At 41.5% G+C, this 115343-nt stretch carries 113 protein-coding genes (1 of these 113 running past the window's edge); 36 read left to right on the forward strand and 77 right to left on the reverse strand.

Going from position 1 to position 115343, the window contains the following annotated elements; translation table 11 throughout:
* Positions 1-142: 142 nt before the first annotated feature.
* From N480_RS00005 to N480_RS00030, 4 genes are all read right to left on the reverse strand, one after another.
* Positions 143-715 carry an ankyrin repeat domain-containing protein gene (locus N480_RS00005; RefSeq protein WP_063370498.1) on the reverse strand — a complete coding sequence of 191 codons (573 nt, stop codon included), beginning with the start codon at positions 713-715 and terminating at the stop codon, positions 143-145.
* On the reverse strand, positions 708-1211 hold the full coding sequence (locus N480_RS00010; RefSeq protein WP_063370499.1) for a hypothetical protein: 504 nt from the start codon (positions 1209-1211) through the stop codon (positions 708-710). The genes N480_RS00005 and N480_RS00010 overlap by 8 nt, the downstream gene beginning before the upstream one ends.
* Positions 1212-2155: 944 nt before the next feature.
* Complete coding sequence (locus tag N480_RS00025; RefSeq protein ID WP_063370502.1) at positions 2156-13138, reverse strand: SpvB/TcaC N-terminal domain-containing protein; 10983 nt, start codon at positions 13136-13138, stop codon at positions 2156-2158.
* Positions 13135-14607, reverse strand: a complete 1473-nt coding sequence (locus tag N480_RS00030; RefSeq protein ID WP_063370503.1) for a hypothetical protein — start codon at positions 14605-14607, stop codon at positions 13135-13137. Before N480_RS00030 ends, N480_RS00025 begins: the two co-directional genes overlap by 4 nt.
* A gap of 303 nt (positions 14608-14910) precedes the next feature.
* Between N480_RS00030 and N480_RS00035 the strand changes: the two genes are divergently transcribed.
* Genes N480_RS00035 through N480_RS00045 form a run of 3 tightly spaced genes read left to right on the forward strand, consistent with a single transcriptional unit; the run spans position 14911 to position 17227 of the window.
* Positions 14911-15684, forward strand: coding sequence for a metalloregulator ArsR/SmtB family transcription factor (locus N480_RS00035; RefSeq protein WP_063370504.1), 774 nt, complete (start codon positions 14911-14913; stop codon positions 15682-15684).
* Positions 15685-15694: 10 nt separating this feature from the next.
* Positions 15695-16717 (forward strand): ACR3 family arsenite efflux transporter, encoded by a 1023-nt coding sequence (gene arsB / locus N480_RS00040; RefSeq protein WP_063370505.1) that lies wholly within the window; start codon positions 15695-15697, stop codon positions 16715-16717.
* Positions 16718-16738: 21 nt separating this feature from the next.
* Positions 16739-17227, forward strand: a complete 489-nt coding sequence (locus N480_RS00045; RefSeq protein ID WP_063370506.1) for a dual specificity protein phosphatase family protein — start codon at positions 16739-16741, stop codon at positions 17225-17227.
* 32 nt (positions 17228-17259) lie between these two features.
* Here the strand turns inward: N480_RS00045 and N480_RS00050 are convergent, their stop codons facing one another.
* On the reverse strand, positions 17260-18141 hold the full coding sequence (locus N480_RS00050; RefSeq protein WP_063370507.1) for a LysR family transcriptional regulator: 882 nt from the start codon (positions 18139-18141) through the stop codon (positions 17260-17262).
* A gap of 102 nt (positions 18142-18243) precedes the next feature.
* Between N480_RS00050 and N480_RS00055 the strand changes: the two genes are divergently transcribed.
* Both N480_RS00055 and N480_RS00060 read left to right on the forward strand, forming a co-directional pair.
* Positions 18244-19347, forward strand: coding sequence for an FAD-dependent oxidoreductase (locus N480_RS00055; RefSeq protein ID WP_063370508.1), 1104 nt, complete (start codon positions 18244-18246; stop codon positions 19345-19347).
* A gap of 178 nt (positions 19348-19525) precedes the next feature.
* Positions 19526-20512 (forward strand): hypothetical protein, encoded by a 987-nt coding sequence (locus N480_RS00060; protein ID WP_063370509.1) that lies wholly within the window; start codon positions 19526-19528, stop codon positions 20510-20512.
* A gap of 234 nt (positions 20513-20746) precedes the next feature.
* Here the strand turns inward: N480_RS00060 and N480_RS00065 are convergent, their stop codons facing one another.
* The 4 genes from N480_RS00065 to N480_RS00080 form a co-directional block, all read right to left on the reverse strand.
* Entirely contained in the window at positions 20747-21928 is a 1182-nt protein-coding gene (locus N480_RS00065) for a response regulator (RefSeq protein ID WP_063370510.1), read from the reverse strand.
* A complete protein-coding gene (locus N480_RS00070; RefSeq protein ID WP_063370511.1) occupies positions 21915-22271 on the reverse strand; it encodes an Hpt domain-containing protein in 357 nt (118 codons plus the stop codon). The genes N480_RS00065 and N480_RS00070 overlap by 14 nt, the downstream gene beginning before the upstream one ends.
* A complete protein-coding gene (locus tag N480_RS00075; protein WP_063370512.1) occupies positions 22255-24867 on the reverse strand; it encodes a hybrid sensor histidine kinase/response regulator in 2613 nt (870 codons plus the stop codon). The genes N480_RS00070 and N480_RS00075 overlap by 17 nt, the downstream gene beginning before the upstream one ends.
* Before the next feature lie 148 nt (positions 24868-25015).
* Entirely contained in the window at positions 25016-26011 is a 996-nt protein-coding gene (locus N480_RS00080; protein ID WP_063370513.1) for a quinone oxidoreductase family protein, read from the reverse strand.
* Positions 26012-26157: 146 nt separating this feature from the next.
* On the opposite strand from N480_RS00080, the gene N480_RS00085 reads away from it, so the two are divergent.
* The gene (locus tag N480_RS00085) at positions 26158-27060 is read left to right on the forward strand and encodes a LysR family transcriptional regulator (RefSeq protein WP_063370514.1); all 903 of its coding nucleotides are present in this window, start codon (positions 26158-26160) and stop codon (positions 27058-27060) included.
* Between the two features lie 47 nt (positions 27061-27107).
* Here N480_RS00085 and N480_RS00090 read toward each other — a convergent pair whose 3' ends face one another.
* The 3 genes from N480_RS00090 to N480_RS00100 all read right to left on the reverse strand — a co-directional run bounded on the left by N480_RS00090 (position 27108) and on the right by N480_RS00100 (position 31249).
* Positions 27108-28157 carry a Kelch repeat-containing protein gene (locus N480_RS00090; protein WP_063370515.1) on the reverse strand — a complete coding sequence of 350 codons (1050 nt, stop codon included), beginning with the start codon at positions 28155-28157 and terminating at the stop codon, positions 27108-27110.
* Between the two features lie 258 nt (positions 28158-28415).
* Positions 28416-30110: a nucleoside recognition domain-containing protein gene (locus N480_RS00095; RefSeq protein WP_063370516.1), complete on the reverse strand. Its 1695-nt coding sequence runs from the start codon at positions 30108-30110 to the stop codon at positions 28416-28418.
* Positions 30110-31249, reverse strand: coding sequence for an NAD(P)/FAD-dependent oxidoreductase (locus N480_RS00100; protein ID WP_063370517.1), 1140 nt, complete (start codon positions 31247-31249; stop codon positions 30110-30112). Before N480_RS00100 ends, N480_RS00095 begins: the two co-directional genes overlap by 1 nt.
* Before the next feature lie 232 nt (positions 31250-31481).
* Here N480_RS00100 and N480_RS00105 point away from each other — a divergent pair, with 232 nt between their 5' ends.
* The 6 genes from N480_RS00105 (at position 31482) to N480_RS00130 (ending at position 38232) form a co-directional block, all read left to right on the forward strand.
* On the forward strand, positions 31482-32651 hold the full coding sequence (locus tag N480_RS00105) for a serine hydrolase domain-containing protein (protein WP_081231694.1): 1170 nt from the start codon (positions 31482-31484) through the stop codon (positions 32649-32651).
* Between the two features lie 109 nt (positions 32652-32760).
* A complete protein-coding gene (locus N480_RS00110) occupies positions 32761-33888 on the forward strand; it encodes a helix-turn-helix domain-containing protein (RefSeq protein ID WP_063370519.1) in 1128 nt (375 codons plus the stop codon).
* Between the two features lie 220 nt (positions 33889-34108).
* On the forward strand, positions 34109-34684 hold the full coding sequence (locus N480_RS00115) for an ECF-type sigma factor (protein WP_063370520.1): 576 nt from the start codon (positions 34109-34111) through the stop codon (positions 34682-34684).
* Positions 34681-36840, forward strand: coding sequence for a serine/threonine protein kinase (locus tag N480_RS00120; RefSeq protein ID WP_063370521.1), 2160 nt, complete (start codon positions 34681-34683; stop codon positions 36838-36840). The genes N480_RS00115 and N480_RS00120 overlap by 4 nt, the downstream gene beginning before the upstream one ends.
* A gap of 189 nt (positions 36841-37029) precedes the next feature.
* Positions 37030-37479: a hypothetical protein gene (locus N480_RS00125; protein ID WP_063370522.1), complete on the forward strand. Its 450-nt coding sequence runs from the start codon at positions 37030-37032 to the stop codon at positions 37477-37479.
* A gap of 402 nt (positions 37480-37881) precedes the next feature.
* A complete protein-coding gene (locus tag N480_RS00130; protein WP_063370523.1) occupies positions 37882-38232 on the forward strand; it encodes a hypothetical protein in 351 nt (116 codons plus the stop codon).
* 128 nt (positions 38233-38360) lie between these two features.
* Here the strand turns inward: N480_RS00130 and N480_RS00135 are convergent, their stop codons facing one another.
* The 3 genes from N480_RS00135 to N480_RS00145 all read right to left on the reverse strand — a co-directional run bounded on the left by N480_RS00135 (position 38361) and on the right by N480_RS00145 (position 42437).
* Positions 38361-40256, reverse strand: a complete 1896-nt coding sequence (locus tag N480_RS00135) for a beta-propeller domain-containing protein (protein ID WP_063370524.1) — start codon at positions 40254-40256, stop codon at positions 38361-38363.
* A gap of 29 nt (positions 40257-40285) precedes the next feature.
* Entirely contained in the window at positions 40286-41461 is a 1176-nt protein-coding gene (locus N480_RS00140; RefSeq protein WP_063370525.1) for an alpha/beta hydrolase-fold protein, read from the reverse strand.
* 97 nt (positions 41462-41558) lie between these two features.
* Positions 41559-42437 (reverse strand): LysR family transcriptional regulator, encoded by an 879-nt coding sequence (locus tag N480_RS00145; protein WP_063370747.1) that lies wholly within the window; start codon positions 42435-42437, stop codon positions 41559-41561.
* A 110-nt stretch (positions 42438-42547) separates the two neighbouring features.
* On the opposite strand from N480_RS00145, the gene N480_RS00150 reads away from it, so the two are divergent.
* Positions 42548-43606 carry an NAD(P)/FAD-dependent oxidoreductase gene (locus N480_RS00150; protein WP_063370526.1) on the forward strand — a complete coding sequence of 353 codons (1059 nt, stop codon included), beginning with the start codon at positions 42548-42550 and terminating at the stop codon, positions 43604-43606.
* A gap of 344 nt (positions 43607-43950) precedes the next feature.
* Here N480_RS00150 and N480_RS00155 read toward each other — a convergent pair whose 3' ends face one another.
* Together N480_RS00155 and N480_RS00160 are read right to left on the reverse strand one after the other, a co-directional pair.
* Entirely contained in the window at positions 43951-45381 is a 1431-nt protein-coding gene (locus N480_RS00155; protein WP_063370527.1) for a coniferyl aldehyde dehydrogenase, read from the reverse strand.
* Positions 45382-45605: 224 nt separating this feature from the next.
* The gene (locus N480_RS00160; RefSeq protein ID WP_196761429.1) at positions 45606-46577 is read right to left on the reverse strand and encodes a LysR family transcriptional regulator; all 972 of its coding nucleotides are present in this window, start codon (positions 46575-46577) and stop codon (positions 45606-45608) included.
* Positions 46578-46910: 333 nt separating this feature from the next.
* On the opposite strand from N480_RS00160, the gene N480_RS25160 reads away from it, so the two are divergent.
* Together N480_RS25160 and N480_RS00165 are read left to right on the forward strand one after the other, a co-directional pair.
* Complete coding sequence (locus N480_RS25160; protein ID WP_155732719.1) at positions 46911-47087, forward strand: hypothetical protein; 177 nt, start codon at positions 46911-46913, stop codon at positions 47085-47087.
* Between the two features lie 149 nt (positions 47088-47236).
* Positions 47237-48262 (forward strand): ankyrin repeat domain-containing protein, encoded by a 1026-nt coding sequence (locus N480_RS00165; RefSeq protein WP_081231696.1) that lies wholly within the window; start codon positions 47237-47239, stop codon positions 48260-48262.
* A 56-nt stretch (positions 48263-48318) separates the two neighbouring features.
* On the opposite strand, the gene N480_RS00170 is transcribed toward N480_RS00165, so the two are convergent.
* From N480_RS00170 to N480_RS00180, 3 genes are read right to left on the reverse strand one after another with little or no spacing between them, the layout of a single operon-like run.
* Positions 48319-48927: a glutathione S-transferase family protein gene (locus tag N480_RS00170; RefSeq protein WP_063370528.1), complete on the reverse strand. Its 609-nt coding sequence runs from the start codon at positions 48925-48927 to the stop codon at positions 48319-48321.
* Positions 48924-49982 carry an NADP-dependent oxidoreductase gene (locus tag N480_RS00175; RefSeq protein WP_063370529.1) on the reverse strand — a complete coding sequence of 353 codons (1059 nt, stop codon included), beginning with the start codon at positions 49980-49982 and terminating at the stop codon, positions 48924-48926. The genes N480_RS00170 and N480_RS00175 overlap by 4 nt, the downstream gene beginning before the upstream one ends.
* 37 nt (positions 49983-50019) lie before the next feature.
* Positions 50020-50694 (reverse strand): type 1 glutamine amidotransferase domain-containing protein, encoded by a 675-nt coding sequence (locus N480_RS00180; RefSeq protein ID WP_063370530.1) that lies wholly within the window; start codon positions 50692-50694, stop codon positions 50020-50022.
* A 171-nt stretch (positions 50695-50865) separates the two neighbouring features.
* Here N480_RS00180 and N480_RS00185 point away from each other — a divergent pair, with 171 nt between their 5' ends.
* A complete protein-coding gene (locus N480_RS00185; protein WP_063370531.1) occupies positions 50866-51744 on the forward strand; it encodes a LysR family transcriptional regulator in 879 nt (292 codons plus the stop codon).
* A 13-nt stretch (positions 51745-51757) separates the two neighbouring features.
* On the opposite strand, the gene N480_RS00190 is transcribed toward N480_RS00185, so the two are convergent.
* Positions 51758-52630 carry an alpha/beta fold hydrolase gene (locus N480_RS00190; protein ID WP_063370532.1) on the reverse strand — a complete coding sequence of 291 codons (873 nt, stop codon included), beginning with the start codon at positions 52628-52630 and terminating at the stop codon, positions 51758-51760.
* Positions 52631-52845: 215 nt separating this feature from the next.
* Between N480_RS00190 and N480_RS00195 the strand changes: the two genes are divergently transcribed.
* Positions 52846-53316, forward strand: coding sequence for a hypothetical protein (locus N480_RS00195; protein ID WP_063370533.1), 471 nt, complete (start codon positions 52846-52848; stop codon positions 53314-53316).
* A 2-nt stretch (positions 53317-53318) separates the two neighbouring features.
* Positions 53319-53603: a transcriptional regulator gene (locus tag N480_RS00200; protein ID WP_063370534.1), complete on the forward strand. Its 285-nt coding sequence runs from the start codon at positions 53319-53321 to the stop codon at positions 53601-53603.
* A gap of 60 nt (positions 53604-53663) precedes the next feature.
* On the opposite strand, the gene N480_RS00205 is transcribed toward N480_RS00200, so the two are convergent.
* From N480_RS00205 to N480_RS00215, 3 genes are all read right to left on the reverse strand, one after another.
* Positions 53664-55724 (reverse strand): PAN domain-containing protein, encoded by a 2061-nt coding sequence (locus N480_RS00205; RefSeq protein ID WP_063370535.1) that lies wholly within the window; start codon positions 55722-55724, stop codon positions 53664-53666.
* Positions 55725-56046: 322 nt separating this feature from the next.
* Complete coding sequence (locus tag N480_RS00210; RefSeq protein WP_063370536.1) at positions 56047-57612, reverse strand: HEAT repeat domain-containing protein; 1566 nt, start codon at positions 57610-57612, stop codon at positions 56047-56049.
* A 43-nt stretch (positions 57613-57655) separates the two neighbouring features.
* A complete protein-coding gene (locus N480_RS00215; protein ID WP_063364488.1) occupies positions 57656-58627 on the reverse strand; it encodes a hypothetical protein in 972 nt (323 codons plus the stop codon).
* 441 nt (positions 58628-59068) lie between these two features.
* Between N480_RS00215 and N480_RS00220 the strand changes: the two genes are divergently transcribed.
* From N480_RS00220 to N480_RS00235, 4 genes are all read left to right on the forward strand, one after another.
* Entirely contained in the window at positions 59069-59968 is a 900-nt protein-coding gene (locus tag N480_RS00220; RefSeq protein ID WP_063370537.1) for a LysR family transcriptional regulator, read from the forward strand.
* Between the two features lie 112 nt (positions 59969-60080).
* Positions 60081-60680: a short chain dehydrogenase gene (locus tag N480_RS00225; RefSeq protein ID WP_063370538.1), complete on the forward strand. Its 600-nt coding sequence runs from the start codon at positions 60081-60083 to the stop codon at positions 60678-60680.
* 208 nt (positions 60681-60888) lie between these two features.
* Complete coding sequence (locus tag N480_RS00230) at positions 60889-62991, forward strand: TonB-dependent siderophore receptor (protein WP_231102197.1); 2103 nt, start codon at positions 60889-60891, stop codon at positions 62989-62991.
* Between the two features lie 36 nt (positions 62992-63027).
* Positions 63028-64191, forward strand: a complete 1164-nt coding sequence (locus N480_RS00235) for a DUF1624 domain-containing protein (protein WP_063370540.1) — start codon at positions 63028-63030, stop codon at positions 64189-64191.
* A 44-nt stretch (positions 64192-64235) separates the two neighbouring features.
* Here N480_RS00235 and N480_RS24895 read toward each other — a convergent pair whose 3' ends face one another.
* The 14 genes from N480_RS24895 to N480_RS00310 form a co-directional block, all read right to left on the reverse strand.
* Positions 64236-65741 (reverse strand): alpha/beta fold hydrolase, encoded by a 1506-nt coding sequence (locus N480_RS24895; protein WP_081231697.1) that lies wholly within the window; start codon positions 65739-65741, stop codon positions 64236-64238.
* A gap of 129 nt (positions 65742-65870) precedes the next feature.
* Positions 65871-66782, reverse strand: coding sequence for a helix-turn-helix domain-containing protein (locus N480_RS00245; RefSeq protein ID WP_063370541.1), 912 nt, complete (start codon positions 66780-66782; stop codon positions 65871-65873).
* Between the two features lie 4 nt (positions 66783-66786).
* Entirely contained in the window at positions 66787-66942 is a 156-nt protein-coding gene (locus tag N480_RS25165; protein ID WP_155732720.1) for a hypothetical protein, read from the reverse strand.
* 723 nt (positions 66943-67665) lie between these two features.
* Positions 67666-68364: a hypothetical protein gene (locus tag N480_RS00255; RefSeq protein WP_063370542.1), complete on the reverse strand. Its 699-nt coding sequence runs from the start codon at positions 68362-68364 to the stop codon at positions 67666-67668.
* Between the two features lie 531 nt (positions 68365-68895).
* Entirely contained in the window at positions 68896-69372 is a 477-nt protein-coding gene (locus N480_RS00260; RefSeq protein ID WP_231102198.1) for an N-acetyltransferase, read from the reverse strand.
* A 99-nt stretch (positions 69373-69471) separates the two neighbouring features.
* A complete protein-coding gene (locus tag N480_RS00265) occupies positions 69472-69792 on the reverse strand; it encodes a DUF7677 family protein (protein ID WP_063370543.1) in 321 nt (106 codons plus the stop codon).
* Between the two features lie 342 nt (positions 69793-70134).
* A complete protein-coding gene (locus tag N480_RS00270; RefSeq protein ID WP_155732721.1) occupies positions 70135-70398 on the reverse strand; it encodes a hypothetical protein in 264 nt (87 codons plus the stop codon).
* Between the two features lie 77 nt (positions 70399-70475).
* Complete coding sequence (locus N480_RS00275) at positions 70476-70814, reverse strand: DUF6404 family protein (RefSeq protein WP_063370545.1); 339 nt, start codon at positions 70812-70814, stop codon at positions 70476-70478.
* A gap of 55 nt (positions 70815-70869) precedes the next feature.
* Positions 70870-71109, reverse strand: a complete 240-nt coding sequence (locus tag N480_RS00280; protein ID WP_155732722.1) for a hypothetical protein — start codon at positions 71107-71109, stop codon at positions 70870-70872.
* Between the two features lie 289 nt (positions 71110-71398).
* Entirely contained in the window at positions 71399-71815 is a 417-nt protein-coding gene (locus N480_RS00285; protein ID WP_063370547.1) for a VOC family protein, read from the reverse strand.
* 904 nt (positions 71816-72719) lie between these two features.
* Complete coding sequence (locus N480_RS00295) at positions 72720-73199, reverse strand: DUF1203 domain-containing protein (RefSeq protein WP_063370549.1); 480 nt, start codon at positions 73197-73199, stop codon at positions 72720-72722.
* A gap of 118 nt (positions 73200-73317) precedes the next feature.
* On the reverse strand, positions 73318-73650 hold the full coding sequence (locus N480_RS00300) for a hypothetical protein (RefSeq protein WP_155732723.1): 333 nt from the start codon (positions 73648-73650) through the stop codon (positions 73318-73320).
* A gap of 112 nt (positions 73651-73762) precedes the next feature.
* A complete protein-coding gene (locus N480_RS00305) occupies positions 73763-74020 on the reverse strand; it encodes a hypothetical protein (RefSeq protein WP_063370551.1) in 258 nt (85 codons plus the stop codon).
* Between the two features lie 128 nt (positions 74021-74148).
* Positions 74149-75168, reverse strand: a complete 1020-nt coding sequence (locus N480_RS00310; RefSeq protein WP_063370552.1) for a hypothetical protein — start codon at positions 75166-75168, stop codon at positions 74149-74151.
* 313 nt (positions 75169-75481) lie between these two features.
* Here N480_RS00310 and N480_RS00315 point away from each other — a divergent pair, with 313 nt between their 5' ends.
* The gene (locus tag N480_RS00315; RefSeq protein WP_063370553.1) at positions 75482-75844 is read left to right on the forward strand and encodes a phage integrase N-terminal SAM-like domain-containing protein; all 363 of its coding nucleotides are present in this window, start codon (positions 75482-75484) and stop codon (positions 75842-75844) included.
* On the opposite strand, the gene N480_RS00320 is transcribed toward N480_RS00315, so the two are convergent.
* The 34 genes from N480_RS00320 to N480_RS00485 all read right to left on the reverse strand — a co-directional run bounded on the left by N480_RS00320 (position 75841) and on the right by N480_RS00485 (position 93592).
* Positions 75841-76059: a hypothetical protein gene (locus N480_RS00320; RefSeq protein WP_063370554.1), complete on the reverse strand. Its 219-nt coding sequence runs from the start codon at positions 76057-76059 to the stop codon at positions 75841-75843. The genes N480_RS00315 and N480_RS00320 overlap by 4 nt on opposite strands.
* A gap of 45 nt (positions 76060-76104) precedes the next feature.
* Complete coding sequence (locus N480_RS00325) at positions 76105-76533, reverse strand: hypothetical protein (protein ID WP_063370555.1); 429 nt, start codon at positions 76531-76533, stop codon at positions 76105-76107.
* Positions 76534-76548: 15 nt separating this feature from the next.
* On the reverse strand, positions 76549-77112 hold the full coding sequence (locus tag N480_RS00330; RefSeq protein ID WP_063370556.1) for a hypothetical protein: 564 nt from the start codon (positions 77110-77112) through the stop codon (positions 76549-76551).
* Between the two features lie 94 nt (positions 77113-77206).
* Positions 77207-77563, reverse strand: coding sequence for a hypothetical protein (locus N480_RS00335; RefSeq protein ID WP_063370557.1), 357 nt, complete (start codon positions 77561-77563; stop codon positions 77207-77209).
* Between the two features lie 122 nt (positions 77564-77685).
* A complete protein-coding gene (locus tag N480_RS00340; RefSeq protein WP_063370558.1) occupies positions 77686-78060 on the reverse strand; it encodes a hypothetical protein in 375 nt (124 codons plus the stop codon).
* A gap of 106 nt (positions 78061-78166) precedes the next feature.
* The gene (locus tag N480_RS00345) at positions 78167-78934 is read right to left on the reverse strand and encodes a hypothetical protein (RefSeq protein WP_063370559.1); all 768 of its coding nucleotides are present in this window, start codon (positions 78932-78934) and stop codon (positions 78167-78169) included.
* Between the two features lie 98 nt (positions 78935-79032).
* A complete protein-coding gene (locus tag N480_RS00350; RefSeq protein WP_063370560.1) occupies positions 79033-79491 on the reverse strand; it encodes a hypothetical protein in 459 nt (152 codons plus the stop codon).
* Between the two features lie 137 nt (positions 79492-79628).
* Positions 79629-79925 (reverse strand): hypothetical protein, encoded by a 297-nt coding sequence (locus N480_RS00355; protein WP_063370561.1) that lies wholly within the window; start codon positions 79923-79925, stop codon positions 79629-79631.
* Positions 79926-80047: 122 nt separating this feature from the next.
* Positions 80048-80566 (reverse strand): hypothetical protein, encoded by a 519-nt coding sequence (locus N480_RS00360; protein ID WP_063370562.1) that lies wholly within the window; start codon positions 80564-80566, stop codon positions 80048-80050.
* A gap of 518 nt (positions 80567-81084) precedes the next feature.
* Positions 81085-81417 (reverse strand): hypothetical protein, encoded by a 333-nt coding sequence (locus tag N480_RS00365; RefSeq protein WP_063370563.1) that lies wholly within the window; start codon positions 81415-81417, stop codon positions 81085-81087.
* Positions 81418-81518: 101 nt separating this feature from the next.
* A complete protein-coding gene (locus N480_RS00370) occupies positions 81519-81884 on the reverse strand; it encodes a hypothetical protein (RefSeq protein WP_063370564.1) in 366 nt (121 codons plus the stop codon).
* Between the two features lie 645 nt (positions 81885-82529).
* Positions 82530-82922, reverse strand: a complete 393-nt coding sequence (locus N480_RS00380) for a DUF6678 family protein (protein WP_063370566.1) — start codon at positions 82920-82922, stop codon at positions 82530-82532.
* A gap of 82 nt (positions 82923-83004) precedes the next feature.
* The gene (locus N480_RS00385) at positions 83005-83268 is read right to left on the reverse strand and encodes a hypothetical protein (RefSeq protein WP_063370567.1); all 264 of its coding nucleotides are present in this window, start codon (positions 83266-83268) and stop codon (positions 83005-83007) included.
* Positions 83269-83385: 117 nt separating this feature from the next.
* A complete protein-coding gene (locus N480_RS00390; protein WP_063370568.1) occupies positions 83386-83715 on the reverse strand; it encodes a hypothetical protein in 330 nt (109 codons plus the stop codon).
* A 51-nt stretch (positions 83716-83766) separates the two neighbouring features.
* Positions 83767-84087 (reverse strand): hypothetical protein, encoded by a 321-nt coding sequence (locus tag N480_RS00395; protein ID WP_063370569.1) that lies wholly within the window; start codon positions 84085-84087, stop codon positions 83767-83769.
* 103 nt (positions 84088-84190) lie between these two features.
* Complete coding sequence (locus N480_RS25170; RefSeq protein WP_155732724.1) at positions 84191-84331, reverse strand: hypothetical protein; 141 nt, start codon at positions 84329-84331, stop codon at positions 84191-84193.
* A 151-nt stretch (positions 84332-84482) separates the two neighbouring features.
* Positions 84483-84698 carry a hypothetical protein gene (locus tag N480_RS00400; protein ID WP_063370570.1) on the reverse strand — a complete coding sequence of 72 codons (216 nt, stop codon included), beginning with the start codon at positions 84696-84698 and terminating at the stop codon, positions 84483-84485.
* A gap of 65 nt (positions 84699-84763) precedes the next feature.
* Positions 84764-85147, reverse strand: a complete 384-nt coding sequence (locus tag N480_RS00405; RefSeq protein ID WP_063370571.1) for a hypothetical protein — start codon at positions 85145-85147, stop codon at positions 84764-84766.
* Positions 85148-85258: 111 nt separating this feature from the next.
* Complete coding sequence (locus tag N480_RS00410) at positions 85259-85564, reverse strand: DUF2695 domain-containing protein (RefSeq protein WP_063370572.1); 306 nt, start codon at positions 85562-85564, stop codon at positions 85259-85261.
* Between the two features lie 118 nt (positions 85565-85682).
* On the reverse strand, positions 85683-86270 hold the full coding sequence (locus N480_RS00415; RefSeq protein WP_419554931.1) for a DUF6928 family protein: 588 nt from the start codon (positions 86268-86270) through the stop codon (positions 85683-85685).
* A gap of 161 nt (positions 86271-86431) precedes the next feature.
* Positions 86432-86905, reverse strand: a complete 474-nt coding sequence (locus N480_RS00420) for a hypothetical protein (protein WP_063370573.1) — start codon at positions 86903-86905, stop codon at positions 86432-86434.
* 108 nt (positions 86906-87013) lie between these two features.
* Positions 87014-87358, reverse strand: a complete 345-nt coding sequence (locus tag N480_RS00425) for a hypothetical protein (protein WP_081231698.1) — start codon at positions 87356-87358, stop codon at positions 87014-87016.
* A gap of 114 nt (positions 87359-87472) precedes the next feature.
* Positions 87473-87673, reverse strand: coding sequence for a hypothetical protein (locus N480_RS00430; RefSeq protein ID WP_063370574.1), 201 nt, complete (start codon positions 87671-87673; stop codon positions 87473-87475).
* A 133-nt stretch (positions 87674-87806) separates the two neighbouring features.
* Positions 87807-88547 (reverse strand): SMI1/KNR4 family protein, encoded by a 741-nt coding sequence (locus N480_RS00435; RefSeq protein ID WP_231102199.1) that lies wholly within the window; start codon positions 88545-88547, stop codon positions 87807-87809.
* A gap of 94 nt (positions 88548-88641) precedes the next feature.
* Positions 88642-88854 carry a hypothetical protein gene (locus tag N480_RS00440; protein WP_231102200.1) on the reverse strand — a complete coding sequence of 71 codons (213 nt, stop codon included), beginning with the start codon at positions 88852-88854 and terminating at the stop codon, positions 88642-88644.
* 693 nt (positions 88855-89547) lie between these two features.
* A complete protein-coding gene (locus tag N480_RS00445) occupies positions 89548-89901 on the reverse strand; it encodes a 2OG-Fe(II) oxygenase (RefSeq protein WP_063370575.1) in 354 nt (117 codons plus the stop codon).
* A gap of 188 nt (positions 89902-90089) precedes the next feature.
* A complete protein-coding gene (locus N480_RS00450) occupies positions 90090-90335 on the reverse strand; it encodes a hypothetical protein (protein ID WP_063370576.1) in 246 nt (81 codons plus the stop codon).
* A gap of 70 nt (positions 90336-90405) precedes the next feature.
* The gene (locus N480_RS00455) at positions 90406-90702 is read right to left on the reverse strand and encodes a hypothetical protein (protein ID WP_155732725.1); all 297 of its coding nucleotides are present in this window, start codon (positions 90700-90702) and stop codon (positions 90406-90408) included.
* A 92-nt stretch (positions 90703-90794) separates the two neighbouring features.
* Positions 90795-91391 (reverse strand): hypothetical protein, encoded by a 597-nt coding sequence (locus N480_RS00460; RefSeq protein ID WP_196761431.1) that lies wholly within the window; start codon positions 91389-91391, stop codon positions 90795-90797.
* Positions 91392-91506: 115 nt separating this feature from the next.
* Positions 91507-91788: a hypothetical protein gene (locus tag N480_RS00465; protein WP_081231700.1), complete on the reverse strand. Its 282-nt coding sequence runs from the start codon at positions 91786-91788 to the stop codon at positions 91507-91509.
* Positions 91789-91894: 106 nt separating this feature from the next.
* Entirely contained in the window at positions 91895-92185 is a 291-nt protein-coding gene (locus N480_RS00470; RefSeq protein WP_063370756.1) for a hypothetical protein, read from the reverse strand.
* Positions 92186-92295: 110 nt separating this feature from the next.
* Complete coding sequence (locus N480_RS00475; protein WP_231102201.1) at positions 92296-92790, reverse strand: hypothetical protein; 495 nt, start codon at positions 92788-92790, stop codon at positions 92296-92298.
* 89 nt (positions 92791-92879) lie between these two features.
* A complete protein-coding gene (locus N480_RS00480; RefSeq protein ID WP_063370579.1) occupies positions 92880-93149 on the reverse strand; it encodes a hypothetical protein in 270 nt (89 codons plus the stop codon).
* 113 nt (positions 93150-93262) lie between these two features.
* Complete coding sequence (locus tag N480_RS00485) at positions 93263-93592, reverse strand: hypothetical protein (protein WP_063370580.1); 330 nt, start codon at positions 93590-93592, stop codon at positions 93263-93265.
* A gap of 266 nt (positions 93593-93858) precedes the next feature.
* On the opposite strand from N480_RS00485, the gene N480_RS00490 reads away from it, so the two are divergent.
* The 4 genes from N480_RS00490 (at position 93859) to N480_RS00505 (ending at position 96292) form a co-directional block, all read left to right on the forward strand.
* On the forward strand, positions 93859-94173 hold the full coding sequence (locus N480_RS00490; protein WP_063370581.1) for a site-specific integrase: 315 nt from the start codon (positions 93859-93861) through the stop codon (positions 94171-94173).
* Between the two features lie 334 nt (positions 94174-94507).
* Positions 94508-95308 carry an AraC family transcriptional regulator gene (locus tag N480_RS00495; RefSeq protein ID WP_063370582.1) on the forward strand — a complete coding sequence of 267 codons (801 nt, stop codon included), beginning with the start codon at positions 94508-94510 and terminating at the stop codon, positions 95306-95308.
* A gap of 4 nt (positions 95309-95312) precedes the next feature.
* Entirely contained in the window at positions 95313-95996 is a 684-nt protein-coding gene (locus tag N480_RS00500; protein WP_063370583.1) for an AzlC family ABC transporter permease, read from the forward strand.
* Positions 95993-96292 (forward strand): AzlD domain-containing protein, encoded by a 300-nt coding sequence (locus N480_RS00505; protein ID WP_063370584.1) that lies wholly within the window; start codon positions 95993-95995, stop codon positions 96290-96292. Before N480_RS00500 ends, N480_RS00505 begins: the two co-directional genes overlap by 4 nt.
* A 59-nt stretch (positions 96293-96351) precedes the next feature.
* Here the strand turns inward: N480_RS00505 and N480_RS00510 are convergent, their stop codons facing one another.
* On the reverse strand, positions 96352-104376 hold the full coding sequence (locus N480_RS00510) for an ExeM/NucH family extracellular endonuclease (RefSeq protein ID WP_081231701.1): 8025 nt from the start codon (positions 104374-104376) through the stop codon (positions 96352-96354).
* A 674-nt stretch (positions 104377-105050) separates the two neighbouring features.
* Between N480_RS00510 and N480_RS00515 the strand changes: the two genes are divergently transcribed.
* The 5 genes from N480_RS00515 (at position 105051) to N480_RS00535 (ending at position 108783) form a co-directional block, all read left to right on the forward strand.
* Positions 105051-105950 carry an NAD-dependent epimerase/dehydratase family protein gene (locus N480_RS00515; protein ID WP_063370586.1) on the forward strand — a complete coding sequence of 300 codons (900 nt, stop codon included), beginning with the start codon at positions 105051-105053 and terminating at the stop codon, positions 105948-105950.
* A gap of 94 nt (positions 105951-106044) precedes the next feature.
* Positions 106045-106533, forward strand: coding sequence for a hypothetical protein (locus N480_RS00520; protein ID WP_063370587.1), 489 nt, complete (start codon positions 106045-106047; stop codon positions 106531-106533).
* A 193-nt stretch (positions 106534-106726) separates the two neighbouring features.
* The gene (locus tag N480_RS00525; RefSeq protein WP_063370588.1) at positions 106727-107692 is read left to right on the forward strand and encodes an acyl-CoA desaturase; all 966 of its coding nucleotides are present in this window, start codon (positions 106727-106729) and stop codon (positions 107690-107692) included.
* A 29-nt stretch (positions 107693-107721) separates the two neighbouring features.
* Positions 107722-108081 carry a hypothetical protein gene (locus tag N480_RS00530; RefSeq protein ID WP_063370589.1) on the forward strand — a complete coding sequence of 120 codons (360 nt, stop codon included), beginning with the start codon at positions 107722-107724 and terminating at the stop codon, positions 108079-108081.
* Between the two features lie 99 nt (positions 108082-108180).
* Complete coding sequence (locus N480_RS00535) at positions 108181-108783, forward strand: rhomboid family intramembrane serine protease (protein ID WP_063370590.1); 603 nt, start codon at positions 108181-108183, stop codon at positions 108781-108783.
* Positions 108784-108816: 33 nt separating this feature from the next.
* On the opposite strand, the gene N480_RS00540 is transcribed toward N480_RS00535, so the two are convergent.
* The gene (locus N480_RS00540; RefSeq protein WP_196761432.1) at positions 108817-109419 is read right to left on the reverse strand and encodes a class I SAM-dependent methyltransferase; all 603 of its coding nucleotides are present in this window, start codon (positions 109417-109419) and stop codon (positions 108817-108819) included.
* Between the two features lie 461 nt (positions 109420-109880).
* Here N480_RS00540 and N480_RS00545 point away from each other — a divergent pair, with 461 nt between their 5' ends.
* Positions 109881-110432: a hypothetical protein gene (locus tag N480_RS00545; protein WP_063370592.1), complete on the forward strand. Its 552-nt coding sequence runs from the start codon at positions 109881-109883 to the stop codon at positions 110430-110432.
* Between the two features lie 309 nt (positions 110433-110741).
* On the opposite strand, the gene N480_RS00550 is transcribed toward N480_RS00545, so the two are convergent.
* The gene (locus N480_RS00550; RefSeq protein ID WP_063370593.1) at positions 110742-110987 is read right to left on the reverse strand and encodes a hypothetical protein; all 246 of its coding nucleotides are present in this window, start codon (positions 110985-110987) and stop codon (positions 110742-110744) included.
* Between the two features lie 130 nt (positions 110988-111117).
* On the reverse strand, positions 111118-111540 hold the full coding sequence (locus N480_RS00555) for a hypothetical protein (RefSeq protein WP_063370594.1): 423 nt from the start codon (positions 111538-111540) through the stop codon (positions 111118-111120).
* Between the two features lie 166 nt (positions 111541-111706).
* On the opposite strand from N480_RS00555, the gene N480_RS00560 reads away from it, so the two are divergent.
* The 3 genes from N480_RS00560 to N480_RS00570 all read left to right on the forward strand — a co-directional run bounded on the left by N480_RS00560 (position 111707) and on the right by N480_RS00570 (position 114636).
* Positions 111707-112081 (forward strand): hypothetical protein, encoded by a 375-nt coding sequence (locus N480_RS00560; RefSeq protein WP_063370595.1) that lies wholly within the window; start codon positions 111707-111709, stop codon positions 112079-112081.
* A 90-nt stretch (positions 112082-112171) separates the two neighbouring features.
* Positions 112172-114148, forward strand: coding sequence for a TonB-dependent receptor plug domain-containing protein (locus tag N480_RS00565; protein WP_063370596.1), 1977 nt, complete (start codon positions 112172-112174; stop codon positions 114146-114148).
* A 287-nt stretch (positions 114149-114435) separates the two neighbouring features.
* Positions 114436-114636, forward strand: a complete 201-nt coding sequence (locus tag N480_RS00570; RefSeq protein ID WP_063370597.1) for a hypothetical protein — start codon at positions 114436-114438, stop codon at positions 114634-114636.
* A gap of 148 nt (positions 114637-114784) precedes the next feature.
* Here the strand turns inward: N480_RS00570 and N480_RS00575 are convergent, their stop codons facing one another.
* Positions 114785-115343: the end of a PKD domain-containing protein gene (locus N480_RS00575; RefSeq protein ID WP_063370598.1), read on the reverse strand. The gene runs 1325 nt beyond the window's last position; only the last 559 of its 1884 coding nucleotides appear in the window; the start codon falls outside the window, past its right edge — the gene reads right to left on this strand; it ends in the stop codon at positions 114785-114787.

Raw genomic sequence — 115343 nt, forward strand, 5'->3', positions numbered from 1 at the left:
CTTAGTATCCACCAAGCTAACTTGCCGACTTCGTGCTGTTGCCATGAATTGTGCGCCTAACTTTTAACCGTTATTTAAAGATAGGCGACACTCAGTTTTTTTGCCAAATTTAAGATGGGTGTCTTCTTAAGTTTTTTCTTATTTAAACTCCATCATACAAATCCATTATTTCAAACATTCTTCTGCTTGAATTGTTTCTCTTCCTTCCCTCATAGTGTATTTCGGCTACATCCCTACACTTAAAACCCCTACTACCTATAACGTTGAAGTTTGCACCACTTTTACCCAACAAATCCAAAATTGTTTCTGCTTCAACACCACTTTGATTGCATATATAGAGTAACGCTGGGTCTCCATCCGCATCCATCAAATCAGGGTTAGCACCGTGCTCTAGTAACAATTCAACAGCCCTAACATCTAACTTTACGGAAGATAAGATAAGTGGTGTCTTGTTTCTCGCATCGTAACTGTTAACATTCCATCCATTTTTAACAAGAGCATCAATCATTAATTTTTGTTCATCATTCATAGAAGAAAATTTTCTATAAACCAATACCTTATTAATCATATCTGGTGATTTATTTGGGCTAAAACCAAGAAATATCGAAATTCTCAACAAATTAGGAGACTCTAATTCATTCGCGATTTCGCCACCTCTACTACTTAATATAAAGAGTACAGTTATTATAAAAATAAAGGGGGTATATTTAATCACCTGAATACCTCATAAACCGTTGTGCTTCACCATCAAAGAACTTTTCAAAACTACTCCACTGCACTATCCTAGAATTAGCGTTAAATACCCCCAACTCGCCTGCGCTATTAAACCCAACTATCCCGGCATGCCCTGTTGCATCGCTATAATCTCTTGCATATGAAGCTACATCACCGGGCCTTGATTGAGAAACACTATGAAAGCCAGGCACATCTCCATTGGTCCATTGTTCAGCCGTATAGGGTGTATCGGCTTCTCCCATAAATGGAATCCACTTTGAATACCCCTGATCCTGCAACAGTAGTTCCACTCCTGCATCATTTAATGAGTCATGTACGAATAATGTGCACTTATTTGTACCCGCTCTCAATGTACCTTTTGCTTTGTTATATGCCCAGTCAGTTGAGCCTTCTTGGCTCGCCGCTACAACTCCTATAGGACCCTGCTTGGCCACTTCGGCAGCACGAAGTGCTCCTGACGTAACATAGTGATTCATCGCAAACTGAAAAGCAGCCGTAGTCGCACCATTTGCAAATTTACCGCCTGTGATTTCTGATACTGTACCACCAATTACTGCCGATACAATGGTGCCTGATATTAGTTCATCAGAAACATACCCTCCGACTTGAACACCTTTGGTTATCCCTGCACTGACAAATCCATGCCCGAATTTGCCTCCTTTTAGTTCCGATGAAATTCCTCCTGCAGTTGCACAAATGCAGCTGTAGCTGCGCCATTCGAGAACTTACCACCAGTAATTTCAGAAATCGTACCTCCAATGACAGCTACGGCACCAGATATATGACACCCACTTCCATTTAGAACATACGCACAGTTTTTTGCAAAATTTAAGATGGGTGTCTTTTTAAACTTTTTGAACTTTTGGTCAGTTGTACCCCAAATTATCACTTCCTCACAACTGACCAACCCGTTTTGGTTAAATTTGATTGACCAACGTGGTCGCGGCTAATCGACCATGTGGCAACAGTAAAGTGACATCGTTGGTCCAAGTGGACCAGAAAGTCGATGGATGCGACCACACAGGTCAAATAGGCGTGACCAAAAAATCGGTGAAACGCGACCAGAAACAGAAAAGCCCCAGCAAGTGTGCTGGGGCTTTGGATTGGGTGTCTTTTATTTCTTCAATTTAGCCAACTGTAAATTTCAACGACACTGTATAGCACTATAATAAGTAGCACTACAACATACGCTATTACAGCCATCAGCCTCGCATCATTATTTTCAGGGATATCGTTTAACTTTTCTACCATAGATACTCGAATCCCATCTCCTTTAAAGAAGTTTATAATATTAGAAGAACAATAAAAATATACTATAGTAACAAATATCAAGCTAAGAACCTTTGAACCTTGAAAATTAATTATTAGACTTCCTATATAAATTAAATACCCTAGATAAATTATTAAGTATACTTTTCTTTTAATCATCTTTTGTAAAATCCATCTGTAAGTGCTGACCAACTTGATCTGAAGCAATATTTCCCGCAGCTCCGGCTGGTACTTGCTCAACACCATTCTTCATTAGTGCACCAGAAGTTCTGATCCCCAACCCAAAACCTATTACTCCTGTAAAATCTTGATCTACTACGGCCTGTTCCGTAGCAACAGCACCACCAAAAAAGAAGATAGCTCTATTAGTAGGGAACATAATAGCTATCTTCGAAACTAGTTGACTAACACTAGTTTTAAAATCCCGATGTAAGTCATTGAAGTAATCTCGAATATATGGATCATCATAATTGAAGTTTGCCTGATACATTAAGCATTCGGAAGTAGCACACCTAGGCACTGAAATGTGGTGAGATTTACCATTGGCAATCTTTGTGCTGTTATGATTATTATGAATACTTTTTTGCACCTGATTAAACAAATACTGCATTGCCCCAGTACGAGCGCCATTAGCAAACTTTCCGCCTGTTATCTCCGATACTGTACCACCAATTATCGCTGAAATAACCGTGCCTTTCACTATTTGATTAAACTTTAAGTCGGCACCACCTGGTAAAAACACACCGCCAACACCTTTCGTTACGCCAGCACTAACAAACCCATGACCAAATTTACCGCCACTGACTACAGCAGCAATACCACCAACCGTGGCATGTGCCGTGATTTGTGCCGCCACTTGCCCTTTGGTGAGTAAATTACCACCAAAGTCAACATAATCACCATATTGTGCACCACCGAAAACAACATCATCAACATTTTGAACATTGGCAGCTGAAAAGTGTTCACTAATATACTGAAACGCATATGTCGTCGCAGCGGCGGTCAAACCTGCTTTAAATGCTTGGGATGAGCTGCCGCCCATTGCTCTTGTAAATTCATAATTCCATGCACCAGCACAAACTGGTGCCCAAACCAAACAGCCTAATGAAGCTATGTTTCCTGCAATACTAACTACTTCAGGGCCAAATACCTTTACAGCTCCTCGAATCAAGTTTCTCTTGAATTTCTTTAAAGGCTTAAACAAATACCCACTCGGATCTGTATAACTCAGCGGATTATTCAGCACATAACTATATCGGTTATAGTTCTGCAAATTCGTTGGCGCTTGCACAAACGGATCTGCCTGCATAAATCGGCCAGTATCTGCATCGTAGATCCGACCATTCATATGAATGATGCGTTTTTCACCACCTAGCGTCACAGGCTCATGTCCTGTATAGGCTTTAAAATTGTTTGGGACACTGTCAAAAACGGTCAGTGTCGATAAATTTGCATAGTGCGCATCTATTTCTGCTTGGGTTTCGGTTACTTCAGATTGTTTACCAAAAATACCGTAGGCATATCGTTTTAATAGCTTACTGCTGCTGTTAGTAATCGCTATGATTGAACCTTGATGATCGGTAAACATCCATTTGGTTTTACTCAAGCCGGTACCAAAGTAAATTTGTTGCGCATCGTTTCCTATGTAGCGGTTAATGACTTTGTCTTTGCTTTCATCGTTTGGAATGGTTAGCTGCAACGTGCCTACATAGTATATTGTCTGGTGAGCTTCTGTACGCTTATAACGCTGGTTGTTTACATCGTAATAAAAAGTAACTGCTTCGCCTTTTGCCTTGATTTCAAAGGCTTTGTTGCGTGCACTATACGTGATTGAACGTATGTTATTGACGCCATCCGTCACTGATGTTTCGTTGCCATTTTTATCGTAAGTGAAGACTTCAAGGTCAACGGTATGATTGGCCGCAGCCGCGCCGATACTGCTTGGCGCTGCATTGCAAAGTGGCACCGCAAGTCGTGTGCGAGATGTTAATGCGTGTAGTGGATTATCATTTTCGCCATAAGTGTTATGCCACTTATTGATGATCTCGACATTTGAACCATTGCATGCAGGCGTATCTAGGATACGGTAATCTGATTTTTCTTCTAAATTACCCGAACTAGAGTACGTGAACAAATTCACGTTATTAACGCCCAGCACACGGTTTAAGCTGTCGTATTGATAAGTACGTTCGTTCATTCCTATTTGAGCACGCGCTATCAGGTTACCTACACTATCAAAGCGATAACTATCGGCTTGGATATATACGTGGCTTTTAGAGTGAATTGAACTCAGCATGCCCTTAGCATCATAGCCGACCAACATCGTCACACTACCCTTTCGGTATTCGGTAACTTGCCCGCGCTCATTGGTATTCACTATACGATAATAGGTTTGCCCTTCGCGCCCTTCTCGAGCTTCAGTTTTAGCTAACACTTGGCCATAGGCATATTCAATCGCCACACCTCGCGCGTCTACATATTTACTGCCCTCTCCATCTAAACGACGATAGTCATCAAACTGTATTGCTACTCGGCCAAATTGGTCATAGGCGGTTTGTTGGATAACACATTTGCTAATTAAGGGGTTTGCCATTGCATCATCTGTAATACGCAGGTCATTGCTGAGAGCGTTAAAAGTAACTTTTGTATCACAAGCTTGCGCATTGTCGAGACTGGTGAGCACAGCTGCGCTTCGCCCAAATGTGTCGTAGTAATAATACTGCTGCCAACCTTCTCCTTGTTTTGTATATATAAGCAAATGCGCGGTATCGGCTGTATCTCCATATACCCACTCGCTCGCTCCTTCGTCGACAATATTGTCGGTAGGAGTAAATTGAGCTTGCTTAGTTTTACGGCCGAAACCATCGTAGGTGTTTGTCAGCACAACTCCCCGTGCATCGGTTTGGGTAATAAGTTCACCAAATGCATTATAGGTGTAAGACCAGTCCCCTCGGTCAGCGTCTTTTTGTGATGCTTTACGACCTAGCGCATCATAAGTGACACGCATCAGTGACGCATTTGTCGCACTTTCGGCTAGTGAGATAACTTCTTTTTTGCTGCCATCGGCATAGTAGGCAAACTCAACAGCCTGGCCATTATTTTCGGTAGCTGACACCACTTCGCCGAGTATATTAGAGGTCGATGCTTTGGTTTGATCTTCAAAATCAGTGCCCGATACTGTGGTCGTACTAGACAGTCCATTTACCACTGAAGATGTAATGGTATCATTATTGGCATCGTGTATTTTGATTACTCTGTCCAAAACGTCGTAGTACGTTGTCACGCTCTGCGCCCCAGGTGATTGCACTTCAATCACTCTGCCAAACACATCAAATTTCGTTGTGTGAGACAACCATTGGCCTGTCACATCTATCTGGCTAGTACGATACACCCGACCTAGGCGATCTAAGTATTGCACCTCAACCAGCTCTCCATTCACTTCTTTATTGAACTGCGCTGCACACACATCACCACCTTCACATGCAGAATAGTAACTCAGGGACTGAGCACCCGTACTTGTATACTGCCCGACCGCACCGCCAAATGCATCGAATTGGGTTTCACGCACAACACCATGTACATCCTTTGTTTTTGTAGGAGAGCCAAAAGCGTTACGTTCGTTCGCTGCCGCTTCAACCCCTCTTATCTTTAACGTGCCCGTTTTACTACTCGATTGCTCAGTGTAGTTCACATAGCGCCCATCGGCTGAGTAGAATGACTCAGTAGTGCGTGTTTCGGTTTCTTCTACCGAGCAACCGGAATTAGAGGTCGTTAGCTTTATCTGATTACCGAACCTGTCGTAACTATGCCTTTTAGTCAGTTCATACTCACACCCAAGCCCTTTACCTATTACTTCTTCAAACAGCATAAGGTGGAAACCTCCGCCCGCTGTGCCTTTAGGGTAATATGAGAAGTCGCTACTACGCGTAATCGTCTCTCTATTGGGCACTTTTGTTGTCACCGTCGAGTGTGTTAACCGGCCATATTTTTTATACTCGTCAGTATCGCCATACTCATTTATTGTCAATACAGATTTGGCGGCCACTGCTGTTGTGCCACTCGCAACAAAATTGTGCATGTAGGCATCGCTAATCTTATAAGTATTCACATTTAACTTGGTAACATTGGCGAACGCATCTTGTGACATATTGGTTTTGGTGCAAGTATGAATATCTATGCTTAGATCTGTATTTACGATGGCAGTGCACTCTCTACTCAGCGCATTGAAGACACGGTATGACTGAGTGCTCCCTTTTTGCGCAACTGGTGCTGCTGAGTATGAATTACGAGCTTCGCTTATTACGGTGTCATTGCCCATCAACTTTACAGTTGAGTAGGGCATCCCCGTTAATGGGAATGCTTGATGATAACGAGTGGTTGTTGTGAACACTGTTCCAGCGTTATCGTTTGTGCCTTGCTTAACCGTCTTGGTTGTCAGTGCCTTAAAGCCCAGCATCCCCCTACCACCAAACTGTGCGCGCGCGCCTTGATAAAGGTAAGTCACTTTATTGCGAGCAGCGCTATTATGCGTGCTAGGGCTATCTGTTTTCACATAATGTACTAATGGCATTGCGCCAATCACTTTGGTGACGCTTAATCCATCTTTCTCGAATTGGGCTGCATCGAATGCCAAATCACCTTCAAGATCTCTGTATATCTCGCGATTGGTCATTAAACCGTAGGTAATCGTAGACTTGTTGTTATAGCCTTGACTGATCTCTTTGAGTAAGCCTTCAGTTGGCGACTGTCCTAGGTTGTATTTAACATGCACGCCTTGCTGGTCTTTTATTAATAAATCGGGAACACCGTCATTGTTATAGTCGGCAAAGAATGCGTAATGGCCCTTTTCATGATCTAGACTGGCAGAAAACGCATTGTTAGAGGCGTGCTCAAAGCTTACATACTCTCCATTCATACCGGTATCTATAGGAGACCACTCGTACATGTGCCAGCTGTTCTCTGTACCACTCTTAAAGTAGAGCTCTGTCTTACCATCTTTATCTAAATCGGCCACTAGCGGCGGAATATGTTCAGACACAGTCCCAGTTTTAAACCGTTCGCTATATGCCTGAATAGACAGTTCACTTTCAAACGCCTCTTTGCTACTCGCACGATTTATTAGGACTTTCCAACGCTTGATGTCATTTGAAGACCAGTCTGTGGCCAAATAAATGATATCAACTAACCCATCACCATTGACGTCGGCAGACATTAGATTTTCAATTTTGCCTTCATAGGCCACGTCATGCGCACTGAACTTGTTAAAGCTATTGTCTGGCTGGCTGCCTTGGTTGTAATGCACTGTGATGCGCTTCGCTTCGTCGTCACTACACCTATTTTGGCTATCACATTGCAATGCAACAATGTCTGCTAACCCATCAAAATTAAGATCGACAGCCTGCCAATCTGTGGCTTTTTCGGTAAAATCACCACGTGAATCAAAGCCTTTGTTAGGGTTTGTCGTATAGAGGGTTGTTTGCCCACCGAAGTGCGCATCTGTTACATCCCAAACTCTGGTATATAAATTTACATCATCATTTTTGAGTTTGAATATAAGGTCAACATAGCCATCGCCATTAATATCAGCTAGTTTGACTTCTCTCATATACCACTGGGCAGACCAAGATAATTGCGTATTTTTTTGTTGCAAAAGATTGTCGCTAGATAACTCGTATTCAGCCCAATACTTTGCACCTACCTCTCCCGAATGCGTTGATCGCGTATTAACGATAAGCGAGTACTTTCCATCTTGGTCCAGATCTGCCGCTGTCATGACGACGCTCTCATGGTCGTCATGACGCGTAATGTTTTGACAAGACAGTTCTTCAGGCCGCTGAAATGTGTTGCCTTGATACACGCACAGCCGATACAGTTTTTGCCCTGCGTCTTTTCGCACTAAAGTGATCAGTTCAGGTTTTCCGTCTCCTTGAAGATCAGCCATAGTCAGCGCTGCAACTTCAGACTCAACAACCGTGCTTCTTGCATCAAACGTTAAGTCACTAGCAAACGAGTTGTATTCGAATTTGATAGGTTTGCGACATGCATAACCGCGACACTGCTGCACTTGCTTTAGTAATCGAACACCATTGCTGGCAGCTTCAAAATCTAGCTCATAAGTGCTGAGTTCTTGCCCCTTGTGGTTTTTCACCGTAATACTACTCAAACGGGCTCGCTGCTCTAACCGCGCTTCATCCACATAGTTGCGCGAACGAATATTGCCTAGCGAGTAACTAAATTCAACCCTGTTCCCGCTGTATTTAATTTCACTGAGTAAACGTTCGCCAAACTCAAGCTTTGAAGTACCAACTTCATTTGTGTATACATAGTTGATTGATGTATCTTCGTGACCGAGGTTATCTTCCACCTTATTTATCATCCAAGATAACGTTACGGCTTGGTTTGTCCCTTCATGTAATACAACTCGACTGAGCGCAGACGTACCATAGTGCTTCGTAGAACCATCTTTTCCTTTGATAACAAACCACTTAGTACCATTTTTAGTCACTTGATAGACCACTTGCTGTGAGTCTATTTCAGTAACATATTCGTCTAGGATAGTTGCGCCATTTAACTCCCCGTTATGAGTGTGTTGGCCTCTGCTAATTAAGCGTTGTCCATCCAAACAAAAGCGGTCTTCCTCTGACAACGTCAGCCCTTTAAATTGGCCATCTTGCGCTTTGGTTTGACGACAACGAGAAATGCTAGATACAGCATTTAGGTTCCAACCTAGCGCTACGGTGCCATCTGGTGCTAGGGAGTTATAACTCAAGCTAACACTTGGCTTAACCCCTGTAATCCCAGCTGGAACCGATATTGGAATGTTGTAGCTAGCAGTGCCAGACTCGGTTACTCTGAATTCACCAACTGTCGGCTGTAAACTGATATGCTCTAAGAGCTTATAATTATCAAGTGCTTGTTTACCTGCTTGTGTGTTGGGCAAGTTAACACTGATTGGCCATTCTATAGCACTGTTGCTTACTTCTAGCCGCACTTCATTGGAGTAATCATTGCTGCACTGTACGTGATGTCCATTGAATTGCGTTGATACCTCAACACAGGCTTTAGATTTAAAGTGATATACCCCATTGCCCAATTGCTTGAATACGGTTGTGAGATTGTCTTGAGCCTGTGTATCTGCTTGAAACTCTTCGCTTAATTTGTAGCTTTGGGGTAAGTGCTCTAGAAACAATTGATATGTATGAACCAGCCCTGAGGTTGACGCATTAACACTGACGTCACCATCTCCATTGTCGATGACTTCAATCGTTGGGGCGACTAAACCATCACTGGGGTCAATAGGGTTGGTATTAAGTTCAGCTTCAACCCGATCGCTAAGCCCATCCCCATCCGTATCAAAGTCATACGTGCATGCATGCGACGCCAAGCAAAAGTCATACAAGTAATATAGTAAGCTGTTTATCGCATCATCATACTGGTTGCGCGCTGCGCTTAACAAAGCAAGGACTACGTCTGCACGAGTCACTCCAGCTTCTAACTGCGCGACCCAATAGGTTTGATTACCTGACCCTAGCTCTCCACCATTTAACGATATATCAGCAGCAGCCTCTCCCAATAAATAGTTAAAGAATGTACTAATGAATGCTACGTCATTTGCATAGGCAAGTGCAGGATTAGCATTGATGAGAGCATTGATGATTTCATTGTATGGATGTCCCTCAGCGAGTAAGAATGCCAAAAAACTGAGCTCTTTTTTCGACGGTGCACGTTGCAATAACACATACACAGCCCTTGCCAAACCAGCTAGCTCGACGTGTGATTGGTCAGGATGCCACTGCGAATGCTCCCATATCGCTATCTCATCGGCAAAGAGTATAGATAACGCATCAATGTACTCCCATTTTAAGGCTTGTGCATCAATTAGGCGATCGTCAATTATATTTAGTTCGCCATCTTTTGTCGTAACGTAAATGCGTCCCGAACCTGATACCGTAGGCTGGGACACTATGCCACCACTGCCAGGGAAAACATATTGCCACTGAATATTACCGGACTGAGCGTTAACCGAATACAAAGACTCGTCCATTGAGCCTACATACAAATTACGATGTTCATCGATGTTAGCCTGCGCGAGAATAGGCCCGCGCGTGTTTAATACCCAATCGGTCAATACCCTATTATTTGGAATTGGCTGCATCTGGTCATGCGTAACTTTGTAAAAACGATGATTTAAACTGCCTACATATATATAGTCAGTGGTACCTTGGCTCTCGACCAGTGGCTTAGCGATAACTTCACTTGGCAGAGTGCTTTCAAATTGAGACTCCCACGCAAAGGTTAAGCCATATTCGGGGTTGAACTTATGGGCCCTCAAGCCCTTCTTAGAGCCACTGTATAAATATAAATTGTCACTGACAGAATACTCTCTACCAGTTAAGTCTGGGCGATATTCTGAGCCTGTTTTGTCAATCACAATATGGCTTTTCAGCTCTTTTTCGTTGTGCTCAACAGCATTTGTTATTGTCAGTGCTAAGCCGCCATTTAGATAACCTCGACAAACTCTTTCGCTCACGGTTGCATTTACGCTGTTTGCAGTTGCAGTCGCCCCTACCCTAAATGATTGACCGGTTTTACGAATGCGAACATACAGATGCGAAGTGTTGGGGTTAAATCCTACCCCTTGTGCTTTCAGCGTGAATGTATAGGCTTGCGGATCTGGCACTTCATTGTTGGCCCTTGCTTCATCAATTGCTTCAATTACCGTCGCAGTACAATCCGGTATTTCAGCGGCGCTAAATATCGGAGCAATGTGCTCTACAGTCACTTGTTGGCCATCGACACAATTATCTTGACTGTTACATGCCGTCACTTGATAGGTATATCGCCCAAACGCTAGGTTGGTCACGGTAAATTCGGTGCTTAAGTCTGAAGATAAATTTAGCTCTAAAGGTACGACATTAGCCTTGTCATGGGGTAACCCGGACCAATACTTCAACTTATAACGGCTGGTCACACCATCTGTATTTGCTTTCCACTTTATTTTATATGGTCCACCTGCCTGGGTTGGTGGGCCTTCAAATACGGGAGAATGCGGTGCCATTTCATGATTTATAATTCGCTCAGGCAATGACACGAGTGTCCTAGTTGCTGATTGACCAGAGCTACTAGTATTAACTGCCGTAACCTCAACCAGCAGCTCTTTATTATGATCGGCAACTCGGGTATCGACTACAAATTGTTCTTCAATACCTGTGAAATCATCAATTGATTTGGATACAACACGAGTGCCTGCAATAGTCACCTCATATCGAAGTTGCTTAGTATCACTTAAGCCATAAATTTTGACATGATACTGACCGATACGTTCACTATTAGGTGTAATTGAAATCCCCCCTATTTTAGGGGTTTCTGGGGTTGGATCTTCAATGTGCACCCCTGTTAATGACGTGCTGGCTGTACGACCATTATTATCGGTAGCAACAAGGGTAAAGGTTTTGTCTTGGCCAATATACTGTGGTGTAGTCAGCCACTTAACCGTAATTTCTTTTGGTTGCTGACTTGGATGTGGTAAGGCAATCACATCTCCTGGGTTGTGCATACCAGGCACTTGCAAACCTGTAACTTCACGACCGGTGGTAGGCCCCCCTTCATACAGCTTTAAAGAGGTGAGCGCCGTAGAAGATATACCTAATGCCGACAAACTGACCCCAATGGAGATTTCATCACCAACGTAGTACTTGTGCTGATTGCCACCTTGATTTGGTTGAGGTAAAACAAAATGAATGCCATAAAAATTACGGTATGTAACTTGAGTCAGCTTGCCTTTTCCATTAACGGCATTCTTTTTTGCATACACAGTAAATACTTGGCTTGTTATTGTATTGTATGGGGTTCCCGTCAATGAGCTATATTCGACCTCATGCCTACAAACTGTATCACTTAGGGAACATCGTTTGATAGGGTTTGAGCAGCCTGCATCGACTTCAACATTACCCGTACTGAACTGACATAAATAAAACGCTTCTAAGTTCTCAATACTGTCTAACGTCGCTTCTAAGGTAATACTGTCTCCCACAAAAGGGCTGACATCACTATCTAGCCTGCGAATATTGGGCACTGCTGGTGTAACCGCTTTTGCGTAAACGCTAAGGATGTCGGAGGTATCGCTCTTTTTATCTATGGCCTGAACACGGATGTGCGAATGTGCATTCAACCTGTATTGTATTTTACAAGTCGCTGAATTTTTCTTTATATTGCACGCTTCATTATAACTCGTCACAGTGCTGAAATAATCACGCACGCTTTTTAAGCCTTGACCAACATCAACCAGAATATCACTAAGACCATTTAAAACCGATTCATCACCGTCTGTTGCTGCAATGTTTATTGAAACTGTGCTGCCTAATGCAGCAAAGTGCGTATCGCCATCAGCGGTGCTACCTGAGGTGCCATCAACATCAAAAGAAACAGTCGGTGGCGTATTTTTCTCACGAACAGTGACTTTAAATGAACCTTGAGTAGTATTCCCGAATCGATCTTTGGCAAAAATAGAAAACGTGTATTTTTTATCGATCTCTAAATTGCTTTTGGAAATGGTATAGCGACAAACATAAGTTGTTCCTTGAGGGGTAAGATGACAGCTTTGCTTCTTTATAGCGTTTACAAACAAGGTCAGTTCAACAAGGTCTTTTCCTTCGTCATGAACCGTAAAACCGCCAGTGAGATCATGGTCGTTTAGATGCTCATTGCTTAAGTCGGCATGTGTTGTATCAATCACTTGTGGTTTGGTAAGTGGAAGTACGTTTATTTGCCTTGTGCAGTTAGTGTCTAGAGACACTGCCTCCCTATCGTAACCTGTCTCCCGAAAACCATAAGATGTGGCATCTAACTCTGCGGTATAAACACCAACAGCAGGAAAACGGTATGAAATAACGTAACTTTGAGTCTCATTTAGTGTTCCACTATTGTAAAGCGTATTATTTCCCCTTTTTATTTTGATAACCACATTGTCTTGTTGATCTTGTACGTCAGAGCCCATAAATATGCGGCGCCCTTTTAAGGTCTTAACAACCGTATTTTCATCAACAATTGTATTCAGCACCGTGTTTTCGCATTGAGAAGCAAGCACGTTAAATGACGTCAAAAGCAGTAGAAAGCAAGTTGTAATGAGTCTCATAGTGAATCCCTCCACACAACTTGGAGTTCTTGTACGGCTTGCGTCTCCGCCTGCACTTTTGTATTTTGAGTGCCTTCATCCTCTCCTTTTTCGCCGCTAAACCAGCGACTCATGGTGTTAAATACCGACATCTCGGACTCGGATGATTGAGTTTCTGGGACATGAACGCCAATCAAATCTTTGTCTTGTTGAATAATAAATTGCGGATGATATGACGGGTAGTCGAGGTTCATCACAAGTGTGGGCGTGATCGATATTCCTAGTGTAGTATCGATGCTCCCCCTAATAGAAAACCGCCGTTTAACTTGCAAATCGTTGACTGGGTCAAGTACTTCAACCATTCCATTTTCATGAAAAATGTACAAGCCAGATTCGATTTCACGCCTATTACTGCTAAAAGAGTGTGCAAACTGTCTTACCGATTCAAAAAAGCTCGGGTTAGTATCTGTATTTACGGCATTAACTAAAACTGGACTCGCCAATAGGCTGCTCGATACTTTGTTTGTGCATACTTTACCTAATGCATCTTGCCACCTTATACGGCACACTCTTCCCGTGCTGTCATAGTAACTTTCGGTAAAGTATAAAAAATCACCATCTATCAAAGGCGCATTGTTTACTGCGCCTTCCAGTTCAATATGCCACTGATAGGCCCAATCTATTTCTTGATTATGATTTATTGTTGCTTTGTAAAAGACCAGTAGCCCATCGTGAGTTGAAAATATCAGGTTATCTTGGTATTCAATGATAGATTTTTCGATAATATCTAGGTCTGTTTCATAGAGGGGTTGTTTGTAGTTGCTCCTCACGCCTGATAACTTTATTGGCAATTTTGGCGCTGTTGTCGCTATCAAACTTTTATCAACAAACTCACCATTAAAGCCTGTCGCACGCAAAGTGATCTGAGAAAGTTGCTTTATACGTGTTGTAAATTCACCTTGTATGGGGTGTAAGCCATCTATGCGCCTCACCACTGTGCTGCCTTCGATGACTAATAACGTCAGGCTAGTGGCACCTTCGACAAACCAACTTACTTGAATTGCACCTTGACTGTCTGATTTCGCATTGTTTGTATAAAACGCTGGAACATGAAGAGGTTTTTGAATTGGACGATTATTTGTCTGCCACTGTGCACATCCATACCTATTACACCCTCTTACTCTAAAGGGCCCTGTTATTCCCACTTGGCGGTAGTAAGGTAGTAAAAGTCTATCACTACTGGATTTCCACTCTCCCTGTGACAAATATTGTAACTGATAGTACTGCGCCTCATGGGTGGGTGACCACGCTATTTCAGTTACATTTTCACTGCTTTTAAATGATAAGAGTTTTACCGTCTCTGGACTTTTTTCAATCGGGACCAATATTGTTGTCCCGCCAGTATTAATTGGGATGTAAGCTTGTTCGAAAGAGGCGCTCGCGGGTATACCATACATATATAAAATAAAAACAAATAAAACCCTGTTCATTTTCACTCCCTAAAAATGACGAATCTAAGAGTTTTATAATATAGTGATAAAAATACCTCTTCAACCAAATAAAACAACATAAAAATTAAATTTATAATATTTTATTAACACAGTTAAAGCACCTCATATGTGTTAATAACTTATACGAGTAACGCTATTTCCTATAAAAATATTAATATACAAACCCGTTTTAATAGTAGGTACATATAAATACATAATGCCAAAAACCACTTGCGAGCAGTACATAACAAAGTTAGTATATAACAAATTCGTTATGTACTAACTTTTGATAGAGGCGTTGATGTGAAAGTTTTGTTTTTATGTACAGAAAATTCAGCGAGATCTCTCATGGCTGAAGTGCTTTTAAAGCACCATGGCAAAGGGAAATACGAAGTATATAGTGCTGGTACAGAGCCTAGCGGTGCAGATCCCCGTACTCTAGCTGCTATTGAGCACTTTGGGCTCAATGCTGACGGGTTGAAATCGCAGCACATCGACGAGTTTGCCAACATGCATTTTGATTACGTGATCACTTTATGTCATAGCGCCTCTAAAGAATGTGAAGGTCGCGTCAATGGTCTAAACTGCCTAGCATGGGATATCAGCGAACCTAAGTCTCGTCAGTGCGACAACCCCTTCGAAAAAACCTTACAAGAAATCAACGAAAAGATTCAAACCTTGTTGTTTGAGCAATCGACACAACAACCAACGACAAGCTCAGCCTCCGTGACACCCACGGCTTTTTACAAAGCACTGGCAGATGAAACTCGACTGAAAACCCTACTTATCATTGCTGTTGAAAAAGAGGCGTGTGTTTGCGAGTTGATGACCGCTTTAGATGAGCCTAGCCAACCTAAAGTATCTCGTCATTTGGCCCAATTGAGAAAAACAGGCATTTTGTCCGACAGAAAGTATCATCAATGGGTGTTCTATTCCCTCAACCCCACTTTGCCTGAATGGATGAAACACACCATTACTTCAACCGTCATCAATGAGCCCCATTTCATAGAGAAAGAGCTGGCTCGGCTTACCGCAATGGGTGATCGCCCGACTCGTTTTTCTAATTTGTGCAGTTAAGAGGCTTTTAATGGGCATATTTGAACGATATTTATCTGTCTGGGTCGCGGCTAGCATAGTCATTGGTGTAGGACTTGGAGTGATATACCCGCCCTTGTTTGAGCTCGTCGCCTCGTTGACTGTGGCAAATGTAAATTTAGTCGTCGCACTGTTTATATGGGTCATGATCTACCCGATGATGGTGCAAATAGATTTTTCAACAATTAAAGAAGTGGGTAAAAACCCGCAAGGTTTGATACTTACCATAGTAATTAACTGGCTAGTAAAACCATTTACCATGGCCGCGCTTGGTTGGCTGTTTTTTGAGGGGATATTCGCCAGTTATGTATCCGCAGAAACAGCTCAAGAATACATCGCGGGTATGATTTTATTGGGTGTGGCGCCTTGCACTGCCATGGTGTTTGTATGGTCCCAACTCACCAAAGGTGATGCAAACTATACCTTGGTGCAGGTATCCGTGAATGATGTGATCATGATATTTGCTTTCGCCCCAATTGCAGGGTTGCTTCTTGGCGTATCAGACATCCAAGTGCCTTGGAATACGCTATTTATCTCAGTCGTTCTTTACGTCTTGCTACCACTTATAGCTGGTATTTTTACTCGGAAAAAGTTAAATAGCTCAGGCAAGCATGAAGAGGTAATCAACGCATTGCTAGCCAAACTTAAGCCCTTTTCTGTCATTGGTTTACTTGCAACCGTCGTTTTACTGTTTGGTTTTCAAGCCAATACGATTATTTCACAACCACTCAATATCGTACTTATTGCAATCCCTTTAATTTTGCAAACTTACGGTATTTTCTTGATTGCTTATTTTGCTGCACTCAAACTCAAGCTAAAACATAACATTGCTGCTCCAGCTTGTTTGATAGGCACTTCAAATTTTTTTGAATTAGCAGTCGCAGTCGCAATTTCTTTGTTTGGTTTACATTCAGGTGCGGCACTGGCTACTGTGGTAGGTGTATTAGTTGAAGTACCTATCATGTTATCGCTGGTTGCTATCGTGAACAAAACCAAGCACTGGTTTAACCCCTAATTTTTTGATTGAGAGATCCATATGCAAACTCACCCTTTTGATAAATTAACGCTGGATGACGGAACAACGTTTATCTTTACGCCCTGCCCAGGCACAAAGGAAGTAGCGCTGGAAGCTTCAGTGAATCACTTGAAAGACGCGGGTGCACAAGCGATAGTTACATTGATGTACGACACTGAGATGCAAAAAAATAACGCAGAAAAGTTGCCTGCGGTCTGCGAGAAACTGGGGGTGCAATGGTTGCAATTACCTCTACCGGACGACGATGCACCGAATGCCGACTTTACACATGCGTACCAAACCAATATCTCTGCGATTATGTCAATATTAGAGCAAAAAGGCACAATTGCCGTGCATTGCAAAGGAGGCTCTGGCCGAACTGGGCTCGTCATTGGCCTATTCATGAAACAGCTTGGTTATGACCAGTCACAAATCATAAGCAAAGTGCAACAGATCAGGCCAAAAGCGTTAAAACACCCTACACAATTGGCGTTTTTTAACGCTTTCTAGCCCCGCATAACTGTGAGTGTGTATACACTCACTCAGCTATTCATGGCCTGCTGCATGTGTTCAATAAAGCGTTTTACTTTTACAGGCAAGTGCTTTCTACCTGAGTAAAACGCGTTTAAAACCAAGTCTTCAGGCTCATCATCTATACTCACTTTAATCAGTTTTCCAGACTCGAGCTCTGCCTGACAGGCATGTAATGGTAGTAACGCAAACCCAACGCCCCTCAAAGCAGCTGATTTTGCCATATGACCACTGTTTACCCTAAATCGTGAATGCACACTAAGTGTAGTGTTACTTTTAAATCGCCAAGGTAGACCCTGCATAACAGAATGCGTTGTAATACAAGGCTGTTTAGCTAGCGCGGCATGTGTGTTGATCTTTGTATTTCCGTTAAGTAACTGAGGCGCCGCAACGACACAGCTTGGCCAGCGAATGATTTCCTTTGCGACCCACCCAGAGTCTTCTAGTTGCCCTCGGTTAAAAGTCAGCACCACATCAAAACCATCCATGAGCCCTTCTTTAGGGTTAAGCTGCGTATCACAGCTCACTTGAAGTTGTGGGTGACTTGCAGCAAATTCTGCAATGATATCAGCCATAAAAGGCAAATCAGGCGTCATCACTCTTAAATGACCAGTCACTATCTCACTGCCTAGTTTGGCAACCTCCAACGCTTCCTCTATTGCCATTAGATTTGGCGTTAAAGATTCAAATAACACAGTACCCGCAATGGTTGGGTGTATTCTTCGTGTCGTACGCTCCATTAGGCGCACATTTAACTGCGCTTCTAATTGCGCTAGGTGCCGACTTACGCTGGAAGTCGGTATATGTAGTTTTTCGGCCGCTAACTTAATACTGCCGCTTTCAAATATCGCTTTAAAACTCACTAACCATTTTATTTCTATGTCTTCAAGCACTCAAACTATCTCACCAAATGGGATTATTAAACTCAAAATAGCATATTTATCCCATTATTGGTGTTTGAAATAATTAGACCAACAACCAAATGAGGATCATGTATGAAAGATAGTATCGCCATTATTGGTGCGGGTATTGCGGGACTCGCACTCGCTATTTTAGCAACCGAACAAGGACACAATGTCACTGTATTCGAACAAAATGATGCAATATCTAACTTAGGGGCTGGGTTCACTTTATGGCCAAATGCGATGTTTGTAATAAGCCAAATGGGTGTATTACAAGATGTTAAGCGCGTAAGCGGTAGGCCACTGTCTTTACACAGCATTGATAAATATGGCAATACACAGGCGATGATGGATATAGCGGTATTAAATCAAGAATGTGGTTATCCCAGCATCACCATATTGCGCAAAGAGCTGATGCAGATATTTTATCAAAAAGCTTTGAAATTGGGTGTTAGCATCAAATTTCAACAATCAATAAACCAGCAATTGTTACAGCAAATGAAATCACAATTTGATTTAGTGGTAGGCGCAGATGGCAGGATGCACTCTACGACACGGCAATTATTGTTTGGTGAACGCCACCAGCCGCAATATCAAGGCTTTATTAATATTGTCGGAATTAGCCAATTAGAGAGCCAACTTACCCCAGTCATTAAAGAGTACCGTGGCAATGGCCAGCGTTTTGGCATTGTGCCTGTCCATTCAGGTTGGTGCTACTGGGCCGCTGCGTGGCAAGAATCGTTGGGCGATAAACAATCGTCCCGTGACTGGGGTCTTGAGCTAGAACATCGCTTTAAAGATTGGCCATCTGACATTCAAAAAGTTATTCAAAAACAACATTCCAAAAAGGCTAAACCCATTTATTTACATGACCTTGACCCACTCCCCTACTGGCATCAAGACAATATATTGCTCATCGGGGACGCCGCTCACGCTTCTTTACCAACATCAGGTCAAGGCGCATGTCAGGCATTAGAAGATGCTTGGCAATTGGTGACAGTTTTAAGCAATGATACCTCTCTAGAGCAGGCGCTTAAGGCTTTTTTCCAACAACGAATAGCAAAAACCACAGCAGCCCAAAACGCAGGGAGACATGTTGCTTCACAGGTCTTTTCTTCTGGAAACATGACTGTCGAAAGTAGTCCTTTGCCCAGCGCGAAGCAATTGAAGCAGTTATGGATGAATGGGCTACTCTGAACAATAACTCACAGTAACGCAAGTGAATTAAGTCAAAGCACACGATCGACGTATTCGTTAATGTAACAAAATAGATGGTGTGCTGGCTGTAAATAATAAGGACTACCAGTTGTGAAATGGTCAAACTAACGTAACCTATTATGGTAACCACTATCACTCCTTCAAAAAGAAATCGAATATGGAAATATTTTCAGTCATTGTGGCGGTATCACTCACTATGTTTTTGTTCTCTTCGTTGAGCTCTATGCTGGTGGAATTAATAAATCGCCGATTAAATACGCGTAGCCGGAAATTAAATGACATGCTACATACATTTTATGAAGAAGAGCTCAAACCATATGCAAAAAATGAAGAGCAAGACGCTGCCGAAAAGTTTGTACGACATATAGATAAAAAAGATAGCAAAGAACAAATAAGTACATTGGACTTCATGCGCAGCCTTGCCCAAACTGATATTGGCTACCGGATCTACACTCATATTGAAAAAGATGCCCAGTATTTTTTTGACGATATTGCGTATAGATTTGAAGAATTTGGAGAACGATATAGCGAATACTACCGGCAACATGCCAGAAAGGTGAACATTTGGGTGTCCATTTTCTTGGCTTTTGCTATGAATATTAACCTCATCACTATTGTTGATTCACTTCAGTATCGCAATGGTGTGAGCGAAGCGTTTGTGCAAAAGGCAGCGACAATCGTCAATGAGCAGCCAGACACAAGCAATAAAGCAAACTTTCAATCCGTACTCGCTGAAATAAACAACCTAAAAGTCCCGTATGGATGGCCAAAGCAACCCTTTATCGACAATCAAGCAAAACCTTTTGATTTAGGTGCGTACGTCACCGCATTTATAGACTCAATCTGCATGGGAGTCGCGCAGTTTGGTTTAGGCTGGCTAATTTGGATAGTAACCACACTTATCACAGGTATGCTGATTGGGCTGGGTTCCCCTTTTTGGTTTGATGTTTTAAAGCGACTGTTTTCATTTAGCAAAGTGGCAAATTTAATGTTTTTTGCAAATAAAAATATCGCGGCAGAAAATCAACCACATCAGCAAGCACCTCAGCCATGGGAAGTATTTGAACGCAGCATTCAAGCCAAAGAAGCACAACAATCACTGCTAGAAAAAATAAACTCTAAAAGCAGTGCAGACAATACTTAAAACAATAACGTCCACCGAAAACCTCATACTCTGTCCAGCCTTCATATCAAGAAGGCTGGACAGAGTATGAGCGCAAAGACTGAACAAGTACGTAAAGCTACATTAACCCGCATTGTAATTTCAGCCCTGCTGTACCCATGACGTATTAGTGATTTTATTCTTCAAGAAAAGAAAACCTACAACGCTTACGGCAGCAAACTCTCAGCACTTTATGTTAACTTCGATGATGATTGCTTAATTGCCAATTGCTTTATTTACAACAGCGAGGATTTCTTGCTTTGTTGATGGTTTCAAAATATACCCATCAAGGCCATGCTCTGCCCACTTTTTCACTAGCTGCTTGTTTTTGTTTCCCGTCAAGGCGACAACTGGCGTCTTAATATTTTTTCCTACGTTTCTGATGTGTTTTGTCGTATTTAGGCCATCAAGGTTTGGCAAGAATAAGTCCATAACAATAAGGTCATATTGTGTAAGTTTGATTTTTTTAATCGCAGCTAAGCCATCATCTACTTGCTCTATTTCATATCCGACATTCGTCAATACGTCACTGATCATTTCACGATAGATATGATTGTCTTCAACCAGTAAGATGGACTGTTGATTTGGTGAAGTATCCAAAAACCCGTCACTTGACGCTCCACCTTGTAACTCAGAAGCCTGCTTTTCTTTGATTGGTTGCTGGAGTTGCTTCATTAATAAACTGTTTAGATCTTGAGATTGCTTTAACCCGTCAACTAGCCCCAATAACTTGCTCGATAAAGACTCTTCTAAAGCACTTAAGAGTGGTTGAATATGGGACTCATTTAATTCTGATAAGAGCTCTTTATGCATACTGTCAGGGAGCTTTTCGAGAAGATCCTGGTTTATCGTATTGACCTCGTCGCGACTTTTACTGATCTCTTCAACAACAGACGCCTTATAACTAAGCCCCATTTCAATCAAAGAGTTAAGCTCTTCGTTTTGATTCTGTACAATGCTATCTAATGAGTCTAAATACGTATTAGAGTCAGTGCATTGCTTCAGTCCTTCATAGACAATAAGCTGTAAACGAAATTTTTCATATAGAGGCTGGTAAACAAAATAGCTGTCAAAGAGGTTTTTCAAACAGCATTTAAACGCTAGCCCCGACTCTTTATTACTGCATAATAAAACGCTGTAATGGTTTTTGACTAAGCGCTGTTCTTTTATCAACATATTGTAAAGGCAGATGCTTTTTTTCACATCCGACAAAGCGAACAAAATTACTTTAGGTGCTAATTGCTCGATGTCATCCAGTGCTGTTTTTCTCACCACCAAACACCTAAAGTCGTTTGTTTGCTCAGAGATAAGCTGCGTGACGCCCTGAACATCATCCTCTCTGTGAGTTAATACCAAAACCGCTGGATGGCGTTTTGCAATTCGGTTAATGCTCGCCATTGGTTAGCTCCTTTTTAATTGCAATAAACTCCCCATTTAATTTGATGATGATTTGTTTTATTGCAGACTTATTTTTCGTCAGGCTATAGCGCTCAATTGTCTCTAAAAAATAGGCACTGCGCTCTGCTCCCACCGCCCTTGCAGACGTTTTTAAGAAATGTGCCTGACTTTTTAACTCTCCGAAGTCATTGATATTAAAAGACTGAACAATGGTTTTTAGCACCGTTGCAGCCTGTGCTAAAAACTCTGTATGAAATTTTTGAATTTTGTCTGGTTCATCGCCTACCAAGTCAATTATGGTGTTACGATTTAGCGTCTTTAATTCATCAGGCTGAGTGTTCATACCAACGCTCCATAATCAGCTTTATGTCTGTCAGTCTCACTGGTTTACATAAAAAGTCATTCATACCAATGGATGTGCACATGTCTTTCTCTCCTTGCATTACTGCGCCAGTTACGGCAATGATGGGGACAGGGGGTTGCTCACTTTTGGCTTCTTCTGTTCGGATTTGCTTGGTCATTTCATAACCATCGACTTCTGGCATATGGCAATCAGTTAAAATCAGTTTGTACTGATGGCTGTGCCAATAATTAAAACCTTCTGCGCCATTACTCGCCACATCACAATGAAACCCTAGCTTTTCTAGCTGATTCTTTATTAATTTTTGATTAAACGGGTTGTCTTCAACTAACAGAATGTCATGGATGCAAATGTCTTTTTCAACAATTTGCGCTTGAGGCTCAGCTTCAAATGCAAAGTCATCCATGTCCAATTGCTCCTGCTGTTGAGCTTGGATTTGTAAATCTAACTGATGTGCGGTCATCGGCTGGTTTGGGTAAATGGCTAATTGAACAAAAGACAGGTCAAACAGACTATGCAGCGAAGCGTCGGTATAAACAATTAAATTGGGAAGAAGTTCCAGTTGAGGTAACCTAAATTGTACAGCCTCCAATTCACAAGACAGCACCAAATGTAGGGAAGCTGTGGATTCGATGTTCACTTCCCCCTCGCCTTTTAGTTCAATTAATGTTACATCATATAGAGACTGGGCGAGCGTGAGTAAATGTGCATTATCGAATGAAAGCTCGCCAATCACATAACAGATTAGCGGTAATTTTGCAGCTTGTTCATGTTCGCTGATATCTAACCAAAACGGCGCTTTAATGGTAAAAGCACTGCCCTTATGCAGCTCGCTTTCAACAATGATTTGACCGCCCATAAGGTCAATTAGTTTGCCACAGATTGAAAGACCAAGCCCTGTACCACCAAACTTTCTCGTCGTAGATTTCTCAGCCTGCGTGAAAGGGGTAAATAGTTTATTAATGGTTTCTTTGCTCATTCCTACGCCGGTATCAGCAATACGAATCGTGACCTCCCCTTGGTATATATTGAGTTGCTTAAATTGAACATTAAGGGTAATTCGTTTTTGCTCTAAGCCTTCGGTATTTGTGAATTTGATAGCATTACCAAGTATATTGAGCAAAATTTGCCTGAACCTGTTTTCGTCGCCTTTCAGAGGTTGCAGTAGTTTAAGTTCTTCATAAACATTTAAACTTATTCCCTTTTCTCTGGCCGAAGCGCTGAATGTGCAAACTACTTCTGACAGCATCACAGGCAGATCAAACACCACCGTTTCTAGTTCTAATTTACCAGCTTCAATTTTGTTCAAATCTAGTAAGTCATTCAAAATAGTGATCAGGTGATTCGCTGATGTCGAAGCTGTATAAACAAGATCCTTTGACTCATTGGCTAACGTGCAGTGGGTTAACAAATCCAACGCACCAATAATGCCATTGAGGGGCGTGCGCAATTCATGGCTAATCATCGATAAAAACTCTGACTTAACTTTGTTAGCGCGCTCGGCTTTTTGCAGAGTTTTATGCAACTCTGCGGTGCGGTCATTAACGCGTGTTTCCAGCTCGGTATTAAGCTCTTTCAAGGCTTGCTGCGCTTTATGAACTTCGGTTTGATCAATACATACACCATCTATTCTGCAATGCTCTCCTTTATAGTTTTTGCCAACCCGCCCCTGTGCAAAAACATAGATCACGTCACCATTTTTTAAAATACTCCGATAATGCTGCTTAAATTCGACCCCTGTTTTTAAGCTTTCATCCAATGCGGATAACACTTTAGGTCTATCTTCGGGGTGCAATAGCTCAACCCATTTGTTTAAATCACCAATGTCTTTAGGCTCTAATTTGAAAATGGTATTGGCCAGCATGTCCCATTTCCAACGCCACAAGTTACCCGATTTAGTGGCTCGCCAAGTGCCTATTTTTCCTGCTTCGATCGCTAATTGCTTGCTTTCATCGGCATCATTGAGCGCGATAACCGTATTTTTTTCAATTGTGCAATCTTGCAATGTGCCATTTATCCACTGTAACGCGCCACGCTTCGCGAGGCTTCCCTTTAGCGCAAACCAACGCTTTTGGCCCGCACTTTTGAGCCTAAACTCAAACTGTAAAGGCACACCAAATTGGGCGTGATTTTCAAAAAACAGCGGAAATAACGCGCGGTCATCCTTATGTACCAAGCATAAGAGCTGCCGCCAGGTAACTTGTACCCCCTGTGCCACCCCCAGAAACTCCTTCGTAATATCAGACAGGTATACATGCTTTGACTCTAAGTTATATCGCCACAAGCCAATATTGGCGCTGTTTATGGCATCTGCTAAAAAGCTCCCTTCATCAAAAACAGTGTTACTTCTTTGCAGCACAAAAGAATAGCCGCTTGCCGTACTATATTTGTAAAGTTTGAAATAGCGGTTTTTGTAGCAGCCAATGGCACTGTCTACTTTGTCTAGTTCTAGATTCAGAAGCGCCTGAATTGACAGCCCTAATACGTCTTTGCAACCTAACAGCTCTATAGCAGCTGGACTGATTGACTTAATAAGAAGCGCTTTGTCGGTAACGAGAAAAGGGATGCTGCCTTCCATACATTTCCCTGCTGCAAATCACTGAGTAATTAACATTAAATATAGCAGCTACACACCAGATGGCTTGTTTCATTGCGTTTCAGGTATGCGAATAAAAAGCGCGGCCCATTTCTATAAACACGTGATAACCGCGCATTGATTACTTACCCTATTCACTCGATGCTGGAATAAGTAACATTTTCCCTAAGATTTGACCGCTTTGAATTAGATCGTGCGCCTTAGCAGCTTCGATTAGCGGCATGGTTGAGTAAACAGGCGATAACTTCCCTTCTCTCAATAGTTCAAACACTCGCTCTAGAGAGGCTTTCACTAAAGGAAAATTATTAAAGTAGGTCGCATATATTTCTGAATAAGAAATAGTGGGCGCTTTGCCAAAGTGATTTGCCACTTCAGCCTGCAAATTGCTTTTACCAACCCCCGCTAAAAACCCAAAAATAACAATGTGCCCTAACGTCGCCAGCGCTTCTAAATCCTGCTTTATGGTATCTCCGGCTACAGGATTAAAAATATAGTCAACGCCTTTACCTGCCGTGACTTGCATTACTTGTTCAAGCCAATCCCCTGTCGAATTAAAGGCGTAGTCTGCACCTAGTTTAAGTGCTTGTGCGACCTTCGCGTCTTTTCTGTCTAAAGCAATGACAGTAACTCCAGCAGCCTTTGCTAATTGAATCAATGCCGTGCCCACACCACCGGTCGATGCATACACTAACGCAATCTTACCTTGCTGCGCACGCACAACATTATGCAGCATATGGTATGCGGTAAAATAAGTAACAGGCATTGACCCAGCTTCTAGCAAATTTGCCTCATCGTCCAAAACGATTAGCTTGTCTGCATCAACAGCAGTGTACTGTGCATACATCGAAGCGCCAATAGGACCTAAATAAGCCACTTTTTGACCTTTTTTGAGGGGAGTTCCATTGTTATCGACAATGGTACCACTGCCTTCCACACCAGATACAAAAGGTAACTCAGGCATCATACCGGGTGGCATGCTGCCCTCTCTAATCACGGTATCTATAAAATTAACGGGCGCCGCTGCAACTTTTACCAACACTTGGTTTTTGTTAAGCATCGGAGTCGGCATGTCTGCGTATTGCAACTGTTCACTGCCACCTGTTTGCTCTAATAAAATCGCTTTCATGTTTCTCTCCTGTCATTCATAACAGCCTTATGCTGATACTTGGCCTAACTTTACCTAGCTTATGGCAATGAAAAAATAAGCGATGATGGACTTATCAATCCCATAAATGGGATAATAACCATACACTTTTGTTCGAGGTAAGTATTATGAAACGCGTACTGGATGACCTAAACCTTTTTTGTGCGGTCGTAGAACATGGCAGCTTAAAGGCTGCCTCTAATAGCACCGGCATACCTCACAGTACCGTCAGTCGGAGATTAGAGGCCCTTGAACAGACTTTAGGGTTAACCTTGATGCAAAGGACAACTCGAGAAGTCACCGTTACTCCTAGAGGAAAAGAGTTATATCTTGATTGTGAGCCACTTTTCAATAGACTAAGAGACTCTATCTCACTTGCTGAAGACGCTGAAGCCACGTTTAAAGGCCCACTAAATGTGTCGATGCCAGTGCGAGCAGGAATTGATTTTCTAGGTGCCTGGTTAATCGATTTCGCATCAGAACACCCTGAGTTGAAACTAAATGTCTCCCTTTCAAATGACAACAAGAACCTGATAAAAGAAGATATAGATCTGGCTTTTCGTGTCGGTCCGCTATTAGACTCATCCGCAATAGCATTGCATTTGTGGGATATACCCTATTCACTTTGCGCGCACCACTCGTACATCGAAAAGCATAACTTGAACCCAAACAAAGTTACCGCACACCAAGTATCGACTCTACCTTGTGTAATTGCTCACCCAGCTAAACAATGGTCATTTGTAGATACTTTAAGTAACGAAGTGATGATTTCCCCTCAACCGAGCCTAGAAGTTGATGACTTGGGGCTTGCTTACCATGGTGTACTTACCGGCCAATATATGGCCATGCTGCCTCAATCAATGATAAAAAGTGATGACGTGCAAAGCCTCATGGTTGATGCATTAGCTCCCCGTACCAGAGTAATGTACGCCTACTATTTTGGAAAAAGGCATATACAAAGCCAGATCAAACAGCTGGCAGGCTATGTAAAAAGCAGATTTCATGAAAGTCTTTCAGCACCCAATAACTGACTTCACCCTTGATGAGGATACATTACTTGGCGTGTGTTTAAATACAGTTACGGATTTTGTGTTTCAATAGCTATCACAGAAGAAAGGGTCTCCTGAGGACCCACTTTTGCTGCACCGCCTATGATGTACAGCGTATTGTTTAACGTTACCATACCGTGGCCATGCCTTGGTGTTGGCATATCAGGCAATGACTCCCAGATATCTGTTGATGGATCATAGGACCATACCTGCTTAAATGCTCGGCCGGCTCGCCAATTGTTATCAGGGCCAAATACCTCTCCGCCTGAGACGATTATCTTATCATCTAACACACTTGCCGAGAGCCCTCCAGAAGCAACGGGCAGCGGTGCAACCTGCGTCCACGTATCTTTCTTAGTATCGTACACTTCTACATCGCGAACATTTGCATTATCAGCGCCCGCTACTCTTCCCCCAATGACATATATTTTGTCACCAATTACGGCACTTGCGGCTGAATTTCGCACTATCTTTGCAGGCTTTGCTTTGCGCCAGTAGGCATTGTTCACCAATACGAAGTGCGCATTACTATCAACATGTTTACCTGTTTTCTTAGAAATTGTTTTGCCGCCTATCACATGGATATTTTTTCCGACATTTGCATACACAGATTCCGCTAAAGGAATGGGTAAGGATGGGCCTTTTCGCCACGCTCGAAATGTACCATCTAACCTAAATACAGAGCTTTGAATTTGCCAAGCATCGCCTTTGTTTCCGGTGAAGCCTCCAATCCCGTAAACATAATGTCGATTACTCACCATCCCCAAGTGATGCCTTGCTTCAGGTAAAGACGGCTTTTTTTGCCAGCGACCCGTTGGCGGGTTTAATAAATACACGTCGTCCGTTGGACCTAGTCCAAAAAATGAAGGCTCTTTGGAAGGAGTAAAGCCCCCACCCACTAAAATGCGCTCTTTAAAAACTGCTGGATAGACTTCTTGCAATGCGATGGGTAAAGCTGGTGCTTGTCGCCAAATATCGTTATCACTGGTTTGTGATTCATTACTTGGTTGATTAGCAGATACCAAAACACTGACTAGACTCATTGCAATCATGGCTAATTTAGCAGTTGAGAAGTGCATTTATGCTCCTTAAGGTTATGCCCAAAGAATGATACCGTTAAAACACACGGTAAGATCATTCGCTTTGTGACAAATCAAAGACGATCAATCTGTGCTTTAATCAATAACATATCTTTGAACATAGTGGATAAAAATACGTCCAGCTACTATTTAAGCCGCTAAAATGCAAATTAATGAATACTCGCCAGTCTGGCCCACAAGCTGACGAGCCAGAATAATCATAAAGTACATTACCACGCTTTATTTAATCAACGATTCTCAAGCTAACATGGCCAAAACATATGGCACTCCCCAAGACAACAGTGCGGTAAAGCAAGTCGCCCAGAATACCTGTCGCATTGCCAAACGAGACGCATATCCAACGCTCATTTCTCGTACTATCGTCATCAAAGAAACCACACAAGGCAACATAACGCCAGCAAGATATACAGCGCAAAGTAGTTGAATGTCAGTGATTTCTCCCAGTTTGAGTCCATGCGATGAACTATCAATCAAGCCAATCGCTAAACCATCTTTGCGTATAGCACCAAGTATGACCGCTATGGCTGCGCCCTCAGGTAGATTAACCAAGGCCATCAGTGGTGAAACAAGTTGCGTGAGCGATTCAATAACACCAAGCCATTCACAGAACCCGACTAGCAAACAAATACCAATGAACAAAGGAAAAGCCGTATTAAAAAATGACGACATCACACCAGCCATTTCAGATAAGGCAAACCGCCAATTGGGCGGTTGTAAAAAGCCTCTGCTAAGTAAATTATATGACGCAGCCGCGTGCCGTTGCTGTTTCGTCGTGGTTAAAAGCAGGTAAATACAGGTCGTCACAGCTAGTATGGCCAAGTATGGTAATGTAAGGTATGGCTTGCCTGCGGCAGAGAACACAGCGACTGTGGCGGGTAACTGATAAGAACATGCGGAGCCAAAAGAAATAGCAGATATACAGCTTCCTCTTGTGCAGCATGAGCAGTTTCGGGTTTGAATAATGGCGGGTACATTGCATCCAAAACCCATGATCACTCTCACCAGGTCTCGCCCACTTAGTCCGATTTTATGCATAAATGGGTCGAGGCGGTAAGATAACCGGTCTATGAGGCCTGTGGTTTTATAAATAGATATTATGGCTGAGAACACAACAACCGTCGGTAAAGCATACAAAATCAAAAAAGGCAGCATCGAAATGAGGCCGTAATCACCAACTAGCATATGGCTTAAGGGAGCTGGCAAAGTCCCAAAATTGTCTTTGAGCGTATTAACTGGTGACTCGACATACGGGTAAAGTAAATCGGCAAAAGCATTGGCGTTGGTAACTGCAAACCAGGCAGGTAACACCAGTAAACACAGAGACAGTATGGGCCCAAACCAAGCATATTCAAACAGTAATAGCTGTGGTTTAACTGACCAATTTGCTTCAAGTTTAGGCGCCGCAATTGGAAAACGTTTCGGTTTGGTAAGCGCCTGCTCTATCAGCTCAAGTTGCTCTGTTGTGACATGGCGATTGTCAATGGTTATCCAAGCTAGATCTGTTTCAGTTCTCAGTCTCTCTAGCTCTTGTAGAACATCTTCTCGATGCTTAACTTTGTCCCAATAAGTGATTATGACGATGCCACTGCGCCCTTGTACCATATCCCACAAGTCGCTTAAATCGTCTGGTAGCTCAGTAGATTTAAGCGTCAAGATTACATGCTGACTGGTTTTTAGGCGGCGTAAAACTTGAGAGGTAACAACACTGTCCATCCGCGTTTGAATGCCCGGTGTATCGGTGATCACTTGGCCATTCCAAGTGTACTCCTGACAAAACAATGAACTTCCTTGCAGATTACTGCTTCCAGACTTTTTACCCATGAGGTTTTCAGTTAGTGCGGTCTTGCCAACACTTTCTTTCCCTATGAGGAGCCACTGGCTTTTTACTTTTGGCTCAGGGTAAAAGGTTTGTACATCAATAAACTGCCCCATTAGCAAAAACACTCCTGCTCTTTACAGCAATCTAAATCTTGCAGCAGCATGCCTGCTTGTTTGTAATGTTTGAATATCGAAGTATCCAGCTCAAGCTCACTGGCAATAACCGCACAGGGCGCTGCAAATCGTCCCCTGAATTTATAAATAAAACACAATAATGTGGGATCATGATAAAGGCGCGGACCAGCTAAAAAGACGTTGCGCATTTTAGTCGATTCGTCAAATGGGCTCACCCAAGGATAACCATTATCCTGATATACAAAGAAATCGGTTAGCGGGCCTAAGTCTATCTCAAACCCAGTACAATTTATGGGTGGGAAAGGCGTGAAAACCTCTTTCCCATCGGTGGATTGAACAACGTATCCATCCCCTTGTTGATATACATTGCTGACTTCAAAATCATCGTCATATTCAACACCCTCAGCACTGGATAAACTCGATAACCGCTCTGCGGTATAGGGAGACAATACACGGCTCGGGTCAAATGTATCTTGCTGTGCGCCGCCTATATCTAGCAGCGTCACTTCGTACCCTTGATTCACTAGATTGAATGTCGCATCCACGCCACTTTCATAACCACCAATCACTACATAATGGCCTTTTGATAGCTGATCCCATTCACTTATTTTTGAGTTATGGATACACAGCTCAGCACCGCTAAAACCAGCAGTATTCGGGGATTGAAACTCCCCGCCCGCCCAAATGATAAATTTACAGTGTATCGTTAACTCACCCGCTAACAGCTCATACCCTCTGTTTGGCCCTCGAGAAGACACCGAGTCTAACTGCGTGTTGGTCGTCACTTTAATCTTGTAGTGTTTCGCGACCATATCTAAGTACTTTGCATACTCTTCACCGCTTAGGTGTTCTTTACCAGCACTAAAAGCAGGCGATGTATCTGGTGTTATCGCGTTTAAATCAGTTTGGTGGTAGCCATTGCTGGGAAACGAAGGCGTAATCAAACGCATTGTTTTTGGCCACCTTAAAAACGACTCCCCGATTTCACCTCTTTCCAATACGATGAGTTCTTGATCTTCAATTCCCATTTGCTTCAATAGTGCGGCGCATCCTAACCCCGCAGGGCCTGCACCCACTATCACTACTTCAGTTTTTGTTATTTGTTTTTCACTTGGCATTATCACACCTAAAATTGATACAATATAACATACCAATATACAGCAACAGAAATGAGAATTCATTGCATTTAACTGACAAATTCTCAAAGTCTGCTATGCGAACCTGCTTATCTAGTGCCGCTACCTTCTAGTTATCAGGCACTTGAGTATATTGAACTTTTAGCAAAGTTAGGGACATCGACTTGTTCAAAAAACTTGATATACTGGTTAAAAAATAATAAAAAACATAAAAATGAATAAGTTAGTTATTTCCATGTCTATAGCGCTGTGTAGCTTAGCGCTCCCAAATTTAGCACAAGCATTAACTTGGCAAGAAGTAAGTCAAGATTACAAAACTCAGCTTTTAGATCTTGGGGTCGTCGGCGGTGCAATCTCACTTATCAATCGCGACCAATCAAAGAACACGCTTTACTTTGGTTTAGCCGACAGACAAAGCGCCTCAGCAATTACGGAAAAAACACTTTTTCATTGGGCTTCTATCACCAAAACCTTCACCGGTATTGCTATCATGCAATTAAGAGACAGGCATAAACTAAAACTGTCGGATCCCGTCGTAAAATATCTTCCCGAAATTGCCAAGGTATATAACCCATATGCAAACACTCACGAGATCACAATAAGGCATTTACTGAGCCATTCAGCTGGGTTTCGCGCTTCCAGCTTTCCGTTTAAAACTCATGACTGGCAACCTCATGAACCCACCGATTTTGCACAGCTCACAGCGATGATGCCCTACTCCAAAATTCAATTTGAACCGGGCTCAAAATACAGTTACTCAAACCTTGGGATCAACTTTTTAGGTGAAGTGGTCAAACGTATCACAGGCGATGATATTGAGATTTATATCGATAAAAACATCTTTAAACCATTGAAAATGTACGATGCCTACTTTGACTCAACCCCCTATCACCTGCAAAAGTACCGTTCTAATAATTATTATTTTAAGAACAAAGAATTCCACGCAGGCGGCCCAGAATTCGATACTGGTGTGACTACCGCGAATGGCGGTATCAATGCATCAATTGAAGACATGACGAAATATGTCGCTTTTTTAATTGGTGATGCAGCAAATGCTGCCTATGAAGGCATTCTATCTCGCAGCTCATTGGAAGAAATGTGGCAGCCACAACATTCTACCCAAAAAAGCACCAAAAAAGACGAGCGCATTGGTTTAACCTTTTTCAGCCGAACATTAAAAAACCAGCAGTTTATTGGCCACACAGGCTCTCAGAAAAACTTTTACAGCTCACTGTTCGTTAATCCAATATCTAAAACTGGACACTTGTTTGTGTATAACACCTCAAAAATAGTCACACAAGCTAATGGTAAACGTATCGCCTTGACGATGCCCATCTACCTTCAAACTCAATTACAGTTATTTGAGTTAATGGCAAAGCAGTAGGTACAATCATCAGAGCTATTAAAAAACCACTAGGCTTTTCATTTTTATTCAGTGCTTTCCTGAATTTGTTGAGATATAAATAGCTGGTGTTTTCAATTAGGAACGTGTAATGGATGTCGTACCCACGGTAATTTATTCCTTTATGCTAGGCATCATTGCACTCGCACTTGTACAAGCGGGGTGTAAGCCCAAGCACCAACAAACTACCTTTTTAATTGCACTGTTGTGTCTGCTATTTATCCATGTATGCGGTGAGCTGTTTATTTATTCGGGCGCTTACCGATATTTACCTGGGTTAGCTGGGTTACAGTTTCCAATTCGTACCTTGCTTGGGCCTGCCTTATACTTTTATGCGCGTGCAACCATGTCGCCCGACGTGTCTATCTCGGCGCGCAGCTATGCACTTGCTTCGCTTGGGCCAGTGTTAGTTATCGGTGCAATGATACCTTTCCTGTTTAGCTTAACCCCGCAAGAAAAACTCGCGCTCGCAGACCCCGCTACACGAGATCCGGAGCATTTTAAAGTTGCATTTTTAACTTGCCTCATAGCAATGGTGATTTTTATTACATTTATCGCTATTTATTTTGTGAGTGCTTTGAAAGTACATGCTCGTCATCGCCAGCAACTTATGGAGCGTTTCGCTGACATTCAGTCACGATCTCTCGACTGGTTTAAAGTTACATTGTTGTTGTGGGGGCTAGTGTGGTTTTTTTATGCGACAGCTTACTTGCCAGGGTTTACAGGGTGGCGTATCCCAGGACAAGGCTTCCTTTTACCGTTGCTAGAAGCAAGTGTTTTATTGGCTTTCACACAATTGGCACTCAACCAGCCAATTCTAACGCGCGAAGACAAAGGCATACCCATTGCACATCAAATGAGGACCACAACACTGAGCAAAAGCAAAATGGATGCAATTGCCAAAAAGTTACAAAGCGTCATGGCACAAGAGCAACTTTTTATGAATGATACACTTTCATTAAATCAGCTTTCTCAATCGATCTCTGTCAGTGAAAATCATATTTCAGAGACATTGTCACAATTACTACAAACAAACTTCTTTCAATTTGTGAACGGTTACCGTATCGAGTACGCACAAAAGCTACTATTGGACTCCGATAAACGCATCTCGACGATTCAATATGAGGTCGGGTTTAACGCTAAGTCTACGTTTAACACCGCTTTTAAAAAAGCGACAGGCTTAACCCCTTCACAATACAGAAAACAAGTACACAGTTAACCTCATTGATAGGAACCTAGAAGCGCATGCAAATTGCGTTATGGGTTCCAATTTGTAAGCAAAGTAACATGCCTCTTTGAATATATTCTCCCTTTTAGCTAGTGTTCAACATACGTATTGCAGAAACATAAATAAAACAACTTGAAACTTGATATTTACAACCTATTTGTTACTCTAATCCCAGATAATTTAGACTCAAATTGCCTGTTTTGGTCCCCGCATGAACAATGACGTTACCCTACTTATAGACAAATGGAAGTCTGGGTGTAAACAATCCGAAAGAACGCTCAAAGCCGAGATATTTTTGCACCTAAAAGGTCGCCTCAAAAAGCACAAAGCACAACTGCTCTCTAATGGCGAAGCAGAAGACCTACTGCCAAATACGACCTCGTTTATTAATGAATATTTTATAGACTTTGCACCACCAACCCGAGATTACGAGAACCGTAAGCAATATTTAAAAGACGTATCAATTTTTATTCGAAACGCCTTGATAAGTGAGCTTAGAAAAAGAAAAGCACTAAAGCGCGGCAATCTATTTACCCACACATCTCTAAGCGAATTTCATCGCCTCAATATACCCGAAGATGATGAACAGTATAGTGTTTTTGATGAAGCCATTACCTTACTAAAAAGCCGATCAGAGCAATGTTATGAGGTTGCATTGTTCTACTACTTTTTAGGAATGACGGGTGAAGAAATAGCTAAGGAGTTCGCAATACCGACAGGGAAAATTTATCGCCACATCGATCTTGCTAATGCTTTTTTACGCAGTAAATTCACCGACGCTCCATGACTGTACACAGCCGTGAATCCGTAGACGCATTTAGCATATTTTACGAACTTTTAGATTTCCCTATCGATCAAATGATACAACGCCTAACTCAAATGAAAGGGTTAGATGAAAGCGTATGCTCTGAAGTCCGCCAGCTTGTACAAGCACATATAAAGAATAAACAAGACCACTTTTTACCCCAATTAGTATCGCACAGTGCCAATGTGGCACTTGGCAATGACGAGCTGCTGTATTTACATGGCGTAAAAATCGAAGACTTTGTATTATCTGAACTTATTGGCGATGGTGGTCAAGGTGTTGTGTATAAAGCGCATCGCTCTGATGGCAAGTTTGAGCAAACGGTTGCCATTAAGCTCCTCTATCCAAACTCGTCTATCTCACAGAGAGTATCCACACTAAAACGAGAAGCGCAAAGCCTAGCTAAGTTTCAGCACAGTGGCATTGCTCGTGTATTTACGATTGGTGAATATCAGCATCACTGCTACATGATTATGGATTACATTGACGCCACCCCATTGGACAGGTTCTTTAGTACTCACCCGCTCACGCTAGACAGTGTTATTGAAATTTTCCTTCAAATCTGTGAAGCACTTAATCATGCTCATTCACATCATGTGCTTCACGCGGATATTAAGCCCAGCAATATCTTGATAAACGAACATATGCAGCCACAGTTGATTGACTTTGGTATTTCTAAACAAGTGAGTTTTAACCCCAATCATCAAGTAGACAACGCCGCTGCTGGTTTTACCTATCGCTTTTCCAGTCCTGAGCAGCAAAGAGGAGAATCTCTGAATTACTCCAGTGATGTCTACTCTACGGCTAAAGTGTTTCAATACCTCCTGAATAAACACTTTTCAAATGAGCCGTTAAAAGCACGCCTACTGAAACCCGTGTTAGCAAAAGCGCTAAACAAAAACAAAGGTGAGCGTACCGCCTCAATTAAGTCACTTAAAACGTCTATTGAAGCTGTACATATGCTCACTCCAGAGCAGGCTGGATACATTAGTAAACTGGATCAAGCTAGGTGCCTTTACGCTCGACACTCGAAAATAGTGTGGGTTGTAAGCATGGTGACAATCGTTTTGCTTCCTATGTTGATTGTCTTTTTAAAACAACAAACCGCCATGGCCGATCAGTATTCACAGCAAGTTCAAGTTATGACTTATTTACGCTCTATTTTCGATACCCAACAGGAGGATGATCACTTTCACGATATCCTAAACAAGCACCACCTGCCCGACACAGCTGATACTCAAATTAAGAATATTGAAGGACACGGTAAAATACTGTCGCCATATGTATTCACTAATCATGGTGGCAAAGTTGGTGAACAGATAAAACTCAAAGTCGTAAGTAACCGTGCGGAGCCCGCCGATCTGGCATTCAGTATTACTGGGGGCGGATATATTAGCCATACGGGCTATTATCATCATACTTTTTCAAAATCAGGTATCCACACAGTTACAATCGAAGCAGTAAAACATAGCCAAGAATACGACAAGCTTATTTTGCGATTTGTTATTAGAGACGGTAAATCGTTGCCTATTAAATTTGATGATGTCCCCGCCACACACCCCTATTTTGAAAATATACATTATCTTGCATTACGAGGAGTGGTCATCGGCAGACCAAACCCTCACGGCAATGGACGCTTGTTTCAGCCATCTCAAATAGCAAAGCAAGCAGAAGTCCTCTCTATTTTATATCTCGCCGCTCACGCACAGGGCCTCATTACACTTAGAAAAACACAACAACAGTACGACAACTTAACGGTTATTAATGAACGTGGTTATCTAGAGGACTTCTCGTGGGCTAACACTTACTTAAGCTATGCGCAACAGCACAACCTATCAATAGATCCTACGCAATTCGAACCGAAAAAGCCTGCATCAAAAGCATGGCTTGCAAAGACCGTCAGTCAGTTGTTGAATTTGTATGATCCCACCCAGCTAAGTAGCTATGAACACGTAGAATTTAAAGACCACCTTGAATTTAACAATGCTCAGGCTCTGAGGTACGCGCAAATTTGTAGTTTGTATGGTCTCTGTGTTAGTCATGATGGTCAATTTCAACCTCAACGTGCCGTAACACGTGCAGAAGTTGCCGACATGGGAGCTAAGATCCTCAAGCTCTCTAAACCTGACATTTTGTAGACGCTGCGACTCAACACTGCGCTCATTTCCCTAGCGACAAATAAAATACGCAAAAGTCTGAAAAATTTCGCCAAATTGCGTGCCTTAACAGTTTATGCGCAACTGCTTATTATATCACCTGTTACAAAAACACCACCGCAATCGACTTCACGCAAGGTGTAAACCTTTTAAAAATAAGGAAAATAGTTAATGAAAATCAAAATATTAGCAACGTCACTTGTACTGTTCAGCGCAGCTTCAAGTCAGGCGAACACGCAAGATGTTATCGTTGAGGTTGTTGAAGCCCCAGATAACTTCGTGCAAACCAGTACGCCTCAGTGCGGTTACTGCCCGCAATTTTTGAAACCTCTCGGCGATATAGCATGGACCAGGTCATCGAAAGGTACTACCAATACGGCACTGTGCTATGACTTTGTCAAATTCGATGGAGATGATGAAACTGACTGTATCATCAGGTACTCAAACCACAGTGACACTGCACAGCTTGTGGATACAACACGGACAAAGTGGATTAGTATGAAATACCCAAACGGATTAGCCGCTTACACCTCTGCTGGGGAAGGCTTATTTCTTAGAATGGGTAGTCAAGCATGCAAAAGTTATCTCAATGCACAAGATTACGTAAAAGTTAATCTTTGATTTAACACCGAATCATAAATCGCTATCAGGGGCCCGAAATAGCGTGCCCCTGCAGTCGCACCTTTACCGCCTGCCAGCTTTAAAAACTCGCCAATGAGTTAACACTCATCTGATACGACAACTTCTCTCTATGAAGCATTTTATCTAGCACTTATTGGTAATCAGCACAGCTCCACACTTCAACGTTTTGCACCCGAAGCTTCAATCACAACATTTATTCACAACTCAGATCGGCGCAAACTATTTCTCTAAAAAAGTGAATTAATTCGGAAAAAAACCACTAAATTGCGTGCCTTCAAGCTTGGGAAAATCGCAAATATCCTTGTCTTATCACGAAGCAATATGTGATCCGCACTTCTCCTACATGGAAAGTTATTACTCTCATTAACCATTGAGGTTTTTATGAAAAACATGACATTAGTATTGGTTGCACTCTCTACATTTTTATCAACGTCAGCCCTAGCAGGCACGGTTACTGGCGATCAGTGCTGGACAGAAGATAACAGTGTTAAGTTCAGAGCAAAGGCATCGTTTTGGGATAGAATTGCCGAAAATAAACTTTATATCAGTGTTACGACTGATCACAACCGAACTTACACCGTAACCAGACCATTGACGAATACTCAAAGCGTATTCATGGATAATTATTTTACATCCATGTTTCAGCAGTCAGGTTACCCGAATGCGCAGCCAGTGAGCTATCGCATCTACGACGCATTTGGTAGCGTAGACAAAAGTGGCAGCTGTATTTAATGCATTGTAGGAAGGGGGGCTAGCCCCCTTTCTTTGTTTGAAAAGCAGTCGTTTAATTTAAATGTTGAGAATCAATTACCCCAGCTTAAGCGGATGTTTTTAAAACAAAGTACTCAAAGCTTATCATCTCAGTGCATTTGTAAGTCACGTACGTAGTCTACTCGGGTAAGCTCAATTACTTGCTCATCAATGATATGAGACTCTATTAGTACATCTCCTACTAACGCAAACACTCTATTGCCAATATAAAATGGCCTTGAGTTACCATACCAATCACTGCAACTCACTTCGCAATCAATAAAGGTTTGTGGGTTAACTTTGGCTTTAGCTTGACCTGCTAGAGACACAGGTGCATTGCTCGTTACTCCCAAATATACAATGCTCAAGTCATCTTCCATCTTTTCTGATAGGCTTGCTTTGCTCAGTGCCGTAATGCCTGCAATGCCATAGTTGTCAGTCACGCTTTTATAGTTAAACGCATGGCTAATATTTTCTTTTTCTAAAAACTTGTCGAACACCCCTTCACTATCAATAGATGGGCTACCTGTTAGGTTGATAATCGACACGCTATAGTTTTCTTGTAGATTGACTCCAGACACAAACAGCTTGCCACCAATGGGCTCAATTCGATCCACAGTATGTGGTAAGCCAAAAGTAAGTTGTTCATCACGAGATAAATGAGTCAAAGAAAGACTGTCTAATTGCTCGACATGCCTATTCTCAATGTGACCTCCATATAAGTTTTCATCCAGCACTAGCCACTCATTGGTGAAGCGGTTATTAATATATTGTGTCGCCACAGACCATTCGCGCTGGGGCTTAACGATGCTTGCATTACGTTGTTCGAATACGACATCAGGGAGCTTATAGAGCAAGGCACTTATCTCAGGGGTCGAATGCGCTTCACTCACAGTCAATAGATGTAATGCCCCTTCGCTTTGCATAAATGAAAACTGATTACGGGGCTTCCCTTTAACCAATGCACTGCCCATAACCTCACCGCTGTGCGGCAACATAAATAACCTCGACACTGCTTGAGTCTGCACGCCCTCATACTGAAAGTCAGTCAGTCTCTCTTCATGCAAAATCGATGTAGACAGATAAAATGCTGAATTGGAAACAAAATATTCGTACTCACCAGAAGCCACAACCGCCGTGCCACCGCAATCAAAATTGACCGTTAAAGGGTCACAAACAATGACTGTATGCAGTATCGGTGACAACTGCATGTCTAAAGGTTTATAGATGTCTTTAGCGCCTATGATATTTTGCCACTTTAATGCGCCAAACCCTTCGTCAGGGATTTTTGCAAATTGTGGCAAGATGCGTGTCTTACGTTTATTTGCATACTCAGATGTAAGCTCGACAGGCAAGTATGTGAGATACTTATTATTGACAATTCTAGAGCCAAAATTAGAACCGCTAAAGTAATCATCTGATTTGATTAAAATACCATCTCGATAAGTAATTTCGCCCTGACTGCCTAAATTAAAACGCAGCAGCTGCGATGCATCTAATCCATAGTTATAGCCAAGCACCAGTAACGTATCTTTTAATACGAGCAGCTCGTCATACCAAACATCTTGATTCCAAGAAGGTTGGTTTATTTCAACTTTTGACTTGGCATGAAGTATATCGTGGCTGTTCTCGGTGATTTTGACAGAATAAATGACCCCTTTACGGAGAATAATCAAGTAGTCTCCAGTGAATTTTATAATGCCACCTTCATCGACATTGTCGACTTGATTATTGGTGATACTTAAGTCAGAAGAAGCAATACGGCTTCCAGTCACTTCTATAAACTCAACTCCTTCAGAGTAGTGCTCTAAAAGCTGCTTGCGGCGTTCCGTCTCACGATAACGGTGTAATTGGTGCATGCCCTCCATATAATTTTCAAAGTCTGCTTGTGATTGAAATGTCGTAACATGTGCCGATTTCAACCCTCTTAAACTTGGCTGTTTAAAACTACTACACCCACTCATTAACAATGTCACTAAGCATGAAAACAGTAAAACTTGCTTCATAGTCACTCCTAGTATTTACGCACACATCATCATAAAGACCCTGCACTCTTCGCTATCGCTGCTGTTAATCGACGCTTACGATTTAAATAGGCTTCGTAACCGTCATCGTCTTTCTCAGCTAATTCCAATGCAATATTTACCTGCTCTAAAGATTGCACATATTGGCTGTTCTGCTCGTACGCATAGGCCAGACCATTATAAGCACTGGCCATGGTTGGGTTTTGTTCGATGTTGTATTTAAAGATTTCAATCGCCGCTACAAAATCTTTGGCATCCACCAGCTCATACCCTAGTCCGCGTAATACCCACTCTTCGGGAAGAATCGGCTCTGCGCGTTGAAAAGAAACCTGTTTATAATATTGTTTGATAGAGCTCACTCCATCCGTCAGCGCACTGCTAGGCATTATGAGAGACAAAAACAGGTTATGATACGCATTAAACACCCCCGCTGCAGAAGTCATCGCGTGCGGTACATCATCAAAAGTATCTCCCGTTAATTTAAATTTGTGCGGTTTATTGTTTGCTAGAAATGAGTGCAACTCATCATAAATGTCACGCATTGGCGCGGCCTCTGAGCCAATATTGATGTAGAGGTAATTGTCAAATGTCTGTCTCTTAGCTACAAAAGATTTTACATTTTTAAGGGTGCTATGTGCCCCCCACCATACAGCTGGGCTGTACGCAATATGCCCTTGAAATAAATGAGGTCTTGACTGCATTGCGTGCAACACCAGTAGTCCACCAATGGACGCGCCTGAAAAGACTTTAAAATCATGTGTTCGAAAAGTGCGATTGACCTCTGGGATCAGCTCTTTTTCTATGAAATCTAAAAACTTGTCGCCGCCACCACCAACGCCCACAGGACCTCTTGGGTCATAATTTACAGTCGGAGCCAAGTCTCTTGCTCTATCGGTGTTTTCAATCGCAACTATGATCATTTCTGGCGCTGCACCTGAGCGATGAAGCTTGTTTAATACCGCGGATTCTAAAGGGATATTCTCTTTACCATCAAGCCGATACAAGACCGGAAAAACCTTTTGTTCATTTGTATAATAGGAGTCAGGAAGTAAGATTGTAACCGTTCTTTGCTCAGACAATATTTTTGAAGAAAGCGTCTTGGTTATGTTCAGTTGCTCTGTTGCAAGGAGCGAGCTCGTGGTGAGAAGAAATAAAAGCGTAGTGAGTATGATTTTGGCATAAAACATCGAATTTCCTTTTTTGTTATTATGCCAACACCTTAAATAATCAAAAGCATTTTTGCAAAACTAAAAAACGAGCAGCCATACTTGCTTATTTCATTGGCTAAATATCAAACGCCAAGTGTAAAGAAGCGCGCTTAACGAGTTCTATAAACGCCCTCACCTTTGGCATATTCAACATGTCTCGATGTACCAACATCCATGCATTTACTTGCCATTGTTGTTCAATATCAACTTCAATCAGCGCAGAATTGTTCGCAATGGTTTCCTTGGTGGATACACCAATACCAAACCCATGATGTAATGCATAATTAAGGACCTGCCCGACGGAGCTTGTCAGCACAATTTGCTGCGTTGGAATGTGATTATAGATCCACTCGTTCCAAGGTAGATGGGCCACCCGCTCATTTAGAGCAATGAACTTATGCTCCGTGATATTACTTTTATTTGGGATACCAAAGCGTTCGATATAATCGACGTGAGCACATAGCTTTAATTCAATCTGTGCAAATTCAAAAACGATATTATCTGGCGTATCTGGCCTTGGACCCATTCTAATGGCAATGTCGGCCTCGCCGTACTCCAGAGCAAACTTGCGAATATCGCCAAGTATATCTACCTGCATTTTTGGAAATAGGGTCTGGTATTCCATAATTAGCGGCATCAGCATGGGGGCTAACTCACTGACACATGTTATGCTGAGCTTACCTGCTAACTCACGCTCAGCACTGCTTGCATTGTTTACAAACTGCGTAAACTGAACGTCTGTCACCTCCCCAAGTCGCATGACTTCTAATCCAGCTTCGGTCGGTATATAGCCTCGATCGTTGCGTTGAAAAAGCTTAACAGACAAAGCAGCTTCCAATGCATCAATATGACGCATAACGGTACTGCGGTGAATCCCTAAATCCTCCGCCGTCGCACTCAGCGTACCAAGCTTACCTAGACGATAGGCCGTTTTCATTTCGGTCCATTTGTTCATTTTTAATCCCGTTGCAAAAACGCACACCCCGGTTGCATTTTGTATCATTCATTGCGCATTCGCAACAGGTTAAGCTACCTATATCGCTCGAATTCAATTAAGACAGAGATATGAGAACACAAGTATTAATCATTGGCGGAGGCTTTGCTGGGGCCTCTACTGCACAAGCGCTTGAAAAACGCGGTATAAACACGACGTTAGTGGATAAAAAGGATTATTTTGAGGTGACTTACGCCGTACTAAGAGATGTAGCCCACCCTGAGAAAAACAACGGAAAGTCGAGAAAACGTTACGCCGACTTTCTCGATGGCCAATTTATCCAAAGCGCAGTCGTCGAACTCAATGCTCATTTCGCAGTGCTCGCAAGCGGCGAAACAATCCATTTTGATATAGTCGTTATCGCTTCAGGGTCCAGATACCCAAGCTTACCACTTGCAAAGTCAGTCGACGCGAGCTCTCTTGAAAGCAGAAATAATGAATTGCAAACGTATCATGATGCGCTCAAACAAGCTAAAGACGTACTCATTCTTGGCGGCGGCGTTGTCGGTGTCGAGCTTGCGGGCGAACTTGCTTACGCAATGCCGCACCTCAAAGTGACTTTGGCACACAATGGGCCTCATCTTCTCAATGGATTCAAAAGCAAGGCAAGCAAAAAAGCGCTCAGTCAACTGACACGCATTGGCGTTGAAGTGCAGTTTAATGCCCGCTACCAAGAAACTGAAGATGGGCTCGTCAACACAACCAATGGAGCTAAAATCAATCCAGATATCACTTTTAGCGCAACAGGTGTTATCCCCAATAACGAATTTTTAAAGCGACATTATGCACACGTATTGAACCCGCAAGGTCAAGTCATAGTGAATGAGGCACTTGCCGTAACTGGACAACAACATATGTATGCCATAGGTGACATTGCGGATGTGGGCGAGGCCAAATTGGGGTACTTGGCCGTTGAGCAAGGTAAATACTTAGCAAACTCGATTGCTAAGCAAATTTCAGGGTCACAACCAAAACCTTACAAACGTCACCCATTTATGGCGCTCGTTCCGACTGGCCAAGAAACCGGCATCGTGCAATTTCCATTTATGGTCTCAACTTGGAAACCGCTGGTGAATATCAAACAAAAAGACTTGTTTATCAGCAAAACATTTAATGGATTCACTCAATGACTATTACTTTGCGTATCCGCTACTTAGAATACTGAAAAAGCTTTTTGATAACGAGATTGTCAAGCAGCCAACATTACTAAGACAGCTATGACAATTGCCATAAAAATAGAGCTAAACCTGTACAACAGGACGATTATGGCGTCTTGCAGGTTTGGTACAACATCAGTTAGCGGTACACTCAAGGCCCCTATGGCAGAAAACCCAATACCGCCATAAAGAGGGCCTTTTGAAAGCATACAAACACAGACATTGAAACGAACCAACCCATAGTAACTTGAGATAACTTGTCGTGATGACGTTTCAAATTCAGTTTGGCTTTATAAAAAAGCCAAACCGTACGGTCATTACTTGAGTAAAAAGCGTCGAAGAGTGTTAAAAACAAAATCCCTGTTTTTTAAAATAAATCGGTTTTTAGGAAGCCACGCACTTGAATACAAAACCGTTTTTGCTTTAGAAAAAGTCAAAAAGCCTTCATAACCATGGTAGTGCCCCATACCTGAATTACCTACCCCACCAAACGGTGCATCATCGGCTGCAACATGCATGGCAGTGTCATTAATTGCGACGCCACCACTGTGCGTATTGGTAATAACCCGGTCAATCAATGTCTTGTTATTCGACATGATATAAAGTGCAAGTGGTCTTGGACGTTCGTTTATGTAATTGAGTACTTCACCTATGTCTGAGTATGTAATGACAGGCAAAATTGAGCCAAAAATTTCCTCCTGCATGACAGACATATCCGCAGTTACATCTGTTATTACGTGCGGATAAACCAATCGCCCTAAGCGCGTATCTATGTCTTTTACAGCATGAATATGTGCGCCTTTCGCTTTAGCGTCATCTATAAATCCCATCAGTCTTTGATATTGTCTTGCGCTGACAATATGAGTCTGACTGTTGCTATCTGAGCTGTCGAGGTGATATTCACGGTAACGTGCTAGGAAAGTTTCAACAAATTCATCTTTTCTCGACTCTGGTACGAACACATAGTCTGGTGAGACACATATTTGCCCCGAGTTCACTGATTTACCAACAATCAAAGCGTCAACCGCTATATCCATGCTGATCTTGTCATCGACAATTGTTGGCGACTTTCCGCCCAGCTCTAAAGTAATCGGAGTAAGATTGTCGGCAGCCGATTTAGCCACTAACTTTCCAACCGTTGAAGAACCCGTAAAAATCAGATGATCAAAAGGCAGTGCAGAGAAAGCAGCACCAACATCTGCCTCTCCTTCAAATACTTGAATATGTTTACTCAATCCGCTCAATGCTTGTCTAAGCGCATTATTTGCATTTGGCGTAAACTCACTCATTTTGATCATCACACGATTACCTGCTGCAAGCGCTTGGATAGCAGGGCCCATTGATAAAAAGATCGGGAAATTCCATGGCGTGATCACACCAACAACGCCGAGAGGCTGATAATGCACTTTGACTTTAGATGGCAACAACATAAGACCAGCGTGACGTTTAGACGGTTTCATCCACTTTTTGAGATGCTTAATCGCATAGTTAATGCCAGCAACACTAGGCAAAACATCGGCAATTAACGTGTCAAACTCACTACGGTATCCATAATCTTGCTTAAGCGCCTGATAGAAAGCGTGTTCGTTTTTAATGAGTGCGACTTTGAGCGCCTTTAGTACGGCAACACGCTCCTCAAAGCTTGGGGCTGGATTGCTATTATATGCCGCCTTCATGGTGACAAAGTCATGTTTCAATTGCTCAGGCGATAAACTGGTAAAAGGCGATACACTTCTAAGGTTAGTCATTTAAATCTCACTTTTCGTTAAGCTGATCATATCAGTATTTATTTAACGCCGGCTGTTACAAAGACAAACTCAGTTTGTAATACGCTATCAAGGCGTTTAGAAATCTGTGATTAGACTAACGGCTAACCGCACAAAAGAATAATTATAATCTTTGGCTAGGGTTGCAAAATTTTGGAATAACAAAACTAAACAGTGCGAATTAAGACCCAGTAAGGCCCAATTATTTAAACAGTATATTGATTGAGAATGTCGATAAACTTTTTAACTGTTGGCGCATAAATGGTCTCAGGACGTGTAATACAGTAGGCGCGCCAAGGTATCTCAGCTTCGGTCTTAACTTCGACCAAGTCTCCGCTGGATAGTTCTTTAGAAAACAACTCTCTAGGCCCCCCTGTGTAATGCTCTGACATCATCACAATGGACTTGGAAATATGATAGTTATCACAGGTAATATTGAGTGGTAAGGACATCCCATGGCTTGTTAAAAAGTCCGCTATGGGTTTATTCATTGCAGGACCTATGACTGGATATTTATTTAGACCGGCAATACTGACTGGGCCTCTGCTTTTTAAAATTGGATGTCCGGCTCTCACCACAAAGATCAATGATTCATTTTTAACTTCGGTAATGACCAGCTCTTGTGGTAATTCTCCCCGCACAAATGGGCCGATGGCGATATCCAAATCACCATCTAGAATGCCTTGTTGTAACTTATCAGGCAGCGCGACCTGGAACGAAATCTCAACATTATTTGAATCTTCAACAAAGTCCATCAACACTTTCGGAAAGAACAACTGCTCAATGATAGGGCTTACTCCGATGTTCAGTGTTCCCCCCTCTAAATTAGACAATAACTCAACATGGCGACACATCGCATCCAGCTTCGATTGTATTTGCTTTCCATTGCTGATGAGATAGTTTGTGACATCGGTGGGTTTCATGCCCGTGCTATTGCGATGAAACAGCTCGACTTTTAATACTTGCTCCAGTCGAGAAATACGTTTGCTCAATGTGGGTTGAGACATAAATAACTTCTCAGCCGCTTTATTGATACTTCCGGTCTCAGAAATTGTGCTAAGTATATGAATATCAGATACATCTAACATAAGAACAGATTCTGCATTTTTCTTCGCGATGCTTTTAAATATATGCCCTTTCTTATTGTATTCAAAGACCTTTGTTTTACATAGTGTCATTTTTTAGTCCACTTATTGATTACCCAGTCGCTGTACAAATCACCCATTTAGACTGACCCTATACCCTTTCCCTGATGAACCACATTTCATCGCTTTTAGGCTAACACTCACTCAAAACTCTCAGCTAATGAAGAGTTTTCGCTAGAGAGTTCAAAAACTTGAATAACAATTCGGTGGTCGTTATTCATTTTTGATGGCAGGTCATATAAGCATTCAGCACAGTGGCGCGCAAAAGGATTAAAGTGCGCATATAAAAAAGGCTGCAGCTTGGGACGAAAGTCACTGAGCTGCGAGTGTTAATCGTTAACTGAATTAACCAATTGGAGGTAAATCATGAGAAACCAAACTGTGACTCAAAACGAATTTGAATTTGCTGAGGGAATTAGGCTTAATTCTTCAACAAACACGCGTGGTGTTATCACGCACTGTAATGATGAGTTCGTCGAAGTAAGTGAGTTTTGCAAAGAAGAATTAATTAGCCACAATCACACTAGTATCACTTTCATTTAAAGGTTTTCATTGATTAGAGCAGTCAGCCATTTGTGGTAACTTTAATTATTAGCCTAAAGCTAATAATTAAATAGCTTTTACCCATCTAATGCATAGCCGTGCGCTCACTTATACTGCGGCTTCTTTTTACACATTTGCAAGGGGTATCAATGCTCAAACATGTTGTGCGTATTTCAACTTTGGTTGCCACTTTAGTGATTGGTCATGTGCACGCCAATCCATTGCCATCGTTGCATCAAGCTGTCATTGCAGGCGACTTAAAAAAAGTGAAAAAACTTGTCGAAAGTGGCGCAGATGTAAACCAATTAGACAGTGCAATGGGCAATTCCCCTCTGCATATTGCCGCCCAAACAGATCATGACGACATCTTGAAGTATTTGTTAGATAAAGGCGCATTTATCAACCTACAGGCCCCTCGCTCTGGATTTACCCCCTTGATGGTTGCGGCTTGGTATTCTAAAGAAGCGAATATCGAGCTTTTATTTCAATACCCAGAGTTAAATATCAATCTCAAAACACGCACAGGCACAACTGCGGCAGACATGATTGGAGGATGGGACAAACATATCGAGCCCCATGAGGCCAAGCTGTATAACTCTTTGAGCGAGCTGTTCAATCAAAAACATGCTGAATTAAAGCATGCGCTAGCCAAACAAAAGATTTTAAACGTGGTGGAAGACTCGCTTCTCAGTGAAGCACAAAAAGTAAAGCGCATCTCGTTGCTCATAGATTATGGACAAGATGTCAATCAGCGCAGACCTGTATACTCTAGCCCCAATGACTGGCACACACCTTTGCTTGTCGCAGCCAGAGACGGTTATCCAAAAATCGTTAAACTGCTGTTAGATAATGGTGCAGATCAAACAATTCCGGGCTATCCGATGAACGCCATCGCTTTTCATAAAGCCGGTTATATGGGACACCCAGACATTGTTGAGTTACTGCTCAATGCACCAAAAGCCAAAGAGGTACTTAATGCACAAGGGCCAAATAATGGCTATACCCCACTCCATGATGCAATTTGGCATGGTAACACAGCAGCTGCCAAAGTATTTTTGCAAGGGGGTGCGACGACCGATTTGACAACCTACGAAAATGATACGCCGCTGGAACTGGCCAAGCGATATAAATACCACGATATCATCCAACTTTTGCAAAATAAGTCAGCTCTGTAGAGCCTATCGAGGCAAAGAATAAAGCCCGGTAAAAACCGGGCTTTGCTGAAGGTTAGTTAACCATAAGTACGCGCTTTTTGGTATGCACTACGCCCTTGCATATCTGCTAAATAGCGTGAAATATGTGGTCGATTTTCAATAAGGTTGACACTTAGCGCGATTTCCAATGATACAGTCATCATGATGTCAGCAGCACTGAAATGCTCGCCGGCAAAGTATCTCTGCACTGACAAGGTTGCATCGATAAATGACAAGTCCAAATTTAGCTCTTTTGCGATATAACCATCCATAGCCTGCGAACCATCTCGTGATTCCATTTGCATCAATAAGTTGGCGATCACCGGCAGCGCCAATGACCCTTCTGCAAAATGGCACCATTCAAGATACTGGTAGTATGCGCGAGTTCCTTTTTTAGGGCGCAGATCACTTTGCTTGGCTTGATCTAATATGTACTCCACAATCGCACCAGATTCACATATTTTAAGGCCATTATGCTCGATAATCGGTGCTTTACTGAGCGGATGTACTAGACCTAGACTAGCAGGCGCAAGGTGGGTCTGTTCATCACGCTGATGGTGCTCAACCTCATAGTCCATTTGCAGTTCTTCCAACAGCCAGAGTATCCGCGTGGAGCGAGATTGGTTTAAATGATGCACTTTGATCATGACTTTGCCCCGAGATCTAATTGCTCAGGGCCAACTTGCACAACTAGCTTGCCAAAGTTCTTACCTTGTAGCAATCCGATAAATGCAGTAACAGCCTGCTCAAGCCCCGTGACTTTGTCTTCTTTATATTTGATTTGGCCAGACAATAGCCAAGGCACCATAGCATCTTGAAACTCTTTATAACGGTGGCCGTAATCATCAAACACGATAAAACCCTGCATTTTAATTCTTTTGACTAACATATTTCCCATTAACAAACCAATGCGATCAGGGCCTACGGGTAGCTCTGTTGCATTATATTGAGATATCAAGCCGCATAGGGGAACCCGTGCTTTGGTATTCAGTAACGGTAATACCGCATCAAAGACTTTGCCTCCGACATTTTCATAATAAATATCAATGCCATCGGGGCAAGCTTGTACAAGCTGTTCCTCTAAATCTGTAGCGCGATGATCGATACAAGCATCAAAACCGAGCTCATTCACTGCGTAATCACACTTTTCTTGACCACCTGCGATACCCACGACCTTACAACCTTTAAGCTTAGCTATCTGACCAACTAAACTGCCAACAGCACCAGTCGCCGCCGCCACGACTAATGTCTCTCCAGCCTGAGGTTCACCTATGTCTAGCAACCCCATGTAAGCCGTAAGACCTGGCATACCCAACACACCTAATCCATACGATGGATTTTGCATCGTTTTATCGAGCTTGATAACCCCAACGCCATCAGACACACAATAGTCTTGCCAGCCACCAAATGCGACAACCAAATCACCTTGTTCAAAATCAGCATGATTTGATATTTCCACTTGGCAGATACTGCCTCCTACCATCACCTCCCCAAGTCCAACGGGGTCGGCATATGACTTAGCATCATTCATTCGGCCACGCATATACGGGTCTAATGATAGATAGCGTGTTCTTAACAACATTTCACCATCAGCGGGGGTTGGTACAGGCGACTCCACCAGCTTAAAATCATTCTGTATTGGCGCTCCGTTTGGACGTGCCGCTAAAGTGATCTGACGATTAATATGGGTACTTTGATTCATTATCAAACCTTTATTCCTTTTCGCTCAAAAGTCTTTATTACTTAGCCAGTTGCTTTACTAACGCCTCGCCTACGGCGTGCGCACTTGCAGGGTTTTGACCTGTAATAACCCGTTCATCCACAATCACCAGCTCATTCCATGGCTGTACCTTGCTATATTTGGCAGCTTTTCTTGCCAAAGCTTCTTCTAACAGGAATGGAATGTCATTGATGGTGCCAAAGTCGACTTCCTCTTCTCGCGTGAATGCGGTCACTGATTTGCTCGCAAGCAAAGGCTCGCCTGAACTTAGCGTAATTGGCAACAAAGCGGCTGGACCATGGCAAACCGCAGCGATAATACCACCTGACTCGTAGTGCCTAGCTGCCAGTGTGCCAACCTCTTCATTGCTTGCCAAATCTGACAGCAAGCCAAAACCACCGGGATAAAAAATAGCGTCATACTCATCCATATTTACTTGTGAAAGCGGTGCTGTGTTATTGACCTGTGTTTGGAAAGATTCATCGCCCAATATCTGATTGTTTACTACATCTTCTGCGATATCGGTCCCGTACAGTGGCGCTTTCCCGCCATTAATAGAGGCAATATCAAACGCGATATTATGTGCATTCAACACGTGTACCACGTGCGTCAGCTCAGGCGCATAAGTGCCATTTGCTTGATCTGTACTGCCTAACGTTGCGTGATTTGTTACAGGGATAAGTACTTTTTTCATGATCAATACCTTAAGTAAATGTTGTCTATGAGGTTATGTATTTCAACTCTATATTGTTACCGCATGAATGATAATTATCTAAATCTGTGAATCTCTTTTGCTATTTAGCAATAATAAGCGTTAAATGTTGGCATATATGATGTCGCTTTAGATAGATTGTAGAGGAACTATATGGATAGCTTTGATGGTATTTTCGAATTTGTTGCAGTTGCTGAGAGCGGCGGGTTTTCGGCAGCCGCCAAAAAGCTGGGCTGCTCTACTAGCCATATCAGTCGACAAGTTGCGCGCTTGGAAAAGCGCACAGGCAGTATTTTACTGGCGCGAACCACGCGACAAATCAACCTCACAGAGAACGGTGCTTTTTACTATCAGCAATGCAAGCAACTCGTTGCTGGATTACAACAGGCCAACGAACAGTTAAACCAGCAACAGTTTAATCTTAGTGGCACGCTTAGAGTCAGCGCGGCTGGTGCATTTGCTGAACGTTATATCGCACCCGCATTGATGGAATTTGCCAAACAGCACCCAGAATTAAATATTGAAATCGACTTCAACAGCCGCATGGTTAACTTTGTCGAAGATGGCATCGATTTCGCGATTCGCTATGGTGAGCTCAATGACTCTAACCTAATTGCGCGCAGACTAATTAGCCGCTCAATGATGGTGGTTGCCGCACCAAGTTACCTTGCAGCACATGGCACCCCCAACCACCCTAATCAACTTAAAAGTCATCGCTGTATTATTGCAAATAATGATCACTGGACATTCAATATTGACGGCACAAAGCAAAGCATTAAGGTAACCGGCAACTGGCGCAGCAACAATGCCAATGTCGTGCTAGAAGCTTGTGAAAAAGGCCTTGGTATTGCTTATATGCCACAGAGTACTTTTACTGAGTCACTCGAACAAAAAAGCTTAGTGCCAATTTTAGAGCCCTATTGCATAAGTGGCGCAACAAGCTGGATTGTTTATCAAAATAAGCAATTTATGCCTCTGCGTGCGAGGCTTGCAATTGATTTTTTACTGGCTCAGTTTGCTGATTGGAAATAACGCCTTGGCAAAGTCATTTATCTGAATGGCTATCCAGCCACTGCAATGGAATGTGCCAAAGTGTGTGAGATTTTCGACTAAAAAATTTCATATGGCCAATTTCTTTTAGGCCATGCTCTTTCGGGTCTAGGGTCAATGTCTGCGCTTTTATGTTGGGGCTGACTGACATCATATCTCTGACATTTTTGTCATTTGCAATAAAATCATCCACGGCATTCACCCACAGAGCAGGCAAGGTCAGCTCTTCAAAATAGTGTTTATCAATGGTCTTACCGAATGCGGTTTTTACATAGCCACCCCCATTGCACCATGTACGCCATTGGTGGCCAACTGCTGCGGGGAGTGGTTCACCCATCCCAAACCACTGTGACTTGGTATGACCAAATAATAAATTGGAAAATGGAATAAACATGTTCATAAAAAAGTGAGACTTAAACTGGTCTCGTATTTTCATATTCAACAACCGGCCAGAGGAACTGGCAAAATTGAACATGGATGTCAGTTCTTTCGCATTAGACGCTAGACCGATTAACTGACCCCCCGCACTGTGCCCTATTAAATGATATTTTGAATCAGGAAACGCTTCAATTAAGGCTGAGATGGCAGCTGGCTGGTCTAGTTGACCCCAGCATTGCAAGCTGGCTGGATGCTTGCCAACCTCTCCCAGCAAGGAACCTCCAATGCCGCGGTTGTCATAGCTCAAGACACCATAATCGTGACTCGCTAAAAACTCACAAAATGCAGTATAAAACTGACGCTTAATCCCTGTTGCAGGACCAATTAAAACGGCCCCTTTTATATCATTGTTTGGTTGGTAAACGGTCGCTGCTAACGGGTAATTATCCTCACAAATAATTGTGATTTCTCGACTGGTTATTGTAGGCATAACGGCAAAAAATTAAGAATGCATAACTTTTAGCTTACAAGTGGTAAAACCAGTTAGCAAGCAATGAACCTCAATTTTAGAGTAAAAACTCCAATATGTTAAACTTCATATCCCTCCTTTCATTTACTTTCCATGACGGAAAATTATAACTTGCCAAAGTGGAAAGTTATAAACTAGACTAAGTTTCCATCATGGAAAGTAAAAGGAAATACCCAGTGAAAAACGATTTACCATCTCAGACAGAAGCTAAAGATGCGCTCAACGCAGTGCACAATATTCAACAAAACCTACTCATTGAATATTCACCGCCAGTTTGGTTGAGACTGATCATGAGTTTAAGTTATGGGGCGATATTCTTTGGCTATGGTATGACTGAGCACGAAAACATTTGGGCACTGGCAATGATAGTTGGCGCAATCATCTTTACCTTATCTACTGCGCTTTATTACTATTTATACAAAATACAAGGGATCAGAATCCGGATCATCCCTCGCTCTATTAAAGCTGAGAAAATAAACGCTTATGCAGGAATTGGGTTTGCTGCCCTTGGGTTTTTAAGCCGTTTTTTACGCACCGAAATGAGCCTTGATTGGGCGCCACATATTTGCGCCGCAACGGCTTCAATTGTTATGTTCTGGCTGCTTATCAAGCTCCCGACAGGTGAAACCGTGGTAAAGGAAAACTAGAGATGCCAGAGCTAGATCCCATTATTCATGCTCCAAACAGGTTACGCATTTGCGCAATGTTAGCCACCAGTGCAGAATTAGACTTTAGGCTCCTAAAAGAGCAACTAGATGTGAGTGACTCAGTACTTTCAAAACAACTCAAAGCATTGGAAGACGCCAATTACATTGAAGCGAAAAAGCGCAGCTACAACGGTCGCCCACGTACTTGGGTGTCATTAACAGACCTTGGCCAATCAGCATTTAACAATCATGTTGCGGCGCTAAAAAGTATTATCAATAGTGATTAGATCAAGGTGAAAATGCGCCACACCTTTTTTACATTCAGTGGCGCATCGGTTTGCTAATTATTAAAAGCTCACATTTACCGGTGTAGTTGGCGCTGAGCCAGACGCATCACTCCAACATTTTACTTCACCGTTGGCAATCAACGCGCATGATTTTCCATCGGCATTGGCGATTTGTATCGCATCTGCGATCCCGCTCACAGTGTAGTCACCGTCACCATGCGCTGAGCACTTTACAGTACCGTCGTACATTACTGCACATACTCTCGACGTCGGTTCATTTTCACCTGTAATGGCCACTCGTTGCGCACCTTTTAGATAGGTGAACTCAAAGGGCGTTAGATACTGTTCACCATCAATGAACCCCCAACATTTTAGTTTATTTTCGCTCGGCTTTGAGCCTGCATCAATGGCACATGCAACAACATCAGAACTGACCAAATCTAAAACGTTGGTAATACCGGAAATCGTAGTAATTTCATTTTTAGAGCTGCGAGAGCCACTTAAGATGGTTTTGCCTAAACACTTGACCTCACCTGTATGCATTGCCGCGCACACATGCCCAGCACCTAACGGGTTGCCAACCGCAATTTGTTTCACGCCCACGAGTTCAGAACTTTCAATATTTACAGGGTCACTGCCACTCCAGCTATTTCTGTTATTTAAAATCGGAAAAGAACCCCAACATTTAATAACACCTCGCTCGGTACTTTCTACATTGTTAAGCGTAATTTCAGCGCTGTCTTGTACTGCACACGTGAAATTATCAGTTGCGGCTAGTTGAATCGCATTCGTAATCGAGTTAGTTAGTACCGGTGTCGAAGAATCTGTTGAGCTACCATTACCCAGTTGTTTGTGATCATTTCGACCCCAACATTGCACTGAGCGATCCGCCAAAATGGCGCAACTATGGTAATTGCCTGCAGCAATTTGCGAAGCATTACTCAGCGAACCTGCTGACACTGGCGTACTTGAGTCATTCTCTGTACCATCACCAAGTTGCCCGTAGGTGTTAGTACCCCAACATTTTACTGACCCATTTGCTTGTACAAAACACGTATGCGCTTGACCCGCAGCTAAAGTGGTATCTTTTTTAACCTTAAAACCCGATGTACCCGTACCTACTGTTGCATCATTGGTCGTCATATTCAACTCACACGAGTTTGAAGTCAGGGATGAATCATAATTCCAAGACATGCACTTATTATCATCTTCACATTGCTGCATACATGCTAATTCAGAGGTCACAGAAAGTGTCTTATATGAATTACCAACACGCTGTTGATTGCTAGCTACTGGGCTTAAAGCCAAAGTCTTTTCTTTAACACCTGAGGTACAAACACTACACGTTACTGGTGTGTTACCTGAGCTCTTCAACCAACACCGTGGTGTTGCACCCTGAACGCCTGCATCAACATAGGTCCAAGCACCGCATAACCCATCTTCTTGACACATTGCTTTGCACACGGATGCCTGATCGTCTGCGCTCAACGCAACATTGTAATACTCATTACCAAATCGATCAGTATCTGGCTCCTCGGAACCCATATGCTCATTAGTCGGGGCCGATTTATACCCCGATGTACAGCTTGCACAAGGTTGATTAAAGTTGGTCGAACTTTTTAGCCAGCACATGCCGTTGGTGTGCTGAACACCTGGGTCAACATAAGTCCATGAGCGACAACGCTTGTCATTTTTACAAGCAGCCGAACAAACACTTTGATCGTTTTGTTCTACCGCAAAGTTCAGATACTCTCGACCATATCTGTCCATATCAATTTCTGTATCACTCATGCTATTAGAAGCTACATTTACATTTGTGACCACCTTATAACCTGAGGAACAATGGGCACAAGGAGCAGGTGTATTTTCAGATTTTTTTAACCAGCACATCCCATTGGTGTGTTGAACGCCGGGGTCAACATAGGTCCATGAACGACAAATGCCATCATTTTCACATGCTGTTTTACAAACATTTAGATCATTCAGTTCCACAACGAAGCTTCGATATTCTCCACCAAACCTATCTTTACCCTCTTCCACCGCACTCATTGAGCTTGCTATTGTATAGCAAGGCAATATCACGCTTATCAGTAGAAGCAAAAACCTCAATTGACTATTCATAGTTTATCCTTTCGAATGATTATATTTATGGCATGTTCCAAACCTAATTTTCGAAACCAAGCTTGAATAGTGTGTTTTTAACAATATTAAAGCATCAAAACCATTACACTTGATTACAAGTGTAATCAGCGAAGCGTAAAAGCTAAATAAAACAACGTTGAGTTCAGAAAAAGTAAATACCACTCATTAAGTGATTAAAATTTATTGCAGTTAACGCAATAGATAGCAATTTACAACTGACTGTGCTCCCACAACACATATTTGGTTATATTGCATTTCAAAGAAGAGGAAGTAGCCAACTATCCTGGCTACTTAAGGCTGATTAAATATCTAAAATTACCGCCAAGCGCTTTTTAATAAGCGGATTATTTTGTTCGTGATACAGCGCTTGCAACCTATCTACATTACTTTCAGACAGTTTGTAATTCGCTTGCTTATATACCCGAGTGAAAGAGTCTATTGTTGTGACATGAGGCGTTTGCACTAAGCTTGCGATTACTTGATCTTGATACTCAGTTTTATGCGCTAAAGATTTGATCGTATTATTGCGAACCTGAGTGTCACTATGATGTAAGTAATTGGGCAGCTTTTCGACCAATTCAGGGTTTTTGCTATTGGCAATTGCCAGTATTGCCGTAGGTAATTGAGCTGGATCAGAGAGTTTAGTATTTAAAAATCCAGCAACCTGCTGAGACTGCATGGGTGAAAACCGATTCATGGTGCCAATGCTCAACATTGCCATGTTCGACAGCGCAGTATTCTCAACGTTATCAGCCACCGTTTGTAAGCTCGAAAATGCAATGTTTGTGGCATTTTCAAACCGACCGAGGGCCATCACTATTTTTTGTCGTACTTGCTGACCAAGTTCTTCATCGCTCATCAGATCAGACAGCATTTGCTCTGCTTGCGGGGTTTGCGCTTTTTGCAACGCATAAATCAATGCCGAGTTGAGTCTTACATGATTCATCAATAACGACTTAATCTCATTTTGGTCCTGATTGGCCAGCAAGTATTTACCCAACTGCGCGGCAAGGTCCGTATCCAAAGACGACTTGAGCTCAGTTAAATGAGAAAGCAAATTTTCGTCTGTGATGTCATAGACTTGTTTGGCCTCTAATTTAGCTGTGGACACTGTCGCATTTTGGTTATTGTTCCAACCAATATAGTCAAAACTTGAAAAGTCGATCGGTCTAACAAACACCGATTGTACAACATCATAATGTTGCCCACCTTGCTGCCAGACCTGTTGATTATGATAATTAAGCTCGCGAATACCGACCAAAATAGAACCGTTATCATTGAGCGTTAGCTGCCACTGTTCTTCCTCTTCGCGTTCTGGGTTGGATGCTGTGTTTATTCTCGTGCGACTTACCGCGTTATCTTTCTGGGTATATCGGAAAGTTTTAACCCCTTGCGCGTCTTCAAATGTCAAAGCAGCGCTAAGCGAGTAACTCATCAAGTCCAATACCCTAGGTAGCACGGATAATGTGTGTTGTTCACCTAACCCGAGTAAGTTTAACTTGGTAAACTGACCATCATCGTAGGTCATATAAAATGGCAACTGGGTAGGCATTTCTTGGACTTTATTGTCTGACGTGAACTGTATATTCGTGAGTATCGCCACCAAGTCTGATGCCCCCTCAGTTTTTGGCTTGAAATACATCTGCCAGCTGAGATCTGAGAATGTAATTGCAGTACCTTTCTCACTTAAAACCGCTGAATGGATCTCAACCAGATACCCATATTCATGGTTATCCTTATGCATTGGTTGCGATGATTCGGAGGCTGTGTATGTCACTTGCACCGAAGGCTTGCTATCTGAGTCCTTTAATACCAAAAATGCGCTAACAGCAATGACAAATATCGCAATAATCGTTATTTTTTTCATGTTCTTATCTCAAAGTGGTGGCCGGGGCCACCACAGTCAAATATTAAAGCGCTTCCCAAACAGGGCTTGCGTATTCGTATAGCACCGTTTCACGTGTATAAAGTGGATCCCACTTCATTACGTCAACATTAAACTGCAACAAGCCCCAAAGCTTTTTGCAGTAAGCTTGGATTTTTCCATCTCCACCAGTTAGCTTAGTGCTCACTTTGAGCTCTAAGAAGCCTTGCTCAATAACTTGCTCATCTTGAACTACACGGCGAATACCAGCTTCAACGTAGCCTTTGCCTTTGACTTTCAATAGGTTTAGCTTTCCTTTTACGCCTGCTTCAGAAATACCGTGGCCAAAGCTACCATACGCTGAACTTGACACTAAGCCACTCACATACGGCTCAACAGCTGCGTATAAATAATCTGGGCGTCTTACACCATCGACTTCAAATGGCTCTTCATTGCCATGTCCACCAACAACACCACCTACAGTGAACTCAGCGCCAGCTTCAATACCCGCACCAAACTTTACACCCACTTTTAGCAAACCAAGTGGATCGAGTGGTAGCTCAACTTTTGGCTTAATTACTTCAGGGATTAAATCAAAATAATATTCCACAGGGTAAGTGATAGATGCATTCAAAAGATCATCACAATTTGGCTTGAAGCTCGCTACTGTGTCGTCACCTACGGTAAAGTTAAAGCTCATGCCCTGAGTACAATCTAACTTGCTGGGGTTAAAAGCAAATTCCAATTCACCAATCGACATTTTGAAGTTGCGATTGTGTAATTTCAGCCAATTTCCAGCTTGATAAAAGCCCTGAGTTGCACCGTTTGCTACTTGATCAACATACATCCACCCCTGTTGATCGCGGTACTGATGAGACTGCCCAATAACGTCATTTTTTTGAATTGAGCGCACATTGCGCTCAACATAACCTGGATCTTTATATAGATATGCATCAGCGGCTGGTGACAATGTGATCGCAGAGATGACGCCAAGTATTGCAGCGTAATTAAATTTCATGGTTTTCCTCATGTTTTTGAGTTATTAAATTTATGAATGTTGCGCAACACTTGTAAACTAACACTCAATTTTTACATTTTGCTTTCATTTTTACCTTTATTGGTTAATTCATTGACGCTGACTCAATGCGTATCTCAGATTTTCAGATTAAAAGTAAACGTTAAAAGCCCATTAATTTCACTGAATTACTAATTAGAGCATAGAGTTACATTGGAATATTTCGTCACAATTGAGATACTCACGTTTGCAACTTATATCATTGTGAAATTTTTAATTGATTTTGATGTAAAACTGGTATTTGACCGCAACAAAACACACCCGCTCATACCATGCACGTTGCATTTATATTGCCTAATTAAAATGTAGTGATTACAACCCTTTACCTAACCTTCTGAGACACCATATACTCATAGGTAAATACCTATCTAAAATTGGAATGACATGCTACCTAGCCAACTTCCTATGTTTATCGCAGCAGCAAAAGAAGGCAGCTTTTCAGGTGCAGGACGTAAGTTAGGCGTATCTGCGTCCGCTGTTAGCAAAAGTATATCCGCCCTTGAAATGCAAACAGGTACTCGTTTGTTCCATCGCAGCACACGACAGTTTTCTCTTACCGAGGATGGTCTGATCTTATTTCAGAAAATTTCGCCGCTATTGTCAGAAATTGACAACAGCATAGAAAGTATCTCGCAGCAAAATCAACAAGCCAAAGGCAAGCTAAAAATCAACTTACCAGACAGCTTTGGCCGTGAATTTGTCTTACCCCACCTAACGACCTTTTTGAAAGCCCATGAAGGCATTGAGCTTGACCTTGTTTTCGATGATCGGACGCTCAATATTGTGGAAGAAGGGTTTGATATCGGCATTGGTAACAAAATAAATGAAGATAGCCGACTGATAGCGCGAAGACTTTACACCATGCAATCTGGTATTTTCGCAACACAAAAGTACTGTGAAACGTTTGGCGTGCCAGCATCTCTTGAAGACCTCCGTTTACATAACTGCGTTGTCTACAACCCATTAGGACTAGGTCAGCGGTTTACTTGGCCGTTATTGAATGACGCTAAAGAGCAGATTCGTATTGAGCCAAAAGGTAATCTAACGGTCTCTAGTATCAGTGCAGCAAAAGCGGCCATGCTACAACATTTAGGGCTCGCCTACATGGGGAGGTGGCATGTTGAATCAGAGCTCAGTACCGGAGAGGTTATCCCTATTTTACCCAACCATTGGAGCACACCAAGCACGGTATGGCTCTATTACTCATCTAAAGCGCATTTACCCAAAAGAACACGCTTATTGATTGACTACCTCGTGGATAACATCGCTCAGAACGCTTCATAGCTCATTAAACTTGTGAATTTTAGTCACAACTGAAATGAGCTTTACCCTACTACTGCGCACAACTGATTTCATAAATAATGAGCTCAATTCATAAATCATGAGAGCAGAGACTATGAAAAAAATACTCGTACTTGGTTCGACAGGCTTGTTAGGTAACGCTTTACTAGGTGCATTAAAACCGCGCTATGAGGTAATCGAAGCGTCATTCAGTCACCCTGAAAATGCATTTGATTTGTCTGATCCCCAATCACTGATGGCACTGTTTGAAAAAGTCGGCACGGTAGATGCCATTATCTGTACTGCTGGTGTTGCCAATATTGTTGACTGGCACACAGCACAAAGCACTGACTGGACGTTTGCCATCAACAACAAGATGATGGGACAAATTAATACGCTCAGATTTGGCGAAAAATTTGTCAACGACGGCGGCGTGATCATTTTAACCTCGGGTATATTGGCGCAGCACCCTTTTAAAGGCAGTAGTGTTGTTACCACCGTCAATGCCGCCGTAGAAGCAGCGGTAAAAGCCGCCGCCATTGAAGTTGAACGTATTAGGTTTAATGCAATATCACCGGGTTGGATCTCTGAGACCATGGTCAGTATGGGTATGGATCCAGAACCAGGTATGCCCGCTAATGAGGTTGCACAATACTATGTTAATTTACTAGATAACAGCGAGAGTGGCACAACAAATATCGCCGCTAAAATCTAATACAATTACAGATCCAACAGAGGATAGGCCCCAATAAAAAACATCGGTGGCCTATTACACTAAGTTGTAAAAACAGACTACCAGTCAGCAATTTATAAAATTAATAATTAATTCGTCGACGCTACCTGTAACTTAACTTAAATGATTGCGCAGTACCTGCTTTACCAATACCATAATGATACTTTATAACATAACAAACGGTATTCTAGTGTCTAAGCAGTATCTAGCTCTTATAATCTCTTCTCTCCTTGTCCCTAATTTTGTTTTTGCTACCGAGCAAGATAAAGAAATTGAAACTATTCAGGTCGTTGAAAAACGACTTCCTTATCGCGGAAATGTCTCTATAAACGATTTACCGCAATCTGTCTCTGTCGTTTCTAGCGATTTACTCAACGATATTGGCGTGAAAGACTTTCAAAACGCAGTAGGCTTGGTTAGCGCTATTTCACGACAAAATAATTTTGGCGGCCTTTGGGAAAGTTTTGCAATCAGAGGCTTTGCAGGTGATGAAAATCTGCCATCGGCCTATTTAATTAACGGATTCAGTGCCGGTAGAGGCTATAGCGGCTTGCGCGATACCTCTAATATTCAATCTATTGAGATTTTGAAAGGCCCAGGCTCTGCACTTTATGGTCGCAGTGAACCCGGAGGCACCGTTAATATCATCACTAAAAAACCTCAATTTGAACAAAGTGGTTATATCGCGCTAACTGCGGGTGAATTTGCCCAGCGTCGAGTCGAAGCAGATTACACCAATGGCCTCACTGACTCTGTGGCATTTCGTATTAATGGCGCCTATGAAAAAGCCAATAGTTACAGAGACACCATCAGTTCTGAAAAACTCGCACTAACGCCCTCTTTCACTTTTAAAGTCTCTGACTCGACACAGGTTAACTATGAGCTTGAATATGTCGATCAGGAGATCCCATTTGATCGTGGTATTCCTGTTTTACCGGGGCTTGAATTACCTGTCGAGCGCTTTTTAGGCGAGCCCAGTGATGGGCCAATTAAAGTCGAAGCGACAGGTCACCAATTTGAAATCTCACATCAATTGAATGACACTTGGATGTTCAATGCTGGATTGGGCTACCGCACATCTTCACTAACCGGACTTTCATCAGACACCGAGCTGTCGCCCGGACGCCAGCTTTTGTACATAGATGGAAAAACGCTGAATCGACAACGTCGTTATCGTGATTATGATGCGACAGATTTATCGGCACGACTAGAAATAAGTGGCGATGTCCAACTGTTTGAACACAATCATAACGTACTTATTGGTGCCGATATTTATGACTATGAACTGGATTTTGAACAACAGCGTTACCGTGTAGCTTGGGGTAAGGGTGATTCAACCTACAGTATCAATATTTTCAACCCAGTTTATGGACAAGCAAAGCCTGCAATGAGTCCAACCATTCACAACCTCGAAGCGCAAAAAGCTTGGGGCGTATATCTGCAAGATCAAATTGATGTCACGGACGCATTACAAATACTTGTTGGTGCGCGCCTTGATAAGTTTGAACAAACGGTCACGAATCAGCTTAAACAAACGGCCAGCGAACAGTCACAAACAGAGTTCAATCCTCGTGCTGGCGTTGTGTACCGCATCAATAAACAGCTGAATTGGTACTCAAGCTATTCAGAAGGGTTTAGACCTAACGCGGGGGCTGATTTTGAAGGTAATACGTTCGAACCGGAAAAGAGTCAATCGCTAGAAACGGGTATAAAGTTCACAACAGCCAACGATACCGTGCGTTTAAATACTGCACTTTTTAAAGCTGAAAAGTCAAACATTCTAACGGTCGACCCTGTCAACGAAGGCTTCTCTGCGGCGCTTGGTAAAGCACAAAGTAAGGGAGTCGAACTCGACTTAGTTTGGGATATAAGTAATCAAACCGAGCTGTCTGTTAGCTACGCATATACCAAAGCCGAAACAGCCAACGATATGGTAAACCTCGATTGGGGTGTGCAGTTACCCGCGGGCAGTCAATTGATTAATATTCCTGAACATAGTGCGAATGTCATATTGCGCCACAACCGTGCGCTGGCTGGTTACCCTGTCGACTTTGGTGCTCACGTTCAATATGTCGGCACGCGGTTAGGTGAAACCATCAACCCAGACTATACCCTACCAGCTTACACACTGGTAAATCTGTTTTTCAACGTTGAGCTGACGCAAGATCTTGGCCTGCAATTGAAGCTAGATAACGCGTTTGACGAGCGCTACTACGCAAACTCCTATTCTCATATGTGGACGATGCCAGGTCAGCCATCAAAGTATAGCGCAACGCTAAAATATCAATTCTAATCAATAGGAACGGCCTGCCTGCAGGCCTTTTAAACTATGAATGAGACAACTATAAAAAAACGCATCGACTCCATCGATATGCTTCGGGGGTTGGTCATTTTAATCATGCTCGTCGACCATGCGCGCGAAAAGTTCTATTTACATAAAAACGTCGCTGATCCGATGAATATTGATAGTACCGATCCCGACCTATTTTTCACACGGTTACTCGCGCATTTTTGTGCACCTATTTTTGTTTTTTTAACCGGCTTGTCTGCGTGGTTATATGCCCATCCGGCCAATAAAGCACCACGCAGTGCACAAAGCTTTTTACTTAAACGCGGCTTATTTTTGATTTTAATTGAAATCACGCTCGTTAATTTTTCGTGGTTTGCAGCCTATACCACCCTCTACTTACAGGTCATTTGGGCCATTGGTGTGAGCATGATTGCATTAGCCGCGCTCCTCTACCTGCCCCGTCTTTGGATAGCAGTCATCGGATTCGCCATTGTATTTGGCCACAACGCGCTTGGTTTTATTGAGTTTGCGCCTCATGAAACGGGTTACACACTGTGGACTATCCTGCATGACAGAGCATTTTTAGTCAGCGAAGGGGCATTAAAGATCAGGGCATCATACCCTGTGCTGCCTTGGATAGGCGTGATTGCTGTGGGCTACGCAGCAGGACCGCTATTTAGCCACAACGTAGATGAATTAACGCGACGTAAAACCTTAATCATGGGCGGCACGGCGTGCCTTATTGCACTGGTACTACTTAGAGCCTTTAACATTTATGGCGAGTCACAGCCTTGGCAAATGTATGATGAGTCTATTCGCAGTGTGATGTCATTTTTGAACTTTACCAAATACCCACCATCGCTGATGTTTTTGCTCTTTACTCTTGGCATAGGCGCATTTGTATTAGCCTATTTAGAAACTGCAAAAAGTAAGCTGTGCGCGATGCTAAAAACCTTTGGTTCAGTACCGATGTTTTTCTACATTTTGCATTTATACGTGCTGCTCATTACCTACTTTATACTGTCAAAAGTCATTGGCACAACCACCGTCATTGGCCCTAACGACTACCCTTACTTGGGGTTCCCTAATGTTTGGTTAGTTTGGCTTGCAGCCATTGCGCTTGCAGCGCTACTTTATTGGCCATGTAAAAAGTTTTCTCAGTTTAAGCATTCAAGTCAGTCTGCTTGGGTGAAGTACTTTTAAGCAACACGCATTAGCCACCATCGCTTGATGGTGGCATTTTCCATTTATAGATGAGTATTAAACCACTTGCTCGCTTGCGCAATTGATTCATTGACCTCCGCATCTTGATCATAGAAATTAAATTGATGATAAGGCGACGCCAACTCAGTCTCCATCCAATATAGTTTTTTGTCCTCACTGGCGATATCAGCAAAATAACGCTTTGTGTAATCTGGTAATACGGCACCATCAGAGTGGATCATCAGTGTCGGAGTTTTAAGTTCTTTAGCAGATGGCATAGGATCAATAGTTAACCAATCTTCCCATGACATGACCGCAAATTTATCATTACTCCACTGTGGGACAGCACCACGTTCAGGGTTGAGGTAATAATCGTACGGTCCATACATCGCAGCACTGGTATCAGTTGTCGAAATACTTGGAATATACGCAACATCTCCGGTTAACTGGTATTGCCTTTTGGCCTGCTGCGCTTGTGTGATTTTTTCAAACACCCCCGCTTCACCGCCGTAAAATAATTTAACGGCCTCAGCATCGTGCAACCAAGATGCCGCAGTGACAACGGACTGAATCCTATTATCTTGAGACGCCGCGATGAGCGTGTACATGGCGCCCGCACAGATACCAAGCGCACCAATTTTGTCATTGTTAATCATAGGCAATGATTGTAAATAGGTGACCGCGCTTTTTATATCCGCCACTTTTTGCGTTGGATTTTCGTAAAACCGAGGCTCACCTTCACTTTGGCCAAAATTTCTAAAATCAAAAGCAAGCGCAATAAAGCCTTGCTCGGCCAGTTTATCTGCATACAGACCCGCCATTTGCTCTTTTACCGTGGTCCAGCTGCCTGAAACTATCACCGCGGGATACTGTTTACTTGCATCATAGTCTTTTGGTAAATACAGGTTTCCAACTATTGTTTCACCATTGCTTAAAAACTCAATGCTTTTAATCGCTCGTGTATTATCGCTTTGAACCTGCTTAGTTTGACTCATTTGACTTGCCTCTTGTAAAAAGTTTAAGTTGCCCTTTTGACCATGTGTTTGTAACGTCATCTCTACGATTTGCCAGCGACCATTGACGTTTTCTAAGGCGTGAACATAACGTCCATAAATATCCCAATACTCAATGCCTTGTGCACTATGACTGGCATAAACATGAGAGAAAACTTGCGCTGATTTCCCTTTTACAGACACCTGAAAATTACTCAGCATATGATGGGTCTCAACCTCAGCGAGCAGATTGCGCCATCCAGAAATGAGTTCAGTGGCAGCCACCTTGCTGCCAGCCTGACCAGACATGCTTGAGTAATCAACAAATACGGTATTAGCGAATGAAGATTGCGCCTTTTGCCATTGCTTGGTGTCTATGGCATTTACCATATCAACGATCACTTGTTTGACATCTGCTTGTTGTTGTATCAATTCTAAGCGCTTGAACTGGCTGTGGTTAGCTGTACTCTCTGCCACCATACCAATTGAAGGTAACCCAGCTAACGCGGACAAAAGGCAGATGGTCAGTGATCTACGTTTGCCTATGGGGGATTTCATACTGTCACTCCTACTCTTAACCCGTCAGGCAAACGGTTTGGTCTGCCTTTGAACTGGGTTTAGATTATCAAGTGATAAAATGAGAAGATTGAACAATCCTGCTCGATTTTTTGTACTTTATTGCTCAGGTTAACCGGTTAAATGATTTTTTATAAATTGGCCCGGCGTGCACCCAATATTGGCTTTAAATATTCGGGTGAAATGAGATTGGTCATTGAACCCGAGCTGCTCAGCAATATCAGCGATATGTGCAGACGGCTGTGCCAAGAGTGCTTTGGCGCGCAGCAAGCGATGATTTAGCAAGTATTGATATGGCGTAATATCCATCCGCTTTTTAAACTCACGCAAGAAGTAATACTTACTACACCCCACCAGCTCAGCTAAGTCATCCACCGTGATGGTGTTGCTGATATTATCGGTGATGAACTTATCAACTTTTTCAATTTGATACGTATCCAGTTTGGAGGCTTGCTTTTTTTGGTTGATTAGATCTTGATAATTCGAGTAGTTGTTGATGTAGTGATTACTTAGCAATGACACTAAGTTATTTATAAATGGCTTACCATTTCTGCCTTTGTTTTTTGCCTCCAGAATAAACAGCTCCATAATGCTTTTTATGGCATCGTCTTGCACGTTATAGTTGTTCAAGAATTGGAGCGACTTACCCTGTAAATCGAGTGGACAATTGTCCAAAAAGAGCGCTTCTTCAATCGCCAAAATCACAAAATAACAAGGTTCAGAAATATTGTGTGTAAACGGCGTTGTGGGTGGGTTAATCCAGATATTACCCGGTACTGTTTTCAGTGCAGTGATCCCTTCATCCGTGTGTACCTGCCAATTGAGATCTTTTTCCAATGCCAGAGCAAAATAAAAGTACGGCGTATACACATTTTGCGGATAAAAGTGAGGTGAACTGCCCTTTTCTAATACAATGCCCGGCCAATCAAGCCCTTGATTAGAAAACTCAATGTCCAACACCTCACCACAATCAGAACGTTTTTGGCTGTCATTGCAATAAAATTGAAGTGATGATGTCCTCATGCTCTTACCTATTCTTTATGTCTTCTTTTCGGGCTTGCTGTAATTGAACGCTCTGTTCGTCACAATCCGCCATTTTTAGCCCTGTTTCAGGGTGAAAAATCACTGCACCTTCACCCACTTTAATGAAAATGGCGCCCTCAGCACAGGTAAATTGAAGCACATTGGAAATCGCCCTCTTTGTCTGCAGTTGTTGTATGTTTATCTATTTTCATCATAATAGAAAGATAATTTAGGAGAATCAAAATCACCTTCTCCATATTTCTCATCAATGTGATCTGGGATCATATCTTTCATCTTTTCGTGGATAGATGTATGGAGAAGCTTAAACCCCGCATGCTCATTAACTGAACCAAGAAAGCGCTCGATATCCTCCATGTTTTATAGTGCAGTGGCTGATGAAAGAACCTCTGATATTCCTGTAAAGTAGAAAAAACATACATTAAATCTTTCAAATTAACTTCTACTTTTTCATCGGGATCGATTTCATCAAAACCAAAGGTAGCGATTTCTTCTAAATTTTCCGTGTACTCTTTATTCACTTACAGCCTTGTGAAACATAATGCCTGACTCAAACACAACTAAGCAAGGCGGGATTTACGCCAAAATTGTTGCTCACGCCAGCAGCACAAATGACGCTACAATTGGTTGTCACTGGGAGCCGCTAGCTAAGTACCTAACCTTTCGATTGATTTCCAGCTTGTATACTCAATGGCGTCACAACCCTCACCTGATTGATAGGATTTACTTTCGTGGATCCAAATTGAGGCTCTTCATGCTTTCCTAAAAAGGTATAACACTTAATAAATAACGAAAAACAGCTGCCTAAACTCAGCAGAGAGTTAACACAAGTACGCTGTTTTACGTCCTTTGTCATTTAAGCGTATTAATTTACTTCAATATTAGAAAGTAGAATGGCCAAACTTGTTTGTGTTAAAGAGTCGTAGTTTATTTCAGCCAACCAACCTTTACTGTGGAATAGTAAGATTCGACCATTTTCTGGACTCTCAACCAACTGGATTGCTTCTAGTTGGCCACCTAATTTGAAGTAATAAAACTCTTTTTCAGACTTGTAGATATAGATATTTCTAAAGCTTAACAGCGCCAACATTTGGTTTACTTCTGAAAGAGAACTAAAAACACTAATGCGATTTGGCTTTAAATTAATTAAAGTTGTAAAAAAATCCAACTCATTGGAAATAAAGTCAATTTTAAGTTTGTTTTCCAACTTTAACCTTGAAACTAAGTCACCAACATTGACGTCTTCTAGCAACCTATTCGAAATGACAATATTCTCTTCATTTTCGGCCGAAAAAGAGTACATGATTGGTTTAAATTCATCTAACTTATCGTCCACAAAGCGACTTTGTAACCCAATTGAGATAAAACCCAAATCAAAGTGATTTAAAGAGCTGTGAGCTGCTTCATTAAGCACGCCCGTAACAAGTCCAGAAAATACCTCATCCCCACCAGAATCTTTCTGTGACTTATCAACTAAGTAAATCCCCCACAGTACCGGGACAAACTTTATAGTTACGGCTATTAAAAAACAAAGGGATATTAAGTATTTAACTTTTTTACTCATAATTATTAGATAACGATAGCTTAAAACATTTTAATAAACGGTGAAAAAAGTAGGCTATTATCATGTAGCGAAGCGAAACTCAGCCAACTAATTGAGTTCAGGCTTTACGGCCTTGTTAAATGTTTTACTAAGAACATGATCTGAAATTTGAAAAGCGGCCTAACTAACCTGACCCTTCGTAGCAAAATCATTTGGTACCAATTCAGTTTTTTAAACTTCTAAATTGCCACCATGTTTTAAGTTTGCTTCGTTCACGCCTCTAGTACTTCGCCATATGACACTCTAAGTCAAATTTTATCACAGCACAGGGGTTAGCCAAACTCACACATTTTACGATCTGCTCTCACTTCTCTGGGGTAGTGCCAAACTTACTTGAAACAGAACATAACTGGTCCAGTAACATGTGTTCTTCTATAATATGTGCTTTTAAAAATATTCTTTTAGACATTTAACACCTTGCTCTAAGGAAATTTAGGGCTGTTAGCGCGTAAATCATCCTAAGCTGCGCCTTGTTAGAAGTTTTTGTGGGTACTATTGACCTACTGTTACATAGTAAGTTGTAAAACACCGACCTGATAATTCTGTTGTATGCACTTTGGTGGACATTTTATTCAACGCCTTGTATTCGGGCCTACTGTCAAGCAAATGGAATCGAATTTCTTTATGCCCTAGCTCTTTAGCCCAGCACATGAGGCTTTTGAAAATTGATATGCCAAATCCCCAGAATTTTTGTGAGATAACAATCGCTAATTCATACCCATTGCCATCAGGTTGAATTCCACACCAACCTGCTAATACGCCACCTATATAAACCGCACGAATACAACAACCATGCATGGCATCAGTTGTTATTTTCTCATCCATCCACGTTTGAAGGCTTGTCTCGTCAAAATGAGGGTGATCAATCAAGTGTTTTCTGAGGGAATCCTGATTTACGATGCCCATCAGCTCGCTAGGGTTCACTTGATTAAAACGCAAGAATTCAATTTTACTCATATCTTGATCCATTTAACGCCTCGCTTTACCTACGAAAAAAGCAAGATAAAATTAGCGACGAAGGAGCGACAGCCTGCTGTTTTGCGCCCTTTTGACTAACTCGTTATCAAGCTACACTCTATCTTCAATGTCTGGCGGACCATACAACGCCACTTCCCACTCCTCAAATGGTGGAGAAACCTCAAAAGTAGGATCGCAATATGATCTTATATAGTCTGTTGCTCTACGTTGAGCATGTTTAAAATTCAAAACTTTGCCATCGGAATCCATTTCTAGCACGTTTGCAAAAATCGCATATGCCATTTCAATTGCACTAGGTTCGTTGCCATACAAATCCAAGTATTCAATATCTTTTAACATATAGTGTGTACCGCTTGTCATATAATATGCAAACGTACGCAGCGCACCGCTGAAGTCATTGCTTACTTTCATAATTCACTATACTCGAGAGTGTTATAACGCTTGCCGTATACGGCCTTGTTAGCCGCAGCCATTCCATACAATAAAATTCTTAAAGCCTTTAAATAAACGAGGATTAAAGGAAGTTACAGTAAGGATCACCGCTGCTTTCTTTCGTAAAATCTCCCAGATTCATCTATATAACAATATCTATTGATATAATTGATACCAGTAAGTTTCGATAAAAAATGATTCTATTCATGTAACTCTAATGTAGCAAACAGAGACTGCTTAAACACAACGAAGTGGCGTGCAAGTTACCCTGCTGGCTTTCGTGTTAAGTGTTTTTCTCAAAGTGCTCATTTATAACCTTTACTAATCTTTGAAACCAATATCTACTGTGACTCCTGCATCAATATATACCTCTTCAGAACCCCTAGCAGGAAGCTCTAAATGAACATCGTATTTTTCAGTAGCGCAATTTATCATCGAGATATAAGCAAGTATTCCATGATTATCAGGCTTTGCTATAGCAAAAAAATCTCCTTCCCAGTGGTCTACGATATCAAATTTATCTTTTCCAAACTCGTTATCTAAACGCTCCACTAACCCAAGAATAGATGGATCTTTATTTAACACCTTAATAAACGGCGGTAAGTAGCGACGAAGGAGCGCAAGCCTGCAGTTTTGTGCCCCTTGATTTAAGCGTTTGTTAGCTACAGTTTATCCCAAGCGCTTAATTTATGCTTTTTGGCACTATTACAATAATAAGTTGCTGTACATAGCCCCAACATCAAACCACTAAACAAACCAAAAGCAAAAACTTTAGCGATTGAAATGTCTTCTAAATGCCAAAATGCTAACGCAAACGAGATGGGTATATACCAAGTGGAAGCGATCGCAAAATTCGACAGAAAACTATTGTAATGAAAAGGCACAATTTCAACCCCAAGCTTCCTTAGTAGTCTATATGGTGGCGGCATTACGTTAATTTTATTAATTTTTGCTTCCTCAAGCTCTCTTAGTGCCGCTTCAAGCTTTATTGAATATGACATATATACTCCCTATAGCTAACGCTGTACTAAGTTATAAGCAACGCTAACACAAATTTCACTTGGCCACCGAAAACACACAACCCAACGATGGAATAAAAATGCCACACATTGGGGATCTCAGTGAAATGCTTTGTTTTATTTTTAAACCAGAAAGTTGCATAACTGTAGAAGCCACATTTGCTACATTTGACCAGTTCCCTGAAGATTTATTAAGCTTTTCCAAATTATCAACCGCATCTGTTTCTGTTTTATCGTTATAAGCTAAGTTATTAATATTTATATGAGTATGGCTCACAGTTGTCTGCTCATTTAAAGTCGTATCACCACTCTCTTGTTCATGCGTAACTTCACATGCAAAGACACTTGAGTAACGAGCTTTAGGAACTGAAAACACTGCCTCAGATAATTGACAGTAACTCTCTCAGGTTTTGTGTTCTAAATGCATCTCAATTCTTTGAAATTCAGTTGCCACACGAGTAGTTAACAACACAACCACTTAACCTAAACCATTTTGCTGTCAACACTTAATCTGACTCAAGTCGCATGTGCCAAGCGTTGCGAATATGCTGAACTTTACTGTTATGTTACCTTTTCGCCATTGGATGGTCTGAGTTTAATTGAAGCAAATCCCACAAGTTTCCATACAGGTCTTCAAACACAGCTACCGTTCCATAGTCTTGCTCTGCTGGCTCTCGAACGAAATTAATACCAATAGATTTCATACGTTCAAAGTCCCGCCAGAAATCGTCGGTATTTAGGAACAAAAATACTCGGCCACCAGCTTGGTTTCCAATAAAGTCATGCTGCTCTGGTTTAGATGCTTTAGCAAGCAATAGAGTAACACCATGAGAGTTAGGCGGGGCGACAATCACCCAACGTTTATCTTGCTCAGGTTGGTAGGTATCTTCGATAAGCTCAAATTTGAGTTTGTTTACGTAAAAATCTATTGCTTCATCGTAGTCTTTTACAACCAAGGCTATATGGACAATATTCTGTTTCATAGTGTTCCTTATTGAAGAATCGAAATCACCTAAAAAACCGGTATAGAACTTACCTGTTGCAAATGATTCACGAGCTAGCATTCGGTCTTTGTAATTTTCTAAAATTGAATATTTAAGCCAACCATTATTAAATCAGCTTTCTCTTGCTTTTGGCTGATACCAATGGAGTAAGTAAACTGAGGCTCTTTTCGCTTTCCATTACGTTAATAACGTGACAGCCAAACGCTTCGTAAAATATAACGCTTAGCTAATGGGCAATTTTTGTTTGTTCAATTGAGCACCTTATTTGTTGCGACATTTAATTAAATTCGCCCAAATTTAGCATCATTAAGCTTTTTTGCAATATCAAAAGATGACTCATAAAAAACACTTACATTAAGCTGTAAATAGGAATTTGAAAAGCCGGTGAATAGACTGTGCTTTAAACTTCTCTCACTAGCTTTATCGCGCTTTAAATTAATAACTATATAATTACTAGCGAGTTTCCCACAATCTATATCTGAAATATCATTCCAGGGTATAAAACCTTTATATTTATATGTTTGAAAAGTCGGATGCTTTAATCCGCTTTTACATGCGACTAAAGGCTGAAAAAAGGAGTTTTTAAGCATGTATAATATATAACTGGGTATTATTGAAACTACAAATAAAAAAATGGCTAATAGATAGTACTCCAACAAGAAAGCGACGTGGGCAAAATATGCAATAGTACATGTTGCAAACATAAACATGAAAGACAAAAGATAAACAAGAAGCTTTGATGGTTTAATGGTTATTGACTTTACTTACTCTCTAACAACTAACATCGCGTTAAACGGCAAAGAAATGCTTGCTAAACTGTGTAGCAAATCGGAACTGAGCAAGCATTACAGTGTAAAAATATCCCTAATAATTAGATTGTTAGCTATGCCGTACGCTCCACTCTGAAACTGTAACAACCGTAAGCAGCATATCTTGCAATTACAAAGCTTACCTTTTCATTGCTTAAAAACTCTTCAAGATCTGATTCTGCTTGCTCAGGTGACGTCAATTTTGCGTCTAATATACGCTCATTAACACAGTAAGCTTTTAGCACAAATGTATGACCTAAATAATCAGTTTCAGATCCATTTGGCAATGGCAGTTTGTTACTATCAAATTCCTCACTCTCCGAGTTTGCCAACACGAAAATTGGACCATATTCTTTATACGGGCCTGTTTTTGTGAAAGGACAATAACTGGCCAATATTAATTTTTCACCAACCTTAGCACCACGAAGTACATCTCGACATGGCTCTCCACCTTTTGCTTCCATTATCTCTACAGGTTGATTTTGATCATCTATACCGAAATTTCTAACTTTATCTAAGAAATCCGATCTTATAGGTACTACTTTATACTTCATTTGACACCTTAAATAACTAACACCCTTGTAAACGGTACAAAATAGCAAGCTAAAATTGAGAGCGCAGCGGGCACAGCCTGCTGTTTTGTGTCCGATTTGGCAACTTTATAATAAGTCATTAATCCCATAAGTGAATATAATACTTAGCAAACAGATCCAAACCGCTTTGTACCGTTGGGCTTTTGGAGTTACCTTCAAGCACATTCTGAAAAGCAAGCTGTATTGCTTTTAATACGCCTAGCCACTCTTCACGTAACAATTCGATTTCCTGATCCGATAGTCCCGCCACATCCGTGCTAATTGGTTTGCCTAACAACCATGTTGGTATAGCGACACCTTCTAGGGCGAACTTCTCGATATAGTCATCCAATCTGGGAACCATAAACTTTGCTATATCGTTTTTTAAATAAAACCACTCATTACTTTGAGACATATACTCTATCGCTGACATTGGCTTATAACGCTCCGCTAACCCGAGACAAATGCAGAGGTTGCCTTGTGATAAAATGTGCGAAGTGAATCACTACGCAACAGCAGTGCTTAGCGTCGGTTTAAGCGGTTTGTTATGTGTTTGTAGCTCGATTTACAGCTTCCATTAATTGCTCGTCATACATCAATGTATCATCGTCTTGACCAGCTTCAATCCTCTTTTCTGCCTCTTCTATCATTTCTGACCTAGCTATATTTTGATTAATATAAGTTGCAACCATTAAGTCCGTTAATTCAGGAATCGGGATTTCCCAAGACTCTTTGCATCGTTGTACTAAGCCTGAAGAATGATCCCCAGAAAGTAGGCCGACTATATCTCTAACTGATTTCATACGATTTACACATAACGCCGCCTTAAATGGTGAGTAATTGTTGGCTAAAATGTAAAGCGTAGAGGAACCGAGCCAACTATTACGAATCCAACTTTAAGACTTTATTAGTTGCCTTGTAATCTGACTTTTCATCTATTAGCCCAGCTATTCCATGAAGGTTGACAAGTTGTAGGCTCTCCGAGATCCTCTATCTCGCCTAGAGCGTCTTCAGCATACTCGTAGCCTAGTGTTTTCGCCTTGTTTAACCAATTCATTCCTGTTTCCTTTTCACCAGTACAAAAATAAAACTCACCTATCCAACCAGCAGCTTCTGAGTGTTCATTTTTTGCTGCCCATAAATAATATTTAACAGACTCACCAGAATTCTTTTCTTCTAATAATTTACCTAATTGGTAGCCTGCTTCAGGGGTCTTATGCACTTTAACTAAATGCTTTAACAACAAAGTACTTCTTTCAAAATCTTTACTTAATTTGGAATTTTTTACCCCTAGATTTAAAGAGCTATGCTGCGAGTAATAGTATCTCCCTCTGGAAAAAACACTAGCCAAATCTAGAACTTGCTGCTCACTTAACTTTTCATGATTTTGATATAGTTTATTAATAGTAAGAATAAAATCATCTTTACTATTGTTACCTTTAATTTTATTTAATAACTCTTTCGCCTTTGGAAAACCATTATCATGTAACAACTCAGCTAAAGCGATTGCCTGCATCTTTTCTTCTTCACTTTTCAATGCGCTCGAGTTTACATAAGAGTTAACAATAGAAAACATCGCTAAAGGGTAACCATTATTTGCTGATTTATCTATCCAATATTCAGCTTCTTTTTGCATTTCCAAATTCGATTCTTTATTGTAGGCAAGGCCTAATACAAATTTCCCCCAAACAAATTGGGCTTGTGGATTTCCATTATCAGCTAACTTTTTCAAATAGATAGCTTCACTTGACGGTTTGTCTTTAGTTCCAAATTCATGACTAAAGTTTGTTCCAAATAATATTGCCATATCTGTATTACCTTTTTCGAATGTAAAACAAGTATCCACAATACTTTTGACATTAGTGCCTTTCAATTGATTTAAGCAATCACTCTCTGCATAAGCATCAACCGTAAATAAGGAAACACAAAGAATAGCAAGATATTTATACATAATATTAATTTAACTCGAAGCTCTAAGGGAAACTAAAATATTACTCTACGACAAAAGTAGCATAACCACAGCAGATTTATCTGCCGCATCACAACGACTACCCATGTATACGTTTTATTATGTCCAACCATAACAATAACTTGAATAGATGTCACCAACTCACAATTGATAAAAGTACGTCAAATGCCGCATAACAATGCTAATTGGCAAATCACACTCACTGCACATATACTGATATAAATAATCCAAATATAATTTGATAATAAATCGCTATTTTTATCTATGACCTAAGCGCATATGTATACACAAAGGTATGCCAAAAGCACTTGGCGAAGAGGCTGTAGGGCAATATTTAAGTCACCTAGCTAATCAACAAAACCTGACTGCAATCACACAAGCGCAGCCGCTCAATGCACTTTTATACATGTACAAAGAGATTATTAAGCGGCCGCTGAGTTTAGAGTTTAAGATTAATAACAGTGGTCGCTACCAAAAGCTACCTGTTGTGCTCACAGAGCAAGAAATCGCAACATTGCTTACACATTTCCCTCATCAGCATTTGCTGCTTCTATGTTGCCAGTGTTCCATTCTTAGCAATTATTTTCATAGGTTTACGCCCAAAGCAGCACGCGTTAGCGCGCCCAGACCGCTGGGCGATGCTGCCTTTGCTTGTTAAATGCTCGTGCAAAAAAATGCATTATATTCATTAATGCCGTCTCTAATTGTACTAAATAAATCGTCTGTATCTCTTCGAAAGAAGAAATCGGCACCCGGCTTTTCAATAAGTACCGTTTTCTTTTTTTGAGACCGTTCTCCATCCCATTTTATAAACACAAAAGCTCCATCATCTTGTATCTGTTCTAGTTTAGATAACAGGTTTTCTAGTTCCATGGTTAATCCTATTTAAGACATTTAACGCCGGAATGTACGGCCTTGTTATATTTTTTCACACTCTGTTGTATCTATCGGGAATCTAGCTATTTCTTTGTGGTTCATATCCATGTAACTGTACTTAACAACAATTGCCATTTTTATAAATTCAGACATAGACTCACTTGTACAAACCGCATTCACTAAATTAGGTTTCATATTTTCTTGGAATTTTGGAAAATCCATATCCGCTACTTCGTAGTTAATTAGTTTATATTTATATGTAAAAGTTTTATTGAAACCAACCGTTGAAACAAGATGTGTATCATTGTCCACAACCATAGGCAGGTTAACATTGATGGTATTAGCTGTTTCAATTAAAATTTCTGTGTAATCATCGGGTTTTGAAAAGATGCCACTTACAGCCCACTTTCCAATTATCGCACCACCAATAGCGCAAATTATTATGAATGCATTTGTGCCAAACTTTTGCAATGCGTTTGTTAGCCGTTACTGCTCTCCGATTAATTTAATATCCGATACATAAATACCGAGAAATGAAGTTGTTGTTACTACAATGGCATCATAAGGGTTTGCTGATAAGGTATTGTAGTACTCCTCAGTTATACAATAATCAAAGTTATATGCCTTGATAGACTCAAGTGCTAAATAAAATTTGCATGGACCGCTTCGGGTCATTTTCTTTTTTACAACAACATCCTCAACATACACATTTGAGCCAATTAAAAAATTAGCTAATTTAGGAAAACTTATAGCGAAACTAATCCAAAGCTCAACAAACATTAGTATTGGTAATAAAAAATAGATCACCAATCTTTGATGAATTTTCAGATAGCCAAAATAAATACGCCCAGTATTTATCGACTTTAAAGTTAAAATACACAGAAAAGCCGTCAAAAAAAACGAAATAAATATAGCTATTGTTTGAACCATTTCACTGCTTATGAACTGATTAGAAAAAACACCAATAATAGCTCCAAACTGAACCATTAAGAACAAGGAAAATAGAAACTTTGTTTTGGTTGAGGGTTTAGACTCTCGAATTACAGCCATACAATCCTTTAACAACTAACGTCTCATTAAGTGGCGAGATACAGAGGTACGGTCGCGAGCCAACTGTTACACGTCCGTTTAAATAAATGACTGCTTATATACCGGTTTCTTTGTGTTCACTAAACCTTTCGTACCAACCATCTTCAGTGAATAACTCACCTTGTAAACAATCTGATTTTTTAGCGATATTATCACCATTTACCAAAATAGCTAACTCACACTGTGCTTCTTCAACTGCAAATAAAAAATCGTGGATACCGGTATCAATGCACTTAGTCACTAGGCGATTTATTATTTGTAATTGTGACTCAGTAAATTGCGACAACCCTTTCGTAAGCTCTAGACAATCTTCGGACTTGATCGTACCAGTTTCGATATCTAAGCAACGATTTAGCGCAGAATCTCGTAAATCTTCTGCTATTAATTTACCAAATTTATCTAGACTGCTCATCGATAGTACCTTAGGTGCATAACGCCGCGTTAAACGGCTAAGTAATCGTTGGCTAAAATGTAAAGGGACGTGAAACCAGCCAACTGAGTTTTGTCCGCTTTTAAACAGTTTGTTATGTGAATTTACTCGATTTCCCATTCTGAAATTTCATCGACGGGTCGTGGCATTCTACCCTCTAACCATTCAGCACAAGTTCCTGGCCTAAAATCCATATTTTCACATTCTATTACCCAAGATAAGAACTCTTCAGGGCCTCCATTCATGTATGGTGGTGGCGACACAGGGTAAAAAGATGTTGGAAGCCTCTCATCTAATAATAAATAATTTAGGACATGGCCTAATTCTTGGATTGTATTCCACGCTAAATGATGAGTTGTATCAATGGTGAATTTAACCCACCAACTTTCGCTCTCTTCTGAGCCATGTGCTATTTCACCAGTGACCGCTGGTACTTTTTCTAAAAACTCGGTTAATTTTGTAAATGCTCGACTATCCATAATTCACATAACGCCCTGTTAATAGGCAAACTTATCTGAGTTGATTTTTGCCTGCGAAGCAAAAAGTGAAGAAGTTACATTTATCTTATTAAACAGATTGTTAGGCTTAATTTTCACATCTTACCAACTTCTCAGTGCAATGCCCTTCAGGCCATTCTGACTGCTTCCAGCAAAATGAATTGTCATCTTTTAGAATTAAGTCCCATAGGAACATTTCACCTTCTTCCGTTTTTTGTGTTTCATTAATAACTATTGTTCTAAGAAACTTATCACCCTCGGCAAGAATAGAATAAACAATTCTATCGTAAGTCTCTTCACTTGTAGTTAACTTCAAACCTGATTGAGAACTGTGGTACATTTTACTACCGGTGTCATTGAAGGTGATTGTTATAGAATGCTCTGGCGCACACTTATTTTTTTGTGAAGCCCAATCCCATTTCCCAGCTAAAACACTTCTAATATCATCTTCTTGAACATTAAAATAAACTTCCGCAGTACCATAGCCTTCTATTCCCATTTCCGCATACCAATCACCTGCCTTATTTACACTTTTATCAAGGTAATGGGAGCACCAAAAAGACAAGTTACCCCCATCTGATTCATATGTATTATGCTGCGAATTAACTATATTTCGTTTTCCATCATATATAACACAGCTGTATCGATATTTTCCGGCAGGTAAATTCCACTCTGAATAGACATAAAAATGTTCATGGTCCAATTTTATTGTGTCAATTTTATCGACTGGAAGTCCACTTGAATCTAAACCACTAGTTACAAAAACACGATAACCACCAACATGATCAACATTTTTTGCCATTGAATAACCCGAGCTTAAAAAAACTAAAGCTAGAGAAAATATTATACTTTTCATAAAACTCCATTTTGAGCCTAACCTGCTAGATGCTTGGTTAAAATTTAGCGAATAATGAGCGTCAGCCAAGCCTTAGAAGCCATTTTTGATGCATTTTGTTATTCGCGCGCTGATTCAATGCTTTTCTCAATACAGTGAAAAAAATACCAGTAATAAACAGGTACGAGCGCAAAATGAAAAATCGCGAGGTAAGTATAAGACGTTTCCAAAATACCATAAAGTAAGAGCAATACAAAGTATATTACCCAAAACCCAACGGTAGCTCGCATAGTAGCTGGAAATCCAAGGACAACAAATAGCTCTAATGGAGATATTTTTCCCTCTATGCTCTTTGTGGAATTATAAATTTTTGCGACATAAAAGTAGACTATGAAAGCAGCAGGAATGTATGAAGCAAAGCCAAGCGCGTCTAACCTCCAACCAATAAAATAGGCTAAAACGCCTTGTGAAAAGAGTCCTAAATATAGCGTCGCCAGATAGTATTTTACTTTTTGCCAGTCATGAATATTATCCTCAATGAGCTCCTTAGCTAGCGATTTGAGGTTCCAAAAATACATAGATACTTCCTTACACAAAAAAGCGTAAAACGCTTGCCGTAAACAGCACAAAATAGCAGGCTAAAATTAGCGACGAAGGAGCACAAGCCTGCTGTTTTGTGTACCCAATTTATTTAATTTGTTATATTCCCTGACACTCAAAAGTAAAGGCTATCTTTAGCAAGCTGCTCTTGCAGTACTTCTAGAGAGTCATAAGATCTCGTTTCAGGATAAGGCAATACTTCTTTCTTTTGTGACCAAGTTAAATGAACAATATAAAACTTATTGTCACAAACGACTAAAACACCGTCTTTGTCTTCTCGCTTTGCGAGTATTTTAGTGCTTTTGCCATACAAATCATGACCAACAGGTAATTCGGTTGCTATCTCAGTTAACAGTACTGCTTCGTGTGCAGAGCTGTAATCTTCAATATCGCTCCAGGGTTCAGAGTACATAGTTCTCCATGGGAATATAACGCCGCGTTAAACGGCTCAGTAATAGTTGTCTAAAATGTGAAGCGGAGTAAAACCAGCCAACTGAAATTTTGCTCGCTTTTAAACTGTTTGTTAGATAACGATTATTCAACTAGGTCAATATCATAGATCACACTCAAATTATCGGATTTTGTGCAAACATGTTTAACGGCTCTAGATCCAATGGTCGGTGAATTACTACACACGACGTGTTGAGATTTCATTCCATACCTTAGAATGTATTCCTCTACAATTTTATCTATTTTTTTCTGAAACTCGGGATCGGCTGCATTATAAAAAGCTCTGTATTGATCAGACCACTCTTCAGTCTCTATTTCAGTGGCTACACCGAGCCACCCCATACCTAACAAAGTAGATTGCTCAACGTGGTGGCCTTTCAAGAACATAAATGCCAATGTATATTGCGCACCTTTGTATCCCCAAGCTGCTGGTGTCTTTAAAAGCTCAAACGCCTGTGCATATTCTTCTTTTTGATATTTCTTTATTCCATTTATTTCATCTAACTCAAGTGAAAGTTGTGTTTTGCGAATAACATTATTTGACTGGCACCCAAACAAAAAGATAAAACATGAAAAAAATATTATAAGAAACCTAAAACCCATTTTTTACTCCAAAGGTCGATTCATAATTACTTAACTCCGCAATATGGAGCCCACAATTGCTTGGCTAAAATTAGCAACAATGGAGAGCACGCCGAGCTTTTTGCGCCCATTTGTTTAGACGCTTGTTATACGTTGTTTAATGGTTTACCTTCTAGAGATGGTAAACCTAGGCTGACACGTTTTTGGTTGGAAAGCCACCAATACAAATCAGAATGCTGGTAGGTGTTTTACGCCCAAAAGCTTGGGGGTTCATGATATACAACTTCATCCTCTAAACCAAAAACGTCTTTAGTACATCAATGTCGATTTACTCTCAATACGGCTTCTTCTTCGCAAATCGAGTAAAGTATGATCATTTCTTTACCTATATCTTGGCAAAAACCCTGTTGCCTCAGCATCGTAAACCCTAAATGAAAAGTTCGCTATTCCCTCCTGGACGTGTAGCCCCAATGAGAGACAAATACCAGTTGGCTAAAATCGTGAGCGGAGTGAACACAGCCAACTGTTAGGTGCCCAGCTTAATTGGCTTCTTGCGTGCACTTATACTTGCCATGCAATGCTGATTCAAAACATTTTCCATCAGCACATATATCAATCATTTCATATAACTCAATAAGTTGATAATTATACCCTCTACACTTTTCAGTAGCCCTGAAATGAAAAAAATGCTCTAAGACTTCACGACTATGATTTTGCGTAGATATAATTTTTAATACATTAACACCATTTTCAAAAGTCGTTTCATCATAACCTTCTTCGTATGAACCAAACTTCACAGGCTTATAGTTAAAACCTGTCGGTACTGAACAACCAAAGGTAGAGAGAATCACCAAAAATAGAAAATTTCGCATGTACACCTAACGCCCGTCTAAGCGGCGGATAATAGCAGGCTAAAATTACCGGCGAAGGAGCGCAAGCCTGCTGTTTTGCGTCCTTCTGCTTGAGGCGTTTGCTATGTGTTTTTTACACACTCAATGTAAACATCTGGAACGCTGATAGAGTTGTCATCAAACAACAATTTTTCAAACGAAACATTGTTTATATGGTAACCATGCTCATTTAGTAGTTTATTAAGCGTTTTATACAATGTTGTACTTTTAAGAGCATCAACAAATAGCGGTTCAACCAAGTTTGGTTGTTTAGTTAAATCACCTTTCCAATAGGGAAATTTATCGCGGTAAAAGTTAAATATCTCTGAGTTGGTATTTTCTGAAGATTCACCAATGAGCCTCACATAGAATTCTTTACGGCTAATTTTTATTACGGAGAAAACTTCTTCAAGTGAGCTTGCATTACTTGGATAAAGAGCTAGCTCCATGCTAGGAGCGGCACCGTATTGGTTAAAACTAGTTAATTTTACTTCAGTGCTACAAGAAAATGCGCTGAAAAATAAGCTCAAGATCAACAGTGAATATTTGATAATGCAATCTCCTAAAACGCATGCCGCCCCTATAACAGGCAGACAATGCTCTGGTTGCTTTGAGTTATTTGGGTTATTTGGGAGCGCAGCGCCAACACAAAGTAACCGGAGTGTTGAGCGCCCAGCGCACGCGAAAATTGTGCGCTGATGTTGACTTGCCTTGTTAGATAGTCTTTACGACCATTCATTGTCATTAACACCAAATAGTTCATTGGCAGATTCTTTTGCACCTTCTAACGTATCATAGCAGTAGTCTGCAGTACTAAACCCATCGGGGCTAATTAGTCAGAAATAGCCATTCTCTGGGTTTCCATGTATTTCAAGATGAACGTCACACTCTATAGGATTAGCTCCAGTTCTCTGATGCGGGGCCATATCCAAGCATTACCAATCGTCCAAATAGGAACCACCTTATTGGCGCTATGACTCATCCTCTTACACCTAAACAGCTAACGCCTTGCTTAATCGGCGCAAAATAGCAGGCTAAAGTTAGCAACAAAGGAGCGCAAGCCCGCTGTTTTGCGTCTTTGGCTAAAGTGTTAGTTATAACTTCGAATACCCCAAAACTTTATATCCCGTAGGAGTTTGTCTAATTGGAAACTTCGCAATAGCAGTAAGATGCTCAATTAAGCTTCCTACCTTGTAGTTTTCGTCACACGTAAACTCTAACCACTCAATCTCTTTATAAATAGATGGTTCAATAAACCAATAATCATCAACATGCTCCGCAAACTGCTCTGAATACGAGGTTTTTATTTGGTCATTGTTAACCAACTTATAAGTTATTCGATAGCTTAGCTGCTCAAATGATGCCGCCGCCTTAAGCAATTTAACCCATTTTGCATTACTCATATAGGAAACAGAAAACTTGCGAGCAATTACCGAATCTAATCGTTGATAAGATTTAGCTAATTTTTCTTCCTGAACTTTAGTCATGGCCTCAAAAGTAGTTATAACGCCCTGTTATGGGGCGAATTAAGCCTGGCAATGCTAGCGAAGAATGAGCGCCAGCCAAGCATTAAGGCGCCCATCCAATAAACAGCTTGTTATATCTTTTTTTAGTTTCAACATCTTTATTCTCAAGAAGTTTGAAAGTTTCTTCTACGAAAATCGGTACGTATTCATCCAGCATTTCGTTCCTTTTTCCTAGAATCTGTTTCGACAGTTTGGATACTTTTTTCTTATCAACCACACCCAGCTCAGTTAACACATTAAGATACCTATTGCATGTATCAGTCATCCACATATCTAAATGGCTTTCAAGACTAACTACTTTCTCCATGCGCCTCACCTATTTGAAACATAACGAACCCAATAAGGGGCCGATAAATGCTTGGCTAAACTACTTAGCGAAGTGGAACTGAGCCAAGCTTTAGCAGTCCCTCGCCCAATTAGTTTGTTACTCGGTTCTATCGATAGATATTTGTACATTTGTGGCGCCAGATATATTTGGTTTATTTGACCATGCCACTAGCTCTTCTTCAATAGAACTAAATATTTGCCAGCCACGAGCAACTCTTTGACCCAAGGCCAATACAAAATAGACCGAGTCTGACCATTCAGTAGTTGGGAGCTCGGTATTAAATGAATAAGTCACCCCTCCTTTATGGTATGGCTGGATTAGTATGTTATCAGCCTCAAGACCAATTTCATCGTGAAACCACTTGGCGACTTTTAATACAGATTTTTCTTTCTCAGACTCTGTAAATATTTTCCAATGTAGATGCATAACTATTTCGCGAAACTAGCCAACTGAGTTTTGTCCACTTTTAACGGTTTGTTATGTGTTTTTGACACGTTTCCCACGTAGCCTAGCTTTACATTCAGAATCACTCAAAATGAGAATAAACCTTCTTATTTCATAGTGTTGATTACTTAACCTATACCCAGAATTTGATAATTGATTAAAAAACTCATCCCAGTCCATGACTGTACCACTAGAGTATGTTTTTTGGTAATCATAAAAGAAATCACGATGCTCAGAAAATGTTTCTAGTGAAGTGAACTCACAATCCATCCACGGTTGCTCAGAGCCGACAATTTCCAATTCCGCAATTACAGTCGAATGGCACGTTAATTGAAGGAACTTACTACAATTCAAATGAATTTCCTTAGGATATGAATAATGCGCTAAATATGTATCTTACATCTCAGCATCATGAATTTCAGTACCAAAGACCAAGTCAATTTAGAACAAAAAACAGTCAGCCAACTTGTCCAAAGGTTATCATCAACATTTCCAGATGCAACAAGATAACTGGTTCACTTGAAGCCATTATGTGCTTTTCGTCACCAAACTTACCATACCAGAATGGCCAATCTGGAGCGCTTAACCAACCATCCATACTCGCGCAAATTGCTTTAACACATTGATTATATTCATAAATTTAAAATGACGTGAGATTTAGAGTTATAGATTTTTCCATATCTCTATCCAGTTGTACGTCACTTGAGAAACACAAATACCCCTCGCATAACGGGCTAATAATGCGTTTGTTATATACCTTGAACTTTACAACCTATTTCGTCTGTTTGCTCAACACTTTCAGTAACAATAACCTCATCAAATTTTACTTCACTTGCAAAAGATACTTTCCCGTAAATATGCTTACTAGTTCTAACTTTTTCGCCCAAGAAGGTATCACTTTTAGCGTTTTTTACAGAGTCAATTATACTCTGAGCAAAGTTTAACAGCTCCTTTTCGCTGCCCATTAAATAGGCCTCATGCCGACCCAATGGCGCTTACTGGGTCGGATTCATTGGATTCTTATAGCGACCTATAGTACTTCAAGTTCTCGGGATTTGACGTCTAAACGATGAACTCGAATAAGACCGTCTTTAGTTTCTGCGGTAAATCTTACTTGATGCTGAGTATCCATTTCGCTTTGGTAGATACCCTCGGTCCAAAGGATATCTTCTGGGTCTGTACCAAGCTCATAAGAAGACCCGTCCTCAATGAAAAAAATAGCTATACCGCAGCCTGAAACAGCAACAAACTCTTCATGTGTTGATATGAGACCTGAGGATGGATCTCCATAACAACAAGAAATGTGTACGTCTTTCCTGTCAGGAACGTTCTTGCACTTTAAGTAGCTACTTTCATAGCACGAATAAAGCCTGAAATTATCACTCTCAAAAAGAAGTCGGTTGCTCGGATTCATGAATTAGCTATAACGTCCGCCTAAGCGGCAAATAAAGGCTGGTTAAACTTTGTCAGGTACGAGCACAAACCAACCTTTATGTGTCCGATTACCTTGAGGCATTTGTTATGTTTACTCTTCTAAGTGCCAACCAACAATATCACCGACATCATCATAGACATTAAAAATAACTTCGCAATCACAAAACCCGCCATGTTCATTTAACCAAGGAATTATTTTATCTGGATTTAAATTACGACTAATTAAAAAATCCGTTGTTTCTCTGAGGGTGTGATCACAATTTGGATCATTTTCTCTATTTAGAAACGATAGGAGCTCTTTCAATAATTCAATTGATAACGGCAATGAAGCAATTAATTTTTTATGTTCATTTTGCTTGAACTGAGTTTTGAGTTTTTTCTTCTGTTCTTTGTCCACAAGCAGATCTCATAGTAAACATAACACTTACAGCAACAAGTTACTGGGCGCGAACTTTGCTTGCCTATAGCAAAATGCGTGAACGGAAATTTGTCTGACTGACTGTTTTTTATACTTTTTACCAGAATTTCCACCAAGGACTATTCTGAGTGCGTCTAAATCTTAGTAAGGGTACCTCTTCAGCTTCAAACAACCTGTCGTCAATACAACCTTCCAACTGATAACCATACATGCAGTTCAAAGCTTTCTCTCCTAGTTCCAGTGGGTGAAATGAGAACGAGTATTCCTCCCCGCCTTCATCTTGGTCTTCTGGATCTATTGCAGGATGTTTACCTTCCCAATACGGTTTCTCGAAGTCATATTGCTCTCCTACATCTTCTAGAATTCCACTATCGGGCGACAAACTTAATGCCCGTTTGATTTGTTTATTTTCCCAAACTGCAAATGCGAACCAACCAGAAGCACTGTGCATTGCATGCAATTGAATAGTACTCCCGAATTTCGTCGTTATAAACCGTTCAGGAATCTTCGTAGGGTAATCGATTCCAAATTCTGTAGCTGCGATTACAAGTACTCCGTTGTAATATCCTGCATATATTTCATCCTCTTCAAGGTTCGTAAACGACAAGTCGCCATCTTCCAAAGGAATAAAACTATGATCAGGAAATAGCTCAGTTAAGCATTCCTTGGTTTTTCGATATCCAATTCAGGAATTGATTTTAATATCTCAGAAGCACTACCTTCTGAGTATACAATCATCCATGTCTTAGCACCCAATTGAACCTCCTGAGCCGAAAATATAACGCCCAAATACCGGGCTTAAAAAGTTTGGCTAAAATAGCAAGGTGCGAGCTGAGCTAAGCTTTTTTAGTCCGTGTTGATTTGTTTGTTAGCTGTACTTTGACACTTGCTATATATAACCAATGCAGATATACAAACTATCGGAACAAAAACAACATTAGACAATAATAAACCTACAACTTTTGCAAGCCAAAATACACCAGCAACCCCAAAGCCCTCGATATGAATAGACATTTTTCCGATAGCTACAACAATAGCCATTACTAAATAATAAAGAAACGCTAAACCCAGAAAGTAGCTCTGAGCCAAGAACCACATTTTCATAGAAGATATAACCGCTTTACCTTTTTGTTTTAGTTCAACTGAACTTATAAATTGGCCTTGAAATTTAGAAATAGATCTAGGAACCAAATAGATTGATAGTATTAAAAATACCATTCCCCCTGACCACCATTTGTCTTCAGTTGTGAACCATTTCATTAATAACAAAAGAGCAAAAAATAAAGTTCTTCCAAGAAAAACAACTTTGGAATTAAGCATAAACTTCCTTTGAACAGCTAACGCCTGCGTAACAGGGTGAAATAGCTAGGCTAAAATTGGAAGCGCAGCGAACCAAGCCTAGCTTTTTTGGTCCAGTTGACGCATTTGTTATGTTTGAGCTCTCACTAAATCTAAAGCGACAGCTATTTGTATTTGATGTATTTTACTTAAATTGTGTAAATAATCATTAAGTTCAACTCGTTCTATTACTGGCTCTTCTTGCGCATCAAATCTATTGAGCTCAATATTTAGGATATAAGAGCCTGAAATAACCAGCACAAATATATCTTCGCATTGCTCAGGAATATGATGCAGCACATAGCTATTTTTAACTTCGTGACCAGCGTTTATTAATATTCTGTTTAAGCGTTCAGATTTCAAATTTAAGATGGAATTTGAAGCAAGTAACTTCTCCCTAAACTCGCACTCAGCTCTACTTCCAGTTAATCTCAAATGTCTCTCCCTTAAAGATAGCGCCCCAATAAGCGACGGATAATAGTTGACTATAATTGTGAACGAGGTGAACGCACCCGACTTGATTGGCTTGTTATTTGACGCTTACAAGCTCTACTTTTTGATTGCCTTAGTAACATCAGTATATGCTGAACTATCTCCTGCAGCATACATTGAAATATTCACATAAATAACCCCATATTCACTCTCAAACTTCCAACTCTCAAATTGATCCATTTCCGTGTCTATGAATCTAGAAAGTAAGGTAATCATTTGGGAAAATTCTTCATCTGTCATTTTTTTATTATCGGACATTGAATACTCTGAACCTTCTTTCAGTCACATAACGCTTTGCTAAGGGGTAATTGACTGTTGGCTATTCTTGCGCGAAGCGCCAAACCAACTGTTAATTGTCCAAGTGAGTTTACGAACGAGCGTGAGCAATGTGTTATGCACCATTTTCCTCAAGCCATTCACAAAATATATCCCCTGAGTTTTCGTCACCAAACTCTGCGGGAGTTTTTACTATTTCTAGAGCTGTCTTTGGAATTGATGTTTGAAACTCATGAACAACCCAATCTTGAAACTTTAAGTTTGGCTTTACAGTAAATTCATTTTCCTTGAAGCTCTCGAAAGGAGTCTTATCAAAATCCTCATTCCAACAGATTTCATCGTAACCTATTGCAATTAACCTAAGAAAATCAACTGCATCATCAGCTAAAACGCAGGCTAAAATTGATCCCGAGCCAGAGCCAATATGAACAATTTTCTGCTCTCCATTATCATCAATCCAAAAAGCAGCTACAGAACCATCTCCACCTGTACGGGCAAATATGCGTAATCTATTTTCAACACCTTTGTGCACAAAGTAAAAGTCATCGCTTTTTGCCTCAGCATAAAACTCGATTAAAGTTCCACCAGGTCTTTGAGAGTCAGTCCACTCATTTCTCATTTTCTCAATCGGGTAAAGGTAACCCACTCGACCAATTACTGTATCTTCAGCCAATCCGTTACTTTCAATCCAATCAAATAACTTAACTAGTGGTTCAGGTATGCTCATTGAATCAGGTAGGGTTTCTTGTATTGTTTTTTGAAGTAGATTCAAGTGTAAATTTTCCTTGGTATATAACGCCGCAATATGGGGCGAATTAAGTTTGGCTAAAATTAGCGAAGAATGAACGCCAGCCAAACTTTAGACGTCCCACACATAATTGCTTTGTTAGGTATACATTACTCACCGTACTCAGATAAGTACAATTTAATACCGAGTTCTCTCATGATACTCATAGCTTTAGAGGATAAAATTGCGCCACCGCCACAAGCATTTTCCTAATAGAAAAGCCAACGTCGGCAATATAACTTGAAGGTGTTAAATTTAGAGGGTTTTCCAACAACCAACTCTCAAGCTCTTGAATCTGGACAGGAAGCTCCCAATCGTCTTTTGCTAAATGAGCTAGCTTTTCATTCGATTGTTCAACTTTGATATAAATTGTCACTCAAGTTCCCTATATACCTAACTCCGCCATAAGGGGCGACCTGTTCGTAGCTTGCCTTGTGTTATGGTAGAGAGCAGTGACAAACAAGGCAAACGGAGTGTTGGACGCCCTAGCCGATGTGTCTTTTACCAGCTATACCTTCATAGCTATGCTAGGCTTTTTCAAGAGCGACACCATAATTAATACCCAACAGCACCTTCTTTAAGGTCTCTTCGAAACTACCTATACAATAAAGCTGCTCATCTGGATCAGTGAAGATATAAAAGACGTTGTTATCATCTACAAGTAACAACATATGCTCATGGTGCGCAGATGCAATTGCAAACAGGGATGTACGTAAATTATCCCATTGGTTATTAAACTCGCTACTAAAGTCAAATGGTTCGGCCCAAAAACAGATGTCACTTGCTGCAAAATCCGTCCCAGAACCAACTTTACCGACTCTCAGGCTACCATATTCTGACAGTAATCAAACAGCGTTTTTGTAAGCTGAATTAGACATGTTTAAGGCTCTCTTCTTAACCTTGAATGATCGACCTTCATACCACCCTGAATCGACAAATAACTGCTTGATATACTGCTCAGTGTTCATGGAAGCCCAACGCCCAATTGAGAGGCAATAGTATAGTTGACCATAATATGAAGCGGAGCGAAATCAGCCAACTTAATTTAGTCCGCTTTTTGAACTGTTCGTTAAGTGTTTCTAACCCACCCAATACTGAGAACATAACGGTTACCTTCTTGGACTTCAGTTACCTGATGTTCGCTTTCATCTGGTCTAAATAATTTAATACGCCTTGTTTCAAAAATAGGATTGACACAAATAAATTCACCTCCTACTTTAGCGCTTTTCAGCACTATATTTAAACGGTAATGCTTGCCACTTTTTACTGTATCTGTATGAGGCGCAATTCCACTACCTTTAGGGAAACGCAGTAAATAAGTATCGAACTTTATAGGCCAATAAGCGCCACAAATCAGCATTTTATCGTAGCCCGATTTTTGCCTTCCTCGTTCCCAACGAAACAATCCTTCTAAAGACGACATTTCAACTCTCGAAACACCTAACGTTCTAATAATAAGAAAATTATAGGCTACACTGCGGCTGCGCGACAAGCCTATTATTTTACGTCCTTATTGATTGACTTGTTAGGTGCATTTTTAATTACATGGCAAGCTATTTTATAAGCAGTAAACTCAGCCTGAGTCTTTCTAGGGTGGTCACTAGGAACAACTTAAATAGCGCCTATAATTAAATTGCCAGATAACTCATTATTCGCTTTTTCTACGCCTTTTTTTATTTCATTAATATGATTATCTAAATCAAATTGAATTTTGCCGCCTACTTCATCTTTGCTTAAAAGCTTGACTATTTTTATATCGTTTACAGCAGTGTCGGTAAATTGTATAGATACAAGAACACACCCTGGGCCAGTAACATGTTGATAGCGATAAAACAAGCTTTCTTGAATTCTACCCATTGCTCCTAACGCTCGATTAACGGTTAAAAATTGTGGTCTAAAATTGAGCTAAGCGAAAAGCCCGCAGTTTTTAATCCCGATTTAATTGCTTGTTAAAGTTATATTTACCAAATAACTTGTGAAAAGCAAACCAAGCCAAAACAATTAAAAACAGTATTATGAATAGCACAGTTACAGCCATAAACTCTGTTTGATATTGAAAAGGAGAAGCTAAACCATTGAATTCATCTTGGGCGAAAGAACAAGAACCTGTGCCTAACCTATTTTGAGTTAATGTACCTCCACACAAGGTTACGGTTAATGAACTGACTACGGCCAATATAATTATTATGACAATACAGATAATTCTCTTTGCTTTATCTTTCACATTGAACCTCGAGTAGCTCTAACACCAGCATTTTCGGCAGTTTTGGAGCGCAGCGGTAAAACCATCCGGTAACATGCGCTTGTTAGCCACTTTCACGCAACTTGCTCAATTCTGCATTTTTGGCACAGAGGGTAGCTTTCAACTAACTCTGAAATCAGCAATTTCATCTCAGAGAAAGAAGTTCCGTAAAGATAGAAAGCTGTTTCCGTTGGGCCTTGCCAGTAGCTATACACCTTGCCAACACCTTGAGTTAACCGATCAAGTTCACTGTAAACGTGATTTGAGTCACTATTGGTATAAACCTCGTCGTCTAAATCAGTACCATTTAGGTAGATTGCCAACCCTTCCAAGGAGCCAAATTCGATTTCAAAATCAGTAGCTTCTATTGTGATTTTTGACCCTTTTGGAACACCAATTTTCTCTAACGAAGATTTTATTAAACTAATGGTTGAATCTTCAGAATCAGGAACTTGGATTTCTACATCACAGCATTCAATTTCTCCAGATTGTGATTGTAGTGTTCCACCACCTGAAACCTCACACTTTGATTCCTTTGAAAGAATTTCATCAAGTGGATCCTCATAGATCTCTACACGATGCATTGGTTGCAGACGAGCATTTACCGTAACCATAATAAATTGTGGATCAACCTCTACTTCTTTCTTTTTCCTTTTAAATAATCCAAACAATGCGCGATCTCCTTTTGTATAACTAACGCCATAATAAACAGCACAAAATAGCTGGCTAAAATTAGCAACCAAGGAACGCAAGCCTGCTGCTTTGCGTCCTTTGGTATAGCGTTTGTTAGTTATACTTTAACCTTCTAAGCTCATTCGCATTTGGAAGTGGTTTTTCTGGCCTATTTAAGCAATACCTGCAATTTGAGTCACCACACTTTTTCTCTAACCACTTATTACAGTATGCACAAATATATGCATCATAATCATCGTAATAAATCACCTCCGAATTACAGTAAGCACATTTTTTAATGTCGGTATCCATTACTTGACCATTTATTCGATAGCACCCAGCAATTATAACTGTACCATCGCTGGGGTTTTCTAAGATGAACTCTAAATCTTCCATGTGCACCTTACGCCCTATTAAGTGGCGGATAAAGCTTGGCTAAACTAGTGGGCAAAGCGAAACGAGCCAAGCTTTGCACGCCCCTCTTCACTAGTTTGTTATGTTTTCAATTAAAGTTTATTGCTTTTTTTGACCACATTTTGTCAAAGTCACTTTCTGTTAAAAACTCACAAGTACCGTAACTCTGATTATTTAAATTATCATTTGTTATTATACCTTCCGGTAGTTGACCATAAGAATCAGCTTGATGCTCTTCCAAATATTTCAGCAGTTCACCATTAGATTGTATCTCAATACTTCGAATAACTTCACCTTGTACATTTATTTGCCAATAAGAAACAATGTTGTCATCCAAACCAATAGAGTTACCTTTCGAAGAGTATTTTACAAATTTCAATTGAACCTCAGAAAAACATAACGCCGCGTTAAACGGCAAAGTAATGCTTGGCTAAAATTAGCGAAGAGTGAGCGCCAGCCAAGCGTTTTACGTCATTTTTGATGCATTTGTCATATGCTTGTTTGATTAAATCTAATTACATCTTTATGGATACCATAAGCTAAATCAACACCCGATTTGGCATTTGTAAAGAATTGAATCCAGCCATTATTAACACCATCTTCCCAATCAGGAATTTCACCATACCTTTCAAGGTAAAGTGTAACTTTTAGATTTAAGCCGTTATCACTATCTCTTCCTAGAGTGTCATCAAACCAAGTCGAACTAACCATTTTGTTTTTCTCGTAAAAGCCACAAGAAAAAGAATCTGTTGTTACTTTATAAAAACTCTCTTCTTCCGAATATTCTATATCTGGGCTAACACTTTTCAAAATTTCTAAACCTTGTTCCAAAGTGATGCCTAAAGGGATGTGTGGTGAAATTAATTGCATATTTTCCTTAGCATATAACGCCTTTGTAACAGGCATTTTTTGTGTAGTGGAGCTTTGCGGTAAAGTGGCGTAGCCACCGCAAAACGGAACGTAGCAAAAATGTCCTGTTAACAAACTTGTTATGCATTTATATGAGCCAACGCCACACGATACCATTAGTAGATTCGAATGATGGAACTAATATTTTTTCGTTCTCTCCGACTTCAGATATTAATACCCATCCCTCTGAATCTATGAAATACATTATAGGGTTCCATTTGCATTCCCAATACATCCATTTCTTTGGATATATCCCTTAAATGCTCTTCTTTAATTAGACTACTCTCTTGAATAGATAGCTCAATAAATTTAAGAATAGCCTCACCCGCTAGGGACTCACTTCTTGTGAAGCTTCCCCACAAATTAGGGAAATCCTCGCTCTCACGTTTGATTTTTCCTACTTCGATATCTTTATATTTAAGCGTGTAGTTCATATGACTCTATTGATGCATAACGCCGCAAATAAACAGCAAAAATTAGTTAGCTAAAATTGGGGAGACACGAACCAAGCCAACTGGTTTGTGTCCGCACTTTTTAATTTGCTTTGTTATGTACCGCGGTAAGCAGAACACTCTTTAACTATATTTTCCAGAAATTCTTTTGATTCCTTGGAAGACTTAGGTGTAAAAACCTCACCTGGGTCTTCTGTCTTTCTACCATCAATTGTTAATTCAAAGTAATTAATTTGCCCTTCAGCTTTTTCTACTTCTACGGAGAGCAAATAACTAGTTAATGCCCGATACTCTTCAAATTTCTCAAAGAAACAGACCTCATAAACAGGAACATCGAGTTTTTTACCATAACCCACCAATTTGATAGATTGGAAACCGCATGAAGCCAACGAAGAAAAAAGTAAGATTGAAATCAGTGCTTTCATATCACCCTAGGTACATAACAAATTATTCTACGACAAAAGTCGCATAGCTACAGCGGAATTTCCGCCGCATAGCAACGACTAACCATGTATACATTTTATTATGCCAACCGTAACAATAACTTGAATAGATGTCACCAAATTAGAATTGATAAAAGTACGTCAAATGTCGCATATCAATGATAATTGGTATGCGACATTAACTGTATTTGTATACATATAAACAATCCAACTAGAATTCGCCATTTTTATCTATTAATCAAGCGCATATGTTTACACAATGGAATGCCAAAAGTACCATTTCATGTTACCTTTACTGGATCACTGTCATCATTCATTTCCATCACTTGTTGCCCCAAAATGCACTTGACGAAGAGGCTGTAGAGCAATTTTTAAGTCATCTAGCTAATCAACTAAACGTGGCTGAAAACACGCAAGCTCAGGCGCTCAAAGCACTTGTATTCATGTACAAAGAGATTATTAAACGGCCACTGAGTTTAGAGCTAAAGTTTAATCAAAGTCATCGCCAACAAAAGCTATCCGTTGTGCTCACAGAGCAAAAAGCCGTAACATTGCTAACATAACAACAAGCGTTACAATACCAATTGCTCTGTCATCTAGTACATTGGGTTCAATTCCTTGCGTATAAATAACATCTCCAATCCCATCAAACGTCTTGCCTCTTTCACTTTCCAGTATTTAAGCGAGCTGAGTTATACACCGCTCAAGACCTTGGGAGCGAGCTGCACTGCCGGCACATGACATCGCCATAGCACTGAGAAAACCAACCTATATTATCCATCTCAAATGTTTACACATTATCTGCTAGCTTAGATGCCATAGATTGCCAAACCCGCAATTTTGTACAAGCACTAATGAATAAGTTGCGTTAAGCTGATTTTGGTAAGGGGGAAGTTTATGCAGCAATCAAAATTCAGCTTTCATCACGAATTAGGTGGTTTGGAAGTACTTCATAATATTGATAAAAAAACTGATTTTGGGCGTCATAACCACAGCGGTTATACGCTGGCACTGGTCGATTGCGGCGCACAGCGCTTTTTTCGCTCTGGCGGGCAACATTTGGCGGGTAAAAACAGCTTAATATTGATTAATGCAGAGCAAGTCCACGATTGTCGAAAAGCCTGTGAAGGTATGTCATCATATCGATCGATGTACCCGACACCAGAGCTATTTAATAGTCTCATGGACAACACCAAAAACCGTGCCCCCTATTTTTCTGACGCAGTGCTGTATGACCCAGTATTAGCATCGCAATTACATGGGCTATTTAACACCTTAGATTCATCCGCGAGCCAATTAGAAAAACAATCTCAGCTAGTTGGCTTTTTAACTAATCTCTGTGCAGCCACCGGAAAGTTAGACCTCGCAGAGGATCAAAAATCAATACAATGTCGTATCGACTTGGCAAAGTCCTACTTACTTGATCATTTGTTTGATGACGTCGCTTTGAGTGACCTCGCCTCTCTTATACACACGAGCCATTTTCACTTTGTCCGCGCCTTTAAAGCCCAAATTGGATTGACGCCCCATGCGTTTCAGATTCAGCACCGTTTAAACCATGCAAAAGCGCTGCTGCGTCGCGGCGATAATATTTCAGACGTCGCAAATTCGGTGGGCTTTTACGACCACAGTCACTTTAGCCGACACTTCAAAAAGAATATGGGGATCACGCCTAATCAATATAAACAGGCTTGCTAACACAATGAAAATTGCAATTAAAAAAGGGCTGCTAGACATGCTGCCACTCAATTTAGCTGTCCTGCCTTGGGGCATTTTATGTGGATCGTTGGCCATTCAAAACGGCTTTTCTGCACTCGAAGCGCAGCTCATGTCTTTACTGGTGTTTGCGGGCTCGGCGCAGCTTGTGGCCATTGAGCTTATGGCCAAAGATGTTTCTTTTGTCACGTTGCTCATCACCACCTTTATCATTAGTGCACGTCACTTGCTTTATGGCTTATCAATACGCAATAAAATGGTTGATAAACCGCTAAAATGGCGCGGGCCTATTGCATTCTTTTTAACCGATGAACTGTTTGCTTTTTCTCATCACCATCGCGCTTATCAGGGTAAATTACGCCTCGTGTACGCTTTGGTGGCAGGCTTTAGCTTTTATCTTGCGTGGAATTTGTGGACTTTCTTTGGCATTGTGGCGGGTCAATTTTTGCCCGACTTAACAAACTTAGGGTTAGACTTTGCCATTGCAGCCATTTTTATCGCCCTCGTCGTACCGGGCATTTCGAATTTACCCATCTTGCTTGCATGTGTTGTCTCTGGGCTGAGCATGTTGTATTTCAAAACTGTAGAGTTCGAGTTTGGTTTAGTAGCTGCGGCGCTACTTGGCATGACGACAGGCTATTTACTCCAAGCCAAAGAGGATAAATCATGATCACAACGATTATTGCACTGGCGTGCGTGACCTTTGCAACTCGCTATTTATTCTTGGCCAAGCATTTACCTTTTACCATTGGTCCCAAGTTTCAGCGTTTTTTAAGCTTCAGCGCACCATGTGTACTGACTGCTATTTGGGTACCTATTGTATTTATGCAAAACGGGGAGCTAGCTTCCAATCTTCATAATCCCTATATCTTAGGTGCAACAATGGCTATTTTGCTTGCACTTAAATTTAAAAGTCTATACATCACAACTTTTGGAAGCCTAGCTGTATTTTTTGTCTTTTTCTGAAGCTAAAAAAGCCCCTGCGGCCAAAGGCGACAGGGGCTTATAAATCTACCGAAATATTATTATCTTCTGCGACGTAACAACCCAGGGATAACAAGCAGTAGCATTAGTACAGGCATAGAACCACTCGAGATCTCTACTTTTTCTGGCTCAGAGCTACCGCTAGGGCGAAAATTCACTGTTACAGATAGTGTGCCTGACGCTTGGGCATTGTGCTCATCAACGATGACATAGTTAATCGCCACTTTGCCTTCGCTGTTTGCAGCAGGCTTGAATGTGATTGAACTATCGGTGAATGTCACTTCACCTGACTCAGCAGTCGCACTAATAAGTGTCAACTTACCTCCTTCAGGATCAGCGTCATTGCTAATCACGTCTACAGTGATAGTTTGGTCATTGTACATCTCTGCGGTTTCATCAACCACGATTGGCGCTTGGTTTTGCACCTGTGCTTTGGCAACGATGTTTACACTAACCAATGCTGTGCTTGTCGCACCTTTACCATCGCTCACTGTATACTGAATCGTATCAGCACCAACATAATCAAGCGCACTTTGATACTGCAAGCTTGAATCATTGTTAATGGTAACTGTTCCGCGCTCAGCTACCGCATTGATCACATACAGTGTGTCACCGTCAGCATCAGCGTCATTGGTAAGCACATCTATCACTACTGACTCGTTGCGAACAACCTCTTGCGTATCATCCATTGCAACTGGCGCTTTGTTGTCACTACGCGTCACACCTACGCCGCCTGGATCGACGATTTTGCCATTTTTAACGCCATCAGCGTCGTACTCACCACCATCGACTAAGGTTAGTCTCACACACCAAGCACCTTCAATTAGGCCTTCTTGCCAACTCGCATCATTAATGCTTGGGCAATAACCTTCTTGACCCATGGCAGAGTGAATCGCATTGCCATTTTGCGCAGAGAATGTCACCCAACCTTGGTTTGGTAAATACTTACGATATTGGGCATTTGCTGGTACCACAGCTTGTTGTGGCAATACAACTTTAACGCTATCTGTACCACTTGGCATGTTGACGACGAAGTCGAAAATACCACCGCGGTTTTCTACACCTTCATCGGCATTAACCAAGCCAGTATTTACTGCTTCTTCAGCACTGAGCGATGCCGCGTTGTTATCGCTGCTAAGCCCTAGGCCACCTAGAGACATACACACACCCGCTTCGACTTCAATCAGGCTTGATCCCCAGTTGTTACCACTTGAAGGCAAGACATTACACTGTACGTCAATTGGGTCTAGGTAATTAGGAATACCATCAGCATCGTCATCACCAAAACCTTCCATTGCATCATTCAGCAAGTCACCATCTGAGTCTGCGTTTTCATCTAACGTAGGTTGCTCTGAAACGACCTTAAATACCACGCTTTGCGTATCAAACAACCCTTCGTTATCTATGGCTTTCGCACTTATTTGGTAAACACCAACAGACAGTTCTGCAGCATTGATGCTAAATACCGTTGAATCGTTGCTTTCGTTAGTCAAACCATCTTGTGCAGTCCACTCAATAATGTGTGTGTCCGCGCTATTTTGGTCTAGTACTTCGGCAGTGATCGTAATAAGGCCCTGCTCAGTAACCATGATTGAGCGAGCTTCACCTTGCTGCTTTGCATTTAGAGTTAGCTCTGGCGCAATATTAGATTCAACGATTGTAATCTGGTGGTGCTGTTCAACACTTGCATTTAAGCCTGTGGTATCCAACGAAATTACCAATGTTTCGTCTGAATCATTCACTTCATCTAGCAATGTCTCAACCGTGATTTCACCGCGCGTGCCTGACTCGATTGTCAATTTGCCAGCAGCCATTGTGTAATCATCTTCACTTGCAGTGCCTGAAACAGCAAAGTCAATAATCACTGGGTATTCGAAGTGCTCACCACTTAACACAACAGGGACTGTTGCAGTTTGTCCTTCGACAATAATCTGACTAGGCGCTGGCATACTCACCATTGGACGCACATTGACTAATTGTACGGCCTTTGCACAAACGTCTTCAGTATCACAAGCCTGCCAGTAAACTTTGTTCTCACCTGAAGGTAAGAAGTTACTGCCTACAAGCTCAACAGCCACTGGCTCACCATTGCCATCAACTGCCGTGGCGACACCCAATTCTACTTTTGTCAGCTGTCCAGTTGCATTGACTGTTAAGTCAGCAGGCACTGTGATCACAGGTGCAGAAGGTTGATCTTGACGGATTTCTAACACAGCTTCTGCACGACCACCAAACCCATCCGAGATAGCATAACGTACTTGCGCTACACCGTTGAATGTGTCGTTGGTGCTAAACACGATTTGGTTGTCTGCAATGACTGCATTACCGGCATCTGCATTTACTGCCACGAGTGACAACTTGTCACCATCAGGGTCTCTGTCATTATTTAACACTGCAACAGTAACTGTTGATTGGTTTGCATCTAGTTGCACAAAGTCATCTGCCGCCACTGGCGCAAGGTTTGCGGTGCTAATTTGAACACTTACTGTGCCCTCAGATGTCGCGCTGCCATCACTGATTGCGTAGCTGATAGTGGCACTACCCGAATTTAGGGCCGGTGCATTATACAGCAGTACATTGCCATCAATGACCACATTACCAATATCCGCAGATGCTGTTGTGATCCTAAGTGCATCACCATCAATATCCGAGTCATTTGCTAGTACATCAATTTCAGCAAGTGCTTTTGCTGAAACCACAACCGAGTCATTAACCACTGTCGGGGCATCATTTTGTGGCGCAACCGTCACCGCAATGTGTGCACTGTCTGTGAGGCCTTCTTCATCACGAATTACATAAGAGATTTGTGCAGCGCCATTGAAGTTTGCCGCTGGTGTATAAGTTACCTCAGAACCAGAGAACTCTACTTGGCCACTGCCCGATGTGAGTGTCGCAGAGCTTACTTTTAAGGTTGCAACATTTTCGTCACTATCGTTACCCAATACAGCAATCGTCACGACCTGATCTTCAAGTACGCTCGCAGTATCATTAACAGCCACTGGCGCTTTATTCTTGGCAATAACATTAACAACAATGTTGGCACTCGCCGTACCGCCGTTACCATCTGCGATGGTATAACTAATTAATGCTTCACCAACAAAATCGGCGCTTGGTACATAGCTTACTTGCGCATCCGAGAAACGCACCTCACCAGAACCTGAAACGAGTGTAGCGGCGGTGATTGTAAGCGCGTTCGCATCTGCGTCCGTATCATTGGCGAGCACATCGATGGTAACCGTATCACCTTGAACCGCATCCGCTGTATCGTCGTTTGCAACAGGCGCTTGGTTATCAGGGATCACAACCGCTTCGAGATCGAAGTCGGTGATCACAGGATCATGATCTGACGAACGATAAGGAGACTCCGAGAACCACTTAGATTGCTGATCTTCAGACTTACCTTCGGTGTTGTAGTCCAAACCGGCTGCTTCATCCGCATTAATATGCCAATGCATCGTTTGTACAACGCTATCTACAGACGTGCTGGCTGTTAGCATGTGATCTAAGCTACCCGCCACACCACTGTAGTAGTATGAGTAGTTGTCACCTGCTTCTTTTTCAATGCTCAGATTAGCAAAACCGGCATTGTAGAATTCAAGCATTGGCGCTTCATAAGCATATGCATTAAAGTCACCTAAAATGGCATACACAGGTGCATCTGCACTTTGAATAACAGTATTGGTTGTCGCTTCACCGTTGGCTTTGGTAAGCGCTGCGATCACGGTTTTTGCTGCCAATACGCGCTGACCATTACAAGCGCCCTCGACTGCATCATCCATATCCGCACCACATGAACCACCTTTAGAGCGGAAGTGATTAACAACAACGCGAACTTCTTTTCCGCCGTTAATTGGTTTGAATGACTGCAGCATTGGCGGTCTATGCGCACGGGTTGCCTCGTCAAAAGGAGCATCTGTGATCACTTGTGCTGTGCCCTGTGGCGCTACTCGGTTTGCACGATAAATAATGCCAACCGTCACTGAATCAGTACCAACTTGATCGAGTTTAGGATCGATAAACGCCCAATCGTTGACATCATCGCGCTCATTTAAACCATCAATCAGGTTCTTGATCGCACTGTTATCACCGTAACCATTGTTTTCGATTTCCATCAAACCAACAACGTCTGAATCTGATGCCAATATTGCACGGATCACCTTGCTACGTTGGCGGTTAAACTCTTTCTCGTTGTTTGCACCACGACCGTTAAAGTCAACAAAGTAGTTCAGTACGTTAAAGCTCGCAACACGAATATGTTGCTCAGACTTACGCTCAGTAGGCTTAGTGCGGCGCGGGTTAGACTGCTCGAAACTCGGTACACTTGTCGGTATTAGCTTGTAGTTACCGTATGTGTAGTGAATCACACCCGACATATTAGACGCTTGTGCACCAGAGCGAAGTGGCTTATCAGCACTGAAATCTGGGTAGTAACTGATCTCTTCAGGATTACTTTGTGTCGAATTGTCGTCAACAAGCAAAACGTTTCTCGCGTTAAGCTCTGCTAGCTCTAGTCTGCGCGGGTCATCTTTACGGAACTTGTTGGTTGGCTGCATTCTCATGCCTTGAGACAAGTAAATCTCACCATATTTCGTAAAGTTGTGGCTAAGTGTGACATGCAGCTTTTGCGGCATAGAAATCCACATACCTTCTAAAGACTCTTGGTCGAAGTCTTTTGCAAAAGGTAAGTTCACCTCAGTTGGTGTTACTTGAGTGAGCACATCAGTTGCACACGAGATTGTATCTGTTACCGTGCTGATTTGAGTAAGGTCGTACTTTTCGACCACTTTACCCAACACTCGTACCTGCTCTCCCACCTTCACTTTGGTGTTTGTGTCTGCGACAAAAATACCTTCTGATGTTTTGCTATCGCGATCTGCATGTTGATCTTCTTCTTGGATGAAGAAACCACCGTGTTGACCTGCATTTTGGAAAGACGCAACAACCACACCTTCAATCACCACAGACTGGTCAACAAGTGGGCTAGACTTTCCATTACCTTGAATAGCGCTAATTAAGGTCGCAGGATCGCTACATGCACCAATTTGTACTTGAGGTGGTGTTGACCCCCCGTCCGTACCACAGGCTGAAACACCACTACAACCCAAACCATCGGCTGTATTTTTTGCGAAACCTTCCCATTCAACACTTGGGTCAAAGGCATCGTCTAATACTGTGTCACCCGAAGTGATCCCGTCTTTGCGGCGTAGGGTTTTGTCTTTAGTTGATGTATCGCCACTGCCCCAAGCGCTGCCAGGATCGGTGCCGACTTGACCAAATACATCTGCAACTTGACCATCGACCATTAGAACCAGTGCATCGTCACCATTGAAGTAAGTAATGGTACTGGTGCTGTCTTGGCGGCTTTTAATTTCGTCGTTTGCGCTGCTATTAGCAATAACGTGCGTTTCGCCGTGCTTTAGCTCACCAGACAACGTTTGCGTTCTTAACCCTTCAGTCGTTAGCGGCTTGCCGTTGTCTGCAAGTGTAATTGTCACGCGGCTAAGGTCTAGAGTTGCGCCGGTAAAGTTGGTAATTTCAACGGCTTTGTTGCTGCTACTTCCCTCAATATACTCAGTGAAGATAACTTTGCTCGCTTCAACCTTTTCACTCACCTGAATAGAAAACTCAGGCAAGTTCACAACATCGGTGTTGCCATCTGTCACACCGATCACAATATTGCTTGTGATACCGATGTCTTTACTAGAAGGCGTACCAGACAATTCACCGTTTTGCGTATTGAATGTTGCCCAAGTCGGTTTGTTGGTGATTGAGAACGTGAGCGTGTCATTGTCTACATCATTCGCTTGCGGCTTAAAGCTATAAGCAACATCAACAACGGCACTGGTATTTGGTTTACCTGATATAGTTGGTGGGTTTTTAATCGTGCTTGGGTCAACGACTTCAATGTTGAAGCTCGGTAACGACACCGTCGATTTCCCATCAGTCACGGAGATCTGAATATTCTCATAAACCGCAATATCGGCAACCGCAGGCGTTCCAGATAAACGACCTGATTGTGTATCAAAAGTCGCCCATGATGGCTTATTCACGATAGAGAAAGTTAAGTCATCTTTATTCTGATCTGACGCAGTTGGTGTAAAGCTATATACTCTACCAGCGCCAACGGTAAGTTCAGGTTTACCGCCAATGACTGGTGCTACATCGCCTAATTTAGGGCAGGTATCACCGAATAAAATTTCTGCAAACTCTGGGTTATCAACAAATGGGTTACGGTTACCTTGTTGTTCAACGATGCGTTGGTGTCTATCAAGCTCTAACTGATCAATCGTATCTTCACGATGCCAATCCATGAGATTACACAGTACACCTAAAGTTGGTGAACTACTTGCGCTGATATTGTTCACAAGTTCAAGATCTGGCATGCCACCGTCTGTGCCATCATAGCGCACGGCCATGTAGAACATCATACGGGCGGTATCACCTTTTACTGCATCTCTTGGTTCAAATGAGTCACTGTCAGTAAAGTTACCAGGGGCGTTATCAACTGGGTTACCACCGTCATCATAGTCTTTGCTACTACGTGTTGAGTTAACCTTTACATCGGTTGGTCTCAAATGGTGAATATCGGTATAACCATATTGACCTTCGCTCGGAAAGCCATGGGATTTTGGCCAGCTATGCTCGCGGTTCCAATCCGTTGTGCCACCACCATTGGTGTTTTTGTCCTGACTTCTACCTGTGTAAAACAGCAATACATTGCTTGGATTATTAGGATCTTCGTCGGTATATTTTAAGGCATCCCACACTTGCGAGTACGTCATTCTTTGCTGACCTTGCCTCGCAATCTGCGACAATGCATTTTCTAGCTCAGTACCCACTTTGCCAATCGCCGAGGCATAGTAAGTATTGTAATCATAGTTACTACCCGGCTTGTCTGTTACGGTAATCGAAAATGCCGGTAGGCTCGCAGGTGCATTAACACCATCAGACACTGAAATGACGATGTTGTCATTGCTGCCTACATCTGACTCAGCTGGTGCGCCCGAAAGCTTGCCCGTTGCCGTATCAAAAGCCGCCCAGCTTGGCTTGTTCGTAATTGAAAATACCAAATCGTCGTTTTCAAGATCGATGACAACGGGTGTAAAGGCATAATTTCTAGTGGCCTGCACTGAAGTGCTTGGCGAGCCAGATATCACAGGCGCATCATTGGTACCTGCTGCTCTTACTAAGATTGAGAACCCGTTGAGCGCATTGGTCACAGTGCCATCATTCACTGTGATAACAATGTTGTCGTATGTACCGATATCAGACGCCGTTGGCGTACCTGATAATTTGCCTGTGGTCGTATCAAAGCTTGCCCAGCTCGGCTTATTCTCGATGGCAAACACCAGCGTGTCATTATCTAAGTTGGTTACAGTTGGAGTAAATACGTAGTTATCAGTGGCATTCACTATGCCTTTTGGTGTACCACTTATTTCTGATGGAATATTACCACTGCCACCACATGCAGCGACACCGGAACAACCTAGGCCGTCAAAGGTGTTCTTTGCAAAGCCAACCCACTCGTTCGCAGGGTCAAAGGCGTCATCAATAACGGTATCGCCATTTTCAATGCCAATCTTGCGGCGTAGCGTTTTGTCTTTTGTACTTGTATCGCCCGAACCCCAGCTGCTGCCAGGATCTGTACCCACTTGGCCAATACTGTCAACAATTACGCCGTTGACTAACAGGGTTAGTGCATCATCCCCATTAAAGTATGTTGCAGTACTCGCAACGTCGCCGAGCGCTTTTAGCTCATCGCTTGCACCATTGTTGTACAGTACATAACTTCCACCCGCGGCCAGCGTCCCTGACAAAGTCAAAGGCGTCACGTCATCAAGCTTTTTGCCATTCGCGGTTAATGCAATGCTAACCGTGCTTAGATCGATGCTGTTGCTACCAAAGTTGGTTATTTCTAACGCTTTATTATTGCTGCTACCTTCAATGTACTCAGTGAAGATAACATTCGCACTGGCTTGACCTGCAACGATACTTGAGCACAGCCCCATGGCTATACAGCGCCTCAAGTATCGCAGTTTAGTGCGATGCTTATTATTAGAGTTCATATTTTTCCCGTGTGTTTATTACTCTGTTTTATCATTTTGAGTTAAATTGGTTTTATTTAGGGTACAAATATTCCCAAAGTAAAATGGGAGGCGAATATAATACTCTATTATGAACTTTTTATTAAAAATGAATTAAAGATAAGACATCAAATGGCAACAATTGAAACGAGGTTAATTTAACACTAGATCGAATAAAAGTACCATAAAGGGGACATATGTCCGCGTGTAAGTAGCTGATTAATTTATACTAATAAGATGATAAAGTTACATATCAATTGATTAACCGTAGAGAACTACAAACCTACTCAAGCGATAAAAAACATAAATAAAACATGATGAAAACATTTGAAACACAAAATAAACACAATAGAACGTTCTAATTTTCACAATTATTTACAAACTGTTTATTTTTTACTCTATAGACATCTTTAATTACTTCATAAATCTGAACAAAAACCATGCAATACGACCGCAACGGCTGTAATTAAATATCTGATTAACACCGTCCGCTTTATCCTTTTCAGTGCTTAAATACGCTAAAACCTAAATAATTATTGCCAAACGACTTGGCAATAAAACGCTTGGCTTATGGTTTAATATCATTAATATGCGACAATCTAGACTGAATGAGTTCCCATGTGTCAGGCGGTTCAATGGGTAAAAAGGCTTAACAGATGAAGGTATTGGTAACAGGCTCCGCAGGTAGAGTAGGACGCGCGATTTATATCAAGCTCATGCAAAACTATGAGGTTGTCGGATTGGATCTCACGCCTTGCTCAACGGCAGACTTTGTCGGAGATATTCGCGATCGTACGCTTGTACGCGATGCCCTAGACGGGGTAGATGTCGTAATCCATACCGCAGCCTTACACGCTCCTCACGTTGGTCTAAAGAGCGAACAGTCTTTTCAAGAAATCAATGTCGACGCGACACACCAGCTCGCTTTACAAGGTATTGCAGCAGGCATAAAACAACTTGTGTTCACCAGCACCACGGCTTTGTATGGTTACGCCTCGACTCCTGAAGGCACAGCAGGTTGGATAAACGAGCAAACAGCCCCGCAGCCAAAATCTATTTATCATAAAAGTAAAATACGTGCAGAGTACGAGTTAGAAGCCATTGCGAAAAAACACGGCTTGCCTGTTACAGTCCTACAAATGTCGAGGTGTTTTCCAGAACCAGCTGATTTAATGGCGGTATATCGCTTAACGCGAGGTATTGATGCCAGAGATGTGGCACTCGCTCACATGTGTGCGATTAAAAAGTGCCTTGCAGGGTTCAATCGTTTTATAATTTCGGGTAAGACGCCATTTAGTCGTTCAGATACGTCAGAGCTATTTCACTGCGCTGACAAACTATTAGCACAGCAGTGCCCAAAAATCGCAGCGGCATTTCAAGCGAGAGATTGGGTATTACCAAAACGCTTAGATAGAGTTTATGATTCGTCTTTGGCACAAACCCAGTTGGAATGGAACCCGAAATATGGCTTTGAGCATGTCCTGACATTGCTCGATAACGACTTTGCAGAAGTACTCCCTGTATTAAAAACCCCAAAAAAACAACCTAGCAATTAGCCACCGTTGTATTTACGGTTAACACAAGTGCTTTTAATATAGTCATAAATTAAACATAAGTGCGCATATTACAATATGTGATTGGTGTAGATACATGATATCAAATAGTATCGATGGTATTACGAGAGATTTATTCTACCAAGATGGTAGCTGTAGAGATTTTAACTTTAAAGCGAAGAAATCGGAGCATATTGTTGCGCTCATTACGTGGTTTCAAGAACGCTATAACACCCTATCATGCTATGGTGATTTAGGTGAATTTTCAGATTTCTCCTCTTGTAATTCGCGCCTAACAACATTGCGCCCATCTCAATATGTTCAGATAATATGCCAAGATACGTCTACTCTAATCAAACATATACAAGTGTTTTTATATATAGAGGAAAATGGGAGTATTGATGTCGAAATCTCCTTTTTTGCGCAAGACATTGACAGGAGTCAATTCGAGCTAGGCCCATTTCTAGCACTCCTCAAAACTTGGCAAATCTTAGCACAAGCAGATATTGGTTATTTGCGCTATGAGAATGCCAGCTGGCACTTTGGTGATAAAAACGATGTGATTTATATTTCAACGTTGAAGTAATAACCTATAACCATAAAATAAACTTTCTTATAATATAAATACGTATAGAAGTAATTCATAGAACCCTATTGCTTACGCCCACTTGAACAAGGTATAAATTAACTGCAATATATAAATACTATGTACAAATCCGCAGGCAGATATAACTATTCGATTAGTTTGACTTGTACTCATAGGTATTTGAAGGAACAATATGAAAAATACAAAAAGAGTGACAGCATCCCACCCTGACAGTGCATTCCAAGGAAACGTCGCTTGGAGCCCCTATAAATCCATGTGGTTTATGACAAACTTATTCATTGCGTTGTTTGTAGCCCCGTTTTATCTATCTTTGTCTAGCTTTATTGTCTTTTTACTGCTTTCATTTATCACGCTCTGCTTTGGGCACTCTTTAGGCATGCACCGCCTATTAATTCATCGCTCGTACGAATGTCCACTGTGGATGGAATATACTTTTGTCTACTTAGGTGTGCTGGTAGGTATGGCTGGACCTGTCGGTATGTTAAAACGACATGATCTTCGTGATTGGGCGCAGCAGCAACCCAAGTGTCACAGCTTTTTACGCCACGGTTCACACATTTTGAAAGATGGCTGGTGGCAATTGAATTGCGACTTAAAGCTGCAATATCCTCCTAACTACAAAGTTGAAAGCCGCATCTCACAAAGTCGATTTTACAGATTTATTGAATCCACTTGGCTCTTGCACGCAATATTGCCTGCACTCCCGCTTTACTTAGTAGGCGGTATTAGCTGGGTCGCATGGGGGCTTTGTGTCCGCGTCGTTGTGTCAGTTGGTGGTCATTGGCTAGTTGGATATTTTGCACATAACCAAGGCGAACGGACATGGGCAGTCGAAGGAGCTGCAGTTCAGGGACATAATATTCGAATTGCAGGGTTGTTATCAATGGGGGAAGCTTGGCATAACAATCATCACGCGTTTCCAGGTTCTGCCATGCTGGGACTATACAAAAATGAGCCTGATCCCGGATGGAGTGTACTTAATGCCTTACATAACCTTGGATTAGTTAAAAATATTGTACTACCAGAAAACCTACCAGAACGAAAAGAATTAATAACCGAAGCACATAACCTAGAAAACAGAGAAAAACGGAAGCCGGAAGAATGCGAAATTGCGAATAAACTTAAAAAAATTAAATAGGCGACGCATGAAATATAAGAGGAGAAAACATGCTGGTTTGGGATGAAACCGATGTATTAACGGTCTTGGAAGTTATTCCACAAGTTGACTGTGATGGTATATGGCACAGATATGAGGTCGAAAAAGACGGTATTAAACTGACGATTCATATTTATCAGTATGATGGAGACATTAGCTTCGAACTCATAAATAGTGCAAATAATATGAGCCTGTTTTCGATGTCGCTAGTGAATTGTAGTGGCATTTTGAGAAAGAAAGATAATACTGGTGAGTACCTTCAATTTGCGCCTGCAAACTGTTTTAGTCATCGTTACGACGGCCAAACCACGATACCTTACGGCGTTCGAGTAATGGTGAACCCAAGCATCAATGTTTCGCTTTACCGATAACCAACAGGAAATATTACTGAGATATAAATAACGCTCAATAAACCTATAAGCTATTTGAGCAGTACTGCACAAGAAACAGTGAGGAGCCTGAGTCAAAGGATGGAATCTACGAGCACATACAAACCTTATTTTACATTCGCAATATGCATACTCACACTGTGTGTGTCATTGTTCGTCGCACTTCAAGTTTCAGGTTCCTTTTTTGGTAAGTCCCGAATTATCTATCTCGCTGACTATGGTGGCATTACCTTACAAAGCATTAAAGACATGGAGCTTTGGCGATTTTTAGCAGCGCAGCTTGTTCATGTTCATCAAAAACATATGCTGTATAACGTACTGTCAATTCTATTAATTGGGGTTATTTTAGAGCGATACATAGGCCATAAATACATGTTCGCTGTCTGGCTAATCGGCGGTGGTGTAGGCACGGCCTTCACCACCGCGCTAGGCGCTGCGCCATGGAATACTGGCACAGGTGCTTCGCAAGCCGCCTTGGCTTTTGCTGGGTTTGGTCTCTTATTTTTCGCAACACAAAGAAGAAGCCAGTACTCTCTTATCATCGCAATATTATTTGCGATATTGCCCGCTTTATACCTCGATTTAAAAACAGCAGGCTACCCAAAGCCAACTCATATTTTAAGCTTTACAATCGGAGTCATAATTGCAGCTTGGTACACATGGCGACCCAAATTAAAGGGTTAGCTCGTGGGTTTTTAGATCTATGTGCAAGTAGTACTACACTTTTTTTAGTGCCACTCTCGACCAAGTAACCTGTTGCTTATTCGGCAGTTTACTTGGTTGATTTTCGAGCTGAAGAATAACTTCAAAGCCAAATTCTTTAGCATATTCAACAAGCTCTTTTGCACTTGTTGGGAACACATGAGTTCCTCCACCAGCGGGACCGTGTCTGAGTGAAATAGCGCATACTGCATTGTGCGCCATTAAAGATGAAAGTCGCTTTATACACCTTCGACGCTCTTCATAACTCAAGTGATGCCAAACACCATCCAAGAGCACAAAATTAAATTCACCCTCATCAATTGAGACTTTCTGTAGCGCTGGCAAGCTGTCGTTTAACCACAGAATATCCAACGTTTGGTAGCTTGCAACAGCCTCCTCAAGGAATGGTGCAAAAGGCTCTATCGCCACAACTTCGTAGCCAAGCCTGCTAAGCGCTGCTGCATTTTGGCCGACTCCGCATCCTGCGTCTAAAACTCGTGCAGGCTGTGGTGGTAAAAACTTTAAAAAATCCTGATTAATGTCCTCAAACTTCAGATTTACACTGGCGGTTACAAACGCATCAATCACTTTTTCATACCCTTGAGTCCCTAAAACCAACTCTATTTCTCCTCTCGTTTTCTTTATCGTTTTGATTTAGCCCCCTGCAAACAGGGGGAGCAATATTCCGTCACTCCATCATTCTTGTCTCATGACGGCGCTAAACTCAGACCTACCATCTTCGAATTACCCTTCAACTCACATCCAACCTAAATAGCTACCATGCATTGAAAAACGCTTGCCCGATTTTGCTGCAAGTCTGGGGCAGAGTGTTTTTCATAACCAGAGTACACGCATACTACAAACCGAAAAAAATCATGTCACTGAGAAGTTCAATAGGATGGAAAGCTTCAGGTTCACTCATAAAATTACATACCATGATAGTATTTTACTCCCCTCGACTTCCGGTTATCTAGCAGCGCTGACTAAAATAAATAACTTCATAAAAAACATAACAGTAAAGATCAATTAGCTAATCCAACATATACTAAAATCGCTTTTATAAAACAAAAAGGGAAATCATGAAAATTAAAGCGATATTAATTTGTCTTTCAATGGGCATGAGTGCCAATTTGGCCGCAAATTCGGTCTCATATAATGCCACGGAATGTGTACAAAGGTATGTCAACCCTGGTGAGGAAACATTGAAATATAGGCATCGTTCATCGTCAAGCATCGAGAATGCCACAGCCCAAGATATCTATGTATATTGCCCGCTTAACTTACAGCAAAACACACAAATCGAATCCGTGCATGCATATTTTAATTTGGCCAGTAAACACCCCAGTGCCAATGCTGCGTGTACTTTAGAAATTAAAGGAATGGCAAACCCTAGTGTGAGGCTATCGACTACTTCAGGCACATTTGAACGCGCCTCAAGACTCACAATGAGACCCGCTGAAGATTACGAAGCACGTTTAGCTGCCTATCAAAGTTCATACCAGAATACTTGGGGAGAAGATGTGTCTGCCCATTTAAATTGCATAATACCGAGAGTTTCTGATGAAGCCATAAATGGGCCATACGGTTACACTCGCATGGCTGGGTATGTAATTAATTATACTTCACTATAAGATGACATCAGGGAAGTGTTTATTTAAACGATATGCTTGTTAAAAGATAAACCCTTCCCTTTCACGAATAAGTGGCTAGCCCCTTAATGATACATTTCATACCTATGCACTGTTTCTATTCTGAAACACGTCCTAACTAGTTTATTATTGCGTAAGCTTCATAGAGTTGCGTGTATTGGGGGGCTTAGTCATTCATCAAAGCCAAAGCGCCGCATAAAGTTGTGTTTAACTCAAAACAGCGCAAAGACATCAAAGTGAGCAAAAACCTCAAAGTTGTATCAGAGAATTCTAATAGTTAAGCATCAGTATTCATTGACTATTTCTAGACCACAGTAAAACGGTGTCACCCATTAAATTTTCTTCAATTGTATCCAATAAGTTGCTTGGCAAAGCGCAATCATTAAGGGACTGAAACAGTTCATTAAGCTCTGCTTCTATCTTGTGCAAATTATTAATCACAATTGTTGTGTTCGCGCCTTTAATTTCTAAGCAGTGTACTAGGCCAATACTTAAATCCCAATGGTACATTATCTCCGTGAGATCCGATAAAAGCATGTTTTGCACCTTTAGACCTTCGGAAATTTTTAAATATCGTCCCTCAACACGTATTTTTACCTTAAAAAATGACCACATAATTAAATTAAAATTCTGCACAACATGAAGCTTTTAGACTGGCTAGATGTACCTACTTACTCAATACAGGAGTACCTTCTGCCAATTTTTCTAAGCGAGCGATTTGGGCTAATTCGGTTGTTGACAATGGTTCATAGAACCTCGGGTAAGGCCATCCATATCCCCAACGAAATGAGGTGGGTAAATACGGACTGCCACCAACTCTTACGCCTGCTAGCATGAGCTTTGCAATTTTAGCTTCACCCACGTTGGCAACACATTTTTCAAGCTCACGGTCTGCATTTAGCCTGTCATCGTATGTCCCCCCCTTCCAGTATGCATAGTCATGTGCGGTACAACATGAAAGCCACAACTCTTTTTGTGTGGGGGTACCATCAGGAAAAACACTGCACCCATCAGACGTAAAAGCGCTAATCGTATTGGCAGACAAATGTGTTGATATCAAAATGAAGAGCAAAGAAAATAACGTGCGCATATACAGCCTTGAAGCAAATACTCTAAAAGCAAGGGCAGATTAAAATACACGAGGAAAATATTAAATTCCAGTCACCGCCAGATTACCAATAAAGTTAATGTCTTCTCTATTCACACATACACTAAAATGCCTTAGACTATGTGGCGATTTATCCTATGAGAATTATATGCTTAAGCCACTAACAAAATTTTTCATTGTTATTGCGACGCTGATTGCCTTTGTCGGGCAAGTGAGTGCGTATAATTTCATGGGCGCGACTGGACATAACACCGAAGTCCAAGACACAACACAATCAATACAGCTAGCATCTGCGGGCCTTGATACCACGAATATACCCAGTGACGAAGATTGTTGTGAAGTTGACTGCTGTGAATCCGACTGTATATGTCCTGCAAATGCATGCATTGCCTTTGTCTACTTGAGTGCTCAGAGCAATACTTCAAGTGTTGTCGCACAAGGCCAATCCACTTTTAATGATGAAACGCAGCGCCCAAATAGCGTGCAAGCTCCGCTCTTTAGACCCCCCATTTTTACCTCTTAAGGGTTAGTACGCCCAAAATTTGTACACGTTAAAAATTTAAAAGTAAATTCGCACAACTTGCGAGCAATTTTTGGCATGTTTGAGGTAAAAATGCGTAACCAATATTCTAAATTGGCAATATCAATGATGTTGTTGCCCTGTACAACGTATGCCGCCGGCCATGAAGAACATCATCATCACGATGATCATGAAAAGAACGGTAACATAGAAAAAATCCAAGTCACCGCCTCCAGATTAGGCAGAATCGTGACAGAATCAGCAACCCGTACAGAAGTGATTAATGCTGAAGAAGTTCAAGAAAAAGCGCTTATGCGACCGGGAAATATCTCTATGTTGGTGGCAGAAACGGGCGGTGTCAGAGTGCAAAATACGTCCCCTGCACTTGGTAGTGCAAATATCAAGCTACAAGGCCTGTATGGCCGTTATACCCAGCTACTGAGCGACGGCCTGCCACTTTATGGTGGGCAAACAGCCTCTATTGGTTTGTTGCAGATCCCTCCTACCGATCTTGCTAATGTGGAGATCATCAAAGGTTCAGCCTCCTCGCTTTATGGCGGCTCAGCACTTGGAGGCGTTATCAACCTGATTTCCCGCACACCGAATGATGAGTTCGAAGGAGAGGTGTTATTGAATGCCACTTCAAAAAGCGGTCAAGACATCACAGCATACGTGGCAGCACCAATCTCAGATGCGTTGAGTGGTTCTATTACAGCGGGAGGGCACCATCAAGCAGAGCAAGACCTTGATAACGATGGCTGGATAGACATGGCGGCTTACAATCGAGCAACCATGCGTCCGCGTTTGTATTGGTCAGGAACAAACGGCGAAAACCTGTACGTAACCCTTGGAGCTATGACGGAACAACGAACAGGCGGTACTGCTGAAGGTGCGGTTATGCCCGACGGTAACCCCTATGTGCAAGCGCAAGATACCGTTAGACTAGATAGCGGATTTATTTTTGAAAAGCCACTAGGCGAGGTTCTAAACCTGAATGTTCGCGGCTCGGCGATGCATCAAGAGCACGAACACCAATATGGTACGATATTAGAAAATGACGCCCATGACAGCTACCTAATTGAGTCAAGCATGTCTGGATATACAGACACCACTGCGTGGCTAATTGGTGTGGCATATCAATCAGATTCTTTTGATTCTGATGAGTACTCTGGCTTTAATTATACGTATGATGTGCCTGGTTTATTTTCACAACTCGATTATGAAATGGCCGACGATGTATCGCTGTCACTCAGTGCCCGTACTGATTGGCATAGCGAGTATGGCACGCAGATAAGCCCGCGTATTTCAATGCTCTATAACCCAAATAACTGGACGATTCGCGGCTCATATGGCCAAGGCTTTTACGCACCTACTCCATTTATTGAGGACATCGATGATACCGGTCTATCTCGCCTTGAACCACTGGATAACCTCAAAGAAGAGAAAGCATCAACAGCCTCTATAGACATCAGCTACACCTTTGATAGCGTTGAAACCAGCGTCACATTATTTGCCTCTGATGTTGAAAATGTCACTGAATTGGAAGTGATAGACAATATAAATTCAGCTAAGCAAGTACGTATCGTAAATGCACCCGGCCAAAGCGAAATACGCGGTGCCGAGCTTCTACTTCGTTACCGCTGGCATGACATCAAATTTACAGCCAGCTACTTGTATACGGATGCAACAAAAGCAAGTTCAAATGGGCTCACACGCACACCTTTATCGCTAACACCAAGACACTCAGCAGGTGCAGTGATCATGTGGGAGGAGCACGGTAGTCACCTTGTTGGGTTTGAAGCTTATTACACTGGTACTCAGCACCTTGAGAATAATCCTTATCGCGAAAGCAGCGATCCGTATTGGCACCTCGGTTTACTAGGCCAAATTACACTTGGCAACGTCAGTTGGTTTTTAAATGCCGAAAACTTATTAAATGTCCGTCAAACCAAAGAGCACTCACTGGTGTTACCGGTTCAAGCAGCAAGTGGCCGTTGGACCACTGATATCTGGTCTCGCAATGATGGGTTTACCGTCAATGCTGGCGTAAGAATTCAGTTTGGCGGCTAAAAAGTCGAACAGACCTTAGATTTCGGATTGTTAGGGGAGAGCCTCGACTCTCCCTATTTCTGCTAAACCGATAAAGCAACCTTGTTATCTACCCAGACTAGAAGTTTAATCATTTAGTCTATCTCTTCGCGCCCTATTATTTCGTTTATCTATGGTACAAAAGCATGTAATACCTTCGCCTTCCCACACTTGTTTATTTACAAGTAGTAAAACAACTGTTAACAATAATACTGTTGATAACTTATCAACACCATTTAATTATTTAAAACTAAGGAAAGGACATAGAAATGATAAAAACGACAATCGTTGCACTCGCAACACTTTTAGTAACGGCAGCTCCCTCACACGTTGAAGCTAATGATATTATCAATGTGTATTGCTTTAAAAACGGCAAGTTATTATGGGAAGATGTATTTTACGACTACCGAGCGGCACAACGCGCATCCGATATATGCCGAAGAATCGGTGGTACACCCGACATGCTTTAAAATAAAGTGCTAGTCGATTACGTAAATAAGTAGGCCTTTCCTACTTATTTACGCTTTGCTCAGTTTCTTGGAGACTTGAAGTATAGAAACCTTCACTTTAAATCGATACAAACAAATAAAAAGTGAAGGATGTCTAAAAAGAAGTGAATTAGTTACAAGCTTTTACCCACTTCCACACAGCCCACTGTGTTGAGTTGTCAGCCGGCGATTGGCCTCTCGTCCACCACTTAGCTTCATACACATTACCGTTTTGAGACGCTTGATCACCTTTTAGGTAAACTGTGCCGCTATCCCATGCAGGGACATTGCAGCCACTGCCTGCGGTAACTTCAACGGTGCGTGTCAATGTATCTTGCTTACCAGCCCCATCAGTGACCGTTAGCGAAACGCTATAAGTGCCAGCGGCACCATACGTGTGAACAGGATTTTGCGACTGACTAGTGCTGCCATCACCAAATTGCCATGCGTAACCAACAACCCCAGTATCATCTGTTGACGTATCAGAGAATGACACCGTTAAGTTATTAGCACTGTGAGTGAAACCAGCCACTGGTGCTTGATTCGTACCATCAGTCACAGAAACAGACTTAGTCACTGTACCTGTCGCACCTTCGTTGTCAGTCACAACCAAAGACACTTGGTATGTGCCTGCTTGTGCGAATGTGTGATCTACACGCGTTTGAGACGCCACACTGCCATCACCGAAT

It is taken from the genome of Pseudoalteromonas luteoviolacea S2607, from assembly GCF_001625575.1.
Classification (GTDB): domain Bacteria; phylum Pseudomonadota; class Gammaproteobacteria; order Enterobacterales; family Alteromonadaceae; genus Pseudoalteromonas; species Pseudoalteromonas luteoviolacea_E.

Bases quoted from the DNA above. Each gene is read 5' to 3' on its own strand.
- N480_RS00010 (WP_063370499.1), bottom strand. From the start codon at position 1,211: ATGAATCACTATGTTACGTCAGGAGCACTTCGTGCTGCCGAAGTGGCC.
- N480_RS00025 (WP_063370502.1), bottom strand. From the start codon at position 13,138: ATGAGACTCATTACAACTTGCTTTCTACTGCTTTTGACGTCATTTAAC.
- N480_RS00030 (WP_063370503.1), bottom strand. From the start codon at position 14,607: ATGAACAGGGTTTTATTTGTTTTTATTTTATATATGTATGGTATACCC.
- arsB (WP_063370505.1), top strand. From the start codon at position 15,695: ATGGGCATATTTGAACGATATTTATCTGTCTGGGTCGCGGCTAGCATA.
- N480_RS00045 (WP_063370506.1), top strand. From the start codon at position 16,739: ATGCAAACTCACCCTTTTGATAAATTAACGCTGGATGACGGAACAACG.
- N480_RS00055 (WP_063370508.1), top strand. From the start codon at position 18,244: ATGAAAGATAGTATCGCCATTATTGGTGCGGGTATTGCGGGACTCGCA.
- N480_RS00060 (WP_063370509.1), top strand. From the start codon at position 19,526: ATGGAAATATTTTCAGTCATTGTGGCGGTATCACTCACTATGTTTTTG.
- N480_RS00065 (WP_063370510.1), bottom strand. From the start codon at position 21,928: ATGGCGAGCATTAACCGAATTGCAAAACGCCATCCAGCGGTTTTGGTA.
- N480_RS00070 (WP_063370511.1), bottom strand. From the start codon at position 22,271: ATGAACACTCAGCCTGATGAATTAAAGACGCTAAATCGTAACACCATA.
- N480_RS00075 (WP_063370512.1), bottom strand. From the start codon at position 24,867: ATGGAAGGCAGCATCCCTTTTCTCGTTACCGACAAAGCGCTTCTTATT.
- N480_RS00080 (WP_063370513.1), bottom strand. From the start codon at position 26,011: ATGAAAGCGATTTTATTAGAGCAAACAGGTGGCAGTGAACAGTTGCAA.
- N480_RS00085 (WP_063370514.1), top strand. From the start codon at position 26,158: ATGAAACGCGTACTGGATGACCTAAACCTTTTTTGTGCGGTCGTAGAA.
- N480_RS00090 (WP_063370515.1), bottom strand. From the start codon at position 28,157: ATGCACTTCTCAACTGCTAAATTAGCCATGATTGCAATGAGTCTAGTC.
- N480_RS00095 (WP_063370516.1), bottom strand. From the start codon at position 30,110: ATGGGGCAGTTTATTGATGTACAAACCTTTTACCCTGAGCCAAAAGTA.
- N480_RS00100 (WP_063370517.1), bottom strand. From the start codon at position 31,249: ATGCCAAGTGAAAAACAAATAACAAAAACTGAAGTAGTGATAGTGGGT.
- N480_RS00105 (WP_081231694.1), top strand. From the start codon at position 31,482: ATGAATAAGTTAGTTATTTCCATGTCTATAGCGCTGTGTAGCTTAGCG.
- N480_RS00110 (WP_063370519.1), top strand. From the start codon at position 32,761: ATGGATGTCGTACCCACGGTAATTTATTCCTTTATGCTAGGCATCATT.
- N480_RS00115 (WP_063370520.1), top strand. From the start codon at position 34,109: ATGAACAATGACGTTACCCTACTTATAGACAAATGGAAGTCTGGGTGT.
- N480_RS00120 (WP_063370521.1), top strand. From the start codon at position 34,681: ATGACTGTACACAGCCGTGAATCCGTAGACGCATTTAGCATATTTTAC.
- N480_RS00125 (WP_063370522.1), top strand. From the start codon at position 37,030: ATGAAAATCAAAATATTAGCAACGTCACTTGTACTGTTCAGCGCAGCT.
- N480_RS00130 (WP_063370523.1), top strand. From the start codon at position 37,882: ATGAAAAACATGACATTAGTATTGGTTGCACTCTCTACATTTTTATCA.
- N480_RS00135 (WP_063370524.1), bottom strand. From the start codon at position 40,256: ATGAAGCAAGTTTTACTGTTTTCATGCTTAGTGACATTGTTAATGAGT.
- N480_RS00140 (WP_063370525.1), bottom strand. From the start codon at position 41,461: ATGTTTTATGCCAAAATCATACTCACTACGCTTTTATTTCTTCTCACC.
- N480_RS00145 (WP_063370747.1), bottom strand. From the start codon at position 42,437: ATGAACAAATGGACCGAAATGAAAACGGCCTATCGTCTAGGTAAGCTT.
- N480_RS00150 (WP_063370526.1), top strand. From the start codon at position 42,548: ATGAGAACACAAGTATTAATCATTGGCGGAGGCTTTGCTGGGGCCTCT.
- N480_RS00155 (WP_063370527.1), bottom strand. From the start codon at position 45,381: ATGACTAACCTTAGAAGTGTATCGCCTTTTACCAGTTTATCGCCTGAG.
- N480_RS00160 (WP_196761429.1), bottom strand. From the start codon at position 46,577: ATGACACTATGTAAAACAAAGGTCTTTGAATACAATAAGAAAGGGCAT.
- N480_RS25160 (WP_155732719.1), top strand. From the start codon at position 46,911: ATGAGAAACCAAACTGTGACTCAAAACGAATTTGAATTTGCTGAGGGA.
- N480_RS00165 (WP_081231696.1), top strand. From the start codon at position 47,237: ATGCTCAAACATGTTGTGCGTATTTCAACTTTGGTTGCCACTTTAGTG.
- N480_RS00170 (WP_063370528.1), bottom strand. From the start codon at position 48,927: ATGATCAAAGTGCATCATTTAAACCAATCTCGCTCCACGCGGATACTC.
- N480_RS00175 (WP_063370529.1), bottom strand. From the start codon at position 49,982: ATGAATCAAAGTACCCATATTAATCGTCAGATCACTTTAGCGGCACGT.
- N480_RS00180 (WP_063370530.1), bottom strand. From the start codon at position 50,694: ATGAAAAAAGTACTTATCCCTGTAACAAATCACGCAACGTTAGGCAGT.
- N480_RS00185 (WP_063370531.1), top strand. From the start codon at position 50,866: ATGGATAGCTTTGATGGTATTTTCGAATTTGTTGCAGTTGCTGAGAGC.
- N480_RS00190 (WP_063370532.1), bottom strand. From the start codon at position 52,630: ATGCCTACAATAACCAGTCGAGAAATCACAATTATTTGTGAGGATAAT.
- N480_RS00200 (WP_063370534.1), top strand. From the start codon at position 53,319: ATGCCAGAGCTAGATCCCATTATTCATGCTCCAAACAGGTTACGCATT.
- N480_RS00205 (WP_063370535.1), bottom strand. From the start codon at position 55,724: ATGAATAGTCAATTGAGGTTTTTGCTTCTACTGATAAGCGTGATATTG.
- N480_RS00210 (WP_063370536.1), bottom strand. From the start codon at position 57,612: ATGAAAAAAATAACGATTATTGCGATATTTGTCATTGCTGTTAGCGCA.
- N480_RS00215 (WP_063364488.1), bottom strand. From the start codon at position 58,627: ATGAAATTTAATTACGCTGCAATACTTGGCGTCATCTCTGCGATCACA.
- N480_RS00220 (WP_063370537.1), top strand. From the start codon at position 59,069: ATGCTACCTAGCCAACTTCCTATGTTTATCGCAGCAGCAAAAGAAGGC.
- N480_RS00225 (WP_063370538.1), top strand. From the start codon at position 60,081: ATGAAAAAAATACTCGTACTTGGTTCGACAGGCTTGTTAGGTAACGCT.
- N480_RS00235 (WP_063370540.1), top strand. From the start codon at position 63,028: ATGAATGAGACAACTATAAAAAAACGCATCGACTCCATCGATATGCTT.
- N480_RS24895 (WP_081231697.1), bottom strand. From the start codon at position 65,741: ATGAAATCCCCCATAGGCAAACGTAGATCACTGACCATCTGCCTTTTG.
- N480_RS00245 (WP_063370541.1), bottom strand. From the start codon at position 66,782: ATGAGGACATCATCACTTCAATTTTATTGCAATGACAGCCAAAAACGT.
- N480_RS00255 (WP_063370542.1), bottom strand. From the start codon at position 68,364: ATGAGTAAAAAAGTTAAATACTTAATATCCCTTTGTTTTTTAATAGCC.
- N480_RS00260 (WP_231102198.1), bottom strand. From the start codon at position 69,372: ATGGATCAAGATATGAGTAAAATTGAATTCTTGCGTTTTAATCAAGTG.
- N480_RS00265 (WP_063370543.1), bottom strand. From the start codon at position 69,792: ATGAAAGTAAGCAATGACTTCAGCGGTGCGCTGCGTACGTTTGCATAT.
- N480_RS00275 (WP_063370545.1), bottom strand. From the start codon at position 70,814: ATGTCATATTCAATAAAGCTTGAAGCGGCACTAAGAGAGCTTGAGGAA.
- N480_RS00285 (WP_063370547.1), bottom strand. From the start codon at position 71,815: ATGAAACAGAATATTGTCCATATAGCCTTGGTTGTAAAAGACTACGAT.
- N480_RS00295 (WP_063370549.1), bottom strand. From the start codon at position 73,199: ATGAAGTATAAAGTAGTACCTATAAGATCGGATTTCTTAGATAAAGTT.
- N480_RS00300 (WP_155732723.1), bottom strand. From the start codon at position 73,650: ATGTCAGCGATAGAGTATATGTCTCAAAGTAATGAGTGGTTTTATTTA.
- N480_RS00305 (WP_063370551.1), bottom strand. From the start codon at position 74,020: ATGAAATCAGTTAGAGATATAGTCGGCCTACTTTCTGGGGATCATTCT.
- N480_RS00310 (WP_063370552.1), bottom strand. From the start codon at position 75,168: ATGTATAAATATCTTGCTATTCTTTGTGTTTCCTTATTTACGGTTGAT.
- N480_RS00315 (WP_063370553.1), top strand. From the start codon at position 75,482: ATGCCAAAAGCACTTGGCGAAGAGGCTGTAGGGCAATATTTAAGTCAC.
- N480_RS00320 (WP_063370554.1), bottom strand. From the start codon at position 76,059: ATGGAACTAGAAAACCTGTTATCTAAACTAGAACAGATACAAGATGAT.
- N480_RS00330 (WP_063370556.1), bottom strand. From the start codon at position 77,112: ATGGCTGTAATTCGAGAGTCTAAACCCTCAACCAAAACAAAGTTTCTA.
- N480_RS00335 (WP_063370557.1), bottom strand. From the start codon at position 77,563: ATGAGCAGTCTAGATAAATTTGGTAAATTAATAGCAGAAGATTTACGA.
- N480_RS00340 (WP_063370558.1), bottom strand. From the start codon at position 78,060: ATGGATAGTCGAGCATTTACAAAATTAACCGAGTTTTTAGAAAAAGTA.
- N480_RS00345 (WP_063370559.1), bottom strand. From the start codon at position 78,934: ATGAAAAGTATAATATTTTCTCTAGCTTTAGTTTTTTTAAGCTCGGGT.
- N480_RS00350 (WP_063370560.1), bottom strand. From the start codon at position 79,491: ATGTATTTTTGGAACCTCAAATCGCTAGCTAAGGAGCTCATTGAGGAT.
- N480_RS00355 (WP_063370561.1), bottom strand. From the start codon at position 79,925: ATGTACTCTGAACCCTGGAGCGATATTGAAGATTACAGCTCTGCACAC.
- N480_RS00360 (WP_063370562.1), bottom strand. From the start codon at position 80,566: ATGGGTTTTAGGTTTCTTATAATATTTTTTTCATGTTTTATCTTTTTG.
- N480_RS00365 (WP_063370563.1), bottom strand. From the start codon at position 81,417: ATGCGAAATTTTCTATTTTTGGTGATTCTCTCTACCTTTGGTTGTTCA.
- N480_RS00370 (WP_063370564.1), bottom strand. From the start codon at position 81,884: ATGGAGCTAGCTCTTTATCCAAGTAATGCAAGCTCACTTGAAGAAGTT.
- N480_RS00380 (WP_063370566.1), bottom strand. From the start codon at position 82,922: ATGACTAAAGTTCAGGAAGAAAAATTAGCTAAATCTTATCAACGATTA.
- N480_RS00385 (WP_063370567.1), bottom strand. From the start codon at position 83,268: ATGGAGAAAGTAGTTAGTCTTGAAAGCCATTTAGATATGTGGATGACT.
- N480_RS00390 (WP_063370568.1), bottom strand. From the start codon at position 83,715: ATGCATCTACATTGGAAAATATTTACAGAGTCTGAGAAAGAAAAATCT.
- N480_RS25170 (WP_155732724.1), bottom strand. From the start codon at position 84,331: ATGGATGGTTGGTTAAGCGCTCCAGATTGGCCATTCTGGTATGGTAAG.
- N480_RS00400 (WP_063370570.1), bottom strand. From the start codon at position 84,698: ATGGGCAGCGAAAAGGAGCTGTTAAACTTTGCTCAGAGTATAATTGAC.
- N480_RS00405 (WP_063370571.1), bottom strand. From the start codon at position 85,147: ATGAATCCGAGCAACCGACTTCTTTTTGAGAGTGATAATTTCAGGCTT.
- N480_RS00420 (WP_063370573.1), bottom strand. From the start codon at position 86,905: ATGCTTAATTCCAAAGTTGTTTTTCTTGGAAGAACTTTATTTTTTGCT.
- N480_RS00430 (WP_063370574.1), bottom strand. From the start codon at position 87,673: ATGTCCGATAATAAAAAAATGACAGATGAAGAATTTTCCCAAATGATT.
- N480_RS00445 (WP_063370575.1), bottom strand. From the start codon at position 89,901: ATGTCGTCTTTAGAAGGATTGTTTCGTTGGGAACGAGGAAGGCAAAAA.
- N480_RS00450 (WP_063370576.1), bottom strand. From the start codon at position 90,335: ATGGGTAGAATTCAAGAAAGCTTGTTTTATCGCTATCAACATGTTACT.
- N480_RS00465 (WP_081231700.1), bottom strand. From the start codon at position 91,788: ATGGAAGATTTAGAGTTCATCTTAGAAAACCCCAGCGATGGTACAGTT.
- N480_RS00480 (WP_063370579.1), bottom strand. From the start codon at position 93,149: ATGAACTACACGCTTAAATATAAAGATATCGAAGTAGGAAAAATCAAA.
- N480_RS00485 (WP_063370580.1), bottom strand. From the start codon at position 93,592: ATGAAAGCACTGATTTCAATCTTACTTTTTTCTTCGTTGGCTTCATGC.
- N480_RS00490 (WP_063370581.1), top strand. From the start codon at position 93,859: ATGTTTACACAATGGAATGCCAAAAGTACCATTTCATGTTACCTTTAC.
- N480_RS00495 (WP_063370582.1), top strand. From the start codon at position 94,508: ATGCAGCAATCAAAATTCAGCTTTCATCACGAATTAGGTGGTTTGGAA.
- N480_RS00500 (WP_063370583.1), top strand. From the start codon at position 95,313: ATGAAAATTGCAATTAAAAAAGGGCTGCTAGACATGCTGCCACTCAAT.
- N480_RS00505 (WP_063370584.1), top strand. From the start codon at position 95,993: ATGATCACAACGATTATTGCACTGGCGTGCGTGACCTTTGCAACTCGC.
- N480_RS00510 (WP_081231701.1), bottom strand. From the start codon at position 104,376: ATGAACTCTAATAATAAGCATCGCACTAAACTGCGATACTTGAGGCGC.
- N480_RS00515 (WP_063370586.1), top strand. From the start codon at position 105,051: ATGAAGGTATTGGTAACAGGCTCCGCAGGTAGAGTAGGACGCGCGATT.
- N480_RS00520 (WP_063370587.1), top strand. From the start codon at position 106,045: ATGATATCAAATAGTATCGATGGTATTACGAGAGATTTATTCTACCAA.
- N480_RS00525 (WP_063370588.1), top strand. From the start codon at position 106,727: ATGAAAAATACAAAAAGAGTGACAGCATCCCACCCTGACAGTGCATTC.
- N480_RS00530 (WP_063370589.1), top strand. From the start codon at position 107,722: ATGCTGGTTTGGGATGAAACCGATGTATTAACGGTCTTGGAAGTTATT.
- N480_RS00535 (WP_063370590.1), top strand. From the start codon at position 108,181: ATGGAATCTACGAGCACATACAAACCTTATTTTACATTCGCAATATGC.
- N480_RS00545 (WP_063370592.1), top strand. From the start codon at position 109,881: ATGAAAATTAAAGCGATATTAATTTGTCTTTCAATGGGCATGAGTGCC.
- N480_RS00550 (WP_063370593.1), bottom strand. From the start codon at position 110,987: ATGCTTTTATCGGATCTCACGGAGATAATGTACCATTGGGATTTAAGT.
- N480_RS00555 (WP_063370594.1), bottom strand. From the start codon at position 111,540: ATGCGCACGTTATTTTCTTTGCTCTTCATTTTGATATCAACACATTTG.
- N480_RS00560 (WP_063370595.1), top strand. From the start codon at position 111,707: ATGCTTAAGCCACTAACAAAATTTTTCATTGTTATTGCGACGCTGATT.
- N480_RS00565 (WP_063370596.1), top strand. From the start codon at position 112,172: ATGCGTAACCAATATTCTAAATTGGCAATATCAATGATGTTGTTGCCC.
- N480_RS00570 (WP_063370597.1), top strand. From the start codon at position 114,436: ATGATAAAAACGACAATCGTTGCACTCGCAACACTTTTAGTAACGGCA.